Raw genomic sequence first — 111,546 nt, forward strand, 5'->3', positions numbered from 1 at the left:
GAACAGCCAGTCCAGGGAGTCGTCCTCGGTGGCCAGGAATCCGTCGAGTGAGGTGGCGGCGAAGTATTGGGTTTTCATGGGGGAGATGGTAGCCAGGCAGGCGCGGCACGGCCATCCGCCCGGGTGTCGTGCAGGCCGCGCCTGGACCCCATCGTCAAATTTCTTTTGAAGCCGCCTTCAGTCCTGCGGGTCTTTTTCAATTGAAACACCCAGGTCAACATCGCTCCATGCCCAGACGACTTGCGAACCGGGTTTCCGCTCCCACCCCAACACCTCTACAGCTCCGCCAAGGAACCGCATGAACACCGCCTCCACGCCCCTGTTTCGCCCCCTGCAGCTCGGCCCGCTCAGCCTGCCCAACCGCATGGTGATGGCCCCCATGACGCGCAGCCGTACCAGCCAGCCAGGCGACGTGCCCAACGCATTGATGGCCACCTACTACGCACAACGCGCCAGCGCCGGCCTGATCGTCTCGGAAGCCACCCAGATCTCCCGCCAGGGCCAAGGCTACAGCTTCACCCCCGGCATCTATTCAGAGGCGCAGGTGGACGGTTGGCGCCGCGTCACGGACGCGGTGCACGCCGCCGGCGGGCGCATGGTGCTGCAGCTGTGGCACGTTGGCCGCATGTCGCATGCCAGCTTTCACGCCGATGGCCTGCCGGTCGCGCCTTCGGCGCTGTCGCCCCAAGCGCAGGTCTGGGTGGTCGGCGACGACGGTGTCGGCCGCATGGTCGACTGCCCCGTACCGCGCGCACTGAGCGCACAGGACATCCAGGACGTGATCGGCGACTTCCGCAGGGGCGCGGCCAATGCGATGCGTGCCGGTTTCGATGGCGTGGAAATCCACGGCGGCAACGGCTACCTGATCGATCAGTTCCTGCGCACCACCTCCAACCACCGCACCGACGCCTACGGCGGCGGCATCGCCCAGCGCACGCGCTTCGCCGAAGAGGTCACGGCCGCCGTGGCGGGCGAGGTCGGGGCCGAGCGCACCGGCATCCGCCTGGCGCCCTTCATCACGCAGCGCAACATGAACTGCCCGCAGATCATCGAGACCATCCTGCATCTGGCCAGCAAGCTCGACGAGATCGGCCTGGCCTACATCCACCTGTCGGAAGCCGACTGGGACGATGCGCCCGAGATTCCGCACGACTTCCGCCACGCGCTGCGCCGCGCCTACCAGGGCAAGGTGATCGTTGCGGGCAAGTACGACGCGGAGCGCGCCCAAGCCATCCTGCACGAGGGCCTGGCAGACCTCGTCGCCTTCGGCCGCCCCTTCATTGCCAACCCGGACCTGCCGGCGCGCTACGCCGCCCAGGCGCCGCTGGCCGCATTCGATCCCAAGGCCCTGTTTGGCGGCGACGCACGCGGCTACTCGGACTACGCAGCCCTCGCCACCGCCTGAAGCCCTCCCTGCTCTCCCCTCTTCCTCAACCTTTGAAAGCACGACCATGAAAGCCGTTGGATACCAGAAGCCCCAGGCCATCAGCCAACCCGAATCGCTGATCGACATCACCCTGCCCGATCCCGTGGCCACCGGCCGCGACCTGCTGGTCGAAGTCAGGGCCGTGTCCGTCAATCCGGTGGACACCAAGGTGCGCGCCAGCGGCGCGCCCGCCGAGGGGCAAACGCACAAGGTGCTGGGCTGGGATGCCAGCGGCATCGTCAAGGCCGTGGGCCCCGAAGTCACGCTGTTCAAGCCGGGCGACCGCGTCTGGTACGCCGGCTCCATTGCGCGCCCTGGCACGAACAGCGAACTGCACCTGGTGGACGAGCGCATCGTGGGCCACGCGCCCAAGTCGCTGGACTTCGCACAGGCGGCGGCCCTGCCCCTGACCGCCATCACCGCATGGGAGATGCTGTTCGACCGCCTGGGCATCGCGCCGGGCAAGCACCCCAGCCACAAGACACTGCTCATCATCGGCGCCTCCGGCGGCGTGGGCTCCATCCTCACGCAGCTGGCCACGCGGCTGACCAGCCTTACCGTCATCGGCACCGCATCGCGGCCCGAGACGCAGGCCTGGGTCAAGGAGCTCGGCGCCCACCACGTGATCGATCACAGCCAGCCGATTGCCGACGAACTCAAGCGCATCGGCTTTCCCACGGTGGACCTCATCGTGAGCCTCACGCAGACCGACCTGCACTTCGCACAGATCGTCGAGGCGATCGCGCCCCAGGGAAAATTCGGCCTGATCGACGATCCCGCGTCGCTGGATATCACCAAGCTCAAGCGCAAGTCGGTGTCGGTGCACTGGGAATTGATGTTCACCCGCGCCCTGTTCGGCACCGACGACATGATCGGCCAGCACCGCCTGCTCAACGAGGTTGCCGCACTGGTCGATGCCGGCCTGATCCGCACCACGCTGGCCGAGCGCTTCGGCAGCATCAACGCCGACAACCTCAAGCGCGCCCATGCCCTGATCGAGTCGGGCAAGGCGCGCGGCAAGGTGGTGCTGGAGAACTGGGGCTGAGCCATGAAGACAGAGACCATTTTCAACCTGGCCATCCTTGAGGCGAAGGCCGGCCAGCAAGACCAGCTGCGCGACGCCCTGCGCGCGCTGGTGCCATTCACCCGGCAAGAGCCCGGATGCCTGGACTACACGCTGTTCGAGCTGGCGGACAAACCCGGCACCTTCTACATGCGGGAGTCATTCAGGGACCAGGCAGCGCTGGATGCGCACTTCAGCATGCCGTACTTCAAGGCGTTCGAGAAACGCTTCGACGAACTGCTGGCACGCCCCCTGCAACTGGTGGGCCTGAAGGAAGTGCCCTGACGGGCGGTACGGGCCTGGGCGGAACGGACCCGGCCGACGACTAGCGCGCGGCTGCAACGCGCCGCCCCCACGCTGGCGGCAGCGTGGGGGTTGCCGCCGACAGCTCGTCCCATACGTACTGGGCGGCAAAGCCGTGGTGACGGCTGCGTGAGCGCACCAGGCAGGCTTGCCGGCCCAGATTTCTTTCGGCCAACGGGACTGCATCCTGCACGTCCAGGCTCATTGCCGCGGCACCGTTGAGCAGCGCAACCATGCCGTTTTCACGGGCGGCATGCACCAGGTCCTCCAGCGTATCGGACTCCAGATGCACGCCCGGCTTCAGCCCCTGCGCCGCAAAGGCGTTGTCGAGCTGGCGCCGCATGGCGTATTCGCTTGGCAGCAAGGCCAGGGGGTGGTTCGCGACCTCGCTGAGCTCCAGCAGGCGTCGCCGCCGCCGGGGCTTCAATCCCACGGCCACCACGGGCTCGTCGAAGCAGGCCAGGATCTCCAGATCGGCATGCGGCTCCGGGTCGAAGCTGACGGCGAGATCGAAATCGCCACGCAACACGCCCTCCACCAAGGCCTGTGCGGTGCGCCTGCGCAGTGCGATCGCCAGCTGCGGCCACTGCGCCTGGGCCCTGCGCACGACGGGCAGTACCCAGCATCCCGCGTAGGACTGCACCAGGCCGATGCGCACCAGGCCCGCCACGGTGCTCGCACGCGCCTGCACGTCGCGCAGCGCCGCCTGCAGCTCACTGAGGCAGGCCGACACCCGGCGGTCGAGCTCATGTCCGGAGGCCGTGGCTACGGCGCGCCCGCTCGCACGGTCGAACAGCTGCACGTCCAGGGTCGATTCCAGCAAGGCGATCTGCTCCGACAGCGCCGCCTGCGAGATCGAGGCATCGCGTGATGCCGCACTGAAGCTGTGCGCCCGCATCGCCGACACGAAGTAGCGCAACTGGCGCAATGAGACGAGATCGAGGGGGTCGCGGCTGCGTGCGGACATGGCCATCGGATTATCCGATAGGCGCGGCCAGAAAATGCGAATTGCGAAGAAACAAGGGCCTGCCGACACTACGGCCACGAGACAACTCTGGTCACGAGAGCACCGATGAAACGACGCAACTTCCTTCAGTACGCCAGCACGGCGACGGCCATTTCAGCCATGGGCGCAAGCCCCTCGGCGCGCGCACAGGCATTCCCTTCCAAGCCCATCCGCATCATCTGCCCCTATCCGGCAGGTGCGACCACCGATGCCGTCTCCCGCCTGATGGCGAATGCCTTGCAGTCGGACAGCGGCAGCACGGTGATCGTCGACAACCGCAGCGGTGCGGGCGGCAACATCGGCACGGAGGCGGCAGCACGCGCCGAGGCCGACGGCTACACGCTGCTGCTGGGCGCACTCGGCCCCATGGCCGCGAACCCGGCGCTGTACTCCAGGCTCAACTTCGATCCGGCCAAGGACTTCACACCGCTGGCATGGGCCGCCTCGGTGCCGTTGATCTGGGCCGTGCATCCCTCCTTCCCGGCGGCCACGGCCAAGGAGGCGCTCGAATGGCTGCGCAAGAACCCGGGCAAGTTCTCCTACGCATCCGCCGGCAACGGCACGCCGCAGCACCTGGCGGGAGAACTCGTCAAGCGCCATACCGGCACCTCGATCCTGCACATTCCCTACCGCGGCTCCGCGCCTGCACTCAACGACGTGCTGGGCGGCACGGTGCAGATGGTGTTCGAAGCCACGCCGGCCATCCTGCAGCATGTGCAAAGCGGGCGCCTGAAGGCGCTGGCCGTGACGTCCGCCAGGCGCATTCCCGCGCTGCCTGGCGTGCCCACGCTCAAGGAATCGGGTGTGGACGCCGAGATCAGCGGCTGGTACGGCTTCCTCGCGCCCGCTGCAATTGCGGCCGACCGCAAGGCCTGGCTGGTCAAGCACATGGGCGCGGCGCTGGCGGCCAAGGCCACGCAGGACAGGCTGGCCGAACTCGGCTCGGTGCCCATCGACAACTCGCCCCAGGCATTCGCACGCCTGCTGGACAGCGAGCGGGCACGCTGGCAGACGCTGATCCGCGAAGTCGGCATCAAGCTCGACTGAAGGCGCCGCCCCATGCCGCACATCGCCATCGAGGTATCGCCATCCTTGCTCCCGTCGATCCAGTGGGAGCCGGTCCTGCACGCCATGCACCTTGCGCTGGCCGAGCGCGGATGGGCACGGCTCGCGGACCTGAAGTCGCGCGTGGCACCCATCGCCGTCGGACTGTGCGGCGAGGACCCCCACGCGCAGCAACTCATCGCCACCCTGACGCTGACCAACCCGCGCCCGCCGCAGATGTGCTCGGCCATGGCCGAGGCCGTGTTCGAGCATCTCTCGCGCGCGATCGGTGCGATCGGCCCGATCGCCCCGTTCGAAGTGCCCCCGGAGTCAGCGGCGTGGGTGCAGTGCTGCGTGTTCCTGCAGGAGCACCCGAAGTCGCACTACCTCAAGCGGCAATGGAACGCGCCGCCGCCCGCTCCCTCAACTCCATGACAACGGGAAAAGCGCCATGTGTTGCGGCTGGCGGTTGGCGGTTGGCCGCTGGCCGCTGACCGCGCGCTGCCGGCTCAGGCCGCCAGGCCTGCGGCCAGCTGCCGCACGGTCCGGGCATTGGCGCCCTTGCCGGTGATGGCCACCGCCGGAGGGTGGGCCAGCATGCGCTCGAAGACCTTGCGCACTTCCTCGGCCCCGATGCCATCGATCATCGCCAGCGTTTCGGCCACGGATGTCACGCTGCCATGGGCAAAGAGGTCCTCGACAGCCCGCTCCATGGTGGCGTAGGTCCGCTCGCCCGCACGCACCCGCGAGACCGCCAGCTGGTTCTTGGCCCGCTCTAGATGCACGGGGTCAATGCCGGCCGCCTGGGCGCGCAGCAGGCCGCCTGTCGCTGCCACCAGCGCTTCGAGCTTGTCCGGCGTCGTGACGGCATGCACGATGAAATTGGCCCAGACGTCACCGCCCTCCATCGCCGCATAGGCCGTATAGGCCAGTCCGAGCCGCTCGCGCACGGTATCGACCAGGGGCGACGACATCCCCTCGCCCAGCAGATGGGCCGCCAGCGAGGCCACGAGACGCGCACGCTGCGGGTGCTCGCCCTGCAACTGCTCGAACACCAGGGGATAGGCCAGGTTCACGAACACCTGGGACACCTGCGTGAAACGTTGCGCCAGGGCCTGCCCCACATACTTTGCGGGCTGAGGGGGCAACGCCACAGCGGGATCGGCCGACGCAGGCATGCCGGCGAACAGCTGCGCCGCCTGCTCCAGCCAGGCCGGCACATCGAAGTTTCCGGCCGCGACGACGACGGTCTTTTCTCCCACGTAATGGGACTGCACATGGCGCACCAGATCCTGCCGCGTGAAGCCTTCGATATTGGCCACCGTGCCGATCACCGGCATGCCCATCGGGTCGTCGCCCCAGATGGCGCGGTCCAGCAGGTCACCGGCGCTGTCCTCCGGGTCCTCTTCGTACTCGATGGCCTCCTGCCGGATCACCTGCAGCTCCCTTTGCAATTCATGCTCGGGAAACACGCTGTTCAGCACGATGTCCGCAATCATTCCCAGCAAGGCCTGCGCATGCCAGCCCAGGCCGGTCATGAAATAGCCGGTGATGTCCTTCCCGGTGAAGGCGTTGACCTCCGCGCCCAGCCGCTCCGCATCCAGGTTGATCTCCTGCACGGAACGCGTATGCGTGCCCTTGAACGCCATGTGTTCCAGCACATGGCTGATGCCGTTGCTGGTGGAGGTCTCGTCGCGGGAGCCCACGCGCAGGAACACACCCACGCTGACGCTCTGCAAATGCGGCATAGGCAGCGCCAGCAGCCGCACTCCGTTCGCAAGAGTGCGCAAGGCCATGGCAGGCCGCTCCAGTTCGGTTGCCGCCAAGGGCTTTTCTTGAATCATGGGCTATTGTCGTCGCGCTCCAGAGGATGCGCAGGGCAGGCCTCTTCAGCCCTCTTTCATGTGCCTGTGCTCAAAGCTGCGGGGAGCTCTGGCCCGGCCGACCTGCGCGTTACCCCACCAGGCGCCGGAACGACGCCCGAAAATCGATGGGCTCCAGGTGCAGTTGGTCCGCCAGCGGCCCGTTCAGGATGTAGAGCCTTGGTTCCTCCCGGAACTGAAAAACCCGGTAGAGATGGAAGGCATCCCCGGCCTCTGCTGCGAAATCCAGTTCGTTGCGGCTGATGATGAAGGACGAGGCATGCCCGCCATTGGTGGTCTTAACCTCGATGAAGCGATGCTCGCCGGGCCGCTCATGCGAGAGGATGTCGTAGCCGCTCCCGTCGCCGAGCCGGTCAGACACCCAGTCCAGCTGCTGGAAAAGCTCCGGATACCCGGCATGGACAAGTCGCCGCTGCTCGAATCCGATGACCCACTGCTCTCCGGCACGGCCAAGATGCCGGTTGGCTTCATCCCGCTGGGCCCAGTTCGTCTTGCGTGGAAATCTGACCTTGGCGCCGTCTTTCGCCAACTGCGCCACTGTCTCCAGCGCAGGCGGTTCAACCAGGCAGGCATGAAAACTCTGCTCAGCAGACGTCTTGACCTCCTCCATCGCATCCACCACACGGGAAACCAGGCCCGGCTGATTCAGGACGAACTGCTGCACCGCCTGACGCAACAGAAGCTGAGCGTTGCTCCGGGGCTTGTAGCCGCGGATGAAGGGCAGCTCCAGGTCATGCAGGACGGCGCTGATGTTCTGGAACTTCAGCTCCACCGATCCCTTGCTGCGCCCACGCAGCCTCTGGCGCAACTGCGCATTGAATTCGGTCTTGGTGTAGCGCTGCTGCTCGGCCTCCAGCAAAAGCATCTCGAAATACGACGCGACCGTGGCCTGCACCTCATCGAAGGTCCAGTCTTCACCAATGCGCACGACATCGAAGCCCAGATGCTGCAATCGAGGAACGACGGTGGCCTCTCCACCGGAGAAATCAGTCGGCTTGAGCGGTCCCTCCTGCGGGAACTGATGGCCGAACGCAGCTCCGACGATGGCCTTGGAGTCGCATAGCTGCCCGGTTCTTGCATTGCGAACCAAGAAATCGCGCGATTTTCCAAATCCGTATCGCTTCAGGAATGCCGTCCGACCAAGGCGTGAAAACTCGTCCAACGCCGCCTGAACGGCCGCAGGACTTTGAAGGCGAGAGATTTCAACAGCCATCAGCGTTTGGGAGAAGTATCTTCATGCGGAATCAATACCCACGGGCTAGGTCCGCAGCAGCACACAGCAAATTGCAAAGAAATAGTACTTTACGTTACAAACGCATGCTTGGTCTGGTAGCAGCCATGTCTTTCATGGGGAACACTGGACTTCGTCTGTCTGCGCGCAAGTGCTTGCACCTGGCCTGGGAATCAGGCGGCTAGTTCTTACATCCAAGCCTCGCCCGGGCTCAGAATCTTCCTAGGCGCAGCGATACTTCAGGTCTCTGAGTCCTAGGAACTGCAGAATAGGTAACAATCCGTTCCGAAAGGGTCTGGATGTGGACAAAAGTCTGATTGACGTGACGGGCGCGGTACACGCGCTGAGGCAGTTTGCGCAAGAGCGGGAGTGGCAGCAATTCCATTCACCCAAGAATCTGGTCATGGCTCTCTCGGGCGAGGTGGGTGAGTTGACCGAAATATTCCAATGGATGACCGAGGCCGACTCTCATTCGGCCGCCTCGAATCCTAAAACCGCCTCGGCGGTACGCGACGAACTGGCCGATGTCGCCCTGTACCTCATCCGCTTGGCGGATGTGCTGGACGTGGACCTCAACGCAGCCATCGCCAGCAAGCTGGCTTCCAACGCCGCCAAATACCCTGTCGAGGCGTCGCGCGGCGTCAGCACCAAATACGACCAGCTGCCCGAGCCATGATCGTTTATCAGGCCGAGAAGACACAATTCCTGCTCGACTACGACGAACGCGATATTGAAGACGTCATCTACGCGAAGTACCAGGCAGCGACTCACCGCAAGGTAGCCAAGGCGGAGATCCGATCATGGCGCGAGTCGCTGGGCTACATTGCCCGCCTTCTGCGTGACCCGGAAATCGCACCCGACATCGGGGTCGCTGTCGAATTCATCCTGCCGCAATCGTCAAAACGCATCGATGTCATTCTTGCCGGACATGCCGACGACGGCTCTCGACGGCTGGTGGTGGTCGAACTCAAGCAATGGTCATCGGTCGGCGCCACCGACCGCGATGCCATCGTGCTTTTGCGCGGTGGAATGCGCCCTGACCAGGCGCGCATTCACCCCAGCTACCAGGCGTGGTCGTACACGGCATTTCTGGAGGGGTTCAACGAGGCCATCTATGACGGCGGGCTGCAGCTGAAGCCTTGCGCCTACCTGCACAACTATGCCGCCGATGGCATCATCGACTCCCCCCAGTACCAGCCCTATATCGAGCGGGCACCTTTGTTCCTGAAAGGTGATGAAGACCGCAAGAAACTCCGCGAGTTCATCAAACAGCACATCCGGCATGGCCGAGGCCGCCAGGTGCTGTTCGATCTTGAACGAGGAAGGATGCGGCCATCCAAAGCGCTGGCGGATGTGGTCGGCAAGCTGCTGAAGGGCAACAGCGAGTTCGCGCTAATCGACGACCAGAAGGAAGTGTTCGAGGCTGCGAAGGCCGCATGCCGCCAGGCCAGCGCCAGCGGCAGGCCTCGCGTCTTGATCATTGAGGGCGGTCCTGGAACCGGCAAGTCGGTGATCGCCGTCAACCTGCTTGCGGCTCTGCGCGAAGGCTTGACCGTCAAATACATTTCCAAGAACGCTGCCCCACGCGCTGTCTATAGCGACAAGCTGATACAGACGCGCGACAACGCACATCTGGTCAATCTTTTCGGCGGATCAGGCTCCTTCACGGAAACCGTGCAGGATGCCTTTGATGTCTTGGTCGTGGACGAAGCACATCGCCTAACCGAAAAAAGCGGCTTCTATGGGAATCTGGGCACCCATCAGGTCAAGGAGCTGATAGAAGCTGCCAAGTGCAGCATCTTTTTCATCGACGAAGACCAGCGCGTGACTCTCAAGGATGTAGGTTCCAAGGAGATCATCCGCAAGTTTGCAGCCGAGCGGAATGCTGAGGTAGAGGAATATTCGCTGACTTCCCAATTTCGGTGCGCCGGCTCCGACGGCTATCTGGCCTGGGTAGACCATACGTTGCAGATCCGAACTACCGCCAACCCTAGCCTTGCAGATATTCCGTTTGACTTTCAGGTGTTTGACGACCCCTCGGATCTGCACAAGGCCATCGAGACGAAGAACGCCAACAACCGGGCACGCGTTGTGGCTGGTTACTGCTGGCCATGGAACAGCAAGAAGAATCCCAAGCTTATGGACGTAGTCATCGGAGACTACGAGCGCCAATGGAATCTGGACCAGGACGGCAGCCTCTGGATCGTGGCACCGAACTCTGTGGCACAGGTCGGCTGCATACACACCTGCCAGGGGCTGGAAGTGGACTATGTGGGAGTCATCATCGGGCCAGACCTGGCCATCATGGGCGACACGCTGGTGGCAGTGCCCCGAGCCAGGGACAGACATGACAAGACCATGAAGGGATTCGTGAAGATGACGAAGGAGCAGCCTGCCGAGGCCGCACGGCTGGCGGACAGCATCATCAAGAACACCTATCGCACCTTGATGACCCGTGGCATGAAGGGGTGCTATGTGTATGCCACGGACGCGAAGCTGAGGGCATACCTGCGCGAGCATTCGGCTATTCCAGCATCCCACTGAACAACGGCGGGCGGGCAGAAAAAAGCCCGCAGTGCCGCGGGCTTGATTCGGAAATACGGCCGGACGACCCCGGCCGTTTCCTATTGCGCAATCACTCCCACTCAATCGTCGCCGGCGGCTTGGTCGAAACGTCGTAGGTCACGCGGTTGATGCCGCGCACTTCATTGATGATCCGGCCAGACACCTTCTTGAGCAGGCCGTAGGGCAGCTCGGCCCAGTCGGCGGTCATGAAGTCGCTGGTCTGCACGGCGCGCAGGGCCACGACGTAGTCGTAGGTGCGGCCGTCGCCCATGACGCCCACGCTCTTGACGGGCAGGAAGACGGTGAAGGCCTGGCTGGTGAGGTCGTACCAGTTCTTGCCGGTGGCTTCGTCCGTCCAGTTGCGCAGTTCCTCGATGAAGATGGCGTCGGCGCGGCGCAGCAGGTCGGCGTATTCCTTCTTGACTTCACCCAGGATGCGAACGCCCAGGCCCGGGCCGGGGAAGGGGTGGCGGTAGACCATTTCGCGCGGCAGGCCCAGGGCCACGCCGAGTTCGCGCACTTCGTCCTTGAACAGGTCGCGCAGGGGCTCGAGCAGCTTCAGGCCGAGCTGCTCGGGCAGGCCGCCGACGTTGTGGTGGCTCTTGATGGTGACGGCCTTCTTGCTCTTGGCGCCGCCCGACTCGATGACGTCGGGGTAGATGGTGCCCTGGGCCAGGAAGGTGGCGCCCTTGTGGCCTGCATCGCCGGCCTTGAGCTTGGCGGCCTCGGCCTTGAACACGTCCACGAACAGGCCGCCGATGATCTTGCGCTTGGCCTCGGGCTCGCTGACGCCGGCCAGCTTGCCCAGGAACAGGTCGCTGGCGTCCACGCGGATGACCTTGGCGTGCAGCTTGCCTTCGAACATTTCCATGACCATGTCGCCTTCATTGAGGCGCAGCAGGCCGTGGTCCACGAAGACGCAGGTCAGCTGGTCGCCGATGGCGCGGTGGATCAGGGCCGCGGCCACGGACGAATCCACGCCGCCAGACAGGCCGAGGATGACTTCCTCGCCACCCACCTGCTCGCGGATTTTGGCGACGGCTTCCTCGATGTAGTCGCCCATGATCCAGTCGGCATTCGCCGCGCAGATCTCGCGCACGAAGCGGTTGAGCAGGGCCGCGCCCTGCACGGTGTGCGTGACTTCGGGGTGGAACTGGACGGCGTAGAAGCGGCGCGCCTCGTCGGCCATGCCGGCGATGGGGCAGGACGGCGTGGAGGCCATGACCTTGAAGCCCGGGGGCAGCTCGGTGACCTTGTCGCCGTGGCTCATCCAGACCTTGAGCATGCCGTGGCCTTCGGCCGTGGCGAAGTCCTCGATGCCCTTGAGCAGTTCGGTGTGGCCATGGGCGCGCACTTCGGCGTAGCCGAATTCGCGGGTGTGCGAGCCTTCGACCTTGCCGCCCAGCTGGGTGGCCATGGTCTGCATGCCGTAGCAGATGCCCAGCACGGGAATGCCCAGCTCGAACACGGCGTCGGGGGCGCGGTCGTCCACTTCGTAGACGCTGGCGTGGCTGCCCGACAGGATCACGCCCTTGAGGCGGCCGTCGGCGGCGAATTCGCGCACCCAGTCGCTGCTCACGTCGCAGGGGTGGACTTCGCAGTAGACATGGGCTTCGCGCACGCGGCGGGCGATCAGCTGGGTGACTTGGGAGCCGAAGTCAAGAATGAGGATCTTGTCGTGTTGCATGGTCATCTCAGGCAAAGGTGATGGGAGGGGATCAGAAATCTTCAGGGGCCAACAGCGCCAGCCCGCGCTTGCGGGCGGCGGCGGCCTGGGCCGCGTCAAAGGTGGCCAGCGGCAGGCGCAGCGACTGCGCCAGCCACAGGTAGGCCGCGTCATAGACCGGCAGGCGGGTGTCCAGCGCCACGTCGAGCACGGCCTTGTGCTGGGCGGGCGCCAGCTCGTGCAGCTCCACGCGGTGGCGGATGGCCTCGAGCACGCCCCACAGGCCTTCGACCGAGCTGTGCGGAATGCGGCCGCCGTGCACGCCCGAGGCGATCAGGTTGCCGCATTCCCACTGCCAGAGGTTGGGCGCCTGCGGGTCCACTTCATGGCGGCGGATGCGGGTATACAGGCGCTGGGTGTGCACGCTGGCGGCATCGGGCAGCAGCCAGGCGGCGGTGACGGAGGCATCGAGCACGAAGGAGGTCATGCCTGGCTCCGGCCTGCGTGGCGCAGTCGGGTGGTGGAGTCCGGCGCCTGTGCCGACTGGGCCGGCTGGGCTGGCCGCACCGTGGCCTGCAGCGCCTGCATCTGCTCCAGCTCGCGGGCGATCTGCTCGTCGGTGATCACGGGGCGGCGGCGCACCGGTAGCATGCGCACCACTTCCTTGCCGTGGCGGGTGATGCGCACTTCCTCGCCCTGCTCGACAAGTTCGATCAGGGCGGAGAAACGGGTCTTGGCTTCGTAGATGCCGACAGATTGCATGGCGGGGCTGAAAACAAAAGCAGGCCTGGTATCCGGCCTGGCCCGAATTCTATCATTCTGGCCAGAATTTCCAAAAATTCAGACCAGAACCTTGCGGATATTCCAGGCATTGGCCTCTGCTGCCTGCTGGCGCGCCCCACTCAATGCTGTTCGTGCACGAAGCCGACAAACCGCGCCAGCGCGGGCGACATGGCTCCGGCAGGCCAGGCCAGGCTGGTCTCGCAGACCGGCAGGGCAACGGGTTTGCTGCCTGCACGGGCGCTGGCGAAAACCGCCTCGCGGTAGACCACGCCGGGCCTGCAGAACTGCATCACGCTGGCGGGCACCCAGGCCAGGCCGATGCCGCCCCAGACCAGGTTCACGATGGTCTGCATCTGTATCGCCTGCTGCGCGATGCGCGGCACATGTCCGTGCCGTCGGTACAGATCCGTCACCGCGTCATGGAGCGAGGGCATGATGCGGCGCGGAAAGATCACCAGCGGCTGCTCCAGCACTTCGTCGAGCATCAGCCGGTCCGCACCGGCAAGCGCATGCTGCTGCGGCAGGGCCAGCACCATGGCTTCCCGTCCCACGGCCAGGCGCTCCAGGCCGGCCGGCGCATGCCCGGGGGCATGCAACATCAGTCCGGCATCGATCTGCCCGCGCTCAAAGGCTTCCATCTGCACATCGCTGGTGGCCTCGACCAGCTCCAGCGCCACACCTGGCGTGCCTGCCACGAAGTCCCGCACCCACAGCGGCAGCCGGGTGAAGCCGATGGTGGAGACAAAGGCCAGCCGCACGCGCCCCACTTCTCCCGCTGCCGCAGCCCGCGCAATCCCGGGCAGCGCTGCCGCCCGCGCCAGAAGCTCACGCACCTGCGGCACAAGCGCCTCGCCGGCCGGCGTCAGCGCGACGTGGCGGCTCGAGCGCTCGAACAGCGCCACGTCCAGGCTGCGCTCCAGCTGGGCGATGGCCTGGGTGAGCGGCGGCTGCGTCATGTGCAGGCGCGATGCGGCGCGGCCGAAGTGCAGCTCGTCCGCCACGGCCAGGAATTGCCGCCAGACGCGCAGATCAATGGGGGGCTCATTCATATGCGCAGCATATCAATCATGCCGATGAATAGGATTGGATCAGATGAATCAGTCGGCCCATACTCATCCAACCCCCACAACGAGAGACATGCCATGACCCCGCCGAACCAGATCAACCGCCGAAGCGCCCACATCACCGAAGGCAAGGCGCGCGCAGCCAACCGCTCCATGTTCTACGGCATGGGCTACAAGGAAGAGGATTTCAAGAAGCCCATGGTCGGCGTGGCCAACGGCCACAGCACGATCACGCCGTGCAACTCCGGCTTGCAAAGGCTGGCGGACGCGGCCATCGCAGGCATCGAGGAGGCCGGCGGCAACGCGCAGGTGTTCGGCACGCCGACCATCTCGGACGGCATGTCCATGGGCACGGAAGGCATGAAGTACTCGCTGGTCAGCCGCGAGGTGATCGCCGACTGCATAGAGACCTGCGTGGGCGGCCAGTGGATGGATGGCGTGCTGGTGGTCGGCGGCTGCGACAAGAACATGCCGGGCGGCATGATGGGCATGCTGCGCGCCAATGTGCCGGCCATCTATGTCTACGGCGGCACCATCCTGCCCGGCAGGTGGAAAGGCCGGGACCTGAACATCGTCAGCGTGTTCGAGGCCGTCGGCGAGAACGCCGCGGGAAAGATCAGCGACCAGGAGCTCAAGGACATCGAGCAGCACGCCATTCCCGGCACGGGCTCGTGCGGCGGCATGTACACCGCCAACACCATGTCCAGCGCGTTCGAGGCGCTGGGCATGAGCCTGCCCTACTCCTCCACCATGGCCAATCCCCATGATGAAAAGGAGAACTCGGCCAAGGAATCCGCCAGGGTGCTGATCGAGGCCATCAAGATGGACCTCAAGCCGCGCGACATCGTGACGCGCAAGTCCATCGAGAACGCGGTCTCGGTGATCATGGCGACCGGAGGCTCCACCAATGCCGTGCTGCACTTTCTCGCGATCGCCCATGCGGCCGGCGTGCCCTGGTCCATCGACGACTTCGAGCGCATCCGCCAGCGGGTGCCGGTGCTGTGCGATCTCAAGCCCAGCGGCAGATACCTGGCGGTGGACCTGCATCAGGCGGGCGGCATCCCGCAGGTGATGAAGATCCTGCTGAATGCGGGCCTGCTGCACGGCGACTGCATCACCATCTCGGGCAAGACCATCGCCGAGACCCTGGCCGGCGTGCCTGACGAACCGCCCAACCCCCAGGTCATCCGCCCCCTCTCGGATGCGCTCTACCCGCAGGGCCACCTGGCCATCCTCAAGGGCAACCTGAGCCCGGAAGGTGCGGTGGCCAAGATCACGGGCCTGAAGAACCCGGTCATCACCGGCCCGGCACGCGTGTTCAACGATGAGCAATCGGCACTGGCGGCCATCCTCGACGGCAGGATACAGGCCGGCGACGTGATGGTGCTGCGCTACCTGGGCCCCAAGGGCGGCCCCGGCATGCCGGAAATGCTGGCCCCCACGGGCGCCCTGATCGGCGCCGGCCTGGGCGAGAGCGTGGGCCTGATCACCGATGGCCGCTTCTCCGGCGGCACCTGGGGCATGGTGGTCGGCCACGTGGCGCCGGAAGCGGCCGTGGGCGGCACCATCGCGCTGGTGCACGAGGGCGACTCGATCACCATCGACGCGCACGCATTGCAGCTGCAGCTGAACGTGCCCGAAGACGTGCTCGCCCAGCGCCGTGCGGCATGGAAGGCCCCCGCGCCACGCTACACGCGGGGCGTGCAGGCCAAGTTCGCGTTCAACGCATCGAGCGCCAGCTCGGGCGCGGTGCTGGACAACTTCGCCATTTGAGCGTCGTCATCTGAGCTTCACCATCTGAGCTTCGTGAGCGCACGAAAAAAAGAGGTCCGGGCAGCGGCTGCCCGGACCTCTTTTCCATCTCGCGCCAAGGCGCTGGACCTGGATCAGTCGGCGCGGTAGTTGGGCGCTTCCTTGGTGATCTGCACATCATGCACGTGCGATTCACGGATGCCTGCGGCGGTGATCTCCACGAACTCGGCCGTGTTGTTCATCTCTTCGATGGTGGCGCAGCCGCAGTAGCCCATGGCAGCGCGCACGCCGCCGGCCATCTGGTAGACGATGGAGACCATGGAGCCCTTGTAGGGCACGCGGCCTTCGATGCCTTCGGGCACGAGCTTGTCGGCGTTGGGATTGCCGGTGCTCGATTCCTGGAAGTAGCGGTCGGCCGAGCCCTGCTGCATGGCGCCGATGGAGCCCATGCCGCGATAGCTCTTGTACGAACGGCCCTGGTACAGGATGACTTCGCCCGGAGCCTCTTCGGTGCCGGCGAACATGCCGCCCATCATGATGGTCGAGGCGCCAGCGGCCAGGGCCTTGGCGATGTCGCCCGAGAAGCGGATGCCGCCGTCGGCGATCAGCGGCACGCCCGTGCCTTGCAGGGCCTGGGCCACGCTGTCGATGGCCATGATCTGGGGCACGCCCACACCGGCGACGATGCGCGTGGTGCAGATGGAGCCGGGGCCGATGCCGACCTTCACGGCGTCGGCGCCTGCCTCGGCCAGTGCCAGCGCAGCGGCGCCGGTGGCGATGTTGCCGCCGATGACGTCCACCTGCGGGTAGTTCTGCTTGACCCAGCGCACGCGGTCGATCACGCCCTTGCTGTGGCCGTGGGCCGTGTCCACCACCAGTGCATCGACGCCGGCCTTGACCAGCAGCTCCACGCGCTGCTCGGTGCCCTCGCCCACGCCCACGGCGGCGGCCACGCGCAGGCGGCCTGCGCTGTCACGCGCTGCGTTGGGGAAGGTGGTCTGCTTGGTGATGTCCTTGACGGTGATCAGGCCCTTGAGTTCAAAGGCGTCGTTCACGACCAGGATGCGTTCGAGCTTGTGCTTGTTGAGCAGGGCCTTGGCTTCCACGGGCGTGGTGCCGTCCTTCTCGTTGACGGTGATCAGGCGCTCGCGCGGCGTCATGATCTGGCTGACCTTGACGTCGTAGCGGGTCTCGAAGCGCAGGTCGCGGCTGGTGACGATGCCCACCACCTTGCCGCCGTCGCAGACGGGAAAGCCCGAGATGCCGAGGTTCTCGGACAGCTGCAGCACCTGCAGCACGGTGTGCTCGGGGGTGATGACCACGGGGTCGTGCACCACGCCGGATTCGTGGCGCTTGACCTTGGACACTTCGGCGGCCTGCTGCTCGGCCGTCATGTTCTTGTGGATGACGCCGATACCGCCCTCTTGCGCGATGGCAATGGCCAGACGCGCCTCGGTCACGGTGTCCATGGCGGCGGACACAAGGGGAATGTTCAGGGAGATGTTGCGCGAAAAGCGCGTCTTGAGCGAAGTGTCCTTGGGCAGGACCTGGGAGAAAGCGGGGACCAGAAGGACGTCGTCGAAGGTCAGGGCTTTACCGAGAAGGCGCATGTGAGAGCTCCAAAAGAAGGATTGTACCCGTGCGCCGGATCACAATGTATGCTGTAGGCCATTCGGCCCGATCCCCAACTCACCATGCACGCCATCAAGCTTGTTTTGCTAGTCACGCTTGCCGCCTGTTCGCTGCCCGCAGCCGCCCAGTGGCAATGGGTCGACGCCACAGGCCGCAAGGTCTTCAGCGACCGCGCACCGCCTCCTGACATTCCCGCCAAGAACATCCTGCGCCAGCCTGGCGGCAGCACACCGCCGCCTGCCGCCGCGCCCTCCGCCGCTGCGGCAGCTGCGGATGCAGGCACGGCGCCTGCGGCGGACGCCGCGGCACCGGCAGCACCTGCCGCAGCCGCCAAGGACACCAAGCCCGCAGGCACCGACAAGGCCCTGGAAGAACAAAAGCGCAAGGCCGAAGCCCAGGAGGCCGCCAAGGCCAAGGCGGAAAAGGAACGGATTGCCAAGCAGCGCCAGGACAACTGCGCACGCGCCAAGCAGTCCAAGACCGCGCTGTCTTCGGGCCGCCTGCTGGGCTACACGAATGAGCAGGGCGAGCGCGGCTTCATGGACGACGCCACGCGCGATGCGGAACTCAAGCGCGCCGACGCCATCATCGCCTCCGATTGCGGCGCAATGCGCTGATCGCCGAATCCGGGCCGGCTCAGTAGCCGGCCTTGGCTCCAGGCCTCTGGCGCTGGAACAGCCCCGTGGCCCGAGCGCCCTGGCGTGCGAAACGCTCGCGGCGCGCCACCTTGGGGTCCACGGTCAAGGGCCGGTACAGCTCCACTCGGTCACCGTCGCGCAGGGCTTGCGTCAAAGGCGCGCTGCGGCCCCACAGGCCTGCCGGCCCGGCCTGCGCAAAGCCCAGCGCCTGCCAGCCGCCCGCCGCCGCCACCGCATCGGCAATCGTGGCACCGGCCGGCAATTGCAGAAACAGCTCGACGACTTCGCCGGCGCGCGCACTGCAGGCCAGCGTGATGCGCACAGCGGGCTGGGGCTCAGCCATAGACCTGCTCGGCACGCTTGATGAAGGCATCGACCATGGAGCCTGCAATGCGGTCGAACACCGGGCCGACCACGGCGGCCAGGGCCATGTTGTCGAAACCGTAGTCCAGTTGCAGTTCGACACGGCAGGCGCGCTGCGATCCGTCGCCCACGGGGCGGAACATCCAGTGGCCCTCCAGCCGCGAGAACGGCCCCTTGATCAGGCGGATGCTGACCTGGCGCCCGCCATCGTCGAGCACGCTGTGCGTGTTGCGCGTGACGAAGGACTTGCGCATGCCGCCGAATGCAATGCCCACCTCGGCCGTCATGCCCTGCTCGTCCTGCTCCAGCACCCTGGCCTGATCGCACCAGGGAAGGAAGTCGGCATAGTGGGCCACGTCCGTCACCAGGGCAAACATTTCTTGGGGGCTGTACCAGATCAGGACGGACTTGTTGACTTTTTTCATGAATGGGGCGGGCTGCACGGCATGCAAAACACCGGCAGCGCCGCCATGGCACAGCCGGCTGTCACAATGACGGCAAGGCGAAACTAAAATCCCGCACGGCGGGAAGACGGCAATCCAGTATTGTAGGGAGACCTTTCATCTCCAGGTTTTCGCCGCATCTATTACTCCATGGCCAAGAAACCTGAAACACAGTCGCGCATCGCCGACAACAAAAAAGCCGCATTCAACTACTTCTTCGAGGAACGCTTCGAGGCCGGCATCGTGCTGCACGGCTGGGAAGTGAAGGCACTGCGCAGCGGCAAGGTGCAGTTGACGGACGGCTACGTCATCGTCAAGGACGGCGAGCTGTTCCTGCTCGGCTGCCAGATCAACCCGCTCAAGACCGCCTCCACCCACGTCAACCCCGACGCGGCGCGCATCAAGAAACTGCTGCTCAAGAAGGACGACATCCTGCGCCTGATCGGCAAGGTGGAGCAAAAGGGCTTCACCCTGGTGCCCATCAACCTTCACTGGAAGAACGGCTATGTCAAATGCGACATTGCCCTGGCCAAGGGCAAGGCCGAGCACGACAAGCGCGACGTGATCAAGGACCGCGAAGGCAAGCGCGAGGTCGAGCGCGCCATGAAGAGCTTCAACCGTTGACGGGCATCCGCAGCTTTTTTTGCACTGCTGCGGAATAAACCGGCACGGCCCAGTGTTCATTGCAGTGTCCGGCCGCAATTTCGCGCGCCGGCAAGCACCGGAGACAGCGATGAAGAAGCTCGGCATGAAACTTGGTACCTGTGCCTTCACGGCAGCCCTGACATTGGCCCTGGCAGGCTGCTATTCCGCGCCTGCGGCCAACGCCTCTGGCCAGACGCCGCCCAGTGCGGTCAGCGTGCAAAACGGCATTCTGGTCGGCGCCAACGGCATGACGCTCTATACCTTCGACAAGGACACGGCCGGCAGTGGCAAGTCCGTCTGCAATGGCCCCTGCGCGACCAACTGGCCGCCCCTGATGGGCAAGCAGGCGCCCTCTGGCGGCAACTACAGCGTGATCCAGCGCGACGATGGCAGCAGCCAGATCGCCTACAAGGGCAAGCCCCTGTACTACTGGGTGAAGGACGGCAAGGCCGGCGATACCACGGGCGACGGCGTCATGGGCGTCTGGCATACCGCACGCCCCTGAGTCCGGCCCCCTGCGCGATCGGACCTGCCCATGGACCGCAGCCAGATCCTGGAGCACCTGCCCGGCCTGCGCCGCTACGCGCGGCTGCTGGCAGGCGATGCCTGGGCAGCCGACGACCTGGTGCAGGACACGCTGGAACGCGCCTGCCGCAAATGGCTGCTGTGGCGCTCCGATGGCGATCTGCGCGCCTGGCTGTTCACCCTGATGCACAACCTCTACCTGAACCAGCGGCGCTCTGCCGCACGAGGGCAGTGGCTGGACATCGACAGCCTGTCCGAGTCCCTGGCAGCGCCCGAGGACAGCAGCGACGCTGCCCTGGACCTGGAGCGCTGCCTGCAGCGCCTGCCCGCCGAGCAGCGGGCCGTGCTGCTGCTGGTCAGCGTGGAGGACATGAGCTATGCCGACACGGCGCGCGTGCTGCAGCTGCCCCTGGGCACCGTGATGTCGCGCCTGTCGCGCGCACGCTCCCGGTTGCGCGAGCTGATGGAGGCGCCGCCCGCAGCTTCGCCCGCCCAGACTGCTGCACCCCAAGCCGCAGCCCCGTCGCTGCGCCGGCTCAAATGACGAGGCCGCCATGACTGCCCCCGCCCCCACCTCCCCCTCCTCCTGTGTCTCGGCTGCCACGGCCATCCCCGACGAGCAGCTGCATGCCCTGGTCGATGACCGCCTGCCGGCCCCACAGGCACAGGCGCTGCGCGAGCAGCTGGATGCAGACAGCGCAGCACGCGTGGAGCAATGGCATCGCCAGCGGCAGCTGCTGCGCGCCCTGCACGGCGCCCGCAGCGAACCGCCCATGCCCGATGAAATGCGCGCCGCCGCCGAGCAGCTGCAGGGCCTGCAACAGCGCCAGCAGCAATGGTGGCGCTGGGGCGGCATGGCCGCAGGCTGGCTGCTGGCCTTCGGCCTGGGCTGGCTGGTGCACGGGCAGCAGGCAGCGCCTGCGGCACCCTCAACGGCGGACACGCTGGCCGCTGCCGCACCTGCCCGCTTCGCCCATCAGGCAGCAGTCGCCCACGCGGTCTACCAGCCCGAGCAGCGCCACCCGGTCGAGGTCGAGGCAGCGCAACAGGCCCATTTGCTGCAATGGCTTTCCAAGCGGCTGGGCCGGCCGCTGAAGCTGCCAGCCCTCACGGAACTGGGCTATGAGCTGGTAGGCGGCCGGCTGCTGCCCGGCGACAGCGGCGCACGCGCCCAGTTCATGTACCAGGATGCGGCCGGCGAGCGCATCACCCTGTATCTGGGCGCGCTGGAGGACCCGGCCACGCGTGGCGAGACCGCCTTTCGCTTCAGCAGCGACGGCCCCGTGCCCAGCTTCTACTGGGTGGACCAGGGCTTTGGCTATGCCCTCAGCGGCGCCCTGCCGCGCAACCGGCTGCTGCAGCTGGCCACGGCCGTGCACCAGCAGCTTTGAAGCCTGGGGCCACGGCTACCAGGGCAGCGGCGCCGCCTCGCCGTTGCCATGTTCGCCGTAGTACAGCGAGGGCAGGAAGCGCGACAGGTAGGTGAACTCCGTGTAGCAGTGGCGCAGCAGGCCCAGGCCCAGCGCGTCGGGCAGCTCGGCCGCCGGGTCCGTGCAGGACTGCCCCAGCAGGAAGCGGCTGCGCAGCACGCATCCAAAGGGCGTATCGCGCGCCAGGTGCACCATCTGCCCGTCCATCGGGTCCCCGCTGGCATCCAGCTGCACATGCTCGCCGAAGCCGATGCGTGCATAGACGGCGGCCGATGCGCGTTTTTCGGCAAAGGCCAGCTCCAGCTGCGCAGGGTCGAACAGCTCGCGCGGATCGTGGAACTTGAGCCTGGCCGCCACGGGCGGAATATCGGCCAGGGACTCCACGGCCTCGATGGAGGCGCCTATGTAGCTCTCGCCCTTCTTCCATTGCGCATCCCAGCCGCGATGTGCGATGTGGTCATGCGGATGCCACCACTTGATGTGCTGCGTGGTCTCGAAGAACTTGAACCACCAGTCCAGCATGCGGCCGCTGCAGCCGTGCAGGTCGGTACGGCAGGCCACCACCAGACAGCCGCTGGGCAGGCGCTGGATTCCCGTCTCCAGCCGCAGCGGCGTGATGTGCAGCAGCTCGTCGATGCGGGAAATGTCGGGCTCGAAGGCATGGGAGTTCATGGGTGTTTTCCGTTCCTGGGTTGATGAGGAAAAGCCATCTTATATTAAAGAAACGAACAACGTTTCCAAACAATCGGATAATCCCAGCCGGGTAACAAAATGCTGCACAACCAGGCACGACCCTGCACAACACCGAACGGAACGACAAGAAATCCAATGGAATCCGAAATCACTCCTGCGGCCCCCAGGCCGCGCGGGCGGCCGGCCCGGCCCGAGCACGAGGCCAACGATGCCGCCCTGGCCGCCGCCACCTGGCTCTTGCTCAACGAAGGCTATGCCGCCACCACCATGGAAGCCGTGGCCAGGCGCGCGGGGCTGGCCAAGAAGACGCTCTACCGCTTTGCCGCCAACCGCGAGGATCTGGTGGCCCTGGTGGTGCGCAGCTGGACCGACGGTTTCCGCCCCGCCCTGTCGGCCGATGCGCAGTCGGCCTCAGAGGTGGCTCCGGCGCTGGCCGAGATCCTGCGCGTGATTGCCGCGCGCGTGCTGTCGGCCGAGGCGGTGGGGATGTTCCGCCTGCTCACCACCGATTTCCCCGCCAAGCCCGAGTTGCTGGAGGTCTACCAGCGCAACGGCATAGAGCGCGGCCGCGGCATGCTGGTGGACTGGCTGCGGCGCCAGTGCGCGAAGGGGTTGCTCAGGGCAGAGCAGCCCGATGTCATCTGCGACCTGTTGCTGTCCATGGCCATTGCCGAGCCGTTGCGGCAGATGGCCCTGGGCCTGACGCCGCCCGTGCCCGAATGGGATCCGGGCCCGCGCATTGACGACGCGGTACGGCTGCTGGCAGGCCATTCCTGCCGCATGGAGCCCGCTGATCGCTGAACCGAAAAAAAGGCCATCCGGCGCGGTGCCGGATGGCCTTTTGAACCCTTGGAGGTTTGGGCAACCGCCGCGCGATCAGTCCAGCGCCGCCAGCGGGTGCGAGTGCGCGGGCCAGGGGCTGTCGAAGAAGGCACGCCATTGCGCGTCCTGCACGTCTTCGATGCGCGCGGGGTTCCAGCGCGGTTGGTGGTCCTTGTCCACGGCCAGGGCGCGAATGCCTTCGATGGTCTCGCTCTGGCCGGGGCGCAGGTAAAAGCAGTGGCGCACCATGTCGCGCTCCATGCGCAGGTCCTGGGCCAGTGTCATGCCGCGTGCGCGGCGAATCTGCTCCAGCACCACGTGCAGCATCAGCGGCGAGCGCTTGCGCAGCGTGGCTGCCGTGTGCTGCGCCCACTCGCCATCCGCCGCTTCCAGTGCCTGCACCATGGCAGCCACCGTGGGCAGGGCAAACACGCGGTCGATCTCGGCGCGGGGCTGGGCCGCTGGCTTGGCCGGGGCCGTGAACTTCGACTTCACCAGGGCCTCGACGGCCGCTGCATCGGCAAAGCTGCCGGCGGCCAGGGCATCCCACAGCGCAGGCTGCTGGTCCGAGGGCAGATAGCCATCGGCCAGGCCGAAGTCCAGCGCGTCGGCCGCGCCGATCACGTCGCCCGTCAGCGCCAGCCACTCACCCGCGTGACCGGGGCAGCGCGATAGGAAGTAGCCGCCACCCACATCGGGGAACAGGCCGATGGCCGTCTCGGGCATGGCCATCTTGGTGCGCTCGGTGACGATGCGCAGCGTGCCGCCCTGGCTGATGCCCATGCCGCCGCCCATGACGATGCCGTCCATGAAGGCGATGTAGGGCTTGCCGAAGGTGTGGATCAGGTGGTTGAGCGCGTACTCCTCGGTGAAGAAGTCCTCCAGCTGGGGATTGCCCGTGCTGCCTGCGCCGTGCAGAAAACGGATGTCGCCGCCCGCGCAGAAGGCGCCGAAGGCCCCTTCCTTGCCCATGCCGCGGATGGCCACGGCCAGCACCTGATCGTCCTTTTGCCAGGCCAGCAGGGTGGCCAGCAGATCGCGCACCATGCCCAGCGACAGCGCGTTCAGCGCCTTGGCCCGGTTCAAGGTGATCATGCCAATGCGGCCCCGCACTTCGCTGAGGACTTCGCCGGCAGCTCCCGTCATATCTTGCTCCTTGTTGCTATGCATGCCCTGCCCCGGCAGCCCGGGGCGATGAGCCGCAACCATAGCTGAAAATCCGCGCCCACCCCTGACAAACAGGTGCCAATTTGCGCAAGTGCACGACAGGGCGGGCAGCCGCCGCGCACCGCAGCGCACTCAGTCCAGAGAGACACCCGTGCTCTTGACCACGCCGGCCCAGCGCTTGATCTCGCTGCGGATGTAGGCGCCGTATTCCTCGGGGGTGGAGCCCAGTCCTTCGGCGCCCTGCAGCTGCAGCTTCTCGACCACGCCCGGGTCCTTGAGCGCGCGCATCAGCTCCTGGTTGAGCCGCTGGATGATGGCGGCTGGCGTCTTCGCGGGCACCATCACGCCCTGCCAGGCCCCGGCCTCGAAGCCGGACATGCCGCTTTCGGCCAGCGTGGGTGCATCGGGGAAGTTGGGCAGGCGCTTGGAGGAACTCACGGCCAGCAGCTTGAGCCGCCCCTCCTTGATGAAGGGTGCGACGGAATTGATGGTGTCGGTCATGAAGTCGATCTGCCCGGCCACCAGATCCACGTCGGCCGGCGCGCTGCCCTTGTAGGGCACGTGGCTGGCCTCGATCTGGTAGTGCTGCACGACCTGGAAGGCCGCCAGGTGCGTGACATTGCCGTTGCCGGCCGAACCATAGGACAGCTGGCCCGCCTTGTCCCTGGCATGGCGCACGAACTCCTGCACGTTCTTCACCGGCAGCTTGGGGTTGACCACCAGGCCCAGCGGCACCACGGCCGTCAGCGCCACGGGCATCAGGTCCTTGTTCACGTCGTAGCTCATCTTCTTGTAGAGCGACGGGCTCAGCGCAATCGACGAAGTGTTGTAGAGCACGGTGTAGCCATCGGGCGCGGCCTTGGCCACCAGGGCGTTGCCGATGTTGCCGTTGGCGCCGGGCCGGTTGTCCACGATCACGGTCTGGCCCAGTTGCTGCCCCACCTGCTGGGCCAGCACGCGCGCCACCAGGTCGGTGGGCCCGCCCGGCGGGAAAGGCACGACCAGCGTGATGGGCTTGCTGGGCCAGGGCTGCTGGGCCAGGGCCGCTCCCGGCACTGCCGCTGCGGCTGCCATGCAGGCCGCCACGGCGGCCAGCATCCTGCGCCGCCCTTGTCTGCCTGCGGCCTTGTTGCCTTTCTTGTCCATGCTGTTGTCTCCTGGTGTCGTTATGGGAATTCTTTTGTCCGCCTAGCTGTGCCCTGCCAGCAGGCGCACGGCCGTGTACTCCATGACCTTGTGGTGGCCCTGGTTGAAGACCTCGATGCGCGAGGTGACGACGGCGCGGTTGCCCTTGGAGGTGGGCTTGATGGCGGTGACTTCGACCAGGGCTTCGATGGTGTCGCCCACCAGCACGGGGCCGAGGATCTTCTGGTGCAGCTCCAGCATGGCCAGGCCCGTGCCCTGGATCATGCTTTGCAGGATGAAGCCTTCGATCAGCGTATAGGTCAGCGCGCCCGGTACGGGACGGCCTGCGATGGCGCCGCCGTCATAGCCGTCCTCGATGAAGATGGCCTCCAGCATGCCGGTGACGTTGATGAAGGCGACCAGGTCGGATTCGGTCACGGTGCGGCGGAAGGTGCGCAGCTGCTGGCCAACCTGCAGGTCCTGCCAGAAAAAGCCCTGGCCCATGCGGGGCACGGCGTTCCAGGCGGCGCCAGGGTGGGGCTGCGGGGTGTTCACTGTCATCTCATGTCTCCTGTTACGTGGTCTGCAGGCCGGCGATGCGCTCGGCGCTCCAGCCCGCCTGGGCCAGCAGCGCCGCCGTGTGCTCACCCAGGCGCGGGGGCATGCCCATGGGCGCCTGCCGGCCATCCATGCGCACGGAGGAGCGAGGCAGGTGCACCGTGCCCATGGCGGCGTCGTGCAGCGGCACGAAGAACTCCGTGGCCTGCAGGTGTGGATCGGCAGGCAGATCGTCCATGCGTGCCACCGGGGCGGCAGGAATCTCCAGGCGCTGGCAGGTGTCCAGCCAGTGCTGGGTGCCGTGCAGGGCCACATACTCGCCTGCGGTCTCCAGCAGCTCGGCAATGTGGGCCGTGCGGCTGGCCTGGCTGGCAAAGCGCGCATCCAGGGCCAGCTGCGGCTGGCCCACGGCGGCGAAGAAGCGCTGCCAGTGCGCATCGGTGTACGGCATCATGCAGACGTGGCCGTCCAGCGTTCGGTAGGGCTTGCGCCAGGGCGCCATCACGCGCGGGTAGCCAGCGCCGCTGAGCGCGGGGCTGAAGTGCATGCCGTAGAAATGCTCGACCAGGTTGAAGCCCACCATGGTCTCGTACATGGGCACTTCCACAAAGCAGCCGTGGCCGCTGCGCTCGCGCTGGAACAGCGCCGCCAGCACGGCATGCGCGGCCACCAGGGCGCAGGTCTTGTCGGCCGCAATGGTGGGCAGGTAGCGCGCCTCGCCCGTCTGGCGCTCCATCAGGTCGGCCAGGCCGCTCATGCCCTGGATGACGTCGTCATAGGCGGGCATGCCTGCATAGGGGCCGTCCTCGCCAAAGCCATGCAGGCCTGCATAGACCAGGCGCGGATAGCGCTCGCGCAGCGTTGCGGGGTCCAGGCCCAGCGGGGCCAGCTTCTGCGGGCGCATGCTGTGCATGAACACATCGGCCGTGGCCAGCAGCGCATGCAGGGCCTGGCGCGCCTCGTCCTGCTTGAGATCGAGCACCACGCTCTTCTTGCTGCGGTTGGTGCCCATGAACATGGCTGCCATGCCGGGCTCCACGGCCGGGCCGGTATGGCGCGTGGAGTCGCCGGCCGGCGGCTCGATCTTGATGACTTCGGCGCCATAGTCGGCCAGCACCTGGCTGGCCAGCGGCCCGAACACCACGCTGGACAGATCCAGCACCCGAATCCCTGTCAACGCAGCCTGCACTGTGGTCTCCATGTTGCTTCAGGGAGCCAGTATTTGATATCTTTGAAGTTGCGTCTAAGACTTAATTCAGCATCGCTGATACACGGTGGATATCAATGGACCTGCGCCAACTGCGTCACTTCGTCACCCTGGCCCGCACGCTCAACTACCGGCAGGCGGCCGAGCAGCTGCACATGTCGCAGCCACCGCTGTCCCAATCCATCCGCCGGCTCGAAGACAGCCTGGGCGTGCAGCTGTTCCAGCGCGACCGCCGGGGCACGGCGCTGACCGAGGCAGGCCTGGCGGCCCTGGAAAGTGCCGAGCTGGCACTGCACCATGCGCGCCAGGTGCAGGAGGTCTCGCAGGCCACGGCCAGTGGCGAGCGCGGCCGGCTGCACATAGGCTTCATAGGCTCGGCCACGTTCTCGCTGATTCCACGGCTGGTGCAGGCCTTTCGCAGCGAATATCCGCTGATCGACCTGGTGCTGACCGAATCGACCACGCGCGAGATCTGCGCGCAGGTGGCCAGCGGCGATTTCGATGCCGGCCTGCTGCGCTACCCGGTGACGCAGGCCACCGAGCTGTCCATCACGCCCGTGGAAAAGGACGAACTGGTGGCCGTGCTGCCCGAAGGCAACCCGCTGCTGCAGCGGCCCGCCTTGCGGCTGCGGGATCTGGCCGACCAGCCCTTCATCAACTACCGTCCCAGCGAAGTGCCCGGCCTGCATGCGCTGGTGGTACTGGCCTGCCAGAACGCGGGCTTCATGCCCCAGGTCAAGCAGCATGCGGTGCAGGCCCAGACCCTGGTCAGCCTGGTGGGCGCGGGCCTGGGCGTGGCCCTGGTGCCGGCCGTCGTGGCCAAGGGCAGCACGCCGGGCGTGGTGTTCCGCACGCTGCAAGACGCCGGGACCCTGCCCCCCATCGGCCTGGCCCTGGCGCTCAACCCGCACCAGAGCGCAGCGGCCGGCCAGCGCCTGCGCGAATTGCTGCTGCGGCTGAATGCCTGACTGACGGCCTGGCGGACGGCGTGGCAGAAGCCGCCGCAGAAAAGACAAAGGCCGCGGATGCGGCCTTTGACAATCAGGGCGGCGAAGCCGGCTGGCTTGCGCGCGCCCTCGGCGCCACGGCGCTTATGCGCCTGCGCGCGAAGCGCGCTTGCGCTCGTTCTCGGACAGGTGGCGCTTGCGCACGCGGATGCTCTTGGGGGTGATTTCCACCAGCTCGTCGTCCTCGATGAATTCCACCGCGTATTCCAGCGACAGGTCGATCGGGGGCGTGATCTTGATGGCATCTTCCTTGCCGGACACGCGGAAGTTGGTCAGCTGCTTGGTACGCGTGGCGTTGACCACCAGGTCGTTGTCACGGCTGTGGATGCCGATGATCATGCCTTCGTACACGGGATCGTTGGCCTTGACGAACATGCGGCCACGGTCGTCCAGCTTGCCCAGGGCGTAGGTGAAGATTTCGCCTTCGTCCATGGAGATCAGCACACCGTTCTTGCGGCCGCCGATTTCGCCCTTGTGCGGCTCGTAGCTGTCGAAGATGTTGGAGATCAGGCCGGAACCACGGGTCAGGTTCAGGAATTCGTTGGTGAAGCCGATCAGGCCACGCGCAGGAATGCGGTACTCCAGGCGCACGCGGCCGCGGCCATCGGGCTCCATGTTGACCAGCTCGCCCTTGCGCTCGCCCAGGGCCTGCATCACGCCACCCTGGTGGCCTTCCTCGATGTCGGCCGTCACCAGCTCGATGGGCTCGTGGCGCACGCCGTCCACGTCGCGGTAGACCACGCGGGGCTTGGACACGGCCAGCTCGTAGCCTTCACGGCGCATTTCTTCCAGCAGGATGGTCAGGTGCAGTTCGCCGCGGCCCGACACTTCGAAGATGCCGTCTTCGTCGGTTTCCTTGACGCGCAGGGCCACGTTGGAACGCAGTTCCTTTTGCAGGCGGTCCCAGATCTGGCGGCTGGTCACGAACTTGCCTTCACGACCTGCCAGCGGCGAGGTATTGACGCAGAAGTTCATGGTCAGCGTGGGTTCGTCGATCTTGAGCATCGGCAGCGGCCGGGGGTTCAGCGGGTCGGTCAGCGTGACGCCCATGCCCAGGTCGGCGATGCCGTTGACCAGCACGATGTCGCTGGGGCCGGCTTCGGTCACCTGCACGCGGTCGATGCCCTGGAACTTCAGCACCTGGTTGATGCGGCCCTTGTAGCTCTTGCCGTCAGGACCTTCCATGACCAGCACGTCGGTCGAAGGCTTGAGCGTGCCGGATGTGATGCGGCCCACGCCGATGCGGCCCACGAAGGTGGAGTAGTCCAGCGCCGAGATCTGCATTTGCAGCGGAGCGGCGGGATCGCCCTTGACCGAAGGAACGTGCTTCAGGATGGTGTCGAACAGGGCCGACATGTCGGGGCCCCACTGCTCGCCCGGAGCACCTTCTTCCAGCGAGGTCCAGCCGTTGATGCCCGAGGCGTACACCACGGGGAAGTCCAGCTGCTCGTCGGTGGCACCCAGCTTGTCGAACAGGTCGAACGCGGCGTTGACCACGTAGTCGGGACGCGCACCGGGCTTGTCCACCTTGTTGACCACGAGGATGGGCTTCAGGCCCAGGGCCAGTGCCTTCTTGGTCACGAAGCGCGTCTGGGGCATGGGGCCTTCCTGCGCGTCGATCAGCAGCACCACGCCGTCGACCATGGACAGGGCACGCTCCACTTCACCGCCGAAGTCCGCGTGGCCGGGTGTGTCGAGGATGTTGATGTGCGTGTCGTTCCAGCTCACGGCGCAGTTCTTGGCCAGGATGGTGATGCCACGCTCGCGTTCGATGGCGTTGTTGTCCATCACCGTGTCCACGACTTTTTCGTGCTCGGCGAAGGTTCCGGATTGGCGCAGCAGCTGGTCCACCATGGTGGTTTTGCCGTGGTCCACGTGGGCGATGATCGCGATATTGCGGATTTGTTTGCTCATAGTGTTTTCCCATTGCCGCTGCGTCATGGGCGCGGCGTGTCTTCCAAAATCTGTTGAATTTCCAGTGAACTGAGCAGGCGGGCGGGGATGAGTTCCCCACGCACCACACGCCCCACCCCCAGCAGAGCCTGGGGGTTTTCGCCATACACAGCCACCGCCTCGGCATCGGCCCAAGCGCCCTTGCGGGGCAGGCCCGTGAGAAAACGGGCCGCATCTTGCTCGCCCAGCGTGACAGCCGTGTGGCTGGCCAGCAAGGCATCGACAGGCTGCAACTGCTGCAGACGCTCGTCCTCGCCCATGGCGGCCAGCGCCTCCAGCGAGATACAGCGCTCGACACCCAGCCCGCCAGTGTCGATACGGCGCAGCGCGCGCAGGTGCGCGCCGCAGCCCAGGGCCTCTCCCACGTCCTCCGCCAGCGTGCGGATATAGGTGCCCTTGCTGCAGGTCACCAGCATCCGGATCGCCGGCTGGCCTTGGCTGTCTTGCGTCAGCGAAAGCTCCAGTGCGTGGATTGTCACTTCGCGCGCCGGACGCTCGACTTCGATGCCGGCACGCGCATATTCATAAAGAGCCTTGCCGTCCTTCTTGAGCGCGCTGTACATGGGCGGCACCTGGCGGATGGGGCCCGTGAACTGCGCCTGCACGGCGGCAAGCCGCTCGGCCGTGAGGGCGGCGGGATCGATGGCGCGCTCGCGCAGCACCTCGCCCTCGGCATCGGCCGTGGTCGTGGTCTGGCCCAGGCGCGCAATCGCCTCGTAGGTCTTGGCAGCTTCGAGCTGCAACTGGCTGAACTTGGTCGCCGCACCGAAGCACAGCGGCAGCACGCCGGTGGCCAACGGGTCCAGCGTGCCGGTGTGTCCGGCCTTTTCGGCGCGCAGCAACCACTTGACCTTCTGCAAGGCGTCGTTGCTGGACAGCTCCAGCGGTTTGTCGAGCAGCAACACCCCATGCACAGGGCGCCGCTGCACCCTTGTGCGTGGCGCGTTCATGGGGCTACTCTTCCTTCCCGCGCGAGGAGACGGCCTTGGCGATCAAGGCGTTCATGTCGGCCGCACGCTCGGTGGTGCGGTCGTAGATGAAGTGCAGCGTGGGCACGGTATGGATGTGCAGGCGCTTGAACAGGCCGTTGCGCAGGAAGCCTGCGGCCTGGTTCAGGGCGTCCTGCGTCTCCTGCGGATCGCCGATCAGCAGGCTGAAGTAGACCTTGGCGTGGGCATAGTCCGGAGTCACCTCCACGCTTTGCAGCGTCACCATGCCCACGCGCGGGTCCTTCAACTCGCGTGCGATCAGCTCCGCCAGATCCCGCTGGATCTGGTCGGAGACTTTGAAGCTGCGGTTCGGCGCAGCGGACTTGCGTGTTGCCATGTCGAATTACAGCGAGCGCGCGATTTCCTTGATCTCGAACACTTCGAGCACGTCGCCTTCGCGAATGTCGTTGTAGTTCTTGAGCTTGATACCGCACTCGAAGCCTTCCTTGACTTCCTTGACGTCGTCCTTCAGGCGCTTGAGCGATTCGATCTCGCCCGTGTAGATGACCACGTTCTCGCGCAGCAGGCGGAAATGCGCATTGCGCGTAACCTGGCCTTGCGTGATGTACGAGCCAGCCACGGTGCCGATCTTCGACGCCACGAACACGGTACGGATCTCGGCCATGCCGATGATCTCTTCCTTGCGCTCGGGAGCCAGCATGCCGGACATCGCTGCCTTCACCTCTTCGACGGCGTCGTAGATGATGTTGTAGTAGCGCAGGTCCACATCGTTGCTCTCGGCCGTCTTGCGCGCCTGGGCATCGGCCCGGACGTTGAAGCCGATGATGATGGCCTTGGAGGCCAGCGCCAGGTTCACGTCGGACTCGCTGATGCCGCCCACGCCCGAGTAGACCAGCTGCACGCGGATCTCTTCGGTGGAGAGCTTGAGCAGCGATGCGCCCAGTGCTTCCTGCGAGCCCTGCATGTCGGCCTTGACGATGATGGGCAGGGTCTGGACCTCGCCCGCACCCATTTCGGCGAACATGTTCTCGAGCTTGGCAGCCTGCTGGCGAGCCAGCTTGGTGTTGCGGAACTTGCCGGCGCGGTAGGTCGCGATTTCGCGAGCGCGGCGCTCGTCCTGCAGCACCATGAAGTCGTCGCCGGCCTGGGGCACGTCGGACAGACCCTGGATTTCCACCGGGATGGAGGGGCCAGCGGACTTGGTCTGCTTGCCGTCTTCGTCCAGCATGGCGCGCACGCGGCCGTAGGTCTGGCCTGCCAGCACCACGTCGCCCACCTTCAGCGTGCCGGACTGCACCAGCACCGTGGCCACGGGGCCGCGGCCCTTGTCCAGCTGCGCTTCGATGACCAGGCCCTTGGCAGCGGCTTCCACGGGAGCGGTCAGCTCCAGCACTTCGGCCTGCAGCAGGACCTGTTCCAGCAGCTCGTCAATGCCCTGGCCGGTCTTGGACGACACGGCGATGAACGGGGACTCGCCGCCGTACTCTTCGGGCACCACCTGCTCGGCCACCAGGCCTTGCTTGACGCGGTCGAGGTTGGCATCGGGCTTGTCGGCCTTGGTGATGGCAACCACGATGGGCACACCCGCCGCCTTCGCGTGCTTGATGGCTTCCTTGGTCTGGGGCATCACGCCGTCGTCGGCAGCGCACACCAGGATGACGATGTCGGTGGCCTGTGCACCACGGGCACGCATGGCCGTGAAGGCCTCGTGGCCCGGGGTGTCCAGGAAGGTGACGATGCCGCGGGGCGTCGTCACATGGTAGGCACCGATGTGCTGGGTGATGCCGCCGGCTTCGCCCGACGCAACCTTGGTGCGGCGGATGTAGTCCAGCAGCGAGGTCTTGCCGTGGTCCACGTGGCCCATGACGGTGACCACGGGGGCGCGCGACTCCTGGGCAGCTTCCTGCTGGGACACTTCCTCGGCCGTGAAGGCTTCGGGATCGTCCAGCGCAGCGACCTTGGCGGTGTGGCCCATTTCCTCGACCACGATCATGGCCGTGTCCTGGTCCAGGGGCTGGTTGATGGTGACCATCTGGCCCATCTTCATCAGCACCTTGATCAGCTCGGATGCCTTGACCGACATCTTGTGCGCCAGCTCGGCCACGGTGATGGTCTCGGGCACGTGCACTTCGATGGCGCGGAATTCCGTTGCCGCGCTCTGGTGCTGTCCGTCATTGCGGTCATTGCCACGACGCCCGCCACGCGGGCCGCCGCGCCAGTTGGAACGGCCGCCCACGCCACCGGAGCTGTCGCCACGGGTCTTGATTTCCTTCTTCTTGCCATCGCCGGCCCAGCTCGAGGAGAGCTTGGCGGACTTGACTTCCTTGCCGGCGCCGGCAGGCGCGCGCGCACCGGCTCCGCCGGCGGTCGTGCCAGCGGGCTTGTGCAGCGTGGTCTTCTTGGCATCGGCGGCAGCAGGCGCTGCAGGCTTTGCCACGGGCTTGGGCTCTTCGGGCTTCTTGGCCACGAGCACCTTCTTGGGCGCGGCCATCATGGCGCGAATGGCTTCGGCTTCGGCCAGCGCCTTGCGGCGGCGGTCTTCCAGATCCTTGGCGCGTTCGGCTTCCTCGGCCGCACGGGCCTTGGACTCTTCCTCGGCCTTGGCGCGTGCCGCGAGCTGGGCTTCGGCGCGCGCTATCTGGCCGGCAGCCTGCTCGCGCGAGGCTTCCTGCTTAGCGCGGTTGGCCTCGACAATCTTTGCGGCTTCGGCAGCCGCATAGGCGGCTGCGCGCTCTTCGGCTTCGCGCTCGCGCTGTTGGACTAGCTCGCGCTCTTCGCGCTCACGGCGTTGCTGTGCCAATTCTTCCTCCTCCCGGCCGATCATTTCGGCCTGGCGACGTGCTTCCCCTTCGCGGCGCACCAATTCCTGAGATTCGCGCTCCGACGCCGCGCGCTGCTCCTGGGCAGCCGCAACGGCAGCGGGGTCGGAGGCGCCTTCGGCGGCCTCGTCGCGCTTGACGAAGGTGCGCTTCTTGCGCACTTCCACCTGGATGGTGCGGGCGCGGCCCGACGAATCGGCCTGCTTGATCTCGCTGGTGGACCGTTTGGTCAGCGTGATCTTCTTGGCGCCACTTCCGTGGCTGGCCTGCAGATGGCTGAGCAGTTGCTGCTTGTCGCCGTCGGTCAACGCATCCGATGCGTTGTCCTTGGCGACGCCTGCAGCCTTGAGCTGCTGCAGCAACGTGTCAGGGGTCTTGTTGAGCTCTTTTGCAAACTCGGCAACCGTATTACTGGACATAAATGCTCTGAACCTCCCTGACCTTACTCTTGCCCTTCGGTGAACCAGTGCTCACGCGCCTTCATGATCAAAGCCTTCGCTTCTTCCTCGGTCTGCCCGGTCAGCTCGGTCAACTCATCGATGGCCAGATCGGCCAGATCGTCGCGAGTGTGCACATTGGCCTCGGCCAGCTTGTCCACGATCTCCGGAGTCATTCCCTCGAGCGTCAGCAGATCCTGCGACACCTTGCCCACGTTTTCCTCGTGCGCGATTTCCTGCGTCAGCAGGGCATCCTTCGCACGGGTGCGCAGCTCGTTCACCGTCTCTTCGTCGAACGCCTCGATTTCGAGCATTTCCTGCAGCGGCACGTAGGCCACTTCTTCCAGGGTCTCGAAACCTTCCTCGATGAGGATGTTGGCGATTTCCTCGTCCACATCGAGCTTTTCCATGAACAGCTGGCGCGCAACGGCAGACTCGTCCGCCTGCTTTTGCGCAGACTCAGCCGCGTCCATGATGTTGATCTTCCAGCCGGTAAGCTCGGAAGCCAGGCGAACGTTCTGGCCGCCACGGCCGATGGCGATGGCGAGGTTTTCCTCGTCAACCACCACGTCCATGGCGTGCTTTTCCTCGTCCACAACGATGGACGACACATTGGCCGGAGCCAGCGCACCGATCACGAACTGTGCGGGGTCCTCGGACCACAGCACGATGTCCACGCGCTCGCCAGCCAATTCATTGGTGACGGCGTTGACGCGGGTGCCCCGCACGCCGACACAGGTGCCGATGGGATCGACACGCTTGTCATGGCTGAGCACGGCGATCTTGGCGCGGCTGCCGGCATCGCGAGCGCAGCTCTTGATCTCCAGCAGGCCCTGCTCGATCTCGGGCACTTCGTTGCGGAACAGCTCGACCATGAACTCCGGCGCCGAACGCGACAGGATGATGGGCGCGCCGCGCAGCGTGGCGTCCACTTCCATGATCATGGCCCGCACGCGGTCGCCGTTGCGCAGGTTTTCCTTGGGGATCATTTCGCTGCGGCGCAGGCGTCCTTCGACACGGCCGGCCTCGACGATGATGTCGCCCTTGTCCATGCGCTTGACGGTGCCCGTGAAGATCCGGTCGCCGCGCGACAGGAACTCGTTGAGCAGCATTTCGCGCTCGGCATCGCGGATCTTTTGCAGGATGACCTGCTTGGCCGCCATCGCACCGATGCGGCCGATGGGCACCGACTCGATCTCTTCCTCGATGTACTCGCCTTCGGAGATGCCGGGGACGCGGTCCTGTGCGTCCATCAGCATTTCTTCGGCATCGGGGTTTTGCAGGCCCGCATCATCGGGCACCACCAGCCAGCGGCGGAAGGTGTCGTAGTTACCGCTGTCGCGATCGATGGCCACGCGGATGTCCACTTCACCTTGGTACAGCTTCTTGGTGGCTTGGGCCAGGGCCGATTCCACTGCACCGAACACCAAATCGCGCTCCACGTTCTTTTCGCGCGAAATGGCTTCTACCAACATCAACAATTCGCGATTCATGCGACGACTCTCCTATTTCAATCACGCAGAAAGGGGATGGCAATGCCCTTCTGCCCCAATGATTCGACGTACCCTGCCCGCTCCGATCAGACCGGCTTGGCAGAACGCCCCTTGAAATCCACAAGGGGAGCCAGACGCGCCTCGCGCAGCTCCTCCAGCGTGAAACCCAGCGCCTGCAGGGGCGCGGGAACACGCTTCTTGCTGACCCTCTGGCCAGGCTTGACGGGTGGCTCGTCGCTCCAGACGATCTGCCAGCCACCACCTTCGGCACGCTCCAGCGTGCCGCGGAATTTCTTGCGATTGGCGCTGACCTGCCCTTCAGCGGCAGCGCCGATGGGCTCCTTGAGGGTCAGGTCGATGACTTCCCCGACAAAGCGGATGAAGTCCTGCTCATGCCGCAGGGGGCGGTCGATGCCCGGGGAGGAGACCTCGAGGCGCGTGTAATCCGTGCCATCGACCTCCAGCGCGAACTGCAGCTGGCGCGTGATCTTCTCGCAGTCCTCGACTGTCACGAACTGCTCCGGCACCACCGGCTCGCCCTCCACCGGGGGCTGCCAAGGCAAATCAATTGTGACGCGCAACAGCCCGCCTGCCGAGCGTTCTATTTCCACCAGGTCATAGCCCAGACCTGTCACGGTTTGTTCAACGATTTGCTGTAGTGCCACGTGTAATTAAATTCAATCCTGCAAACACAAAAGACCCGGAACGCCCCTGGAACCTTGGCAGCAGCCATGTCCCAACAGCGCCGAGCCCCATGGCAATCCCTAAGGTCGCCCGAAGATCGCCCAAAAAAAAGGGCGGTTGGTACCCGCCCGTTTGGTCGTGAATATGCCATTGTATCCGCAAACGACCTTCAGGCCAAGTTCGCGCCGTACAAATACAGGCGCTGGCAGGCACTGCGCAAGGCAGCCCAGACCAGGGCGGACACCCCTCCGCCGGAGGCTCAGGCGCCCACGCGCTCAAGCGCCTGCGCCGACTGAAGCCGCCGCAAAAGGGCCTGCGCTTCGGCGGGGTCGGCCGGGGCCGCGCCAGGGTCCTGGGCCAATGACTGCAGCATGCGCGCCACAACGCCCGGCTGGGGCAGCACCGGCCCCAGAAAGCGCGCGCGCTCGCCGTCAGCGATCAGCACAGAGGGAAAGGTTTCGATGTCCAGGTCCCCGGCCACATCCTCGCGGTCCTCGACATCAAGCCAGACGAAGTGCATCTGCGGGAACTGGGTGGCCAGCTCCGCAAACGCGCTCCGGTACTGGTTGCAAACGCCGCACCATTGCGCACACAGGCAAACCACCCACCAGGGGCTGGCTGCCGCGCTGTCGTCCGGCAGCTTGCCGGCCATTGAATCCATGGAAAACCTCTCAGAAACCACGCCCTTCCCGGGCGCGATAAACCTCCATGGTACCGATTTCCGCCGCCTTGTTGCCCCAGGCATTGCGCACATAGCTGGCCACGGCGGCCACCTGTGCGTCAGACAGCACATGGCCAAAGGGCGGCATGCCATGCGGCTGCGGCTGTTGCCGCGTGGACGGGGGATAGCCACCGTCCAGCAGCACCAGCAGCAGGTTGCGCGGCTCGGCCATGGTCACGGAAGCATTGCCGGCCAGCGCAGGAAACGCGCCCGGTGTTCCCTGGCCCTGCGCACCATGGCAGACCGCGCACTGCCGTTCGTACACGGCCCGCCCCAAGGCCATCTGCCCAGGCTGCACAGCCTTGATGGCGCCGTGCCCGTCTGTGCCGGCAGCTGGGGCAGCAGCACCCCGCTCCTGCAGATAGGAAGCCAGCGCCTGCAGATCCTGTGGCTGCCAGTGCTGGGTGCTGCGCGCCACGACTTCGGCCATGGGGCCCAGTGCCGAGCCTGAAGGGCCAGACCCCGTCTGCAGCAACTGCACCCAGGCGGACTCCTGGCCGGCACGCACACCCGCCTCGCCGGGATCGAGCAGCGAAGGCGCATACCAGGACTGCCCTGCCACAAAGCCGCCGGACATGGCCTGGCCGGAGGCACCCAGGCCATTGCGCGGCGCATGGCAGGCCGCGCAATGGCCCAGCCCCTGGGCAAGATAGGCGCCGCGATTCCAGGCCGGGGCCTTCCCTGGCTGGTCCTGCCAATCCTTCGGCGAGAAGAACAGCGCCCGCCAGACGGCCAGCGACCCCTGCCAGCCATAGGGAAAGTCCAGCGCATGCGGCGGCGTCTGCGCGCGCACGGCGGGCAGGCTTTGCAGATAGGCGAACAAGGCGTCCGAATCGGCGCGCGTCACGCGGGTGTAGCTGTCATACGGGAAGGCGGGATACAGCAGGCGCCCACCACGCGAGCGCCCGTTGTGCAGCGCACGCCAGAAGTCCTGCGCCGACCACAGTCCCAAGCCCGTCTCCTTGTCGGAGGTGAGATTGCTGGTGTACAGCGTGCCGAACGCGGTGGGCAAGCCCCGCCCGCCCGCATATTCGGCACCGCCCGCCGCCGTGTGGCAGCCAGCGCAGTTGCCTACCCGCGCAAGGTAGGCGCCGCGCTCGACCAGGGCGGCCCGTGTTTCGGTCGATCCCGACCAGCCGCCGTGGCCATAGGCATGAACCCCCTGCTCCCCCCGCAGGTTGAGCCAGACCAGCAGCAGCCCCACCAGGACCAGGGCCAGGACCACAAGAGCCAGCAGGGGCCACCGCCCGCGTACGCTCGCGCTGGCCGGATTTTCCACTTGGACACTCATGGCCTGCCCTCCTGACCGCCCACAGCGGCCACCGCACCGCAGCGCAGCGGCAAGGAGCGCGCCAAGGCCTCGCGCCCTCCCGGCGTCGCCGATGCAGGCCGCGACGACAGCCATGCCGTGACGGCCACGACTTCCTGCGGCGTCAGCGCCTTGGCCACCTGGTCCATGCAATCGGGAGCGGCCGCCTGGCGCTGGCCCGAGCGCCAGGCGCCTATCTGGCTGTTGAGATAGTCGCGTGACAGGCCCAGCAGACCCGGGATATCGTCGCCCGCGCCCATGAGCCGCTGGCCATGGCAGGCAGCACAGGCGGGCAGGCCCCGCTGCGCGTCGCCCTGCAGCACCAGCTGCTCGCCACGCGCGAGGTCGGCGGGCGGCAGCTGCGCCGGCACGGGCGGCGCATAGGGCAGCTCAAGGCTTGCGAAATGCACGGCGATCTGGCGCAGATAGTCGTCCGACATGAATTCGATCAGCCGGTTCATGGCCGGATAGCTGCGGCGCCCCTGCTGGAAATTCTTGAGCTGGCGGTAAAGATAGCCCGCAGGCTTGCCCGCAATGCGAGGAAAGTAGCCGCTGGGTGTGGCCCGTCCCTCGGGACCATGGCAAGCCGTGCAGGCCAGCACCCTGGACGCCATGGAGCCCACATCGGGCAAAGGCGCACTGACCACGGCGGGGGGCAGGTCCGCCATCGGCACGCCCGGTGCCGGCTGGGCGGACTGCGCCATCACGCCGCATGCACAGGCCGCCAGCCATGCGCCCAGCAAGCTCCTTGCCCCCTTGACGCCTGAAAGCCCTGTCCCGTACCGCCATCGCCTGCCATGTGCCATGTCCGACGCCTCCTTTTGCGTCCTGCCGACGCGCGAATGTAGTAAACCCGTCACAAGATGCCAGTCCAGCAGGAAAAGGCCCATCGGTTGAGACCCTGCCATGACCGGGCTATGCTGGCTTCTGGCTTGTCCAGAACATCGCCCGCAAGGGCTGGAGGACGGAAATTCATGGAATACAAGGACTACTACCGCATCCTGGCCGTGGACCGGCAGGCCAGTGCTGACGAGATCAAGAAGGCCTACCGCAAGCTGGCGCGCAAGTACCACCCGGACATCAGCAAGGAAGCGGATGCCTCGCAACGCATGGCCGAGATCAATGAAGCCAACGCCGTGCTGTCCGATCCCGAAAAGCGTGCCGCCTACGACGCGCTGGCCGATGCGCCCCGCCGCAGCGCAGGCGCCGGCGGATTCCAGCCGCCACCGGACTGGGAAGGTCAGGACTTCCACTTTCGCAGCGGCGATGGCGCCATGCCGGACGGCGATGCGGATTTCAGCGAATTCTTCTCGCAGATGTTCGGCCAGGGCGCCCGCGCGCGCCATGCGGGCGGCGGGCAGCACCGACCTCCACCCGACCTGCGGGGGCAGGACCAGCACGCCAGCATCGAGCTGGACCTGCTGGACAGCTACCACGGCGCCCAGCGCAGCCTGCACCTGCGCAGCACGGTGCTGGATGAGGACGGGCGGCCGGTGGCGCGGGACAAGGAATTGCAGGTCAGCATTCCCAAGGGCGTGCGCGAGGGCCAGATGATCCGCCTGGCAGGCCAGGGCGGCCAGGGCCTGGGCAAGGGTCCAGCAGGCGACCTGCTGCTGCAGGTGCATCTGCGCCACGACCCGCGCTGGTGGGCCGAGGGCAAGGATGTCTATCAGCCCATCGCGCTCGCGCCCTGGGAAGCCGCGCTGGGCGGCACGGTCCGTCTCGCCACGATTGCCGGCGAATTCGATGTCGGCATCCCTGCCGGCAGCCGCGCAGGCCGCAAGCTGCGGATCAAGGGCAAGGGCTTGCCCGCCGCCACGCCAGGCGATCTGTATCTGGTGCTGGGCATCAGCCTGCCGGAGCCGCAGACCGACGCCCAGCGAAAGGCCTATGAGGCACTGGCCCAGGCCTTCCCCTCATTCGATGCCCGCCAGCACGGCACGGGCCAAGGAGCCTCGCGATGAGCACGCCGCTGTATCCCTTCTACGAACCTGCAGAACTGCTGGATGAAGGCGCACTGGATCTGCACGATCTCGCCCGCCACTGCCAGCGCAACACCGCCTGGGTGGTGGAGCGCGTGCAGACCGGGGTGCTGTACTGCGAGAACGAGCCGGCCGGCGACGCGGCCGACGCGCAGGCACAGTGGCGCTTCAGCAGCCACATGCTGGTGCGTGCGCGCCGCATAGCCCATCTGGAGCACAGCTTCGATGCCGACCCTCAACTGGCCGCGCTGACGGCGGACCTGATCGAGGAAGTGCAGATGCTGCGCCGCAAGCTCCAGGCACTGCAGCACTGAGCGCATTCGCCCCAAAAGCAAAAGCCCTCTTTCGAGGGCTCTTGCTTTCAGAACGCGGCCGCAGCAGGCATGCATGCGGCCCGCCGTGCTCAGCGGTGACGCTTGCCGGGGTTCTTCTTGGTATGGGTGTGGGCGCCACGGGCGCGGCTCACGCGCTGGCCACGGCCGGGCGTCGGCAGGGTGACGCCGTTGGGCAGGGGAGGCTGGGGAGTGAACTTGCGGTCGGCTTCGGTAACGATCTTGTTGCCCATGGCATTTCCTTCTTCAAAAAAATGAGAACGCGCAATTAGGCCATAGACCTGCAGGCCCGCGCATAAAAAAACACATGGCCTGCTCCGGCATAGGGAAAGTTCCTGCGTTGCGCAGCCCGCACAGCCGCAGTTCCGGCAGCGCCGGCCTACACCGCGGCCCGGCGTTCTGTCCTAAAGTAGGAGCACGCTGCCAAGCGCACATGATGCCCCTGGCATGCGCTCTGCCTGAACACGGAGTTCCGCACGATGTCACCCCGCCAACCACGCACAGAAGTCACCACCCCGTCCACACCCCGCCCTGCCTGGGTTCGGCCCGCGGCAGGCCTGGCTGGGCTTGCCGTCGGGGCCGCTGCAGCCGCCTTGCTTTGGAAGGGCCTGCGCAACCCGCCCATTCCTGCCACAGTGGAGCCCGTACGCGGCTGGGACATCCAGCGCTACATGGGCCGCTGGTACGAGGTGGCCCGCATAGACCACCGCTTCGAAAAAGGCCTGGAGCGCACCCAGGCCGAATACACGCCGCTTCCCGATGGAAGCGTGCATGTGCTGAACCGGGGCTACGACGCAGGCCGCCGGCGCTGGAAGTCCGCTGAAGGCAAGGCCCGCACGGTGCATGGCCCCGGCGTTGCGGCGCTCAAGGTCTCGTTCTTCGGACCGTTCTACGGCGGCTACAACGTGGTGGCCCTGGATGCCGACTACCGCTGGGCCATGGTGGTCGGCTCGGACCTGCGCTATTTCTGGATTCTTTCGCGCACCCCTGAACTGCCCGATGGCGTGGCAGCGCGCCTGCTGGCCCAGGCCCGGCTGCTGGGCGTGCCCGTGGACAAGGTGCAGTGGATTCTTCAGGACGGGGTCAATCCCACAGGCAGCTGGTAGCGGCCCGGCGGCAGGCCGGCGAACTCAGAACCCTTCGGGCATGCCGTCACCCGAAAAGCCAGCAGCCTCCACCAGCCGCTGCGTATAGGCCTCACGCGGCGCGCCCAGCACCTGGGCCACGGGGCCGGATTCGACGATGGCACCATCCTTCATCACCACCACGTCATGGGCCATGGCGCGGATCACGTCCACATCGTGCGTGATGAGCAGATAGGCCAGGCCACGTTCGCGCTGCAGCCGCTGCAGCAGGCCCAGCACCTGCTGCTGAATGGTCACATCCAGCGCACTGGTGGGCTCGTCAAGCACCAGCACTTCAGGCTCCAGCACCAGGGCACGCGCAATGGCGATACGCTGGCGCTGGCCCCCGGAGAACTCATGCGGATAGCGATCGAGCAGACCGGGGAACTGCTCATCCGTCAGCCCGACGGCAGACAGCATGTCCACGACGCGGTCACGGCGCTGCCGCCCCGTGAGCGCCGGGGCGTGCACGCGCAGGCCCTCGCCAACGATCTGCTCCAGCGTCAGTCGTGGCGACAGCGATGAATACGGGTCCTGGAACACCACTTGCACCTTGCGCCGCAGCGCAAGATTGGCCGGCGAGTTGCGCGTGGCCGGCTGCCTCCAGGCCTGGCCAGCGATGCGCAGCTGGCCTTCATGCGGCAGCAGGCCCAGCACGGCCTGGGCCAGCGTGGACTTGCCCGAGCCCGACTCCCCGACCACACCCACGGTGCGCCCGGGCATCAGGTCCAGGTCGGCGGACTGCACGGCAACAAAACGCCCCTGGCCAAACCAGCCGCGCACGCCCGTCAACGGCACCGGGTAGCTGACCTTGAGGCCCTGCGCATGGACCAGCGGCTCGGGAGCCGCCCCCGGTGTACCGGCCTGCGCCTCGACCAGATCGCGGCGCGGCACACTGGCCAGCAGCTTGCGCGTGTAGGCATGGCGCGGAGCTGCCATGACCGCCGGCACCTCGCCCTGCTCCACCAGTTGCCCGCGCTCCATCACCGCCACGCGATCGGCAAAGCGCCGCACCAGGTGCAGGTCGTGGGTGATCATCAGCACGGCCATGCCGGTCTGGCGTTGCAGGTCATCGAGCAATTGCAGGATCTGTCCGCGCAGCGTGACGTCGAGCGCCGTGGTCGGCTCATCGGCCAGCAGCAGGCGCGGGCTGCTGGCCAGTGCCATGGCGATCATGGCGCGCTGACGCTGGCCGCCGCTGAGCTGATGCGGAAAGGCGCGGGCACGGCGCACGGGCTCGGCAATGCCCGTAGTCGCCAGCAGTTCGGCCGCCTGGGCCAGGGACTGCGCCCGCGTCAGCCCCTGCTTGAGGCGCAGCACCTCGCCCACTTGTTCGCCCACGGTCATCAGCGGATTGAGCGCCGTCATGGGCTCCTGGAAGATCATGGCCACGTCGCCGCCGCGCACGGCCCGCATCTCGCGCACGGGCAGGCGCAGGAGGTCGCGGCCGTCGAAAAGCGCCTGCCCGCCCAGCTGGGCGTCACCGGCCAGCCGCAGCAGGGACAGCGCCGTGATGGTCTTGCCCGAACCGGACTCACCCACCAGCGCCAGCTTCTCACCGGCCGCCAGATCGAAGCTCACGCCGTGCACCACGTCCTTGCTGCCAAAGCGCACGCGCAGGTTGCGCACAGACAGCAGCGTCCGGCCGCGACCGGGGGCGGAAGGCATGTCCATTGCCGGCTGCTCTGCGTTCATGCGGCGTCCTTCGCATCAACGGCCGGGGCTGCATCGGTGGCAGCGGCCTTGCGCGGGTCCAGGGCATCGCGCAGCGCATCGCCCATGAAGGTCAGCAGCAGCAGCGTCACCACCAGCACCGCAAAGGTAGACAGCGAGATCCACCAGGCATCGATGCTGTTCTTGCCCTGGCTCAGCAGCTCGCCCAGGCTGGGCGTATCGGGGGGAACGCCCAGGCCCAGGAAATCAAGCGAAGTCAGCGCCAGGATGGCTGCACTCATGCGAAACGGCAAAAAGGTGACCACGGGCGTCATGCTGTTGGGCAGCAGATGGCGCCAGATCAGCGCGCCATTGCCCACGCCCAGCGCACGCGCCGACTTCACGTAGTCGAGCTGGCGGTTGCGCAGGAATTCGGCCCGCACATAGTCCGACAGCCCCATCCAGCCGAACAGCGACAGCAGCACCAGCAGCAGCGAGACGCTGGGCGCCAACACCGCGCTGAAGATGATCAGCAGATACAGCTCGGGCATGGAGCCCCAGATCTCGATGAAGCGCTGAAACGCCAGATCGGTCCTGCCGCCGAAAAAGCCCTGGATGGCCCCCGTCACCACGCCCAGCACCACGCCGGAGGCCGTCAGCGCCAGCGCAAACAGCACGCTCACGCGAAAGCCGTAGATCAGTTGCGCCAGCAGATCGCGCCCGCGATCATCCGTGCCCAGCAGGTTCTCGCGCGAGGGCGGCGCCGGATTGGGCAAGCTCGCAAAGTAGTTGAGCGCCTGCGGTCCGTAGGGATTGAGCGTGTACAGCGCCCAGTTGCCACCCTGGCTCAGGCGATCCCGGATGTAGGGATCCAGATAGTCGGCCGCCGTCTCGAAGTCGCCGCCGAAGGTCTTCTCGGAATAATCGTTCCACAGCGGCCAGTAGGTCTGGCCTTCGTAGCGCACCACCAGGGGCCGGTCGTTGCTGATCAGCTCGGCGCCCAGGCTCAGCACCACCATCACGCAAAAAGCGACCAGGCTCCAATATCCCAGCCGATTGCGCCTGAAACGTAGCCAGGCCCGCCGCGCCGGCGAAACCGCCGCCGCCGCCAGCGGTGCAGGCGCCCCAGCCCCTGGCAGCCCCGTTCCAGAAACCACAACGGATTGCATTTCAGTGTCCATGTCGCTCCAGGAAACGAAGCCCGGCGCCACGCGCCGCCCGTCCGCCCCCCGCGATACAGGGCGCCGTGCATACCGGGCAAGCCGCGAAGCGGCTCGGAAGGTACCTAGTCAAACCGTACACGCGGATCCACCCACACATAACAAAGATCGCTGACCAGCTTGGTCACCAGGCCGATCAGCGTGAACAGGTACAGCGTGCCTAGCACCACGGGATAGTCGCGCCGTATCACGCTGTCATAGCTGAGCAGGCCCAGGCCGTCCAGCGAGAACAGCGTTTCTATCAGCAGCGAGCCCGTGAAGAAGGCACCGATGAAGGCGGCCGGAAAGCCGGTGACGATGGGAATCAGCGCATTGCGCAGCACATGCCGATAAAGCACCTGCCGCTCCGACAGGCCCTTGGCGCGGGCTGTCAGCACATATTGCTTGCGGATCTCTTCCAGAAAGGCATTCTTGGTGAGCATGGCGGTGATGGCGAAGCTGCCCGCCACCATGGCCGTGACCGGCAGCGCGATATGCCATAGATAGTCCACGATGCGCGCGCCCCAGGACAGCTCATCCCAGTTGGCCGAGGTCAGGCCGCGCAGCGGAAACCATTGCAGCTGCCCGCCGAAGATCACCAGCAGCGCCACGCCCAGCACAAAGCCCGGAATCGCATAGCCCACCAGGATCAGCAGCGTGGTGAAGAAGTCGAAACGCGAGCCGGCACGCACGGCCTTGGCAATGCCCAGGGGCACGGCCACGAGGTAGCTGATGAAAAAGGTCCACAGGCCCAGGCTGGCCGAGACCGGCAGCTTCTCCTTGATCAGCTGCCAGACATCCTTGTTCTGAAAGAAACTGCGCCCCAGATCGAACCGCGCGAACTGCCCGAGCATCTGGAAGAAGCGCTCATGGGCCGGCTTGTCAAACCCGTAGAGGGCCTTGATCTGCTCTATGCGCTGGGGGTCCACCCCCTGGTTGCCACGGTAGGCCAGGCCACCGCCTTCGCCGCCACGGCCCACGCTGGCCTTGGCTTCGGCAAGGTACTGCTCCACCGGGCCACCGGGCACGAACTGCACGACCACGAAGGTCAGCAGCAGCACGCCCAGCAGGGTCGGCACCATCAGCAGCAAGCGTTTGAGTATGTAGGCCCACATAAGAAGTCCTGCATTATGTCGATTGCCGGGGGGCACCCCGGCCCGGGAGCGTGCCCATCATGCAACGGATCGCAACGATGCGGCGGCAGCGCCCGCTCATGGAGGCGGCGCGGTCAGCACCGGCATGCGGGCCCACCAGGTATCCATGGCCCAGCTCTCGCCCTTCGCGTAGGCGGGAACCACGGCGGGCCGCACCAGCCGCCAGGAGTCGTAGACCATGCGGTGCGTTCCCGCGCTCCACTGCGGAATCAGGTAGTGTCCATGCGCGATGACACGCTCCAGTGCGTGGCACGCGGGCAACAGCTGCGCCTCGGTCTTGGCCTCGGTCATGCGCCGGATCAAGGCATCGACGGCGGGATTCTTGACTCCGGGAAAATTGCCCGAGCCGTCCGTGTCCGCCGCCCGACTGCCGAACAGGTCGGCGAATTCCTGGCCCGGGTTGTTCGTGCCCTGGTAGGCAATGGAGATGATGTCGTAGTCGAACTTCTCCACGCGCTGCTGGTACAGCGCGAAGTCCGCCGAACGAAAGCGCAGCCGTATGCCCAGCTTTTCCAGATTGCGTATCCAGGGCGAGACCTGGCGTATGCCCGACTCGCTGCTGTCCAGGTACTCCAGCTCCATGGCCTGGCCCCGCGCATTGCGCAGCACGCCATCCTGAATGGTCCAGCCGGCATCGGCCAGCAATTGCCGCGCCTGGCGCAGGTTGGCACGCAGCGAGTTGTTGCCATCGGTGCGCGGCGGCTCGGCCATGGGGCCGAAAGCCTCCGGCGGAATGCTCTTGCGCAAGGGCTCCATGAGCGCCAGCTCCTCTGGCGAGGGCTCGCCATGGGTCTCGCAGGCCGTGTTGCCGAACAGCCCGCGCACGCGCTGGTAGGAGCCGTAGAACATCTGCCGGTTCATCCATTCGTAGTCCAGGGCCAGGTCCAGCGCACGGCGAACGCGCACGTCCTGCAGCAAAGGGCGCCGGGTGTTGAGCACATAGCTCTGGAACCCCGAGGGCAGCTTGTTGCTGAATTCGCCCTTGACCAGCTCGCCCCGATCGAAGCGCTTGCCGTACAGGCGCCGCGCCCAGTCGCCGGCGCTGTAAAAACGCATCAGGTCGAACTCGCCGGCCTTCAGCGCTTCCAGCTTCGCCGTGTTGTCGCGGTAGATCTTGACGGAGATGCGGTCGAAATTGGCCGTGCCCACGCGCGCGGGCAGATCGCGCCCCCAGTAGTCCGGGTCGCGCACATAGGTGATGTCCTTGCCGAAGCGCACAGGTCCTATCCTGTAGGGCCCACTGCCGATGGGCGTATCCGTCACCACCTGGTCGAAGGGCTTGGGCTTGCCGTTTTCCATGCCCCAGTCGCGGCTGAAGACGGGAATGGCGCCCACAACCAGCGGCAGTTCCCGGTTCGGCTGCTTGAAGCGAAAGCGCACCGTGCGTTCATCCAGCACGTCGACCCCCGCCACATCGAAGAACAGCGATCGGTAGCCAGGCAATGCGTGCGGCCCCACCAGCGTGTCATAGCTGAACTTGACATCGGCAGCCAGCACGGGCTTGCCGTTGTGAAAGCGCGCTTGCGGCCGCAGCCGGAACGTGGCCGACAGGCCGTCGGGGGCAGCCTGCACATCCTCTGCCAGCAGTCCGTAGCCCGTGGCGGTCTCGTCCAGCGAGGGCCACAGCAGGGTGTCGAACATCAGTTCGGCCAGATAGGCCGGAGACGATCCCTTGATGGTGAACGGGTTGTACTTGTCAAAGGTGGAGATGCGCAGGTTGCTCACCAGGCGCAGCTCGCCGCCCTTGGGGGCCTTGGCGTTGACATAGTCGAAATGGCTGAAGCCCTCGGCATAGCGGGGCTCTCCCCACAGGGCATAGGCATGCGAGCCCCACGCCGGCACACACGCCGAGGCCAGCAGCAGCGAAGAAATCATCCAATGGCGCATGCGACAATTCTGCACCACGCAGCCAGCCGCCCGCTGGCAAACGCTGACGCGGGGCCCCGCCTTCGCCGCCAGCTGCTGCGCACTTCCACTCACTTCCTCTGGAGAACAACAATGGGCTTTCTCGCCGGTAAAAAACTGCTGATCACGGGCGTTCTGTCCAACCGCTCCATCGCCTACGGCATCGCCAAGGCCTGCCACGCACAGGGCGCGGAGCTGGCGTTCAGCTATGTGGGCGAGCGCTTCAAGGACCGCATCACCGAGTTCGCCGCCGAATTCGACTCCAAGCTGATCTTTGACTGCGACGTGGCCGACGACGCCCAGATCGACAAGCTGTTCGCCGACCTGGGCGCCACCTGGGGCAAGTTCGACGGCTTCGTGCACAGCATCGGCTTCGCGCCGCGCGAGGCCATCGCCGGCAACTTCCTGGAAGGCCTGTCGCGCGAGGGCTTCAAGATCGCGCACGACATCAGCGCCTACAGCTTCCCCGCGATGGCCAAGGCGGCCCTGCCTTACCTCAATGACAAGTCCTCGCTGCTGACGCTGTCGTACCTGGGCGCGCTGCGCTCCATCCCCAACTACAACACCATGGGCCTGGCCAAGGCATCGCTGGAAGCCTCGGTGCGCTACCTGGCCGAGGCCGTGGGCCGCACGGCAGATGGCCGCGCCATCCGCGCCAACGGCATCTCGGCCGGTCCCATCAAGACGCTGGCCGCATCGGGCATCAAGGACTTCGGCAAGCTGCTGGGCCGCGTGGCCGATGCATCGCCGCTGCGCCGCAACGTGACCATCGAGGATGTGGGCAATGTGGCCGCCTTCCTGCTGTCGGACCTGGCCTCGGGCGTGACGGCCGAGATCACCTACGTGGACGGCGGCTTCAGCCAGACTGCAGGCCTGTCGGCCGACCAGGTCTAAGCGGCCACCGCCACCCGACCGGCCCCGCAGGCATTGCCGCCTGCGGGGCTTTTTTTCGCCCGGAACCCACGACTGCGGGTCCTGCCTGCACGCGCAAGGAAATACACATCGGCTTGACTGAGGTCATTTTTGTTTTGAATGAGAATGATTCTCATGAATAATACAATTCTCAGATCAATATCAAGGAATCTCTGAAACCCTCGGAGCCAGCAGAGATGCAAGCAACCCCTGACCTCAGCCTGCCCTCTCCCGTTCCAGCCCCTATCGATGCGGCACAGCCGGCCTCGTCCCGGGTCTTCGACATCGCGGCAACGGCCCTGCCCTCGCGGCTGGCGCACTGATTGCAGGTCTCACCCCCACACGCCTTACGACGCACCGATTTCCCCCGTAGTCCCTGAAAGAAACCACATGAGCAACTACACCCTGCCTCCCCTGAACTACGCCTACGACGCGCTGGAGCCCCATATCGATGCGCAGACCATGGAGATCCACTACACCAAGCACCATCAGGCCTATGTGAACAACCTGAATGCCGCACTCAAGGACACGCCGCACGGCAGCCAGCCCGTGGAGCAGCTGATCGCCGACCTGTCCCTGCTGCCCGAAGGCGTGCGCGGCGCCGTGCGCAACAACGGCGGCGGCCATGCCAACCACAGCCTGTTCTGGACCGTGATGGCCCCGGCAGACCAGGGTGGCGGAGGCGCCCCCTCGGGCGAGCTGGCCCAGGCCATCGACAGGGAGCTGGGGGGCTTCGATGCCTTCAAGGCCACCTTCACCCAGGCCGCGCTCACGCGCTTTGGCAGCGGCTGGGCGTGGCTCGTGGTGGGCAAGGACGGCAAGCTGGCCGTGGAAAGCAGCGGCAACCAGGACAGTCCGCTGATGGCCGGCATCGGCTCCGGAGCCACCCCCATCCTGGGCCTGGACGTGTGGGAACACGCCTACTACCTCAAGTACCAGAATCGCCGCCCCGAATACATCGCGGCGTTCTACAACGTAGTCAGCTGGGCCGAAGTGGCCCGCCGCTACGCCGCAGCCCGCGGCTGATCGGCCAAGCCTGCCCGCCAACGCCCCAACCCATTCCCGACCAGCATGGATCTGCCACAACGCTTCCGCTCCAAGACCAGCGTACGGTCCAACATCCGCCTGTGGATCGGCCTGGCCATCATGATGGCCGGCGCCTGGGCGCTCACCAGCCAGTTCTGGGCCTATGCCCAGAACCATCCGGTGGTCTTCCAGGCCCTGGCCGGCGGCTCGGCAGCCGCGCTGGCGACAGCCCTGGGCACCGTGCCCGTGATGCTGTCCCAGCGCCTGTCCGAGCGCACGCAGGACACCTTGTTCGGCTTTGGCGCCGGCGTCATGCTGGCGGCCTGCGCCTTCTCGCTGATCCTGCCGGGGCTGGAAGCGGTGCGTACGCAGGGCCTGTTTGGGGGCGGGAGCTGGGCGGCAGGCGCTGTCATCGGCACGGCGATCCTGCTGGGCGGCGCGGCGCTCATGCTCATGGACCGGCTGCTGCCGCACGAGCACTTCATCAAGGGCCGCGAAGGCCTGGACCCGCAAGGCGCGCGCAAGCTGCAGCGCACCTGGCTGTTCGTCTTTGCCATTGCCCTGCACAACCTGCCCGAAGGCCTGGCCATCGGCGTGGGCTATGCGGGCAACGACGGACTGCGCGCCAATGCGCTGGCCACAGGCATTGCCATCCAGGATGTGCCCGAGGGCCTGGTGGTCGCCGTGGCCCTGCTGGCTGCGGGCTACAAGCGCAGCTTTGCTGTGGCGCTGGGCATGGCATCGGGCCTGGTGGAGCCGCTGGGCGCCGTGCTGGGCGCAGTCATCGTCAGCGGCTCGGCCGCGCTGCTTCCCTGGGGCCTGGGCTTTGCGGCAGGCGCCATGCTCTTCGTGATCAGCCACGAGATCATTCCCGAGTCGCACCGCAAGGGCCACGAGGCCTTTGCCACGGGCGGCCTCATGCTGGGCTTTGTGCTGATGATGGTGCTGGACACGGCGCTGGGCTGAGTCCGCGCACCGCGCACGCCTGGCTCAGGGCAGCAAGAGCCCCAGCTCCCGCGCCGCCGCCAGCACATGGCGGGCGTGGCGCTCCTCGTAGCGGTGGGCTGGCATGGTCAGTGTCAGTGCCGCTGCCAACTCTCCATCGCGCTTGAAGACCGGGGCAGAAATCCCGGCGATCTCCCGGTGCCTGTCTCCCACCATGGCGCAGTAGCCATCGGCGCGCACGCGGGCCAGCTGCGTGCGGCTGCCGCCGCGCGATGCGGCGTACAGCTCGGCATCGAACGCGGACAGCACCCGCCCGCCCGCGCCCTGCCCCAGCGGCAGCAGATCGCCGGTGCGCGCATGGTCGCGCACGGGATGGGGCGAATCCACGCGGTACAGGCACAGCCGGTCCTGCCCCTGGCGCACGTGGTAGGCCGCACTTTCGCCCGTGGCCTGCACCAGGGTGCGCAGCACGGGCATGACCACGCTGTCCAGCGAGAAATGCCGGGCATAGACGGTGTTCAGCCGCGCCACGGCCGGGCCCACGGCATAGCGGCCATCATCCAGGCGCAACACCCAGCCGCCATGTTCGAGCGAAGCCAGCAGCCGCAGCACGGTGCTCTTGTACAGGCGCGTGCGTTCCGACAGCTGGGCCAGCGTCAGCCCGTCATCTCCGTCGCCAAAGGCGGCCAGCAGGCTCAAGGCCCGGTCCACCGCAGCCACGCCGCCCGGCGCGGCGTTCTCGTCGGCGACCGATTCCGTCACTGATTTGCGAGGCATAAAAAGGCACCCAAGGGAAAACCCCAGGCACGCAGGCTTGACGATGGCGCGTGCAGCAGGGAATATTTCAATAGAGAGAATCAAGTTCTATCTATTAGAACGACTCAAGGAACTGATGTCAACAGGCGAATCCTGCGGTCATCGTCACCAACCACCGGATGTCCCTGCCCATGTCCTCCCACCGTTTTGACGTACTCATCAGCGAAGTCGGCCCGCGCGATGGCCTGCAGTCCGTGGCCTCCACCATGTCCACAGCGCACAAGCTGGCGTGGATCGACGCCCTGGCCCATGCGGGCCTGCAGGAGATCGAGGTCGGCTCCTTCGTCTCGCCCAAGCTGCTGCCCCAGATGGCCGACGCGGCCGAGGTGGTCGCCCACGCCATCACGCTGCCCGGCGTCACCGTGATGGCCCTGGTCCCCAATCTGCTCGGCGCCGAGGCTGCGCTGCGCGCCGGCGTCCACAAGGTCACGCTGCCCGTATCGGCCAGCCCCGCGCACTCCATGGCCAATGTGCGCAAGACCCCCATGCAGATGGTGGACGAGGTGCGGGCCATTGCCGCGCTGCGCGACGAGATCGCACCGCAGGCCCTGATCGAGGCGGGCATCTCCACGGCCTTCGGCTGCACGCTGCAGGGGCTGGTGCCCGAGGACGAAGTGATTGCGCTGGCCCTGGCCTGCGTGGCGGCGGGCGCCGACGAATCGGGCCTGTCCGACACCACGGGCATGGCCAACCCGGCCCAGGTGCGGCGCCTGTTCACACGGCTGCGGGCCGAGCTGGGCGAACAGGCAGGCGCGGCCCACATGCACAATACGCGCGGCCTGGGCCTGGCCAACTGCCTGGCCGCCTACGAGGCTGGCGCGCGCACCTTCGATGCCTCGCTGGCCGGCCTGGGTGGCTGCCCGTACGCGCCCGGTGCCTCGGGCAACGTGGTCACCGAAGACCTGGTCTTCATGTTCGAGGCCATGGGCATCCGCACCGGCGTGGACATCGATCGCCTGATCGCCGCCCGCCAGCCGCTGGCCGCAGGCCTGCCCGGCGAGGAGCTGCACGGCATGACGCCGCTGGCCGGACTGCCCAAGGGCTTTGCGCCCCACCCCTACGCACCGGCCTGAGCCGCGGCGACAACCCATACATTCATTCACCGTTTTCCCATGAGCCAACCCACCTCCCCCGACACGGCCGCAGGCCAGGCCACGCCACTGCCCTACGCAGGCATCCGCGTGGTCGAGTTCACCCACATGGTCATGGGCCCGTCCTGCGGCATGATGCTGGCCGACCTGGGCGCCGAAGTCATCAAGGTCGAGCCCGTGGGCCACGGCCGCGACGGCGATGCCACGCGCAAGCTGCTGGGTTCGGGCTCGGGCTTTTTCCCGCTGTTCAACCGCAACAAGAAGAGCGTGACGCTGGACCTGCAGACCGAGGAAGGCAAGCAGGCCGCGCTGCGCCTGATCGCCACGGCCGACGTGGTCTGCGAGAACTTCAAGCCCGGCACCATGCGCAAGCTGGGGCTGGACTACGACAGCCTCAAGGACCGCTTCGAGCGCCTCATCTACGTGAGCCACAAGGGCTTTCTGCCCGGCCCCTACGAGCACCGCACGGCGCTGGACGAGGTGGTGCAGATGATGGGCGGCCTGGCCTACATGACGGGCCGCCCCGGCGACCCGCTGCGCGCCGGTGCCAGCGTCAACGACATCATGGGCGGCATGTTCGGCGCCATGGGCGCGATGGCTGCCCTGGCCCAGCGCGAGAAGACCGGGCGCGGCCAGGAAGTGCAAAGCGCGCTGTTCGAGAACAACATCTTCCTGGTCGCCCAGCACATGATGCAGTTCGCCGTCACCGGCAAGCCGGCCGCGCCCATGCCGGCACGCATCTCGGCCTGGGCCATCTACGACGTGTTCGAGGTCCAGGGCGGCGAGCAGATCTTCCTGGCCGTGGTCAGCGACGGCGCCTGGCGCCTGTTCTGCGATGCCTTCGGCCTGGGCGAGCTGCGCGACGATCCGCGCCTTGGCAGCAACAACGACCGCGTGCTGGCGCGCAGCTGGCTGATGCCGCTGCTGCGCGAGAAGATGGCCCCGCACAGCGCCGCCCACATTGCCGAGGTCTTCGAGAAGAACGGCCTGCCCTTCGCCCCCATCGCACGCCCGCAGGACCTGCTGCAAGACCCGCACCTGAACGCCACGGGCGCGCTGGCCCCCATCACCCTGCCCGATGGCCGCGAGACCAAGACCGTGCTGCTGCCCTTCACGCTGGACGGCAAGCGCCTGGACGTGCGCCTGTCGCCCCCGCGCCTGGGCGAGCACAGCCTGGAGATCCTCACCGCACTGGGCTACAGCAGCGAGCAGGCCCTGGCCCTGGCCCGGGGCGAGGCCACCGACAGCCACGCCAAGGCCTCCCATTGATGCCAGGCTGAGCCACTGAAGCCGCCGCCGTCCACCCGACGCGCGGCGCCCCTGCAACCTTGCACCCCATCCACCCCACACCGGACGACGCTTGCCGCGCGCCCGGCGGGGAGGCCTTTTCCCAAAAATTCCCGGAGACAACACCATGCCCGCCATCCACCGCAACCCGGCCGCCCAAAACCGGACACAGACACTGACCCAGGCCCGCCCTTGTTCCGCCCCGCGCCGCCAGTTGCTGCTGTGCGCCCTGCCCGCATTGGCTGCCGCCCTGCTCCCGCTGGCGGCCCAGGCCCAGCCCGGCAACTGGCCCTCGCGCGCCGTGCGCATGGTCGTGCCCTACACGCCGGGCGGCGGCACGGACGCGGTCGCGCGCCAGATCAGCGAGCGCGTGGGCACGCTGAACCAATGGACCGTGGTGGTGGACAACAAGCCCGGCGCGGGCGGCAACATCGGGCTGGATGCGGTGGCCAAGTCCGCGCCGGATGGCTATACCTTCGGCATGGGCCAGACCGCCAACCTCGCCATCAACCCCGCCCTGCTGCCCAGCATGCCCTTCAACCCCCGCACCGACCTGATCCCCGTGGCCCTGGTCGCCGCCCAGCCCACGGTGCTGGTCGTGCCGCAGGACTCGCCATGGAAATCGGTGCAGGACCTGGTCAAGGCCGCCAAGGCCGACCCGGGCGGCATCCGCCAGGGACTGGCATCGACGGGCACGGTGGGCCACCTGGCCGGCGAGATGCTGGCCTTCAAGGCCGGCATCCAGGTGCTCAACGTGCCCTACAAGGGCGCAGCGCCGGCCGTGACCGACCTGCTGGGCAAGCAGACGCACTACATGTTCGGCACGCCCCAGGCCGTCTATCCGCTGCTCAAGGGCGGCAAGCTGCGCGCCCTGGCAGTGACCTCGGCCAGGCGCCTGCCCATCCTGCCCGAGGTGCCCACCGTGGCCGAGTCGGGCTATGCAGGCTTCGAGGCCGTGGACTGGAAGCTGATCGTCGCGCCCAAGGGCACGCCGGCCGCCGTCGTGCAGAAGATGAATACCGCCGTGAACGCGGCCCTGCAGCAGCCCGCCGTGCAGCAGCAACTGCAGGCCGAGGGCAGCACGGCCCTGGGCGGCAGCATGCAGGACGCGGCCCGGTACCTGCTCAAGGAGCAGACGGACTGGGCCGCGCTGATCCGCGATGCCAGGATCCGCCTGGAGTGAGCGGCAAACAGCGGGCAAGAAAAAAGGCGCGGCGCCCCTTGCGGGCACCGCGCCTTTTTGACGGGCCGTCGTCAGCCGGCCAGCCGATCAGATCGTGCGGCCGAAGGGGCCATCATCGCCCACCTGCACCATCTTGCGGCCACGCGCCGGCTTGGCAGCCGTGCCGACTTCCGGCGCCGACCCGGCCTTGCGGGCCGCTGCGGGGCGCTTGGCCGGCGCCTTGACGGCAGCAGCCTTCACGGCCTTTTTGGCAGCGGGCTTTGCCGCAGCCTTGGCAGCCGGCTTGGCCGCCGCCTTGGCCGCTGCGGATTTTCCGGCCACAGACTTGCCGGCAGCCGGCACCTTGCGGGCAGGAGCGGCCTGGGCCACGCAGTCGGCGTAGTAGCGCACCTCGCCGTCCGCGTCCTCCAGCTCCACCAGGCCGTGGATGTCGGTCTCGAAGCCAGGGCACTCCTTGGCGAACTCACGCGCGAACAGCAGGTAATCCACGATCTTGCGGTTGAACACCTCGCCGGGGATCAGCAGCGGAATGCCGGGCGGGTACGGCGTGACCAGGCCCACGGTGATGCGGCCTTCCAGGTGGTCGATCTCCACGCGCTCGGTCTTGCGGTGCGCGATGTGGGCGTAGGCATCGCTGGGCTTCATCGCGGGCTTGAGGTCCGACAGATACATCTCGGTCGTCAGGCGGGCGATGTCGTACTTGGCGTACAGCTCGTGCACGTGCTGGCACAGGTCGCGCAGGCCCATGCGCTCGTAGCGGCGGTGCTGCTGGCAGAACTCGGGCAGGATGCGTGCCAGCGGCTGGTTGCGGTCGTAGTCGTCCTTGAACTGCTGCAGCGCAGTCAGCATGGTGTTCCAGCGGCCCTTGGTGATGCCGATGGTGAACATGATGAAGAACGAGTACAGGCCCGTCTTCTCCACCACCACGCCGTGCTCGGCCAGGTACTTGGTCACGATGGAGGCCGGGATGCCCGTGTCCGAGAAATCGCCGTCCAGGTCCAGGCCCGGCGTCACGATGGTGGACTTGATCGGGTCCAGCATGTTGAAGCCGTCGGCCAGTTCGCCAAAGCCGTGCCAGTTGTCGAACTCCTTGCCGTTCTTGGCCTTGGAGCGCTTGGGCGCCGCGTCCTGGCCGCGGATGATCCAGTCCTGGGCCGAGCCGACGCCTTCATCGGCCAGCTTCTCGGGACCCCAGACCTCGAACCACCAGTCGTCGTCGCCGAACTCGTCTTCGACCTTGCGCATGGCACGGCGGAAGTCCAGCGCCTCCAGAATCGACTCTTCCACCAGGGCCGTGCCGCCGGGCGGCTCCATCATCGCGGCGGCCACGTCGCAGCTGGCGATGATGCTGTACTGGGGGCTGGTCGAGGTGTGCATCAGGTACGCCTCGTTGAACAGGTGGTGGTCCAGCTTTTCGGTCTGGCTGTCCTGCACCAGCACATGCGATGCCTGGCTGATGCCGGCCAGCAGCTTGTGGATGGACTGCGTGGCATACACCACCGAGTGCTTGGGGCGCGCGCGCTTCTTGCCCATGGCGTGGTAGCTGCCATAGAACGGGTGGAAGGCCGCGTGCGGCAGCCAGGCCTCATCGAAGTGCAGGTTGGCCACATAGCCGTCCAGCATGCTCTTGATGGTCTCGGTGTTGTAGAGCACGCCGTCGTAGGTGGACTGCGTCAGCGTCAGCACGCGGGGCTTGACCGTCTTGGCATCCACGCCCTTGAGCAGCGGATTGGCCGCGATCTTGGCCTGGATGGACTCCACCGAGAACTCGCTTTGCGGGATCGGGCCGATGATGCCGAAGTGGTTGCGCGTGGGCTTGAGGAACACCGGAATCGCACCCGTCATGATGATGGAGTGCAGGATGGACTTGTGGCAGTTGCGGTCCACCACGACCACGTCGCCGGGCGCCACGGCGTGGTGCCAGACGATCTTGTTCGACGTGGACGTGCCGTTGGTCACGAAGTAGCAGTGATCGGCATTGAAGATGCGCGCGGCATTGCGCTCGCTCTCGCCGATGGCGCCGTTGTGGTCCAGCAATTGGCCCAGTTCCTCCACCGCGTTGCACACGTCGGCGCGCAGCATGTTCTCGCCGTAGAACTGGTGGTACATCTGGCCCACGGGGCTCTTGAGGAAGGCCACGCCGCCCGAGTGTCCGGGGCAGTGCCAGCTGTAGGAGCCGTCTTCCGCATAGTCCAGCAGCGCCTTGAAGAACGGCGGCTGCACACCTTCCAGGTAGCTCTTGGCCTCGCGGATGATGTGCTTGGCCACGAACTCCGGCGTGTCCTCGAACATGTGGATGAAGCCGTGCAGCTCGCGCAGGATGTCGTTGGGCAGGTGGCGGCTGGTCTTGGTCTCGCCGTAGATGTAGATCGGCACATCGGCGTTCTTGCGGCGCACTTCGCCGATGAAGCTGCGCAGGCTGTGGATCACGGGATCGCTTTCGCCACCCAGCGAGAACTCCTCGTCATCGATGGACAGGATGAAGGCACTGGCCCGGCTTTGCTGCTGCGCGAACTGCGACAGGTCGCCGTAGCTGGTCACCCCCAGCACCTCGAAACCTTCTTGCTCGATGGCCTGTGCCAGGGCGCGGATGCCCAGGCCCGAGGTGTTCTCGGAACGGTAGTCCTCGTCGATGATGACGATGGGAAAGCGAAACTTCATGGGGGCAGCCTCCGTAACCTGAGCGGGCCTAAAAAACGAAACAGGCGCGAAGTGTAAGGAATATCCTTATTGCGCCTTTGAAGCGTGCGGCTTTTCACCCAGAATGTGGTGCACTAAACACAAGCAACCGTCATAAACAGGGAGTCTGGGAATGGAATATTCCACCATCTGGTGGCTCGTCGCCGGCGCATTGGTCATCGCCGAATTGCTGACCGGCAGCTTCTATCTGCTGATGCTGGCACTGGGCGTCATCGTCGGCGCGCTGTGCGCCCACATGGGCCTGGCGCCCATTGCCCAGCTCGTCATTGCCGCCGTGCTCGGCAGCGCCTTCGTACTGGCCTGCTACCTGGTGCGCCGGCGCCTGCCCAGCCGCCAGCCCGCCTCCAGCAACCGCGACGTCAACCTCGATGTCGGCGAATCCGTCATGGTCGAGCAATGGAACTCCGACGGCACGGCCCAGGTCCGCTACCGCGGCGCCCAATGGACCGTGATCAGCCGTCCGGGCAACCTGCCCTCTGCCGGCATGCACCGCGTGGCCGAGGTCGTCGGCAACCGGCTGCTGGTGGACAAACTCTGATTGCCCATCCCCACGCCCGCGCTTCACGGCGCGGGCATCTGCATCGGGCATAGTGGCAGGTACCATCCGCCAGCCGTCCCGCCGCCCTCTTGTTTCACCGAACGCCCCTCCGGGGCCTGGAGACACCATGGAAATCGCCATCGTCATTCTGGTCATCGCGGCCATCTTCATCGCACGGTCCATCAAGGTCGTGCCCCAGCAGCACGCCTGGGTCAAGGAACGCCTCGGCAAGTACGCCGGCACGCTCACGCCCGGCCTGAACTTCCTCGTGCCCTTCGTGGACCGCGTGGCCTACAAGCACAGCCTCAAGGAAATCCCGCTGGACGTGCCCAGCCAGGTCTGCATCACGCGCGACAACACCCAGCTGCAGGTGGATGGCATCCTCTACTTCCAGGTCACCGATCCCATGCGCGCCAGCTACGGCTCGTCCAACTACATCATGGCCGTCACCCAGCTGGCCCAGACCTCGCTGCGTTCCGTGATCGGCAAGCTCGAACTGGACAAGACCTTCGAGGAGCGCGACATGATCAACGCCCAGGTGGTCTCCGCCATCGACGAGGCCGCGCTCAACTGGGGCGTGAAGGTGCTGCGCTATGAAATCAAGGACCTGACGCCGCCGGCCGAAATCCTGCGCTCCATGCAGGCCCAGATCACGGCCGAGCGCGAAAAGCGCGCCCTGATCGCAGCCTCCGAAGGCCGCCGCCAGGAACAGATCAACATCGCCACGGGCGAGCGCGAAGCCTTCATCGCCCGCTCCGAAGGCGAGAAGCAGGCCGTCATCAACAAGGCCCAGGGCGAGGCCGAGTCCATCAAGGCGGTCGCAGACGCCACGGCCCAGGCCATCGAACGCGTGGCCAACGCCATCCGCCAGCCCGGTGGCGAGCAGGCCGTGCAGCTCAAGGTCGCCGAAAAGGCCGTCGAGGCCTATGGCCAGGTCGCCTCTGATGCCACCACCACGCTGATCGTGCCCAGCAACATGACCGAAGTCTCCAGCCTGATCACCTCGGCCATGAAGATGATCCAGACCGGCCAGCGCACCAGCTGAGAGCCGCCGCCACGCCATGAACAACGGGCCATCGCGGCCCGTTTTTCATTGCAGCGGCGTTGTGCGGATCAGGCGGGTGCGCCCACCTGCTGCACCAGGCCCATGGCGAAGCGCCCGTGGCCCACGGACCAGTCCGAGTAGTCGTTCTCATGCATGAAGATGAACACGTCGGCCGGCGCAACCCCCGCCCCTTCATGCAGATTGCGCGCAATGGCCGCATACAAGGCCTTCTTCATCGCATCGCTGCGCCCGCGCCGCATGGTGATCTCGACCACCACCACCGCATCCGAACGCGCTACCCCGTTGAAACTGCGGCTGAACGCGAACTGCCCGGGAGCGTACGGATGCACCATGTTGAACAGTTCGTCCTCTGGCATGCCGATGCCCTCCACCAGGGCGCGGTGAATGCCCTGCACGACGGCATCGCGCTGGGAAGTGGAGGTGGACTGGGGCAGATAGGTGTGGACGAAGGGCATGGTGCTATGTGCTTTGGGATCGAATGGAGATGGAAAGTCCGGCCAGAATCCACGCAGGAATTGCCGGCCGAAGCGGCAAATCTACCGACCGGCCCATGGCCTGAAAAGCGATGATTCGGCCGGTTCTATGTACCTGGAACTCACATAGCCTCCACCCGCCCCGTGACCCGACTCATGACCCGCCCCATGACCCGCCGCCTGCCCCCGCTGGCCGCCCTGCGCGCCTTTGAAGCCGCCGCACGCCTGGGCCGCATGACGGCGGCGGCGGACGAGCTGTGCGTCTCGCCCGGCGCCGTCAGCCGCCAGGTCAGGCAGCTGGAGCAGCACCTGGGCCTGCCGCTGTTCGCAGGCACCAAGGCCCGCCCCACGCTCACTGCGGCAGCGCGCACCCTGCAGCCGGCGCTGACCCAGGCCTTCGAGCAGATCCATGAGGCGGTGCGCAGCCTGGGCGACGCCCACGAAGGCCCTCTGGACGTGGCCTGCTTCAGCACCTTCACCGTCAAATGGCTGATCCCCCGGCTGTTCGACTTTCACGCGCACCACCCCGGCATCGAGGTGCGCCTGCGCACTACCGACACCGGCACCGACGCTGCACGCGAAGGCTGCGACCTGCTCATCACGGCCATCACGCACGACAGCGGCGAGGCCCTTGCAGACAACGAGACGTCCCTGCCTCTTTTCGCCGAATACCTGGGCCCGGTGATGTCCCCGGCCATGGCAGGACGCCTCCAGCAGCCTGAAGACCTGGCCAGCCTCCCCTTGCTGCACACGCGCGGCCGGCGCGATGCCTGGGACCTGTGGGCCGCCTCCATGGACATCGCCGCGCCCGCAGCGGCCGGCCCCGTCTACGAGCACTACTACTTCACGCTGGAAGCTGCGCTGCGGGGCCTGGGCGCGGCCGTCGCCCCCTGGCACCTGGTGATGGACGACGTGCAGGCCGGCCGCCTGCTGGCGCCCTTCGGCTTCACGGCCTCCGGCTACCGCTACCTGGCGCTGCGCCGCAGCACTGCGGTGCAGACCCGGCTCGACATCTTCTGCAACTGGCTGCAGGCGCAGGCACGGGCCATGCCCGAAGCGCCAGCCGTCCAGGGCATATCGATCACGCATGCAGGAAACTTCGCGGCCACCCCAAAAAATCGATGCTAGAATCGCGGTCTTCGGAGAGGTGGATGAGCGGTTTAAGTCGCACGCCTGGAAAGCGTGTGTGGGCTAATCCCCACCGCGGGTTCGAATCCCGCCCTCTCCGCCAGACATGGCACCAAGCCAGTGAAAAAAGCCCTGACGACGTTGGTCCCAGGGCTTTTTTTCGTCCGCCCGATGCCTGCACGGCCGCACGCGGCGATGATGGCCCTCGATCAAGGGGGCGATGACAGGGTGTTACAGCAGCGCCCCTCTGCGCTGATAGATTGCCCGGTTCAGTCATTGCACCCGGAACGAGATGAAACCAAAAATCAACTTTATCGAGAGGGAGCGCCTCTTTCGCCGCGAGCTGAAGCGGCGCGGCGTCAAGTTCCTGCCCATGCAGGTACTGCGCCGGCTGTTCGAGAAGGCTGGTGTCTGAGGCCGTCTCAGGATCTCGCGGCTTTCCAGGGGCTCAAGCCTTCCCGAGCTGATGAAGCAGCTGGCGTAGATCGTCCTGCGAATAGGGCTTGGCCAGCCGCGTCATTCCTGGTGGCAGCGCCGGTATGTCGGCAAAGCCGCTGGCCAGGATGAAGTTCAGGCCCGGGTATCGCGCTGCAATATGCCGGGCCAGCTCCACGCCGTTCATGCCGGGCATGGCGTAGTCGGAGATGACCACGTCGAAGCGCGCCTGCCGCGCAAGCAGGTCGATGGCCTCCTGCCCGGCGCCCAGGGTCGTGACGCGGTGGCCCAGGTCTTCCAGCAGGGCCGAGGCATTGGCCCTCACCAGCGGGTCGTCATCCACCAGCAGCACATCCAGGGGCCCCACGTCCTGCACGCTTTGCCCGCCCAGATGGCAGGCCGTGCTTTCGTCCTTGGAGACGGGCATCCACATCTCCACCGTGGTGCCGCTGCCCAGGGCGCTGTGCAGCACGAGCTTGCCGCCGGACTGGGCCACCAGCCCGTCCACCATGGCCAGGCCCAGGCCGGTGCCCTTGCCCACGCCCTTGGTGGTGAAGAAGGGCTCGACCACATGCGAGAGTGTCTGTTCGTCCATGCCCTCGCCGGTGTCCACCACGCGCACGCAGACATACGAGCCCGAGGCCAGGCCCGCAAGCTGGCGCGGCAGCGTGGTTTCCACGGCCGCCGTGATCTTGATGACGCCGCCGCCCGGCATGGCATCGCGCGCATTGGCAACCAGGCTGAGGATGCTGCTCTCGAACTGGCTGGGATCGGTGGCGATGCGCGGCAGGTCTGAGGCCAGGGCCATCTTCAGAAAGATATGCGGGCCAGCCGTCTGCTGCAGCAGGCCTTGCATCCCGGTCAGCAGCACAGCGACGTCCACGGCCTGCGTCTTCAATTCCTGCTGCCGCGCAAAGGCCATCATGCGCTGGGTCAGCGAGGCACCGCGCTGTGCGCCGCGCGTGGCGATCTCCACCAGCGAACGCAGGCGATCGTCGGGCGGCATGCGCTTGCGCAGCAGTTCCAGGCTGCTGAGCACGGCCATCAGCAGATTGTTGAAATCATGGGCCACCCCGCCCGTGAAGCGGCCGATGGCCTCCATCTTCAAGGCCTGGCGCAGCTGGGCCTCGGCAGCCTTGCGCTCCGTCACATCACGCGTGACCTTGGCAAAACCGATCAGCTGGCCCTCGTCGTAGATGGCATCGATCACGACCGATGCCCAAAAACGCGAGCCATCCTTGCGCACGCGCAGGCCTTCGGCCTCCATGCGGCCGGTGCTGACGGCCGTGCGCAGTCCCGCCTGTGGCAACCCCGCCTGCTGGTCCTCTGGTGTGTAAAAGCGCGAGAAATGGGTATGGAGAACCTCGTCCTCTTCATAGCCCTTGATGCGCTTGGCACCCAGGTTCCAGCTGACGATGCGGCCCTCGGGATCCAGCATGTAGATCGCACAGTCGGTCACGCTCTGCACCAGCAAGGCAAAGCTGCGCTCGGCGCTGGAAAGAGGGCTGGACCGGGAAGGCACGGCCAGAGCCTGCGATGCCCCGGACGGGGGTGCATCCGCCTCGCGCACACTCAGCAGCAGGGCCAGGCTGCCATCGCCGAGCCGTACGCGCGAGCTGCATGAGGCCACGGGCCGCTCGCGTCCCGTGCAGGTCAGCAAGGGCCAGCGGCTGGCCTGCCGTGCGGCGCCTGCGGGCTCGCACTGGCTGTTGAACCAGCCTGCGCGCCCGCTGCTGGCGACGAAGCGGTCCTCGAAAACACTGCCCTCCAGGGCATCGCCGGAATGCTCCAGCAGGCTCAACGCATGGCGGTTACAGCGCGCCAGTCGCCCATCGAGTCCGACGACGAAGACTGCGTCCGGAAAGGCCTCCAAAGCAGCAAGGCCCGGATCAAGGGGGAGTTGTGCGTCGGAGCCTGCAGGGGCCGGCGCCAGACCAGTCGAGGTCAGCATGTGAACGACTCCGTAGGCAAATGGGTTGAACGAGCCGGAAAAATTGTAAGCACCACGGGTTCATCGCAAGCGGTTGCATCACAGGATCAGGGACGAGCCTCCTGCTCGTGCCCGGCAATTGCGGGCGAAGGCGCAGCCTGGAGGTCCGGCTCGGCATGCAAGGCCTCGCTGAGCTGGTCCACCACCAGCGCCCAGGTCGCATCGGCATGCCACTGCTGCGAGAACAGGGCACGTTGCGCGTCGGTCCAGAACGGTGCATCCACCAGCAGCGTGTCCTTTTCCAGCCGGTGCGAGAGGATGAACTGCTTGATGCCCTCCGGGCTGGAGTCCAGACCCAGCTGGTCGAAAAGATTGGTCATGGTGGGTTCGGCTGTGATCATGGGGGGTCCTTGTTGTGACGGGGTTGGCTCAAGGCTAGAAGCTCGGCCGGCGGCACCATGTCGGACACTGAAGCAAGCTGCCGTCGGCGGCCCTTCTGCGAGTGGGCCGCAGCGCCCGCGCCGTGCAAAGCCCTGCTCCTACACGGTTGCCTCGGCGGTCCGGCGCACCATGCAGCCATCTCATCACAGGACATTGCATTCCATGAAGAAACTGCTGCTTGCCACCGCCATTTCCTTCGCAGCTGCCGCTGCCCTGTCACCCGTCCATGCCCAGGTGGGCAAGGCCGCCTCCGAAGCCGCCGACGCTGCAGACCACAAGGTGAAGGAAAAGCAGGCCGACGCCAAGGCCAAGGACAGCGGGCCGGTCGGCAAGGCCGTGAACAACGTCAAGTCGGACTACCACAACAAGCGCTCCAAGCAGTCGGCAGAGAACGCCAAGGAATCGCTGAAGAAGGCGACCGAGTAGACGGCAACGCCCGGATAGACAAAGGCCCACTCGCGTGGGCCTTTGTCTTTTGGAGAAGCCCGGAGCCATGCCGGGCGCAGCCTCAGAAGCTGTGCCGCAGCGCCAACATCACACTGCGCGGCGCACCGGGCAGGTTCAGATCGGGGCTGGTGCCGTGGGCGGACACGATGCAGCAAGCAACTCAGGGCAGCGGCGCGCGCATTCCCGTCAGGCCCGGCATGACTTCCCGCATGGCCGCAATGAAGGCGCGCAGCCGCGCCGGCTGGTGGCGCGCGGGTGGGTAGACCAGATGCACGGGCAGCGGCGCCGCCTGCCAGTCGGGCGCCAGATGCACCAGGCGACCGGCCTCCAGATCCTCGCGCACGATCCAGGCCGAGGCCAGGGCCGCGCCCAGTCCGCCCAGGGCAGCGTTGCGCAGCGCATAAAGGCTGTCGGTGCTGAGCCGGGGCTCGAACTGCAGGCGCCAGGATTTGCAGACCCGCTCATCGCCCACGCGGTGCAGCTCCAGCTCGCGCTGGTAGAAGGTGCGCAGCGCAATCCAGGGCAGGCCCTGCAGTTCGCGCGGGTGCTGGGGCACGCTGCCCTGCCCCAGCAAGGCAGGCGCGGCCACGGCAATGCGCGGCACCTCGGCCACGCGCAGCGCAATCACCGAAGGGTCGACCACGGTGCCGACCTGCACGGCGCAGTCGATGCCTTCGGCAATGAAGTCCGGCTGGCGGTCATGCAGCAGCCATTCGACCTTGACGGCCGGATGGCGGTCCAGAAACGCCAGCAGCGGCGCCATGAGCTGGTCCTGGCCGAAGGCGTGGGGCGCGACCACGCGCAGCAGGCCGCGCGGCGTGTCCTGGGCGCCGCGCAGGTCGGACTCCAGCGCGTGCCATGCCTCCAGCAGCTCGCGCGCGTGCTCCAGGCAGCGCTGGCCGTCGTCGGTCAGCGCCATGGCGTGGGTGGAGCGCCGCAGCAGGCGCAGGCCCAGCGCGCGCTCCAGCGTCTGCAGGCGCCGGCTGACCGTGGGCTGGGTGGTGGACATCTGCTGCGCAGCGGCCGAAAGACTGCCGCTTTCGACGATGCGCACAAAGGTCTGCAGCAGTTCGATGCGGTCAGCGCCAGAAGGCAGGGGAAGGTCGGCAAGGGTCATACGCCAAGCGTATATCGATTCTGCAGGCGCAGCCACTACCGTGGTGTGCTGCGCCGCACCACACTACGGCCATCGCTTTTCAACTGCGCCTGACAGGCGCCTCAACATGTCTTCTATTCAATCTACGCATATGCAAACCGCTGCGGGCGCGCAGGCTGCCGGCGTGCCGGCATCGCTGGTGCTGCTGATGGCGACCACGGCGGGCGTGGGCGTGGCCTCGCTCTACTACAGCCAGCCCATGCTGGGGGTGCTCGGCCCCGACCTGGGCGCAGGCGAACGCGCCGTGGGCTTTGTGCCCACGCTGACCCAGCTGGGCTATGCGCTGGGCATTTTGCTGCTGGCACCGCTGGGCGACCGCATGGACCGCCGGCGCATCATCCTGGCCAAGACCGCCGCGCTGATGCTGGCCCTGCTGGCCAGCGGGCTGGCTCCGGACCTGGCACCGCTGCTGGCTGCCAGCCTGGCCGTGGGCCTGGCCGCCACCCTGGCGCAGGACGTGGTGCCGGCCGCCGCCACGCTGGCGCCCGAGCACCAGCGCGGCAAGGTGGTGGGCACGGTGATGACGGGGCTGCTGCTGGGCATCTTGCTGTCGCGCGTGGTCAGCGGCCTGCTGGCCGAGCATGGGGGCTGGCGCAGCGTCTACCTGCTGGCCGCCGCTGCCATGGCACTGCTGGGGGTGGCCCTGTGGCGCGGGCTGCCCAGTTTCAAACCCACCACGCAACTGGGCTATGGCGCGCTGCTGGGCTCCATGGTGCAACTGTGGCGCAGCCAGCCTGCGCTGCGCCGCGCGGCACTGGCACAGGGCCTGCTGTCGGTGGCCTTCAGCGCGTTCTGGTCCACGCTGGCCGTGATGCTGCATCAGCAGTTCCACATGGGCAGCGCCGCTGCCGGCGCCCTGGGCCTGGCGGGTGCGGCCGGTGCGCTGGCCGCCCCGCTGGCAGGCCGGCTGGCCGACCGCAGCGGCCCGCAGCGCGTGACCTGCCTGGGTGCGGGCCTGGCCCTGGCATCGTTCGCCGTGCTGGCACTGTCGCCCTGGCTGCCGGCCGGCGCACAGCTGCCGCTGCTGGTGGCCAGCGCCATCGGTTTCGACTTCGGCATCCAGGCCACGCTGGTGGCGCACCAGACCCTGGTGTACGGCCTGGAGCCTGCCGCGCGAAGCCGGCTCAATGCGCTGCTGTTCACGGGCGTGTTCATCGGCATGGCCTCGGGCTCCGCGCTGGGCGCGCTGGCCCTGTCGCAATGGGGCTGGGGCGGCGTGGTAGCCCTGGCCTGCGCGGCATCGGCGGCAGCGCTGGGCGTGCGGCTGGCCGGCCGCCAGCACTGAAGCTGGCAGGCCGGGCCGTTGGCGGGCCTGCCAGCCTATGCCCCGGCCTATGCCCCGGCCTGCAGACGCGCCGCGCGCTGCGCCAGCCGCTGCTGCTGCGAGGCACGCAGGGCTGCGATCTGCGCCAGGATCTGCTGCTGCTTTTCCATCAGGCGCTGCGTGTGCACGCCATGGGCATCTCCCGCCAGGCCCTGGGCGATGCAGGCCAGCGCGCGCCCCGGGTCGCCGCACTGCTGCCAGGTGTAGGCCAGGTTGAGCTGGGTGCGGGCATCGCGCGGGTCTATGCGCTCGGCCTGCAGGTAGGCGTCATGCGCGGCAGCAAACTGCTCCTGGCAGAACAGGCAGTCGCCCAGCACGTTCCACAGCCAGGTGCTGAGCCAGGGGTTGAGCTCCAGCGCGCTGCGCGCCAGCTCGACGCCTGCCGCAAAGTCCCGCAGCTGCAGGCCCACGAACTCCGCCACCTCGCCCAGCAGGCGCCAGTCGCGCGGGCTGCGGGTGATGGCCTGGCGGTAGCTTTCCAGCGCGGCGTCCTGCCGGCCCGACTCCAGGTGCGTGCGGGCCTCATGGGCCGGGGCCTCGAAGAACTGCTGCGCGTCGGCGCTGAAGCGGTTGAGAAAGGCGGCCGCCGTGCGCTCGCATCCCTCGCCGATCAGCAGCCGCGCATGGATGGCCCTTTGCGCATCGCCCGGAGGCGCCAGCACCTGCCACCCCTCGCGCCCGAACAATTGCGCCAGCAGCGGGAAGTTCAGGCCGATGGCGCTGGTGCGGCCAAAGCGCTGGGAGGCGCCCGACTGGGCCGCCGCCTCGGGCGTGCAGGCGCCGTAGTCGTTGATGAGCACCAGGCCCTTGGGCGCCAGCCGCTGCTGCAGCGTCTGCAGCGCGCCGAAGGCGCCGTGGTTGACCAGCAGGCGTGTCGCGTCCTGGCTGACGGACAGGGCGGCATCCACCCAGGGCGACAGTGCCGCGTCGCCGCAGTCGAAAAATCCCGTCTCCTGCTCGAACAGGCCCACCAGGGGCAGCAGGCGTGCGCGCTCTGCCGCATCCGCGTGATCCACCAGGGCGCGGATCTCATGCGGCGACAGCGCGGTGTACTGGCGCACGAGCTGGGCATCGTCCGTCAGGCGGGTGCGTATGCGCAGCTCCTGCACCGGCCCGCCACTCTGGCGCCGCACGACAGTGGCGGGCAGCACATCCAGCACGTAGTTGCAGAACACGGCATGCAGCGGCGGCAGCGGCACCGTGCTGCCGTCGTGCAGCCGAACGGCCTCGGGGTGCATGGCGTCGCAGCAGCCTGCCACGACCTGGCCGCCAAACTCGGCAAACAGGCCGCGCTCGTGCCACTGCGCAACGGTGCGCGGCGAGCCGTCTGTCACGTAGCAGACCAGCCGCTGGTCGAAATCACGCCCTTCCTGCTGGCACAGGTGCCGGAAGGCCTGCAGGAACATGCGCGCAAACAGGCCGCAGCCCGCGCCCAGCTCCAGCACGGCAATCGTGCCCTGCGGCGCCGTGTCCGCGCAGTGATGGAACAGCAGGGCCGCCGCATCTTCGGAGAGACGGCCGCTGTTGTTGACCACGTAGGGCACCTCGTTCTCGGCAAAGGTCAACAGGCCCGCCTGCGCCCAATGCAGATGGCCCAGCTCCCACTCGATGCTTTCGGTGATGGGCCGAAAGTCCTGCAGCAGTTGCGAGGCGACGCGCACACCGGACAGCACGTCCTGCGGCGCACGGACCGCAGCGGGCGGCCCGGTGGGCGCACCGGCAGAGGCGGAAAGGGACAGGGAAATGGGCATGGACATGGGCAAGGGCACGCGCAGCGCGGCCTCGCCCTTCGAATAGTCGGTTCTCAAGATGCTTTCTCCGGAAGATGCACGGCAGTGGCGCCTGCCCGCGCGGCAGGCGGCAGACGTCCGGCCGGGCTCAGGGCACGGGTGCCCACTTGGACCAGTTCAGGTCGGCCTGCTCGAAATCGGCCTTGAGCATGCGGCGCATGGCGGCCACCTCGTCCTGGGTGATCTGCGTTTCCTTCACCTGCTTGCCCGTGGCCAGGGTGCGGGCCTTGGCCAGATCGGCCTTGGTCACGGAGGCCGTTCCGGCCCAGATGGACTTGGCAGAACCCACGGTGACCCAGTGCTTGCCCTGGGACTGCAGGTCGGCCTGGTAGGCGGATTTCCAGCGCATGTTGTTCTGCGAAACGGCATTGAGCAGCTTGGCCAGCGAGCGCTGGTTGCTCACGCCTTCCTGGGCGAAGGCCTGCAGGTGCACGCGCTCGAACTTCAGCGGCAGCAGGCCCTGCTTGGCGGCCAGGCGGTCGCGCTCATCCCACCAGCGCGCGGCATCGGCCGCTTTGGCGGTATGCAGCTGGTTGAGCCAGTCGGCATCGGTGACGATGCTGCCGTCGCCCTTGACCCACTGGAAGCGCTTGAAGCCGATGTCGGCCGCCCGGCCGAAGTTGTGGTTGCTCTCGCCGGGGCCGGCCTTGGTCTGGGTCTCTGCCGCCTGCTGGGCAAAGGTGCGGCGGCGGCCGGTGGGCGTGATCCACAGCGCGATCTTGTGCGTGTCGTACATCTGCTGCACCAGGCTGGCCAGCTTGGCGCGGAAGGTGGGCTCGTACTCCGCATCGTTGGCAATGGCGGCCTTGCTGGTGGCCGCATCCTGGGCCTTGGCCTCGATATACACCGTCTTGGAGTTGTTCGCGGAGCGCATGTTCTGGTGCGATGCAGGCAGCATGGCGCTGAGCTTGGCCACCGTGGCGCCACCGGCTGCCGCCAGGCCCAGTGCCTCCTTGGCGCCACCGGCCTGCGGCTGGCCGGGCGCGGCCTTGGCCGCCACCAGCTTGTGGTCGTTCTGGAAACGCTCCAGCGCGGCGCGCGTCTGGACGCCGTAGCTGCCGTCGTAGTCCACGCCCAGATAGGGTGCATTCTTGGCGTCCTTCACCACGCGCAGCATGGCCTGCAGCAGGGCCACGTCATGGACCTGGTTGCTGCCGCCCTCGCCTACGCTGTCCTTGATGTCTGGCATGTGTCTTCCCTCTTTGCGGTTGTCGGTGTCACGCGCTGCACGGGCTCAGCGGGCGGGATCGGTCTTGCGGTCAGGTTTCCGGCCGGGCGCCTGTTCCGCCTTCGGCAGCAGATGCGCCAAAGGCACCGTGCGCGGCTGCAGCCTGGCCGAGCAGGCACGCAGCCGCAGCGATTCGGCATGCGCCTGTGCCATATCCGCGGCCACCTGCACCAGGGCGTGATGCGGCGCAGCTCCTGCGGGGCGCGTGAGCACCACGGCATAGCCTCCCAGGCAGTCGGCTTGCTGCGCGCGCGCTGCACGCGCGGCGGCCACGCCGGCATAGCGCGCAGCCACCACGGCCTGCACGGCAGCCGGCGGCGCCGATGCCTGTTCGGCAAACGCCTGCCGGCCTGCGTTCCAGCGCAGGCTGCGGGTCTCGATCTGGTCGGGGGCGTCGTCCTGCGGTGAGTCATAGCGCACCAGCAGCACCGGGATCCGGCCCGTGGGCGCCAGCACCCAGCTTTGGTAGCTGCCTGGAGGCTCTTCGTACTGCCAGGCCAGATGCGGTCCCTGGGCCGTGGCGACATAGAGCGCATGGCGGCGCTTGGGATGGTCGAAGCCGCCCATCTGCGTGACCAGCAAGGCGCGCGCCCCGCCTTGCGCGCCGGGCAGGCGCAAGGTCCGCGCCGCGGCGGTGACCGTGCCTTCTTCCTCGCCGGTCGTCCAGACGCGCGTGCGCTGCGCGGCCTCGGACAAGGGATCGCCCACGCCGTACAGCGGATCGGATGGCGCCAGCTGGGCCTGCCCTCTTGAAGCAGGCCAGGCCAGCGCCGCTGGCTTGCCTTGCTCCATACCGGCACGCACCAGCCTCAGTTCGAAGGGACAGGCCGACTCCGTGCAGGCAGGCAGGGACAACTCATAGGCAGGCGCCCCCTTGGCCGTGCCGGACGGCAGGCTTTCCAGCACCTGCCGCTGCAGCCCGGCAGCGAACGCCGTCGTACCCAGCAGCGCCACAAGCCCGAAGGCCAGTGCGGGCAATACCGGCGTCTGGCGAAATGGAGAATCGGCGTGCATTGAGTGGGAAGCCATGGTGATAGCGAGTTCCTATGATTTGCCAGACGGAAATCCGTTACTGCTGCATTTCATCGGCGCAGGCATTTTCCACAAGCTCCCATTTGATGTCTGTTGCAAAATGCATCCAACGCCGCATGAAGGAAATTCGTCCCCCGCAATGCCTCCCGGACCCCGTGCAAATACCGATTCATTGGCGGTGTTTTTTCAATAAACCTCAACAATATCAATAGCTTGCACCAACGCAGATGGGCAATGAAAATACCATCTTGTACACATGAAAAATGTCGCCACAGATGGACAGGCCGCACCGGAGATTCACACCGCATTCCGGAACCTTCCATTTACACGAACTCCATTACATTTTCCACCCTGAAAATCAGTGGATGACCACCAGGCGCATGCATTGAACCCATCGCAAATCCGTCCCATGTCACGGTATTGCCTGCCGTCACTACCCGCCTGTCCGCGCCCGGACAGGCAACACCCGGCATTGCCACGGTTGCACTGCAGGCCTTGAGTGGGGCAACCATCGCCGCACGGGCCAGCGCGGCCGGCACCAGTTTCTTACCGTGGACGCCCGAAATCACTGCTACAATCGAGGGCTTCGGAGAGGTGGATGAGCGGTTTAAGTCGCACGCCTGGAAAGCGTGTGTGGGCTAATCCCCACCGCGGGTTCGAATCCCGCCCTCTCCGCCATACACCCAGCAAAACGGGCCCCTACACGGGGCCCGTTTTCGTTTCCGGGCCTGCATTCGGCCCGGGTCCTGCCCCGCGCAGCCTCGCGCCGCATCCACCCGGCAGGCCGTCAGCGCATCAGGGAAAGTCACAGGCTGCACCTGCCCCTCAAGCCTTGCGCAGACCCCTGCCTGGGCATGCAATACGCAGGTGTCCGACAGGCACAGCCTTGTTTCAGTGATGTACTAGCTGCAACAAAGCACCCAGGCGCGCAGCTTTGTGCAACCGCAGCGCGGCGCGAACAAGCATTCAGGCCCAGCCGCAAGAGGCTTGCAGGGTGAGAGATCCGACGGAGGTTCCAAATGGAAAGCAATGTCACAAAATCCCTTCAAGTCCTCTTAATTTCCGTCAATTTCACTCAATTGACGATAGTTTTCAATCAGAGACGCCAAGCCGATCGAAAAAGCCAAAAACCCGACGTATATTCCACACCGCCTTGCAGCCTGCCCGGCCTGCCCTCGGGCTGAGACGGCCCCCGCTCTCCGGGCGCGGAGCACCAGAACAACGCAGGAGCGAAGAGCACAAGAAGACGCAAAGGGGTTGGCATGAAAATTCTTTCGTTTTTCGGGACCCGTCCCGAGGCCATCAAGATGGCGCCGCTGGTGACGGCCCTGTCGCAGACGCGCGGCATCGAAAGCGTGGTGTGCGTGACGGGCCAGCATCGCCAGATGCTGGACCAGGTGATGGAGCTGTTCGGCCTGCAGGCCCGGCACGACCTGGCCGTCATGCAACCCAGCCAGACACTCAACGGCCTGTTCTCCCGCGTGGTGGCGGGCGCCGACGGCGTGCTGGAGCAGGAAAAGCCCGACTACGTGCTCGTGCACGGCGACACCAGCACGGCCACGGCCTGTGCGCTGGCAGCATTTCACCGGCGCATTCCCGTGGGCCATGTGGAAGCCGGCCTGCGCACGGGGGATCTGGCCCAGCCCTTTCCCGAGGAAATGAACCGCCGCGTGGTCGATGTGGTCAGCCAGTGGATGTTCGCGCCCACGCCCACGTCGCGTGCCAACCTGCTGCGCGAGAACCTGCAGGGCCGCATCGCCGTGACCGGCAATACCGTCATCGATGCGCTGGCCACGCTGTGCGACCGGCTCGATGCCCGGCCCGAGCTGGCCCGCGACATTGCCGGGCGCCATCCCTGGGTGGACGCGCAGCGCCCGCTGCTGCTGGTCACGGGCCACCGGCGCGAGAACTTCGGCGAAGGCTTCCAGAACATCTGCGCCGCGCTGGCCGAGCTGGCGCGGCGCCATCCGGACCTGCTCATCGTCTACCCGGTGCACTTCAATCCTGCCGTGCGCGAGGTGGTCATGCGTACGCTGGGCGGCATGGACAACATCCGCCTCATCGATCCGCTGGACTATGTGGACTTCGTCTGGTTCATGCAGCGGGCCCGCATCATCCTGACCGATTCCGGCGGCGTGCAGGAGGAAGCGCCCTACCTGGGCAAGCCCGTGCTGGTGATGCGCGATGTGACCGAGCGGCCCGAGGCCGTATCGGCCGGCACCGTGCTGCTGGTGGGCACGCAGCGCGCGCGCATCGTGGCCGAGGTGAACCGCCTGCTGACCGATGAAGGCCACCGCGCCTCGTTCGCGCGCCGCATCAATCCCTATGGCGACGGACGGGCCTCGCAGCGCATCGTACGGGCCTTGCTGGGACAGCCCTTCGAGGAGTTTGCCGCCGGACCGGCAGGCATCCTCGCCACCATGGGCAAGGGCCTGGCGCCGGCCTGAAGGCCGCCAGTCCCAATGCAACGGCAGCCGCCCTGCAGCAACTGAACGTGTCACGAATCGCGTCACGAACCGAGCACCGAAGTGAAAAAGAGGCCCCCCATGCAACCGACCATCCACCGCCATTCGTTTTCCCGCACCGGGGCCCGCTGGGCGCTGGGTTCGCTGCTGGGCCTGGGCGCCCTGTTCGCCCAGACGGCATCCGCCTCGGCGCTGGGTGACGCCATACGGCAGCTGGGCGCCAGCGACGGGCTGCAGCGCAGCGTCACGCTCAAGGAGCTGGGCATTGTCGACCCGGTCGTGCTGGCCGGCACGGCCACCCAGGACTTCTACCTGCCCGTGCCGCGCGGCCTGCCTCTGGGCGATGCCAGCATCGCCTTCGATGGCCGCTACCTGAAGGGAGAGCCGGGGACCTCGACCGTGGTGATCTCGCTCAACGGTACGCCAGCCGTATCCCAGACCGTGCCGGACGGCGAAGGCACGCTGCAGCGCAACCTGCCCGTGGCCCAGCCTGCGCGCGCCAGCGACTTCGTGCGCCTGGGCGTGAACTGGCGCAACCGCAACAACAGCCAGCAGCGCTGCGACGAAAACCACTCCCTCGCCAACTCGCTGACCATCTCCCCGCAGACACGCCTGAGCTACCGCGTGGACCCGCGCGATGTGCGCACCATCGAGGATGTCTGGAACACCCTGCCCGTGCGCACCACCGTGCTGGTGTCGGGCAGGCAGCTGGAGCAGGCCTCGTTCGACAGCGCCTGGCGCATCGGCGCCAGCCTGCAGCGCAACAACAGGCGCATGCAGGTACGGGCCCTTCCTGCCGTGGGCGAGGTGATCGACCTGCGCGGCCTGGAGGTTCCCGCCGCCCTGGCCGGCGTGCCCGCCTTTGCCGCGCTGCGGGGCGCCGAGCCGCAGCACAAGCTGGCCAGTGACGCCGAGCTGGGCGCGCTGCTCATGCTGGGGGCCGCCCAGGTCAGCGGCGACATCGTGGTGGCCGACAAGGCACTGCAGCAGCGTTTGACCGCCGCCTTCGCAGCCCTGCAGACCCAGCTGGCGACCGACCCCGATGCGGGCCAGGCGCTGCAGCAATGGCGTGCCCGCCGCGCGCCGCTGGCCAGCGAGGCGCTGGCCTCGCAGCAACTGCGTGCCTTGCCCATGGGCCGCCAGATGGTGCTGGCCGTGGCCTCCGATGCGGGTGCGCGCGTGGCCGGCCTGCAGGAGGCCGCCCTGCAGCGCCTGCTGGTCAGCGACAACGTGACGGTGGCTGCGGCCCAGCCCCCGCAATGGGACGAGGCCAAGGGCATCCGCCTGTCCAGCCTGGGCGGCAGCCCCGACAGCTTCGACGTGCTGTCGCGCGGCGAGTGGACGATGAACTTCCCGCTGAGCGCCGTCGCCTCGCAGGGCCGGATGCCGGGCGAGATCACGCTGTACGTGGCCGCAGCCCCCGGCGCCTCGGCCACGCGCCCCGTGGCCACGCTGTTCTGGAACGGCATGCTGCTGTCGGCCCGCCAGCTGGACGCCAACGGCCAGCCCGAGCGCCTGCGCGCCCGCGTGCCCGGCTACGCGCTGGGCATCAACAACACCTTGCGCGTGTCGGTGCAGCGCCAGCCCTACTCGGCCGACTGCAACGAGATTCCCCAGCCCTATCCCGCCAGCGTGCTGCCGGCCATCAGCTATGTGACGCCCGGCAAGGCCGAGCCCAACGGCAGCTTCATCGGCCTGCTGCCCCTGCTGGGCGCCAGGTCGCAGCTGCTGGTGCCTGCCAGCTACCTGTCGGCCGCGCCGGCCGCGCTGGAGCGCATGGCCAACCTGGCAGCCGCCAGCGGCCTGTCGGCCTCGCAGGCCGAGCTGGTCGTGGCCCAGGCCGATGCACCCGCCAAGCCTTCCATGCCCTTCGTGGCCATGGAGGTGCCGGTGGAGGGCGCCAAGCCCCTGGTGACGGTCACGGACGGTCAGCAGCTGCGCATTCGCGGCAAGTCGCTGGACTGGCTGGACATCAAGGGGCTGAAACAGCTGTCCTCGGCCGAAGTCGTCACTGCCGGCGGCCAGCAGGGCGTGCTGTGGCGTGCCATCGGCGAGTGGACTGGCGGCCTGGGCGAGCCCTTCCTGCTCAATCGCGGCAACATCGCCGTGATCGGCGGTGACGGCCCTCTGGCCTGGCTCGACAGCAGCAACCCCGATGCCGGCATTCCGTCCGGTCCGCGCGAAGGCGCCTTCCACGAATGGCGCAACTTCCTGTCCTGGAGCGTGCCCGGCATCGCCATTGCGCTGGTCGTGGTGGTGCTGCTGGTGCTGCTGGCCTGGGCGGTGGCGCGCAGCAAGCAGCCCAGGCACTGAGCCGGGCCCGAGCCACGATGACGACGGCATGAGGCGATCACCATGATCTCTTCCCTCTACTGGCCCTACCTGGTGGCCGACTACTACCACGCGCTGGAGATCACCAGCGCCGTGGTGGCCGTCATCATCCTGCTGTCCAGCATCGATGACCTGTTCATCGATGCCTGGTACTGGGTGCGCGAGGCCTGGCGCGCGCTGACCGTCAAGCGCCGCTACCAGCCGCTCAAGGCACAGCAGTTGCAGGAGGTCGAGGAAAAGCCGCTGGCCATCATGGTGCCGGCCTGGCTGGAGTACGACGTGATCGCGCCCATGCTCGAGAGCATGGTGGGCACGCTGGACTACAAGAACTACATGATCTTCGTGGGCACCTACCGCAACGACGAGCGCACCAAGAACGAGGTGGAGCGCATGCGCCGGCGCTACCGCCAGCTGGTCCGCGTGGAGGTGCCGCATGACGGCCCCACCTGCAAGGCCGACTGCCTCAACTGGATCGTGCAGGCCATCTTCCAGCAGAACACGCTGCAGCCCGAGCCCTTTGCCGGCCTGATCCTGCACGACAGCGAAGACGTGCTGCACCCGCTGGAACTCAAGTACTACAACTACCTGCTGCCGCGCATGGACTTCATCCAGCTGCCCGTGACCTCGCTGGAGCGCGAGTGGTACGAACTGGTGGCCGGCACCTACATGGACGAATTCGCCGAATGGCACACCAAGGACCTGGTGGTGCGCGAGAGCATGTCGCACATGGTGCCCTCGGCCGGCGTGGGCACCTGCTTTTCGCGCAAGGCGATGGAGGAACTGGCCGCCGAGACCCATAACCAGCCCTTCAACACCGACACGCTGACCGAGGACTACGACATCGGCGCGCGGCTGGCGCGCCGGGGCATGAAGCAGATCTTCGGCAAATTCCCCGTGGACTACGTGATACGGCGCAAGCCGCTGTTCGGCCTGGGCAAGGAAAAGGTGTCCACCCTCACCATGCCGCTGGGCATACGCGAGTTCTTTCCCAACACCTTCAAGACCGCCTACCGGCAAAAGGCGCGCTGGACGCTGGGCATCGGCCTGCAGGGCTGGAGCCAGGTCGGCTGGGCCGGGCCGCTGTCCACCAAGTACCTGCTGTTCCGCGACCGCAAGGGGCTGGTGACCTCCTTCGTGGCCATCCTGGCCTATCTGCTGCTGCTGAACTTCCTGGTCTTCCTGCTGGCCGACCACATGGGCTGGTGGACGGTCTACTACCCCTCCCTGTTCGCCCCCAATGGCTGGCTGGTGACGCTGATGAGCGTCAACGTCGTCGCCCTGCTGCTGCGCGTGGTGCAGCGCGCCTGGTTCGTCTCGCGCCTGTACGGCTGGGAGCACGCCTTGCTGTCCGTCCCGCGCATGGTGATCGGCAACTTCATCAATGCCATGGCAGCGGCGCGCGCCTGGAAGCTGTTCATCGTCCACCTGGTCACGGGCAAGCGCCTGGCCTGGGACAAGACCATGCACGACTTCCCCTCCACAGACCAGTTGGTGCACCAGCGCCAGCGCCTGGGCGAGCTGCTGCTGTCCTGGCAGGCCATCGACGAAACCCGGCTGGCCAGCGCGCTGGAGATCCAGCGGCGCGAACGCCGCCCGCTGGGCGCCATCCTCATGGAGCAAGGCTGGCTCGACGAGGCCACGCTGCGCGAGGCCATCAGCTTCCAGCAGGGGGAGCCCACCGATCCCCCGGCACATCCCGGCTTGGCCGCAACAGGCAATCCAAGCACACCAAGGGCCGGCATATGAAGCGTCTCGCACCCCTCGTTCGCCCACTCACCCTGGCCGCCCTGCTGGGCGCCGGCTGGAACGCGCCGCCGGCCTGGCCGCAGGCCGCAGCAGCCGTCAAGGCCGAGGCGCCGCTCAGGGGCCGCGCATGGCAGCTGGCCAACCAGGCCTATGCCCACTACCAGGCCGGCCGCTTTGCGCGGGCCGCCAGCGCCGCCGCATCGGCCATACAGTTGCGCCCCGACCTGCTGCGCCTGCGCATGCTGCTGATCTACTCGCTGCAAAGGCAGGGCAAGAACGAGGAAGCGCTCAAGGCCATCGCCTCGGCCCGCGCCGCCGGGATGGACGAGGCCACGCTGCAGCAGGCCGAGACGAATGTGCGCGCGGCTGCGACAGGCGGGGCCGCCGCAGGTGGCGGCGCGGCCACGGCCTCCGAGGCCTACAACAAGGCCTTTCCCATCGCCACCGAGGCCTACGCCGACTACAACGCCAGGAACTACGCAGACAGCGCGCGCAAGGCCGAGCAGGCCTTTCGCCTGGACCCCACGCAAGGCCAATGGGCATTGCTGTGGATTGGTGCGCTGGAAGCCCAGGACCAGCTGGGCACCGCCATCGAGGCCGCAGATGCCGCCCTGTCCCTGGACCCACCCAACAAAAGCGACCTGGTGGCCAAGCGCCAGACCCTGCGCCGCAGCCAGGCCGTGCTGCCCGCGCAAAAGGCCTACCAGGCGCTGATCGCCAACAACCCGGCGCAGGCCGTGCCCTTTGCACGCGAAGCCGTGGCGCTGGCGCCGGGAACGGCATCGCACCGCTTGCTGCTGATCACCTCGCTCATGCTGGCCGAGCAGCTGCCCGACGCGGAAAAGGCTGCCGACGAGGCACTGGCGCAGGACAACGAGGACACGGCCGCCCTGGGCATGCGCGGCTACATACGCCAGCGCCAGGGCAAGACCACGCTGGCCAACGAGGACTTCGACGACGTGCTCAAGCAGGACTGGCTGGACGAAAAGCAATCGGCCAACCTGCGCCTGATCGCGGCCGACGCAGCCCTGGCTGCGGGCGACGCGGCACGCGCCCGCGCGCTGCTGGCGCCCATGCCGGCACAGGATGAAGCCGTGGCCCGCCGCCTCAAGCAAGCCGATGGGCTGCGCCCGGGCCGCGACACGCCCATGGTGGCCGATACGCGCGGTGCCTCGCAGACCCTGGCCATGGCCGACTACCCGCCGCCGCTGCAGGACTGCCGCGACACGCCCTACGGAACGGTCTGCGAGCTGCAGCCCTCCGATGCCCAGGGCGCAGGCGGCCCCAGCGCCCAGGCCTATGCGGCCTATGCGCGCCAGGACTACAAGGCCGCCATCGAACATGCGCAAACGGCCGTGGAGCAGGACCCCGACAACGAGCAGCTGCAAAAGCTGCTGACCACCACGCTGGCCGCAGGCAACCGCGACCAGCAGGGCCAGGCCCTGCTGCGGCTGGACAAGTCCCTGTCCCTCACCCCCAACGACGCCCAGCTGCTGATGCAGCGCGGCTACCTGTACTCGCGCCAGGAAGAGCCGGCCAAGGCGCTGCAGGATTTTCGTGCCGCCCGCGCCACGGGCGAGGCGCCTGCGGGCGCCATGCTGGACGAGGGCTATGCCCTGGCCGGCACCGGCGACAGCCGGGGCGCCGTGCGCACCTTCAAGCAAGCCATCGACCTGGACGATGCCGGCACCGCCAAGCTGACGCCGGGGCAGCGCGAGAACGCGCGCAGCGCCGTCTCCGGCTACTCGCGCGAATGGGGCGCCATCGTCTCCCTGGGCTACCGGGGCGCGCGGCCGGCGGGGCGCGCATTCTCGGACGGCATCCTCACCCAGGCCGGCGACGCCGTCTTCGGCACGGCGGAGGCCTACTGGCGCCCGTCCAACTTCCTCAACTCATCGACGCGCATCTTCGATGTCTACGGACGGCTGGGCAGCACCTTGCATGACGGGGGCGGCACCACGCTGGGCCAAAGCGCCATCGACCCCTGCACGGGCCTGCCCATCAATGTGCAGGCAGGCGACAACCGCGGCATCTCGGGCCTGCCCACCACCACGGGCTCGCTGGGCATGCGCTTCACGCCGTCCACCAAGTACGCGCTGACCTTTGGCATAGAGCGCCAGTTCAACATCGGCTCCGCCACGCGCTCGGGCTTCATCACGCCTGAATCGCCCCAGCTGCGCTGCCTGATGAGCGGGCGCGATCCGCTCAACCCCACGGGCCCGGCACTGGGCAATCCCATCTCGGCCAAGTACAGCGCGGGCGCGGGCCAGGGCGGCTGGCTGGCCTATGTCACCCACGGCTTCTACGAAGGCACGGGCCGGCGCACGGACCGCTCCAGCTGGTTCACCATGGAAGGCTACAGCCAGGCCGGCTATGCCAACCAGAGCATGGCCTCGCGCTTCACGCTGACAGACCAGACCAATGGCGCCGTGGTGGGCGACGGCTCGGGCCGCTACAAGCGCGAGCAATGGTTCTTCTCCACCGAGGCCCGCATCGGGCGCAGCTTCCGCGCCGACGGCATCAACCAGGGCCTGGTGATCTTCCCGTTCGGCGTGGTCGCGGCCGACTGGATCAAACAGAGGAACCGCGTGCAAGTGCGTTCCCTGCAGGCTGCCCCTGGCGCCACGCCCACCGCAGCCCAATTGGCCGCCCAGCAGGGACAGACCCTGGCCCTGCAAGGCAACGGCAGCAGCTGGTCGGCCAGCGCCGGCGTGGGCATCAGCCTGCGCCAATGGTTCCGCGAAAGCCACTACAGCACGGCCCAGTCCTATCTGGACTGGTCCATGCAGTACCGCTTCAACATCGGCGGCGGCCAGGCCGACCGCGCCAAGGGCCTGTTCATGACGCTGACGCTGTCCTATTGAAAGCCCCGCCCCGCCGCTACCACCCCACATACAAGAGAAAAGGAGAAAGCTCCCATGGATTCGACCAAGCAAGCACCCCGCCCCGCCCTGCACAGACTGCGCTCGGGCATGGCGCGCGCCGCACGCGGGCTGGCCGGCTGCGCCCTGGTGCTGGGCGCGCTGGCAGCGCAGGGAACGGCACAGGCACAGGCTCAGGACAGCTCCTCCATCGTTCTCAGGGGCAAGGACGGCTGGCTGTTTCCGGGCTGGGGCAGCCTGACCCAGGTGGACCGCGCCGGCATCACGGAATCCACACGGCTGATCACCGAGGCGCGCAACCTGCTGGCCGCGCGCGGCGTGAAGCTGCAGGTGCTGCTGCTGCCCGACAAGGTGCGCTTCTACGCTGACAAAATGCCCGATGGCAAGGCCATGAGCGCCGATGTCCAGGGCCGCTACAAGCAGGTGCTGCAGGCGCTGCAGGGCGCAGGCATTCCCAGCTTCGACGACGAGGCCGTGCTGCGCACCGTGCGCGACAGCGGCAAGGACGTGTTCTACCGCACCGACCAGCACTGGACCCAGGCGGCGGCCGACGCCACGGCCGAAGCCACGGCCCGCATGGTCCAGGGCGAGGTGCCCCAGCTGGCAGGCCGCGCCGGCAGCGGCCTGGCCCTGGGCGACACCGTCACCGAGCGCCGCTATGGCGACCTGGCCGAGCTCTTTCTCACCGCCGAAGAGCGCAAGCAGGTGGGCCGCGAGGTCTATACCGTGCGCCGCCAGGCCCCCGCCAAGGGCCTGCTCGACGACGAGCCCGCGCCTGTCCATGTGACGGGCCACAGCATGGTCCAGCCCTACTTCGGCTTTCCGCAAAAGCTCTCCAGCCTGCTGGACCGCCCCGTCTCGCTGAACTGGAAGCCCGGCAACGTGGGCCAGTGGACCATGCTGCTGGAATATCTGGAGTCACCTGCCTTCAAGGCCCACAAGCCCCAGGTGCTGGTGTGGCAGATGTTCGAGCCCACCTACAGCTACGGTCCCAACGCGGCCGGCCAGTGGGACAACGCCTCCCTCATGCCCAGCGCCACCTGGCTGGAGCGGCTGCGCGCCGCACTCAAGGGCTGACCCGTGGACCAAGCCGCGCAAGACCTGCAAACCGACAAGGGCCACCGGCGCAATGCCTGGATCTGGGGCGCCCTGCTGCTGTCGGGCCTGGCCTGGGGTGGCTGGTCGCTGGCCCGCCACGGCCCCAAGGCCGGCGAGCTGCAGCTGTCGGCCTGGCTCGATGGCCGCGCGGGCACGGCGCTGAACAAGGGCCTGCGCCTGCCCGCCCAGTCTTCGCTGGAGACGGGCCAGGCCGCGCTGCGCTATCGCCTGCTGGGCGATACGGGCGCGCAGGTGGCCCTGGGCTGCCCGCAGTGGATGTTCTACCGCGACGGCCTGCGGCCCCAGCCCGGCACGGGCGCCGCGCCCTTCGAGGCGCGCCAGCGCCTGCTGCGCCACTGGACGCGGCAGTTGCAGGACAAGGGCATTGCCACCCTGGTGGTGGCCGTGCCCGACAAGTCGCGCATCGAGGCCGACCACCTGTGCGGCCTGCCCGTGGCACCCGTGATGCTGCAGCGCCTGGACCTGTGGCAGCAGCGCCTGCAGGCCGACGGCATTGCCTTTGCCGACCTGCGCCCCGCCCTGCAGGCCCAGCAGCAGACGCAGCCCGTGTTCTTTCGCACCGACGTGCACATGAACGCCGAGGGCGCACGCGCCGCCGCCCTGGCCGTGGCCCGGGCCGCGCTGCCGCTGCTGGGCGGGCAGCGCGGCAGCCAGGCCTTCGAGGAGTCTGCACCCGGGCCGCTGCAGCCCTTGCCCGGCGACCTGCTGGCCCTGGCCGGCCTGGCCGACGCACCGGCAGGCTGGCGCCCGCAGCGCGACGAAATACGCCCCCAGGCCATCACCCCCGTGCGCGGCGGCGGCCTGCTGGACGAGACGCCGCCCGTGCAGGTGCTGCTGGCCGGCAGCTCCAACGGCCTGCGCAGCAATTTCGCGCCACAGCTGGGCCGCGCGCTGGGCCATGAAGTCTGGAACCTCAGCATGGATGGCGGCCAGTTCAGCGGCGCCATGGTGTCCGCCCTCAAGCGCCGCGCCTCCTGGCCGGCCAGCCTGCGGCTGGTGATCTGGGAGTTCTCGGAAAACACCTTGTCCCTGCCCCTGACGGACGATGAAAAAGCGGCGCTCAAGGAGCTGGACGCCGCCTCCCCGCCTGCGTGAAACCGCCCGCTACATGCTGTTCAACTCCTATCTTTTCCTGCTGCTGTTCCTGCCCATCGCGCTGGCGGGCCACTACCTGGCCGGCGCCATCAGCCTGCGGCTGGCCGCGTTCTGGCTGTGCCTGACGTCCTTCGTCTTCTATGGCTGGTGGAATCCGCAGTTCGTCGCCCTGCTGGCCCTGTCCATTGCCTTCAACTACGTGGTGAGCCGGCTGATCCTGCGCTTTGCCGGCCATGCGCGGCTGCAGGGGCTGGTGACTGCGCTGGGCGTGGGCGCGGACCTGGCGGCACTGTTCCACTACAAGTACTTCGCCACCCTGTTCAACTTCCTGGGCGAATGGGGGCTGACGCAGGGCGGCATGCACGAGCTGATCCTGCCCCTGGGCATCTCGTTCTTCACCTTCACCCAGATCGGCTACCTGCTGGACTGCCGCTCGGGCATCGTCAAGGAACGCAGCCTGCTCAGCTACGTGCTGTTCGTCACCTTCTTCCCGCACCTGATCGCGGGGCCCATCCTGCACCACAAGGAAATGATGCCGCAGTTCGCGCAGCCGGATAACTACCGGTTCCGCGCGGACAACCTGTCCATCGGGGGCACGCTGTTCGTGATCGGCCTGGCCAAGAAGGTGCTGCTGGCCGACGAGATCGCACCCTATGCGGACGCCGGCTTCGCCGCGCCCGGCGAGCTGCAGTTCTGGGCCGCCTGGGGCGCCAGCCTCAGCTACGCGCTGCAGCTGTACTTCGACTTCTCGGGCTATTCGGACATGGCCCTGGGCCTGGCGCGCATGTTCGGCATCCGTTTCCCGCTGAACTTCAACTCGCCCTACAAGGCCGGCAGCATCATCGACTTCTGGGCGCGCTGGCACATGACGCTGACGCGCTACCTCACGGCCTACCTGTACTACCCCGTGGCCATGGCCATCTCGCGCGCACGCGAAAAGCGCGGGCTGTCCGTGGGATCGAGCGCCGCGCGCACGCCGGGCGGCTTTGCGGCCACCATCGTCGTGCCCACGCTGTTCACCATGGGGCTGGCGGGCATCTGGCACGGCGCCGGCCTGCAGTACGTGATCTTCGGTCTGCTGCATGCCTTCTACCTGTCGGTCAACCATGCCTGGCGCATCTTCGTGGTCAGCCGCAAGCCGGCCGCCGCCCGCAAATCGGGCCGGGGCGTGCAGGCGCTGTGCGTTGTCATCACCTTCATCGCCGTGCTCATCGCCCAGACCTTCTTCCGCGCCCACGGCGTGGGCGACGCCATGCTGCTGCTCAAGGGCATGGCCGGCCTGCGCGGCGTGGAGGCGCTGGAGTCGCTGTCCCACGTCCAGGGCCTGGCACTGGGCGATGCCATCCGCCTGGCCATAGGCCACCATATGCAGCTGGCCCTGGTGCTGCTGCTGCTGGCCATTGCCTGGTTCACGCCCAATGCCCACCAGATCCTGGGCCGCTTCTCGCCCGCCATGTTCAAGGTGCAGGAGGCGCCCCAGGCCTGGATGCGCTGGCGCCCCAGCGCGGGCTGGACGGCCGTGACCCTGGTCCTGCTCTTCCTGTGCCTGGTCAACCTGCACAAGGAAACCCGCTTCCTGTATTTCCAGTTCTGAAACGCCTGTTGGAGAAAAAAGCATGTCCCACAATGACATCGAAACCAAGATTGCCCAGATCATCGGAGCCATCATCCTGACCTCGGTCGAGCCCGATACGCTGCTGCTCGAATCGGGCCTGGTGGACTCGCTGTCCGCCGTGGACGTGGCCCTGGCCATCGAGAAGGAATTCGGCGTCAAGATACCGCCATCGGAGATCGACCTGCACCTGGAGTCCGTGCAAACGCTGGCGCAGTACGTGGCCGAGCAGCGCAAGGCGTGATGAGACGCCGGCACTGTCGGCCCGGCCTGCGCAGCCATCCCCATCCATCCACCGCCGCAAGGAGCCCGCATGCGATTCAGTTTTGACCGCTTCGACTTCATCGAGCCCGACGCCGGCACGCAGCGGCCGGCCGTCATCGATGCCGCCGGCACGCTGAGCTGGCAGCAACTGGCCCAGGCCGTGGAGCAATGGGAGCAGCAGGCGCTGGCGCGCGGCGCTCGCCGCGACGAGCCGCTGCTGATCACGGGGCACAAGGAGACGGCCTTTCTCGTGGCCATCCTCGGCTGCCTGCGCCTGGGCGTGCCCTTTGTCCCCGTGGACGTGATCAACCCGGCCGAGCGCATGGCGCGCATCGCCACGCTGGTGCAGGCCGGCCTGCGCTACGACGCGCAGGCCCGCAGCTTTGTGGACACCGGCATCGCCGCGCAGCCGCTGCAGGAAAAATCGCTGGCCTACATCATGTTCACCTCGGGCAGCACGGGCGATCCCAAGGGCGTGCAGATCGGGCGCGAGAGCATGGGCCTGTTCGCCGGCTGGATACGCGACTGCCTGGCCCTGGGCGAGGCGCCGGTGTTCATGGACCAGATGCTGTTCAGCTTCGACTTTTCGCTGTTCAACTGGATGGGCGCCCTGGTCACGGGCGGTGCCTGCGTGCTGTGCGCGCGCGAGACCATTGCCGACCGCCAGGCCTTTGCCGCCTACCTGGCGCGCACCCATGTGAACGTCTGGGCATCCACGCCCTCCTTCGTGCGCCAGCAGCTGCTGGATGCCGACTTCGACCAGCAGCACCTGCCCGACCTGCGCGTCTTCGTCTTCGGCGCCGAATCGCTCACGCCCACCGTGGCCGAGGCGCTGTGGAGCCGCTTTCCCCAGGCGCGCATCATCAACTCCTACGGCCCCACCGAGGCCACCTGCTCCACCACCTGGGTGGAGATCGACCCCGCGCTGCGCCAGCGCGCGCCGCTGCCCTTTCCCATCGGCCGGGCCAAGCCCTATGCCGACGTCTTCCTGGACGAAGGCGAGATCTGCGTGGCCGGCGACCACGTGATGCGCGGCTACCTCAACCGCCCCGACCTGCACGCCACACGCATGTTCATGCGCAACGGCAAGCGCGGCTACCGCACGGGCGACCTGGGCGAGATCGACGGCGAGGGCCTGGTCACCTTCCACGGCCGGCGCGACGACCAGATCAAGATGCACGGCTACCGCATCGAGCTGGCCGAGGTCGATGCCGTGCTGGCCACCCTGCCCGGCGTGCGCGCGGGCGCGGCGGTGGCACTCAAGCGGCCCGACGGCTTCATCGTGCGCATGATCGGCTTCGTGGACCTGGACCGCAGCGGCCCGCCCGGCATGCACCCCCTGCCCGAAGACCTGGCCGGATGGCGCGAACTGCTGGCCCAGCGCGTGCCGCCCTACATGATTCCGTCGGAACTGCTGGCCTGCCATGGCTTTCCGCTGACCCAGACCGACAAGGCCGACCGCAAGCAACTGGAGCGCATGTACCTCGACTCGCGCATGCGCCCCGCCCAATGAAACAAGGATCTGCAGGCATGACTTCCGTTTTTTCCGCTGTGAGGCGCCAAGCACTGTTCACCCTGGCCGGGCTGGCGGCCCTGTCCTGCCTGCCTGCAGCGCATGCCGAAGGCACGCTGGCCCAGCTGTACGCCGCGCGCCCCCCCGCAGGCTCGTCCTTCGTGCGCGTGGTCCACCCCGACGCGGGCAGCCTGCGCGTGAAGATCGCCGATGGCCCCGAGCAGACGCTGTCCGGCAGCAAGCCGGCCAGCAGCTACGCCATCGTCAAGGGCGACACGCCCTTTGCCATCCAGCTGGACGGCAAGAGCGCCGGCAGCATGAAGGTGGCGCCGGGCAGCTTCACCACCCTGGTGCCGCAGCGCCAGGGCAAGAACGCGGCCACGCGCTTCACGGCCATCGACGACTCCGGCGGCAGCCAGGACGCGCTCAAGGCCGAGCTGCGTTTCTACAACCTCACCACGGACTGCCCCCAGGGCAGCCTGCAGGTCGCGCCTGCGGGCACGCCCCTGTTCACCGGCGTGGCGCCGGCCGCATCGGCCAGCCGCTCCATCAACCCGGTCAGCGCCCAGCTCAGTGCCAGCTGCGCCAAGGCCGTCAGCGCGCCGCTGGCACTGCCCCAGCTGCAGCCCGGCGACCACTACAGCCTGTTCATGACGGGTACGGCCGCCTCCCCCGTGCTGCGCGGCCAGGCCAGCGCCACCGACACCTACCGCCCCTGACCCAGCCCAAGGAGACCGACACAGACATGCGCACCCGCTCCGTATTGCGTGAAGACCACCTGCTGTTCAAGGAACAGGTGGACCGATTCGTGGCCACCGAGATCCTGCCCCACATCAATGACTGGGAGGCAGAGGGCATCACGCCGCGCGCCCTGTGGCGCAAGGCTGGCGACAGCGGCCTGCTCAATTGCGACCTGCCCCCGCCCTACGGCCAGGGCGGGGACTTCGGCCACGCGGCCGTGGTCATCGAGGCGCTGGCGCGTGCCAACTGCCTGGGCATCGGCTTTTCCATCCACTCCGACATGGTGGCGCCCTATCTCTGGAACTTCGGCACGCAGGTGCAGAAGGACCGCTGGCTGCCGCGCATGGCCACGGGCGAGCTGATCGGCGCCATCGCGCTGACCGAGCCCGGCGCGGGCAGCGACCTCAAGGCCGTGCGCACGCGCGCCCGCCGCAAGAGCGAGAGTGAGGGCGGCGGCTACGTGCTCAACGGCCAGAAGACCTTCATCACCAACGGCGTCAACGCCGGCCTGATGGTGGTGCTGGCCAGCACCGAGCCCGACCTGGGCGCGCGCGGCCTGTCGTTGTTCGTGGTGGAAGAAGGCATGAAGGGCCTGGGCAAGGGCCCGGCGCTGCGCAAGATAGGCCAGCACAGCCAGGACACCTGCGAGCTGTTCTTCGACGAGCTGCACCTGCCGGCCGACCACCTGCTGGGGCGCGAGAACGCAGCCTTCGAGCATGTGACCCAGGAGCTGGCGCAGGAGCGGCTGGCGATCGCGCTGCGTGCGGCGGCCTCCACCGAAGGCATGCTGGACGAGGCTGCCGAGTTCGTGCGCAACCGCAAGGTCTTCGGGCGCCGCGTGCTCGACTACCAGAACACCCGCTTCAAGTTCGCCGACGCCCTGGCCAGGACCACCATGCTGCGCGTCTTCCTGGACGACTGCCTGGCCCAGCACATGGAAGGCTCGCTGGACTCCGTCACCGCCGCCATGGCCAAGCTCAACGCCACCGAGCTGCAGGGCCAGGTGCTGGACGAGCTGCTGCAGCTGCACGGCGGCTACGGCTACATGGCGGAATACGGCATCGGCCGTGCCTGGGCCGATGCAAGGGCACTGCGCATCTTCGGCGGAAGCAGCGAGATCCTGCGAGAGATCATCGCCAAGCGCTTCTGACCCGGCCGCCTGCCGCTCAGCGCGCGGCGGATTTCCACCCGCGCAGCAGTTGCCGGGCTTCGGGCGTGTCGTTCAGCACCCAGGGATCGATGGCGAAGGCAACGACGCGCTGGGCGCCGTAGTCGCGGGCCACGTCCCATTGGCGACGCACGCGCTCGAAGCTGGCCGTGCGCGCCTGGAAGTCCGAGCCATCGGGCCGCGCGGGCGGCAGTTGCTCGAACAGCTCCACGATGAGATCGAACGGCGCCCTGCGCTCGAGCAGCATCTGCTGCAGCGGCGCCAGCGCCTCGTAGTTGCCCAGGCCCGCCACGCCCACGCCGTCCTGCACCATGGGGCGCAGGGACACGCGGTCCAGCAGGATGCTCCACAGCGTGGGCAGGCTGCCCAGGGTCTGCAGCTGGCTGAAATAGGTGGAGATGCCGGGCACCTGGCCGGATGTGGCCGCTGCCGCCTGGGCCAGCGGTTGCAGCGCGCTCACCAGCAGCTCGATGCGCTCGGGCGCGGCCCAGTGGTACTGCTCCAGCTCGTAGGGGATGTACCAGCCGCGAAAGGCCGCATGGCGCGGCCAGGTGCTGGCGTACATGTGGCTGGCGCCCAGCTCGGCGATATGCGCCAGGTAGGGCGCAGGGCCTGCGGCGTTGTCAAGGCTGATCTGCTTCCACCAGCGCTCGTCATAGGGCAGGCCCAGGTGCACGCCCATGCCCAGTTCGGTGCAGATGTCCAGCAGGTCGGCGATCTGCGCGTCGGCCAGCATCCAGCTGTCCGCCTCGGTATCGCCCAGCAGGCCGCTCCATTGCACGAACAGCTCGCGGCAGCCCAGCGCCTGGGTGGCGGCCAGGCGCTGGCGCCATTGGTCGCGCGGCATCTCCAGATGGCTGCGCCACGGCTGCAGGAAACTGCCCGACACGGGCGCCGAGGCCGCGCAACCGACCAGCGAGGCACAGGTGGCGGCCACGCCGGCGCCGAGGAATTCGCGTCTGGACAAATGCATGTTGGGGACGGCCGCAAGGCTGCGTGAAGGCAAGCGCCAAGAATACAGCCAAGCGGCACCGCCCCGCCCCAAGGGGGCCGGCCCAGCGGGGGTTGACCCGGCCGGGCTGAGGGTTGATGCGCGGCAAAGGCGGCTTCAGAACGAGTGCACGACGCCCGCGTAAAGCCCCTGCTGGCCGGAGCCGGGCAGCGGCTTGCCGCTGTTGGCCTCCACCGAGAACGAGGCTGTGCCTCCGTTGGAGAGGGTGCCGACCGTGCCATACAGCATGGTGCGCCGGGAAAGATGGTAGTTGGCCCCCAGGCTCACCAGGCTGGCGCCGCCGCCACTGCGGTTGGCGCGGTAGGCGCCGCCCACCAGCACCAGGGCCGGCGTGGCCTGGTAGTTGGCGCCCATCCAATAGGTTTGCTGCCTGCGGGCGCCTGCCGGGTTGTCGGCGTCGGCCACCGTCAGCGCACCTGACCGGATCTGGCTGTAGCCCGTGAACAGCTTCAGGCCGCCCACGCGGTAGGTTGCGCCCACCGTGTACAGGCGCGATGCCGTGTAGAGCGAGGCGAACGCGCCGTTGCCGTCACGGATTTCCTCGTAGAAGGCCTTGAGCACCAGCGGCCCCTGCTCATAGCCCACGCTGGCGGCGGCCTGGCGCCAGGCCCGGGAACGGCCCGCCTCCCCGTTCAGCCCCAGCTGGGTGCGAAACGAGAGCCCGCCCCAGGCCGGCGACTGGTAGCTGATGGCATTGGGGCGCGACCCCCAGGTCCGGTTGCCCTGCAGCGTGCCCGCGCCCATGGCCTGCAGGCCCATGGGGTCCAGCGCCCAGACCTCGCCGTCCGGAATGCCCATGGCCCGGCCCAGCAGCAGCGTGCCGTATGTCTGGCTTCGCAGGCCGACCACCGCATAGCGGCTGAAGAAGCTGTCGCCCACCGTGCCGTCGTCGGCGGAGAACTGGCTTTCGAGATGGAAGACGGCGCTCAGGCCGCCACCCAGGTCCTCGGCCCCGCGCAGCCCCCACCAGGTCGCGCCCCATTGCCCGGCGTGCCGGAGTTGATCGGAAGACCGGCCCGGCCCCTCGGCAATGCGGTTCATATAGTCGACACCGCTGACGATGCGCCCATACAGCGTGACGCTGCCTTGCGCCGCGGCCAGACTGGCTGCGCCGGCCAGCGCCGCAGCGCACAGGCAAGGTACGGTGGCCCGGGCCGCAGGGCCCCGCAGGGCGTGGTGGATTGCAGATGTCATGACGTTGTCCTCCCTTGGTTTTCATGCCTCGATGCCGGATGGCCTCAGGCGCCCAGCCGGTCCACGAGCGCGCGCAGCGTCTCGTAGCCCTTTTTCGCGTATGCGTAGCCGGGCGCGATGGCGGGGTCCTGCTCGGCCTCGACCACGAGCCAGCCCTGGTAGCCGGCGTCCCTGAGCGTGCGCAGCACCGCCTCGAAGTCGAGCGCGCCGTCACCCGGCACCGTGAAGATGCCGTTGACCACGCCCTGCAGAAAGCTCCAGTCGCCCTGGCGTGCCTGGGCAATCACCTGGGGACGCACATCCTTGCAATGCACATGCGCCACGCGCGCCACATGTTTTTTCAGCAGCGCCGCCGGATCGGCCGCGCCGCCGTAGTAGGCATGGCCGGTATCGAACAGCAGAAAGACCTTGCGCGGATCGGTCAGCGCCATCAGGCGGTCCACATCCTGCGGGGATTCCACCTGGGCGCCCATGTGGTGGTGATAGGCCAGCCGGATGCCGTAACACTCCAGCAGGTGCGCGCCAAAGGCATCCAGCCGCCACGCATAGCGCTGCCAGGCCGCATCGTCGGCAAAGCGCGGGCGCCGGGACACAGGCGTGCCGATCTGCCCCTGAACCGTGCCCGCGCATTCGCCATAGACCACCACGTCGACGCCGTTGTGGCGCAGCCTGTCCATGTGGGGCTTGCAGCGCTCGGCCTCGGCGGCAAGGGCCTGGTCGTCGCTGCCCGCATCGGCCTGCGCCAGAAAGCCCGAGTACCAGCCGGAGACGCAGGCCAGCCCGTACGCGTCGAGCCTGGCCTTGAGCGCGGGGCCGGTTTTCGGAAACCTGTTGCCCAGCTCGAAACCCGCGTAGCCGATCTCGGCGCCCTCCTTCAGTGCCGTGTCCAGCGGCGTATCGCCCCCCAGCGAAGGGAGGTCGTCGTTCATCCAGGACAGGGGATTGATACCGATGCGAACCTTCCAGTTCATGCGAGTCCTCCTTGGGGCAGATAGGCGCCTAGACAGTTAGGCAGATGGGCAGAAATCGGGCGGGGCGACGGTGGCGCGGCGTCAGCGCCGCTGGCCTGCCTTGTGGTGCAGGTACTCGCGCCGCGCGCCCTGGACCTCGGGGCGGCCCGAGACTTCGGGCACGGCAACCTCCCACCAGGCGCCGCCATCGGCCGTGGTGCGGTGGTGGGTGGTGTCTATCACCAGCACCTGGCTGCGGCGGGACGCCCGCGCACGCAGCATTTCGCGGCGCAGTTCCTGCACACCGCCCACATGGACGGCCTCCGCCCCCATCGCAGCGGCATGGCGGGCGAAATCGATGGACGAGCGCTCGCCGCCCTGCGGCACGCAGTCGTCGAGCATGTTGTTGAAGCTGGCGCCGCCGCAGCGCACCTGCAGCCGCTCTATGCAGCCGTAGCCGCGGTTGTCCAGCACCACGACGATGATCTTTCGGCCCAGCAGCACCGAGGTGGCCAGCTCGGCGTTGAGCATCATGTAGGAGCCATCGCCCACGACCACGATGACCTCGCGCTCGGGCCTTGCCAGCTTCACGCCCAGGCCGCCCGCGATCTCGTAGCCCATGCAGGAATAGGCATAGTCCACGTGGTAGTTGCCCGGCAGGCCGCTGCGCCACAGCTTGTGCAGCTCGGCCGGCAGCGTGCCGGCCGCGCAGACCACGACGTCATTGCGGGCGCTGTCCAGCCCTGCGTCGGCGGCAGACTCGCGCAAGGCCCCGATCACCTCGGCGTCACAGGGCAGCTCGCCCTGGGGCACGTGCAATGTCAGCTCCGCCACGCGCTGTGCCCAGGCTGAGGCCCGGGCGCGCAGCTCTTCGGTCCACCGTGGATCGGCCCGCCAGCCGGCCAATCCTGCACCCAGCTGGGCCAGGCCAATACGGGCATCGGCCACCAGCTGGCGGCCACGCTTCCTGGCGGCATCGAAGGGCTGCACGTTCAGGCCCAGCACCGTGGCCTGGCTGTACAGCGCCTGCGAGCCGCTGGTGAAATCCTGCTGCCGCGTGCCGATGGCCAGCAGCACATCGCAGTGCCGGGCTGCGTGGTTGGCAGCCGGCGAGCCGGTCACGCCGATGGCGCCCAGATTGAGGGCATGGTCCCAGGCCAGGCTGCCCTTGCCGGCCTGCGACTCGGCCACCGGCACGCCATGCGTTTCGGCAAACACGCGCAAGGCCTCCCAGGCCTGGCTGTACAGCACGCCGCCGCCCGCCACGATCAGCGGCCTTTTGGCGGAGGCCAGCAAGGCCACGGCCTCGGCCAGCCCGGCAGCGTCGGCCGGCTGGCGGCGCAGGCGAATCAGCGGCGGGTGGAAGAAATCCATGGGCCAGTCGAAGGCCTGGGTCTGCACATCCTGCGGCAGCGCAAGGCAGACGGGTCCGCACTGGGCCGGGTCGGTCATGACCTGGATGGCACGCGGCAAGGCCACCAGCAATTGCCCGGGCTGCATGATGCGGTCGAAATAGCGCGTGACCGGGCGCAAACAGTCGTTGGCGCTCAGATCGCCCTGCTCGAAGCTCTCCACCTGCTGCAGAACGGGATCGGGCAGGCGCGAGGCAAAGATGTCCCCGGGCAGCAGCAGCAGCGGCAGGCGCGCCACATGCGCCAGCGCGGCGGAGGTCACCAGGTTGGTGGCGCCGGGGCCGATGCTGGAGGTCACGGCCATCATGCGCTGGCGGAAATGGGTCTTGGCAAAGGCCACGGCCGCATGGGCCATGCCCTGTTCGCTGTGGGCGCGAAAGGTGGGCAGCCTGTGCCTGTCGGCATGCAGGGCCTCGCCCAGCCCGGCCACGTTGCCATGCCCAAAGATGGCGAACACACCGCCGCAATAGGGCTGGATGGAGGTGCTGCCGTCCGGCTGCACGACCTCGGCCCGCAAGGCCGCCAGGTAGCGGACCAGCGCCTGGCTGACGGTCAATCTCACAGTGCTTGTCATGGCTTGCCTTGTCTCCGATGTCCGCCGTTCGGAACATGGTCGAAAGATTAAAACTATTGGAAATTATTTTCCTTAGGTGTAATCACTTAGAAATTAATTTCCAAAATTTCACGGCGCGGAACTACAGTTCTCCTCACGGTCCGGTGCAATCCGGTGTGTGGCGAGTCCATGCGGGGCCTGCATGCGCCCCGCTGCCGCTCAGGAACAAGGAGACGAGGGATGAGTAAAAGACAACTGCTGGCTGCCATTGCCGCAGCCCTTCTGGCCGCCCTGCCGTTGCATGGCCAGGCTCAGGCACAGCCACGGGCAGCGCAGGCCCAGGCCCCGGTGCAGCCCCTCAGGATCGGCGTGGCGATGGCGCTGTTTGACGACACGGGCCTGACCATCCTGCGCAACGGCATCGTCGATGCAGCGAAAAAGCACGGAGCCGGCGTGCAGATCGAGGACGCCAGCAACGACGTGGGCAAGCAGCTGAGCCAGATCCAGAACATGATTGCCCAGCGGGCCGACGCCATCATCGTCAACCCGGTCGATACCGACGCCACGCCCAAGATCACCCGCATGGTGAGCGCCGCCCGGATTCCGCTGGTCTACGTGAACCGCCAGCCCGTGGATTTCGACAAGCTGCCCGCAGGCACTGCCGTGGTCGCGTCCGATGAAAAGCTGTCGGGCACGCTGCAGGCCCGCCAGGTCTGCAAGCTGCTGGGCGGCCGGGGCGACCTGCTGGTGCTGATGGGCGAGCTGTCCAACGATTCGGCGCGCGTTCGCACCCGCGACATCGAGGAAGTGCTGGCGACCCGCGAGTGCGCAGGCATGAAGATCCTGGACAAGCGCGAAGGCAAATGGAGCCGCACGCAGGGCCAGGACATCACCATGAACTGGCTGAGTTCGGGCATGAAGTTCGACGCCATCCTCGCCAACAACGACGAGATGGCGATAGGCGCCATCAACGCGCTGAAGTCGGCCAGGAAATGGACGCCCGACATGATCGTGGCCGGCATAGACGCCACGCCGGACGGGCTGACGTCCATGAAGAACGGCGACCTCAAGGTCTCCGTCTTCCAGAACCTGGCGGGCCAGGGCGCCAATGCCGTCGATGCCGCCCTGCGCCTGGCCGGCAAGCAGGCCGTGGAGCGCTTCGTGAACGTGCCCTTCGAACTGGTCACGCCCGAGAACATGGACCAGTACGCCAGGCCTTGAGCCGGCCTCGCCTGGTCCGCGTCGCCCCGTCACCCCCGCCACCTCTTCACAACCTGTCCTCCAAGGAGTGCCCATGCCCACCGTCTCGCCGGGCAGGCCGCAGGCCGCCCCCTGGCCTGCAGCTTCCCCATCCCCTGCTGGCGACTGGCTTCTGGAAGTGCGTGGCGTGGGCAAGTCGTTTCCCGGCGTCGTGGCACTGGCCGATGTGCAGCTGCGCGTGCGCAGCGCCAGCGTGCATGCGCTGATGGGCGAGAACGGCGCCGGCAAATCCACGCTGATGAAGATCATTGCCGGCATGCATGCGCCCGACCAGGGCGAGATCCGCCTCAGGGGCAGGCCCGTCACGCTGCACGGCCCGCTGGATGCGCTGCAGCAGGGCATTGCCATGATCCACCAGGAGCTGAACCTCATGCCCGGCATGAGCGTGGCCGAGAACATCTGGATTGGCCGCGAGCCGCTCAACCGCCTCGGCCTGGTCGACCACCGCCAGCTGCGCCAGCGCACGCAGGCGCTGTTCGACCGGCTGGCCATCGGCATCGATCCCGGGGCCGAGGTGCGCACGCTGACCGTGGCCAGCCGCCAGATGGTGGAGATCGCCAAGGCCGTGTCCTTCGACTCCGAGGTGCTGATCATGGACGAGCCCACGTCCGCGCTCACCGACAGGGAGGTGGAGCACCTGTTTCGCATCATCGGCCACCTGCGCAGCCAGGGCAAAGGCATCGTCTACATCACGCACAAGATGAACGAGCTGTTCGAGATCGCCGACGAGTTCTCGGTGTTCCGTGATGGCCGCTACATAGGCACGCATGCGGCCGCCGACGTCACGCGCGACGACATCATCCGCATGATGGTGGGGCGCGAGATCACACAGATGTTCCCCAAGCAGGACGTGGCCCTGGGCGACGTGGTGCTGTCCGTGGACGGGCTGGGCGTGCAGGGCGTGTTCAGCGGCCTGGGCTTCGAGCTGCGCGCCGGGGAAATCCTGGGCGTGGCCGGCCTCGTGGGCTCCGGGCGCTCCAATCTGGCCGAGGCGCTGTTCGGCGTGGTGCCCGCCACCAGCGGCGAGATCCGCATCGACGGCCGGCCGGTGAAGATCGACTCGCCCGCGCAGGCCATGCGGCACGGCATGGCCTTTCTCACCGAGGACCGCAAGGACACCGGCTGCTTCATGGGCCTGGACTTGCAGGCCAACATGGAGATGGCGGTGCTGAGCAGCCGCCATGTGAAGTGCGGCTTCGTCGAGCGGGCTGCGCTGCGCCGCGACTGCGAGCACATGGCGCGCACGCTGCGCATCAAGTCGCCCGGCCTGCATGAACAGATACAGAACCTGTCGGGCGGCAACCAGCAAAAGCTGCTGATCGGCCGCTGGCTGCTGACGCGGCCCCGCATCCTCATCCTCGACGAGCCCACGCGCGGCATCGATGTCGGCGCCAAGGCCGAAATCCACCGCCTTGTCGGCACGCTGGCCGCCGAGGGCGCGGCCGTGCTGATGATTTCCTCGGAGATGCCCGAAGTGCTGGGCATGAGCGACCGCATCCTGGTCATGCATGAGGGACGCATGACGGGCATCGTCGAGCGCAGGGACGCCGACCAGGTACGGATCATGGAACTGGCTTCCCGCTGAGCCGGGGACCCCAAGCGGAGACAGGCAAGATGAGCAATACCCCATCGATCTCGCAGGCCCCCTCCCCGCCCGGCCCGGGCACCGGCCCGCTGCACCGGGCCAGGCGGCCGCCGGAACTGAGCATCTTTCTGGTGCTGCTGGGCATTGCACTGTTCTTCGAGGCAGCCGGCTGGCTCACCGTGGGCCAGAGCTTTTTGCTCAACGCCGAGCGGCTGCAGATCATCGTGCTGCAGATGGCGGTGATCGGCATCATCGCCGTGGGCGTCAACCTCGTCATCATCACCGGCGGCATCGACCTGTCGTCGGGCTCGGTGGTGGCCGCCACCGCCGTGGTGTCCGCCAGCCTGGCACAGGTGTCCGACTTTCCGCGTGCCGTGTTCCCGCAGCTGACCGACCTGCCCGTGGTCTGGCCGGTGGCGGCCGGCATGTGCGTGGGCCTGATGGTCGGCCTGCTCAACGGCTCGCTGATCGCCTTCACGGGCATTCCGCCCTTCATCGCCACGCTGGGCACCATGGTGGCCGCACGCGGCTTTGCCAAGTGGTTCACCAACGGCACGCCCGTCTCCATGCTGACCGACGACTTCGCAGCGATCGGCTCCGGCGCCCATCCGGTGATCATCTTTCTGGTGCTCGCCGCCGTCTTCCACGTGGTGCTGCGCCATACGCGCTTCGGCAAATTCACCTATGCCATCGGCTCCAACCGCCAGGCAGCCGTGGTTTCGGGCATCAACGTGCAGCGGCATCTGGTCTGGGTCTACATGATTGCCGGCCTGCTCGGCGGCATCGCCGGCACGGTGACGGCGGCGCGGGCCATCTCGGGCCAGTCGGGCATGGGTGTCATGTACGAGCTCGATGCGATTGCCGCCGTGGTGATCGGCGGCACCTCGCTGGCCGGCGGCATGGGCCGCATCACCGGCACGGTGATCGGCGTGCTGATCCTGGGCGTCATGACCTCGGGCTTCACCTTCATCCGCATCGACGCCTACTACCAGGAGATGGTCAAGGGCGCCATCATCGTCGCGGCCGTGGTCGCCGACCAGTACCGCAACAAGAAGGCGCGGCGCTGACGGCGCGCCCTGCAGGCAGACACCATGAAAATCGCCCTCGATCCCTACATGATCCGGCACGAGCCGCTGGACCGGCTGCCGCAGGCCGTGGCCGAACTGGGCTATGCGCACATCGAGCTGTCGCCGCGCAGCGATTTCCTGGACTGGTGGGTGATGCCGCGCGCCACCAAGGAGCGCATGGCCGCATTCCGCCAGGCCATGCGCGCCAGCGGCGTGGCACTGGCATCGCTGCAGCCCATGTACCGCTGGGCCAGCCCGTTCGAGGACGAACGGCAATGGGCGATGCGCTGCTGGAAGAAGGCCATCGAGGTGGCCATCGAGATGGAGTGCGCGCTGATGGTCTCGGAGTTCGGCCGTGGAGCCTCGCCCGAGCGCTCGGTGAACGGTCCTGCCGGCGCGAATCCGAAGGAGATGTGCGAGGCCGCCTGGTTCCGCTCCATGGACGAGTTGCTGCCCATCCTGGAGCGCGAAGGCATCACGCTGTCCGTGGAGCCGCATCCGGAGGACTGGATAGAGCAGCTGCAGCCGGCCATGGACATCGTGAGGAACATGGGCTCGAAGGCGCTGCGGCTGTCCTATATCGCCCCGCACACCTTCCACTACGGCGGCGACATGGCCGCCATGCTGCGCGAAGCCGCGCCGCTGCTGGCCCATGTGCGCGTGGTCGACACCTTCGACCACAGGAAGAGCAGCCAGCTGCGCTACATCGTCAACCCGCCGGGCTCGCACCACATCCGCGTGCACCAGCACCTGGACATGGGACAGGGCGAGATCGACTGGGACCTGTTCTTCGGCACGCTGGGCAGCGCCGGCTTCGACGGCGTTCTGTCGTCCTGCGTGTTCGCCTGGGAAGAGCGTGCGGCCGAATCCAGCCGCTTCATGCGCCAGCAGATACAGCAACAGCTGGAAAGGCATTTCCCGGACCGCTTTGCGCCCCTGACCACCGCTTCCCACCCGAGTCCCGGCCCATGACGAATCCCATCCATTTCGCCATCAACCGCATCAGCGCCTCTCGCATGCCGTTTGCCGGCTACCTGGCCATGTGCCGGCGCCTGGGCGTGTCGGCCATCGAGATCCGCAACGACCTGCCCCATGCCGAGACCTGCGACGGCACGGCGCCCGCCGCCATCCAGGCCGCGGCGCGGCAGGCCGGCATCACCATCGTGTCCATCAACGCGCTGTATCCCTTCGACGTTTTCGACGCCGGCCTGGAGCGCAAGGCGCGCGCGCTGGCGGCGTACGCGCGTGACTGCGGCGCCCGGGCCCTGGTCATGTGCCCGTTGAACGACAGGGCCGACCCGCGCACGCCCGGCCAGCGGCGGCGCGACCTGGTGCATGCCCTCAGGCAGCTGCGCCCCCTCCTCGATGGCCATGGCGTGCAGGGACTGGTCGAGCCCCTGGGCTTTGCCGAGTGCGCGCTGCGCCGCAAGTCCGATGCCGTCGAGGCGATCTACGGCGCAGCCGGCGAACGCCACTTCAGGCTGGTGCACGACAGCTTCCACCACTACCTGGCCGGCGAAGACATCTTCTTTCCCGACCTGACCGGGCTGGTGCATGTCTCGGGCGTCGAGGACCACCGGCTCGAAGACGGCCAGATGCGCGACGGCCACCGCGTGCTGGTCGGCGAAGGAGACCGCCTGGGCAACATCGCCCAGTTGCGAGAACTGCTCGATCGCGGCTATGGCGGCCCGGTCTCGTTCGAGCCGTTCGCGGCCCGGATCACGGACGCGGACAGCAACGAAGCCCTGCTGCGCCAGAGCATGGACTTCATCCGCCATTCATTGCTTTGAAAGAAGGGAACCATATGACGCTGCAGATCGGAGCAATAGGCTGCGGAGCCATCGGACAAGACCACATCCGCAGGATCTCCCGGGTGATGTCGGGCGCCCGGGTGGTGGCGGTGACAGACATCGATGCGCAGCAGGCGCGGGACGTGGTGGCCGGACATGATCCGGCCATCGAGATCATGGACAGCGGCCGGGCGCTGATCGCCGCGCCACAGGTGCAGGCGGTGCTGGTCACCTCCTGGGGTCCCTCGCACGAGGAACTGGTGCTGGAGGCCATCGCCCACGGCAAGCCCGTGTTCTGTGAAAAGCCGCTGGCGGTGACCGCCGCAGGCTGCATGCGCATCGTGCAAGCAGAGGTGGCGCAGGGCCGGCGCCTGGTGCAGGTCGGCTTCATGCGCCCCTACGACGCGGGCTACCGTGCGCTGCGCCATGTCATCGCCGCCGGCGAGATTGGCGCGCCCCTGATGGTGCACTGCGCGCACCGCAATCCCACGGTGGCCGGGGGCTACACCACCAGCATGGCCATCACCGACACGCTGATCCACGAGCTCGATGTCCTGCGCTGGCTGCTGGACGACGACTACGCCAGCGCCCAGGTGGTGTTCCCCAGGAAGACGCGCCACGCATTGCCGCATCTGAACGATCCGCAGATCATCCTGCTGGAGACCGTGGGCGGTGTGCGCATCGACGTGGAGGTATTCGTCAACTGCCGGTACGGCTACGACATCCAGTGCGAAGTGGTGGGCGAGACGGGCATCGCGCGCCTGCCGGAGCCTGCGGCCGTGCCCATGAAGCGCGCGGCCAGCAGCTGCACGCCCCTGCTGACCGACTGGAAGCAGCGTTTCATCGCCGCCTACGACGCGGAGCTGCAGGCCTTCATCGACGGCGTGCGCGACCGGCAACTGACAGGTCCCTCGGCCTGGGACGGCTACGCCGCCGCAGTGGCCGCCGATGCCTGCCTGCTGGCGCAGTCCTCCGGCGCGATAGAGCGCATGGCGAGCGCAGCGCGCCCGGCGTTCTACCAGCCCTGAGCCCCTGACGCCATGACTGCGACCATGACAGCGTCCCTGACCATTGGCTGCGCGCCCTGCTGCTGGGGCGTGGACAACGTGGACAACCCGCACCTGCCGCCCTGGCGCCAGGTGCTGGACGAGGCCTGCGAGGCGGGCTTTCGGGGCATGGAACTCGGCCCCTGCGGCTACATCCCGCTCGACGCGGCCCTGGTACGCACGGAATTCACGCAGCGGCGCCTGTGCATCACCGCCGGCACGATCTTCGACGATCTCGTCTCGCCGGCCCGGCTGCCGCAGCTGCTGCGCCAGACTCGCGAGATCTGCGGACTCATCAGCCAGCTTCCCAGGCCGGCCGCTGCAGCCGGGCAACGCTACCCGGCGCCCTATCTCGTGGTGATGGACTGGGGCCACCCCGAGCGCGACTTCGAGGCCGGCCACCCGGACCGCGCCCCGCGCCTGTCCGATGCACGCTGGGCCGCCATGGTCGATCACATCCGCCAGATAGCGCACCTTGCCTGGAGCGGCTTCGGCGTGCGCGCGGTGATCCATCCGCATGCGGGCGGCTACATCGAATTTGCCGACGAGATCGACCGCATCGCCGCCGACGTGCCGGCGCAGGCCGCCGGACTGTGCCTGGATACCGGCCACCTGCACTACAGCGGCATGGACCCGGCAAGCTGGCTGCGCCGGCATGCGGCACGGCTGGAATACGTGCATTTCAAGGACATAGACGCCCAGGTGTACAGGCAGGTGATGGGCGAGCGCATTGCGTTCTTCGACGCCTGCGCCCGGGGCGTGATGTGCCCCATCGGCCAAGGCGTGCTCGACTATCCGGCCATAGGCGCCACGCTACGGGAGATCGGCTATGCAGGCTGCATCACGGTGGAGCAGGAGCGCGACCCGCGCAATGCGGGTGCCAGCCTGCCCGACGTGGCCGCCAGCCGCGCCTTCCTGGCCCGCACAGGTTTTTGCTGAAGACGCTTTTGCTGAAGACGCAACACAAAGGTGGACACCATGATCGACGGAACCCTTCTGCCCGGCCGCCCGATTGCCTGGGGCATGGTCGGCGGCGGACACAACAGCCAGATCGGCCATGTGCACCGGTCGGCGGCGCTGCGCGACCACAATTTCCGGCTCGTGGCCGGGGCGTTCGACATCGATGCCGCGCGCGGGCGCCGGTTCGGCGAACAACTGGGCGTGGACGTGCAGCGCTGCTACGCCGACTACCGGGCGATGTTCGAGGCCGAGGCCGGCCGCCCGGACGGCATTCGCGCGGTATCCATCGCCACGCCCAACAACACCCATTTCGAGATCTGCAAGGCCGCCCTGCTCTCAGGCCTGCACGTGGTCTGCGAGAAACCGCTGTGCTTCACCACGGCCGAGGCCAAGGAGCTGCTGGAGCTGTCCCTTGCCAGGAACCGCATGGTCGGCGTGGCCTACGGCTATGCCGGCCACCCGCTCATCGCCCAGGCGCGCGAGATGATCGCGCGGGGCGAGCTGGGCGACATCCGCATCGTGCAGATGCAGTTCTCGCACGGCTTTCACAGCGAGGCGGTGGAGCAGTCCAGCCCCGCCGCGCGCTGGCGCATGGACCCGGCCTTTGCCGGCCCCAGCTATGTGCTGGGCGACATTGGCACGCATCCGCTGTACCTTTCCCAGGTGATGCTGCCGGGGCTGAAGATCGAGCGGCTGATGTGCAGCCGGCAGAGCTTCGTCAGCAGCCGCGCCCCGCTGGAGGACAACGCCTTCACCCTCATGCAGTACCAGGGCGGCGCCATGGGCTACCTGTGGGCCTGCGCGGTCAACAGCGGCTCCATGCATGGGCACAAGCTGCGCGTCATCGGCGCCAGGGCCAGCCTCGAATGGTGGGACGAACACCCCAACCAGCTGCGCCACGAAGTCCAGGGCCAGCCGGCGCAGGTGCTCGATCGCGGCATGGGCTATCTGCACCCCGCCGCGCTGCAGGAAGACCGCATCAGCGCAGGCCATGCGGAAGGCCTGTTCGAGGCATGGTCCAACCTCTACCACCGCTTCGCGCTGGCCATGGAGGCCACGGACAGGCGCGATCGCGAGGCGCTGCAAACCATCCTCCATCCGGACATCCACGCTGGCATCGAGGGCGTGCGCTGGGTGGAGAACTGCGTGCGCTCGGCCGATGCCGGCGGGATCTGGGTGGACTACTGCTAGGGAATGCCATGCCCCGCCTGGGCTGCCAGCGGCCCGGGACCCGGGGATCGCCATGGCATCATGGCCCATCCAGAAATCAGTCGATCCCTTGCCCCGGGATCGCCCACCGGCCCGCCTGCGATGAGCCCTTCCCCGCCGCCCCCCGCATCCGTGGACCGACTCCTGCAGCAGATTGCCCAGGAATACGATGGCCTGAGCCGGCAGCTCAAGGCCATTGCCCGCCACATCGAGGTCCACCGCGACCAGCTCGGCCTGCAAGGCATACAGTCCCTGGCCGCGCAATGTGGTGTGCAGCCCTCGGCCGTCGTACGGTTTGCCAAGCATTTCGGGCTCTCGGGTTTTTCCGAGATGCAGCGCCTGTTCCGCGAAGGCCTTGCCGAGCAGATCGCGCCGGGCCGCGCCTATGAGCTGCGCGTGCGCGACATGGTCGAGGCCGGCCCCGCCGCCCTGGAGCCCGTGCAGATTGCCGACGAATTCCTCAAAGGCGGCATGGCCGGCATGCAGCAGCTGCGCCAGAACCTGGACGGTCAGGCATTCGACCGGGCGGTGGAGCTGCTGGCCGGCACGCAGGCGATCTGGATCGCCGGCTCGCGCCGCTCGTTTCCCGTGGCCGTGTATCTGGAATATGCGCTGCAACACACCGACAAGCGCATAGGCCTGTTCAGCGCGCTGGGCAGCATGCAGCAGGGGCAGATCCGGTCGGTGCGCAGCGGCGACGTGATGATCGCCATTTCCTTCATGCCCTATGCGGACGAAACCGTGCAGGTGGCGCAGTGGGCCAGGCAGCGCAGCGCCCACCTGATCGCCATGACCGACAGCCGCATGAGCCCCATTGCGCGCGAGGCCGAGGCGGCCCTGATCGTGCAGGACAGCGCCACCTTCGGCTTTCGCGCGCTGACGGCGGCCATGGGGCTGGCGCAAAGCCTTTTCGTGGCCCTGGCCTACCGGCTGGAGCTGTCGCTGCGCTCGTCAGCCGCGCCCGGCAGCTTGGCAGGCGAGTAGACAAAGCAAAGCGCCACCCTGGGGTGGCGCAGCGGTGAGGCAGGCAGGGGCCGTTGCCGGCCCTTGCCCTGGCCAGGGCGTTCTCAGGCCTTGGCCACGGCGGCCTCGGCAGGCAGGGCCTGCACAGGCTCTCCGTCCAGGGCGGCGTTGAGCTTGCTGTAGTCCAGCTCGTTTTCCCAGCGCGAGACCACCACGGTGGCCACGGCGTTGCCCATGAAGTTCGTCAGCGAGCGGCACTCGCTCATGAAGCGGTCCACGCCCAGGATCAGGGCCATGCCGGCCACGGGCACCTCGGGCACCACGGCCAGCGTGGCGGCCAGCGTGATGAAGCCCGCGCCGGTCACGCCGGCAGCTCCCTTGGAGCTGAGCATGGCCACCAGCAGCAGCGCGATCTCGTGGCCCAGGGTCAGGTGGGTGTTGGTGGCCTGGGCGATGAACAGCGCGGCCAGCGTCATGTAGATGTTGGTGCCGTCCAGGTTGAACGAATAGCCCGTGGGCACGACCAGGCCCACGACGGACTTGCCGCAGCCGGCGCGCTCCATCTTCTGCATCAGCGAAGGCAGGGCCGATTCCGAGGACGAGGTGCCCAGCACCAGCAGCAGCTCGGCCTTCAGGTAGCGTGCCAGCTTGAGCACCGAGAAGCCGCACAGCCGCGCCACGAAGCCCAGCACCACGACCACGAAGAGCAGCGAGGTGATGTAGAACGAGCCCACCAGCCAGGCCAGGTTGACCAGCGAACCCAGGCCGAACTTGCCGATGGTGAAGGCGATGGCGCCGAAGGCGCCCAGCGGCGCAGCCTTCATCAGGATGCCGACCAGCTTGAACACGGGGGCCGTCAGCGCCTCCAGGAAGTTGAGCACGGGCTTGCCGGCGTCGCCGACCATGGCCAGCGAGATGCCGAACAGCACGGCCACGAACAGCACCTGCAGGATGTTGTCGCCCACGAAGGGGCTGACCAGCGTCTTGGGGATGATGTCCATGGCAAAGCCGGTGAGCGTCAGCTCATGCGACTTGGCCACATAGCCCTTGACGGCGGCCTGGTCCAGGTCGGCCGGGTTGATGTTCATGCCGGCGCCAGGCTGCACCACGTGCGCCACCACCATGCCGACCACCAGGGCCAGCGTGGAGAAGAACAGGAAGTAGGCCATGGCCTTGAGGAACACCCGGCCCACCGTGCGCAGGTGCGTCATGCCCGCAATGCCGGTGACGATGGTCAGGAAGATCACCGGCGCGATGATCATCTTCACCAGCTTGATGAAGGCGTCGCCCAGCGGCTTGAACTGCTCGGCGTACTGGGGCTCGAAGTGGCCGAGCAGCACGCCCGCCACGATGGCGACCACCACCTGGAAATACAGCTGGCGGTAGAAGGGCAGCCGCTCGGGGCTGGCGGCGTGGGTGGGGACGGCATGCATGGTGCGGCTCCGGCAGGATTTCTGTGGGGTTGACGCACCACCGAGGTGCGGCAAGTTGCGGGAAGGTGCAGGTTGTACCGCTGGCATCCTCCGGCGCCGATAACCTATTGGTATTAGGCGCAGGCGCTCTCCCAGGGAGAATGGACGCAGAATCAGGGTAATCCCCAACCCCTTCCCGTCCCTGGAAGGCACCAAGCTGGCGCCCAATCGGGCCCAGACCACCATGCCCCAACCCGTTCGACGCCCTTCACGCCGCTCCTTCTGGACCCTGCTGCTGCTGTTCGGCGGCATGCTCGCCTGCATGCTGCTGGCCGGGGAGCTGGTCTACCACCGCGCCCTGCGCGGCGAGGCCGAAAGCGTGCAGCGCCAGCTCAGCCTCTACGCCCAGGCCCTGGGCCAGCGCATAGACCGCTACCGCACCCTGCCCGAGGTACTGGCGCTGGATGCGCAGCTGCGCGCCGCCCTCACCCACCCGCTGTCTCCCGCCGAGGTCGATGCCCTCAACCGCAAGCTGGAGCAGGCCAACGGCGCCAGCCAGTCGTCCACGCTGACCCTGATCGACCGCCACGGCACGGCCCTGGCCGCCAGCAACTGGCGCGAGACGCGCAGCAACGTGGGCGTGGACTACAGCTTCAGGCCCTATGTGCAGCAGGCGCTGTCGCGCGGCAGCGGGCGCTTCTACGGCATCGGCCTGACCACGGGCCTGCCGGGCTACTTCCTGTCGCAGGCCATCCTGGACGAGCACAACGCCGTCGCGGGCCTGGTGGTGATCAAGATCGCGCTGCTGGAGCTGGAGCGCGAATGGCTGCAGACGCCTGACGTGGTCATGGCCTCGGACGAGCACGGCGTGGTCTTCCTGGCCAGCCAGCCCGACTGGCGCTACCGCCTGCTGTCACCCCTGAGCCCCGCCGACGAGGCGGACCTGGCCGCCACGCGCCAGTACATCGACCAGGAACTGCACCCCATGCGCTACCGGGTGCGCCAGGGCCTGGAGCAAGGCAGCCGCCTGGTGCAGATGCAGGAACCCGCCCTGCCCGGCACCACGCTGTGGCAGACCCTGCCCCTGCCCGGCAGCGACTGGCAGTTGCACCTGCTGCATGACACGCAGGCCAGCACCGTGGCCAGCCGCTGGGCGGCGGCGGCCGCTGCGGGCGGCTGGCTGGCCCTGGGCATGCTGGTGCTGTTCGTGCGCCAGCGCAGGCGGCTGGCCGCGCTGCGCCTGCGCAGCCGCCTGGAGCTGGAGACCGTGCTGCGCCAGCATGCCCAGGAGCTGCGCACGGCCCAGGACGGCATCGTCCAGGCCGCGCGCCAGGCCGACACGGGACTGAGCCGCAGCCTGGAGCACCTGCCCCAGGGCGTGGTGGTGATCGATGCCGACCTCAACCTGGTGGCCTGGAACTCGCGCTACGTGGAGCTGTTCCGGTTTCCCTCCGAGCTGCTGCGCACGGGCCAGCCCATAGAGAACCTGTTTCGGTACAACGCCCGGCGCGGCCTGCTGGGGCCCGGCCCCATCGAGGAGGCCATCCACCGGCGGCTGCAGCATCTGCGCAGCGGCAGCCCGCACCTGCGTGAAAGCACCAAGGACGACGGGACGGTGCTGGAGATCCGCGGCAACCCGCTGCCCGATGGCGGCTTCGTCACCAGCTACGCCGACATCACCAGCTACAAGAACGCCGCGCGCGAACTGCGCTCGCTGGCCGATGCGCTGGAGCAGCGCATTGCCGAGCGCACGCGCGACCTGGCCGAAGCCAAGCGCGAGGCCGAGCAGGCCAACCGCTACAAGACCCGTTTCGTGGCCGCTGCGGTGCACGACCTGCTGCAGCCGCTGAACGCCGCGCGCATGTTCAGCTCCCTGCTGCGCAGCCATCTGCATGACGAGGCGGGCCGCCACGTGGCCGACAGCATCGACGGCGCCCTGGCCGCGCAGGACGCCATCCTGGGCAGCCTGCTGGACATCTCGCGCATGGAATCGGGCCAGCTGGAGGTGCGCGTGCGCGACTTCGCGCTGGGCCCGCTGCTGCAGGTCATGCGCCACAACTTCGGCATCCTGGCCGAAAGCCGGGGCCTGCGCCTGAGCGCGGTGGACACGCGCTGCGTGGTGCGCAGCGACGAGGCCCTGCTGCGCCGCATCCTGCAGAACTTCCTGTCCAACGCCATACGCTACACGCGCCAGGGCCGCATCGTCATCGGCTGCCGGCGCCAGGGCCAGCAGTTGCGCATCGAGGTGCACGACCAGGGACCGGGCATTCCCGAGAGCCTGCAGCACGAGATCTTCGAGGAATTCCGCCGCCTGGACGAGGGCCATGGCGACGACCGTGGCGCCGGGCTGGGCCTGGCCATCGTCGAGCGCCTGGGCCGGCTGCTGGGCCATGAGATCGGCCTGCGCTCGCAACTGGGCCGGGGCAGCGTGTTCTGGGTCTGCGTGCCGCTGGGCGACCCGGGCGCCGTGCCGCAGATCGCCGCAAGCGCGCAGACCGGCGACCCGGACCAGGATGCACCGCTGCAGGGCATGAACGCCTGGTATGTGGAGGACGATCCCCAGTCCTGCACCGCCATGCGCGCCCTGCTGCAGCGCTGGGGCTGCAGCGTGCCGCTGGCCGGCGGCCCGGCCGAGGCGCTGGCGCTGGCCGCGCCCGGCGAGGCACCGCAACTGGTGCTGCTCGACGTGCGCCTGGGCCAGTTGCACGGCCCCGATGTCTACGCGCAGCTGTGCCAGCGCTGGGGCCAGTCGCCGCCCGTGATCCTGGTCACGGCCGAGCGCGACGGCATGCTGCGCCGCCAGGCGGCCGAGCGCGGCTGGGGCTTTCTGGCCAAGCCCGTGCGCCCGCCCGCGCTGCGCGCGCTCATGAGCCAGATGCTGCTGCGCCACCGGTAGGGGCACGGCACGCCGCGGCAGGAGTTCAGGCCGTGCCGTCGTTCTCCAGGCTCTTGACCAGCACGGCAGCCTGCGTGCGGCTGTAGCACTCCAGCTTCTTGAGAATGGCCGTCACATGCACCTTGACGGTGTTCTCGGCCAGCCCCAGTTCATGGGCGATCTGCTTGTTGAGCAGGCCGTCGGCCAGGCACAGCAGCACGCGGAACTGCTGGGGCGTGAGCTGGGCCAGCCGCGCGGCCAGCGCGGCGTCGGCCTCGGAGCGCTCGGCGGCCATGGGCGGGAACCAGCTGCCGCCGTCCAGCACTTCCTGCAGGGCCGTGCCTATGGCCTCGGCCGGCGCCGATTTCGGAATGAAGCCCGCGGCACCGAACTGCTGGGCACGGCGGATCACGCGCGGATGGTCGTTGGATGAGATCACCACCACCGGAATGTCGGGGTACTCGCCGCGCACATGCAGCAGCGCGGAGAAGCCGCGCGCGCCCGGCATGGCCAGGTCCAGCAGCACCAGTTCGATCTCGGGGTGCTGCTGCAGCGCCGCCCCCAGGGTCGCAGCGCTTGCGGCCTCCAGCACGGCGAACTGCGGCAGGGCCTCGCGCAGCACATGGATCACCGCAGCGCGGAACAGCGGGTGGTCATCGGCAACGAGCAGGGTGGATTCGGACATGGGCGCGAGTCTGACACGTCTGCAAACACATGCCCGGCTCATGGACCCCCGTGGAGGCCGGTGGCCGGATTGCAGGCTGGCACGCCGTTTGCAATCAGTTGCAGCCACAGGCCTGGCAACAGGCGGAAATCTTCCTCCAACCGACGAACAAGGAGCCCTGAATTGACCTTTGAACCCTCTTGCAAGGACCTGCTGCACAGGCCTGGTGCCCCGGCCCCAACCCAGTGCACGGCAGCGTTCAAGCCGCAAGAGTGCAAAACACAAATTAAGTTTCGTCATAACTGTGTCAAAGACACCACTTTCTGGCCGGTGCAATGGCTGGGATGCGTTGTAATACGCGGCTTAGCCAGTCTGGACTGCCTCGCGCGCGCACCGCAAAGGCACGCCGACACCGGCCGGACCCTGATGCGAAAACGCCACTGTCCCAGGTTTGCCACATAGCCCGCCCAGGGCGTTTGCCTCATCGTCTGCCCCGGTCACAGCACTGGCCAACCGTTTCCACTATCCAACAATGAAAGACTCCTCAACATGAAACGTTCCTTCATCGCACTGGCCGCTGCACTGGCCTGCGCCGGCGCTGCACACGCCCAAAGCTCGGTCCAGCTGACGGGCCTGGTGGACGCCTATGCCGGCTCCATGCGCATGGCTGGCGACGCCAGCGGCAAGGGCGTCGTGGGTTCGGGCGGCATGACCACCTCCTGGTGGGGCATGAAGGGCCAGGAAGACCTGGGCGGCGGCCTGAAGGTCGATTTCCAGCTGACGGCCTTCATGCGCGTGGACACCGGCAGCCCCGGCCGCTTCGACGGCGACCCGTACTTCTCGCGCGATGCCAACGTCGGCCTGTCCGGCGGCTTCGGCACGGTGCGCCTGGGCCGCGGCATGGCGCCCAACTTCCTGCCCACCATCCTGACCAACCCCTTCGGCGACTCCTTCACCATCTCCCCGCTGGTGCTGCACGCCAACGTGGGCACGGCAGCCTGGGGCTCGGCCAACCTGACCACGCCGTCGGACACCGGCTGGAGCAACCAGATCGTCTACAGCACGCCCAAGTTCGGCGGCCTGCAGGCCAACGTCCACTACCAGTTCGGTGAAAAGGGCGGCGACTCCGGCAAGAAGAACATCGGCGTGAACGCCATGTACTTCGGCGGCCCGCTGAGCCTGGTGGCCTTCTACGAACGCGCCCAGATCAGCAACCCCGTGAGCCTGGCCGTCATGCCCACCAAGACCGACTGGATGCTGGGCGGCACCTACAACTTCGAAGTGGCCAAGCTGTACGCGACCTACGGCCAGGCCAAGGTCAAGGACCTGGACCGCAAGAACAGCACCTACTCGCTGGGCCTGGACGTGCCCGTGAGCAGCGCCGGCACCATCAAGGCAGCCCTGGCCCGCACCAAGGCCGAGATCGGCGCCGTGGACTCCACGCGCACCACGGCCAGCCTGGGCTACGACCACTACCTGTCCAAGCGCACCGATGTGTACACCGTGCTGATGCACGACCGCATCACGGACCTGAAGTCGGGCACCAGCCTGATCGCGGGTATCCGCCACCGTTTCTAAGGCGACGCCTGGCCTGCCAGCACGGGCCGGGGACTTACGTCCCGAACTTTCAGCGAGGCCCTGCCTCGCTTTTTTTTCGGCCTTCTGAAGATCGATAGGGAATTTCTCCCACCGCTTTTTTCACGAACGTCAAGAGAGAAAGCGATTGTCCGACAGCCACGCTGCGCAATCCGGTGTGCAATGGAGTCCAGGCCCAGCCCCATGCTCTGCCTGCGCTGCCAGACAGGAGGTGCACCATGCGCAGACCCAGCCCCTTCGGACGTCATCCCTTCATTGCCTTCACCGCCACGGTATTGCTTGCCGTCGCCGCCAGCGTTGCCACCTTGTGGCTGGACAGCGCCGCCCCGGCCGCAGACACCTTGCTGCAAAAAGACCCGGGCGCCCTGCTGTCGTCGATGTAGGCCCTGCAAGCGCCTGCAAATGCCTGCTCAGCGCCATCCCTTGCGGACTGGCGCTGTTTTCATTTACCGGCCGATGCGCCGGTTGATGTACCTGCCGATGCGCCCCCACCGCTGGCCGTCTTCTCCAGCAGCGCCAGCCTGCGCCTGACGGACTGGGCCTTGTCCACCTCGCCCGCCTGATCATGGGCCCTGGCCTGCAGCAGCAGCCAGGCCATCACCGCCCGGCGCCAGCCCTGGGCCGAGGCGGTCTCGGCACCCAGCTCCAGCAACTGCGGCTGTGCCGCCCCCGCCCGCAAGGCCGCGCCGGCCGCCACCAGCCGGGGCAGCGGCTCCTTGATGGCGCCCACGGCAGCCAGCGCCGAGGCAGGCGCACCCAGCAGCGCCTGCGCCACGGGGCGCTGTAGTTCCGGCAATAGCGCAATGTCTTCGGGCCGGGGCCTGCCTTGCAAATAGCGCGCATAGGCGGCCTCGGCTGGCGCCGCGTCAAGCGCCAGCGCCTGGTAGCCGGGGCAGTCGTCCCATTCCAGACTGGCCACCTGGGCCGCGCAGCGCATCAGTTCAAGGCGCGCGGCCAGGTCGGTGCGGCCCGTGGCGGCCACCTCGGCGCGGGCCTTGTCCCATTCCAGGGCCTGCACGCGCTGGCGGCCTTCCAGGTAGGCGGTGGAGGCGCGCTGGGACGCAGATTCGGCATTCAGCGCCCAGTCCGGTGCGGGCGGGCGGCTGCTGCAGCCTGCCAGCACCAGGGTCAGCACGGCGCCGGCGACGGCATGGCGCGCCAGGAGGGTTGCGGCAGAAAGTTTCTTGGCGGCAGCACTCATGGCAGCTTCAACTCCGGTTGATGGGCAAACGGCCACTTGCGCTGCAGGTCGGCCAGCACGCCTTCGAGGCGGCGCAGGTTGCCCTCCACCTCGGCGCGCAGGGCGCCCAGGTCGGCCGTGGCCTCGCGCGCATTGGAGCCCACGGCCTGGGCCTCGGCCAGCACGGCGTCCACCTTGCCCAGCGTGCGGCGCGTATCGGCCAGCAGGCCGTTGAGCTGCACCACGGTGGAACGCACCTCGGGCATGACGCCGCCGGCGTCGAACACCTGGCTGTCGGCCCGCGCCACCATGCGCTCCATGCGGGCCAGCGTGGCATTGGCGCGGTCCAGCAGGGCCGTGACCTTGCGCGCCTCCTGCTCGCTGCCCATGACCACGCCGAGCACGCCGCCCGGCCCCTGGGCCCGGCCGGCCAGGCCCCGCAGCTCGGTCAGCGACCCGCCCAGGGCCGAATCCGGCGCGGTGAGCTGGGCGATGTTGCCCAGCACTTCCTTGGCCGTGGACATGATCTGCGGCAGCTCGGCCGTGGCATCGCCGCGCAGCACGGGGCGCACGGCCTCGTCGGGCAGCGGCGGATCGCTGAGGATGCCGCTGTAGGCCTTGATGGTGGTGCCACCCACCAGCCCCTTGACCAGGGTGAAGACGCTGGACTCGCGCAGCCAGTGCGCGTCCTTGCGCGGCACGTCGATGAGGATTCGCACATTGCCGTCCTCGGCCAGCTCGATGCGGCGCACGCGCCCGATCGGAAAGCCCGAGAAGGTCATGTCCATGCCCACGCTCACGCCCTCGGAGTCGTCGGCCGTGAGCACCAGGCGCTGCGTGGCGTCGAACACGCCGCGCGAGTACAGCAGGTACAGGGCCGATCCAAGAATCAGCACCAGCGTGAACAGCAGCAGGCCCGCCGCCTTGGCGCGCAGGTGCGCCACGGGCTTGAGGGCCTCGATTTCCTCGCCGTCCCAGGGGTCTGGCGGCGTGCGCCGCGTATCGGTCATGGCATTCCTTGTTCTGGCACGGGCCTTGCCGTGCATGTGGGGTTCGTAGAGTTCAGCGGGCGTGCTCAGTAGTAGTTGCCCATGAGCGAGATCACCTCGATCACCAGCAGCACGGCAAACATGCGCGCAAAGCCGCCCAGCGCCGCGCCGCCGAGCCGGTGGCGCCGC

102 protein-coding genes and 2 tRNA genes (2 of these 104 running past the window's edge) are annotated in these 111,546 nt (G+C 67.3%); 56 read left to right on the top strand and 48 right to left on the bottom strand.

Annotation, left to right across the window (positions count from 1 at the left end; all coding sequences use genetic code 11):
* A protein-coding gene (locus ACF8NF_RS26700; RefSeq protein ID WP_034364371.1) for a dihydrofolate reductase family protein crosses the window boundary here: on the bottom strand, positions 1-78 show its 5' end (the start). Its footprint begins 483 nt before the window's first position; the window shows 78 of its 561 coding nt (coding positions 1-78); the start codon lies at positions 76-78; the stop codon falls past the left edge of the window.
* A gap of 220 nt (positions 79-298) precedes the next feature.
* On the opposite strand from ACF8NF_RS26700, the gene ACF8NF_RS26705 reads away from it, so the two are divergent.
* From ACF8NF_RS26705 to ACF8NF_RS26715, 3 genes are read left to right on the top strand one after another with little or no spacing between them, the layout of a single operon-like run.
* Positions 299-1,405: an alkene reductase gene (locus ACF8NF_RS26705; RefSeq protein ID WP_392451594.1), complete on the top strand. Its 1,107-nt coding sequence runs from the start codon at positions 299-301 to the stop codon at positions 1,403-1,405.
* A 46-nt stretch (positions 1,406-1,451) separates the two neighbouring features.
* Complete coding sequence (locus ACF8NF_RS26710) at positions 1,452-2,471, top strand: zinc-binding alcohol dehydrogenase family protein (protein ID WP_047327221.1); 1,020 nt, start codon at positions 1,452-1,454, stop codon at positions 2,469-2,471.
* Between the two features lie 3 nt (positions 2,472-2,474).
* Positions 2,475-2,774 (top strand): putative quinol monooxygenase, encoded by a 300-nt coding sequence (locus ACF8NF_RS26715; protein WP_212645936.1) that lies wholly within the window; start codon positions 2,475-2,477, stop codon positions 2,772-2,774.
* A gap of 40 nt (positions 2,775-2,814) precedes the next feature.
* On the opposite strand, the gene ACF8NF_RS26720 is transcribed toward ACF8NF_RS26715, so the two are convergent.
* Entirely contained in the window at positions 2,815-3,759 is a 945-nt protein-coding gene (locus ACF8NF_RS26720; RefSeq protein WP_227468457.1) for a LysR family transcriptional regulator, read from the bottom strand.
* Positions 3,760-3,864: 105 nt separating this feature from the next.
* Between ACF8NF_RS26720 and ACF8NF_RS26725 the strand changes: the two genes are divergently transcribed.
* The gene (locus ACF8NF_RS26725) at positions 3,865-4,845 is read left to right on the top strand and encodes a tripartite tricarboxylate transporter substrate binding protein (RefSeq protein ID WP_126311968.1); all 981 of its coding nucleotides are present in this window, start codon (positions 3,865-3,867) and stop codon (positions 4,843-4,845) included.
* Between the two features lie 12 nt (positions 4,846-4,857).
* A complete protein-coding gene (locus ACF8NF_RS26730) occupies positions 4,858-5,277 on the top strand; it encodes a 5-carboxymethyl-2-hydroxymuconate Delta-isomerase (protein ID WP_392451595.1) in 420 nt (139 codons plus the stop codon).
* Positions 5,278-5,351: 74 nt separating this feature from the next.
* Here the strand turns inward: ACF8NF_RS26730 and ACF8NF_RS26735 are convergent, their stop codons facing one another.
* A complete protein-coding gene (locus ACF8NF_RS26735; protein WP_126311971.1) occupies positions 5,352-6,638 on the bottom strand; it encodes a pitrilysin family protein in 1,287 nt (428 codons plus the stop codon).
* 157 nt (positions 6,639-6,795) lie between these two features.
* Positions 6,796-7,938 (bottom strand): DUF3883 domain-containing protein, encoded by a 1,143-nt coding sequence (locus ACF8NF_RS26740; protein ID WP_392451596.1) that lies wholly within the window; start codon positions 7,936-7,938, stop codon positions 6,796-6,798.
* 319 nt (positions 7,939-8,257) lie between these two features.
* Between ACF8NF_RS26740 and ACF8NF_RS26745 the strand changes: the two genes are divergently transcribed.
* Together ACF8NF_RS26745 and ACF8NF_RS26750 are read left to right on the top strand one after the other, a co-directional pair.
* On the top strand, positions 8,258-8,632 hold the full coding sequence (locus tag ACF8NF_RS26745) for a nucleotide pyrophosphohydrolase (RefSeq protein WP_016448215.1): 375 nt from the start codon (positions 8,258-8,260) through the stop codon (positions 8,630-8,632).
* Positions 8,629-10,500 (top strand): DUF2075 domain-containing protein, encoded by a 1,872-nt coding sequence (locus ACF8NF_RS26750; protein ID WP_046238702.1) that lies wholly within the window; start codon positions 8,629-8,631, stop codon positions 10,498-10,500. Before ACF8NF_RS26745 ends, ACF8NF_RS26750 begins: the two co-directional genes overlap by 4 nt.
* 91 nt (positions 10,501-10,591) lie before the next feature.
* Here the strand turns inward: ACF8NF_RS26750 and guaA are convergent, their stop codons facing one another.
* From guaA to ACF8NF_RS26770, 4 genes are all read right to left on the bottom strand, one after another.
* Complete coding sequence (guaA, locus tag ACF8NF_RS26755; protein ID WP_312840722.1) at positions 10,592-12,208, bottom strand: glutamine-hydrolyzing GMP synthase; 1,617 nt, start codon at positions 12,206-12,208, stop codon at positions 10,592-10,594.
* Positions 12,209-12,239: 31 nt separating this feature from the next.
* The gene (locus tag ACF8NF_RS26760; RefSeq protein ID WP_012204856.1) at positions 12,240-12,674 is read right to left on the bottom strand and encodes a type II toxin-antitoxin system VapC family toxin; all 435 of its coding nucleotides are present in this window, start codon (positions 12,672-12,674) and stop codon (positions 12,240-12,242) included.
* Positions 12,671-12,949: a type II toxin-antitoxin system Phd/YefM family antitoxin gene (locus ACF8NF_RS26765; RefSeq protein ID WP_012204855.1), complete on the bottom strand. Its 279-nt coding sequence runs from the start codon at positions 12,947-12,949 to the stop codon at positions 12,671-12,673. The genes ACF8NF_RS26760 and ACF8NF_RS26765 overlap by 4 nt, the downstream gene beginning before the upstream one ends.
* 140 nt (positions 12,950-13,089) lie before the next feature.
* Positions 13,090-14,019: a LysR family transcriptional regulator gene (locus ACF8NF_RS26770; protein ID WP_392451597.1), complete on the bottom strand. Its 930-nt coding sequence runs from the start codon at positions 14,017-14,019 to the stop codon at positions 13,090-13,092.
* A 93-nt stretch (positions 14,020-14,112) separates the two neighbouring features.
* On the opposite strand from ACF8NF_RS26770, the gene ilvD reads away from it, so the two are divergent.
* On the top strand, positions 14,113-15,807 hold the full coding sequence (gene ilvD / locus ACF8NF_RS26775; RefSeq protein WP_244386304.1) for a dihydroxy-acid dehydratase: 1,695 nt from the start codon (positions 14,113-14,115) through the stop codon (positions 15,805-15,807).
* Positions 15,808-15,920: 113 nt separating this feature from the next.
* Here the strand turns inward: ilvD and guaB are convergent, their stop codons facing one another.
* Complete coding sequence (gene guaB / locus ACF8NF_RS26780) at positions 15,921-17,396, bottom strand: IMP dehydrogenase (protein ID WP_013803023.1); 1,476 nt, start codon at positions 17,394-17,396, stop codon at positions 15,921-15,923.
* 84 nt (positions 17,397-17,480) lie between these two features.
* On the opposite strand from guaB, the gene ACF8NF_RS26785 reads away from it, so the two are divergent.
* Positions 17,481-18,035, top strand: coding sequence for a DUF4124 domain-containing protein (locus ACF8NF_RS26785; protein WP_034364364.1), 555 nt, complete (start codon positions 17,481-17,483; stop codon positions 18,033-18,035).
* Between the two features lie 19 nt (positions 18,036-18,054).
* Here ACF8NF_RS26785 and ACF8NF_RS26790 read toward each other — a convergent pair whose 3' ends face one another.
* On the bottom strand, positions 18,055-18,399 hold the full coding sequence (locus ACF8NF_RS26790; RefSeq protein WP_016448868.1) for an RnfH family protein: 345 nt from the start codon (positions 18,397-18,399) through the stop codon (positions 18,055-18,057).
* Positions 18,392-18,844: a type II toxin-antitoxin system RatA family toxin gene (locus ACF8NF_RS26795; RefSeq protein ID WP_016452375.1), complete on the bottom strand. Its 453-nt coding sequence runs from the start codon at positions 18,842-18,844 to the stop codon at positions 18,392-18,394. Before ACF8NF_RS26795 ends, ACF8NF_RS26790 begins: the two co-directional genes overlap by 8 nt.
* Before the next feature lie 168 nt (positions 18,845-19,012).
* Here ACF8NF_RS26795 and smpB point away from each other — a divergent pair, with 168 nt between their 5' ends.
* The 4 genes from smpB (at position 19,013) to ACF8NF_RS26815 (ending at position 21,423) form a co-directional block, all read left to right on the top strand.
* A complete protein-coding gene (smpB, locus tag ACF8NF_RS26800; RefSeq protein WP_016448870.1) occupies positions 19,013-19,486 on the top strand; it encodes an SsrA-binding protein SmpB in 474 nt (157 codons plus the stop codon).
* A gap of 109 nt (positions 19,487-19,595) precedes the next feature.
* Complete coding sequence (locus tag ACF8NF_RS26805; protein ID WP_016448871.1) at positions 19,596-20,012, top strand: hypothetical protein; 417 nt, start codon at positions 19,596-19,598, stop codon at positions 20,010-20,012.
* Between the two features lie 30 nt (positions 20,013-20,042).
* Positions 20,043-20,576: an RNA polymerase sigma factor gene (locus ACF8NF_RS26810; protein WP_016448872.1), complete on the top strand. Its 534-nt coding sequence runs from the start codon at positions 20,043-20,045 to the stop codon at positions 20,574-20,576.
* A 10-nt stretch (positions 20,577-20,586) separates the two neighbouring features.
* Positions 20,587-21,423 (top strand): anti-sigma factor family protein, encoded by an 837-nt coding sequence (locus ACF8NF_RS26815; protein ID WP_392451598.1) that lies wholly within the window; start codon positions 20,587-20,589, stop codon positions 21,421-21,423.
* A 15-nt stretch (positions 21,424-21,438) separates the two neighbouring features.
* Here ACF8NF_RS26815 and ACF8NF_RS26820 read toward each other — a convergent pair whose 3' ends face one another.
* Complete coding sequence (locus ACF8NF_RS26820) at positions 21,439-22,134, bottom strand: DAPG hydrolase family protein (RefSeq protein WP_016448874.1); 696 nt, start codon at positions 22,132-22,134, stop codon at positions 21,439-21,441.
* A 156-nt stretch (positions 22,135-22,290) separates the two neighbouring features.
* Between ACF8NF_RS26820 and ACF8NF_RS26825 the strand changes: the two genes are divergently transcribed.
* The gene (locus tag ACF8NF_RS26825) at positions 22,291-22,956 is read left to right on the top strand and encodes a TetR/AcrR family transcriptional regulator (protein ID WP_046240364.1); all 666 of its coding nucleotides are present in this window, start codon (positions 22,291-22,293) and stop codon (positions 22,954-22,956) included.
* A gap of 75 nt (positions 22,957-23,031) precedes the next feature.
* Here the strand turns inward: ACF8NF_RS26825 and ACF8NF_RS26830 are convergent, their stop codons facing one another.
* The 4 genes from ACF8NF_RS26830 to ACF8NF_RS26845 all read right to left on the bottom strand — a co-directional run bounded on the left by ACF8NF_RS26830 (position 23,032) and on the right by ACF8NF_RS26845 (position 27,028).
* Positions 23,032-24,123 (bottom strand): enoyl-CoA hydratase/isomerase family protein, encoded by a 1,092-nt coding sequence (locus ACF8NF_RS26830; protein ID WP_203399580.1) that lies wholly within the window; start codon positions 24,121-24,123, stop codon positions 23,032-23,034.
* Positions 24,124-24,276: 153 nt separating this feature from the next.
* A complete protein-coding gene (locus ACF8NF_RS26835) occupies positions 24,277-25,290 on the bottom strand; it encodes a tripartite tricarboxylate transporter substrate binding protein (protein ID WP_203399581.1) in 1,014 nt (337 codons plus the stop codon).
* A 42-nt stretch (positions 25,291-25,332) separates the two neighbouring features.
* Positions 25,333-25,830 carry a MaoC family dehydratase gene (locus tag ACF8NF_RS26840; protein WP_047217235.1) on the bottom strand — a complete coding sequence of 166 codons (498 nt, stop codon included), beginning with the start codon at positions 25,828-25,830 and terminating at the stop codon, positions 25,333-25,335.
* A 13-nt stretch (positions 25,831-25,843) separates the two neighbouring features.
* Entirely contained in the window at positions 25,844-27,028 is a 1,185-nt protein-coding gene (locus tag ACF8NF_RS26845; protein ID WP_203399582.1) for a CaiB/BaiF CoA-transferase family protein, read from the bottom strand.
* An 83-nt stretch (positions 27,029-27,111) separates the two neighbouring features.
* Between ACF8NF_RS26845 and ACF8NF_RS26850 the strand changes: the two genes are divergently transcribed.
* Positions 27,112-28,002: a LysR family transcriptional regulator gene (locus ACF8NF_RS26850; RefSeq protein WP_203399583.1), complete on the top strand. Its 891-nt coding sequence runs from the start codon at positions 27,112-27,114 to the stop codon at positions 28,000-28,002.
* Positions 28,003-28,125: 123 nt separating this feature from the next.
* On the opposite strand, the gene typA is transcribed toward ACF8NF_RS26850, so the two are convergent.
* The 9 genes from typA to ACF8NF_RS26895 all read right to left on the bottom strand — a co-directional run bounded on the left by typA (position 28,126) and on the right by ACF8NF_RS26895 (position 39,213).
* A complete protein-coding gene (typA, locus tag ACF8NF_RS26855; RefSeq protein WP_026062109.1) occupies positions 28,126-29,955 on the bottom strand; it encodes a translational GTPase TypA in 1,830 nt (609 codons plus the stop codon).
* A gap of 23 nt (positions 29,956-29,978) precedes the next feature.
* Complete coding sequence (gene truB, locus ACF8NF_RS26860) at positions 29,979-30,944, bottom strand: tRNA pseudouridine(55) synthase TruB (RefSeq protein WP_016448882.1); 966 nt, start codon at positions 30,942-30,944, stop codon at positions 29,979-29,981.
* A gap of 4 nt (positions 30,945-30,948) precedes the next feature.
* Positions 30,949-31,320 (bottom strand): 30S ribosome-binding factor RbfA, encoded by a 372-nt coding sequence (rbfA, locus tag ACF8NF_RS26865; RefSeq protein WP_016448883.1) that lies wholly within the window; start codon positions 31,318-31,320, stop codon positions 30,949-30,951.
* Between the two features lie 6 nt (positions 31,321-31,326).
* Positions 31,327-34,182: a translation initiation factor IF-2 gene (gene infB / locus ACF8NF_RS26870; RefSeq protein ID WP_016448884.1), complete on the bottom strand. Its 2,856-nt coding sequence runs from the start codon at positions 34,180-34,182 to the stop codon at positions 31,327-31,329.
* A gap of 23 nt (positions 34,183-34,205) precedes the next feature.
* Positions 34,206-35,693: a transcription termination factor NusA gene (gene nusA / locus ACF8NF_RS26875; RefSeq protein WP_016448885.1), complete on the bottom strand. Its 1,488-nt coding sequence runs from the start codon at positions 35,691-35,693 to the stop codon at positions 34,206-34,208.
* An 86-nt stretch (positions 35,694-35,779) separates the two neighbouring features.
* Positions 35,780-36,358, bottom strand: a complete 579-nt coding sequence (rimP, locus tag ACF8NF_RS26880; protein ID WP_026062108.1) for a ribosome maturation factor RimP — start codon at positions 36,356-36,358, stop codon at positions 35,780-35,782.
* Between the two features lie 278 nt (positions 36,359-36,636).
* Positions 36,637-37,038, bottom strand: a complete 402-nt coding sequence (locus tag ACF8NF_RS26885; protein ID WP_016452383.1) for a thioredoxin family protein — start codon at positions 37,036-37,038, stop codon at positions 36,637-36,639.
* 10 nt (positions 37,039-37,048) lie between these two features.
* Positions 37,049-38,389 (bottom strand): cytochrome c, encoded by a 1,341-nt coding sequence (locus tag ACF8NF_RS26890; protein ID WP_026062106.1) that lies wholly within the window; start codon positions 38,387-38,389, stop codon positions 37,049-37,051.
* Positions 38,386-39,213: a c-type cytochrome gene (locus ACF8NF_RS26895; RefSeq protein WP_016448889.1), complete on the bottom strand. Its 828-nt coding sequence runs from the start codon at positions 39,211-39,213 to the stop codon at positions 38,386-38,388. The genes ACF8NF_RS26890 and ACF8NF_RS26895 overlap by 4 nt, the downstream gene beginning before the upstream one ends.
* A gap of 168 nt (positions 39,214-39,381) precedes the next feature.
* On the opposite strand from ACF8NF_RS26895, the gene ACF8NF_RS26900 reads away from it, so the two are divergent.
* Both ACF8NF_RS26900 and ACF8NF_RS26905 read left to right on the top strand, forming a co-directional pair.
* Complete coding sequence (locus ACF8NF_RS26900; protein WP_016448890.1) at positions 39,382-40,371, top strand: DnaJ C-terminal domain-containing protein; 990 nt, start codon at positions 39,382-39,384, stop codon at positions 40,369-40,371.
* On the top strand, positions 40,368-40,703 hold the full coding sequence (locus tag ACF8NF_RS26905; protein ID WP_016448891.1) for a hypothetical protein: 336 nt from the start codon (positions 40,368-40,370) through the stop codon (positions 40,701-40,703). The genes ACF8NF_RS26900 and ACF8NF_RS26905 overlap by 4 nt, the downstream gene beginning before the upstream one ends.
* An 89-nt stretch (positions 40,704-40,792) precedes the next feature.
* On the opposite strand, the gene ACF8NF_RS26910 is transcribed toward ACF8NF_RS26905, so the two are convergent.
* Positions 40,793-40,954 (bottom strand): hypothetical protein, encoded by a 162-nt coding sequence (locus ACF8NF_RS26910; protein ID WP_012204826.1) that lies wholly within the window; start codon positions 40,952-40,954, stop codon positions 40,793-40,795.
* Between the two features lie 246 nt (positions 40,955-41,200).
* Between ACF8NF_RS26910 and ACF8NF_RS26915 the strand changes: the two genes are divergently transcribed.
* Positions 41,201-41,827 (top strand): lipocalin family protein, encoded by a 627-nt coding sequence (locus tag ACF8NF_RS26915; protein WP_016448892.1) that lies wholly within the window; start codon positions 41,201-41,203, stop codon positions 41,825-41,827.
* A gap of 24 nt (positions 41,828-41,851) precedes the next feature.
* On the opposite strand, the gene ACF8NF_RS26920 is transcribed toward ACF8NF_RS26915, so the two are convergent.
* The 4 genes from ACF8NF_RS26920 to ACF8NF_RS26935 form a co-directional block, all read right to left on the bottom strand.
* On the bottom strand, positions 41,852-43,540 hold the full coding sequence (locus ACF8NF_RS26920) for an ABC transporter ATP-binding protein (protein ID WP_392451599.1): 1,689 nt from the start codon (positions 43,538-43,540) through the stop codon (positions 41,852-41,854).
* Complete coding sequence (locus ACF8NF_RS26925; RefSeq protein WP_074924285.1) at positions 43,537-44,679, bottom strand: ABC transporter permease; 1,143 nt, start codon at positions 44,677-44,679, stop codon at positions 43,537-43,539. Before ACF8NF_RS26925 ends, ACF8NF_RS26920 begins: the two co-directional genes overlap by 4 nt.
* Before the next feature lie 104 nt (positions 44,680-44,783).
* Complete coding sequence (locus ACF8NF_RS26930; RefSeq protein WP_016448895.1) at positions 44,784-45,812, bottom strand: microcin C ABC transporter permease YejB; 1,029 nt, start codon at positions 45,810-45,812, stop codon at positions 44,784-44,786.
* Between the two features lie 96 nt (positions 45,813-45,908).
* Positions 45,909-47,738 carry an extracellular solute-binding protein gene (locus ACF8NF_RS26935; protein WP_034348785.1) on the bottom strand — a complete coding sequence of 610 codons (1,830 nt, stop codon included), beginning with the start codon at positions 47,736-47,738 and terminating at the stop codon, positions 45,909-45,911.
* A gap of 111 nt (positions 47,739-47,849) precedes the next feature.
* Between ACF8NF_RS26935 and fabI the strand changes: the two genes are divergently transcribed.
* From fabI to ACF8NF_RS26955, 4 genes are all read left to right on the top strand, one after another.
* Positions 47,850-48,650: an enoyl-ACP reductase FabI gene (gene fabI, locus ACF8NF_RS26940; RefSeq protein WP_016448897.1), complete on the top strand. Its 801-nt coding sequence runs from the start codon at positions 47,850-47,852 to the stop codon at positions 48,648-48,650.
* Positions 48,651-48,865: 215 nt separating this feature from the next.
* Positions 48,866-48,991 (top strand): hypothetical protein, encoded by a 126-nt coding sequence (locus tag ACF8NF_RS26945; protein ID WP_392451600.1) that lies wholly within the window; start codon positions 48,866-48,868, stop codon positions 48,989-48,991.
* 67 nt (positions 48,992-49,058) lie between these two features.
* Positions 49,059-49,694, top strand: a complete 636-nt coding sequence (locus tag ACF8NF_RS26950) for a superoxide dismutase (RefSeq protein ID WP_017403997.1) — start codon at positions 49,059-49,061, stop codon at positions 49,692-49,694.
* A gap of 45 nt (positions 49,695-49,739) precedes the next feature.
* Positions 49,740-50,660, top strand: coding sequence for a ZIP family metal transporter (locus ACF8NF_RS26955; protein ID WP_016452392.1), 921 nt, complete (start codon positions 49,740-49,742; stop codon positions 50,658-50,660).
* Between the two features lie 24 nt (positions 50,661-50,684).
* Here the strand turns inward: ACF8NF_RS26955 and ACF8NF_RS26960 are convergent, their stop codons facing one another.
* Positions 50,685-51,416: an IclR family transcriptional regulator gene (locus ACF8NF_RS26960; RefSeq protein ID WP_212645950.1), complete on the bottom strand. Its 732-nt coding sequence runs from the start codon at positions 51,414-51,416 to the stop codon at positions 50,685-50,687.
* Positions 51,417-51,574: 158 nt separating this feature from the next.
* Between ACF8NF_RS26960 and ACF8NF_RS26965 the strand changes: the two genes are divergently transcribed.
* The 3 genes from ACF8NF_RS26965 (at position 51,575) to ACF8NF_RS26975 (ending at position 55,016) form a co-directional block, all read left to right on the top strand.
* Complete coding sequence (locus ACF8NF_RS26965) at positions 51,575-52,528, top strand: hydroxymethylglutaryl-CoA lyase (RefSeq protein ID WP_343739937.1); 954 nt, start codon at positions 51,575-51,577, stop codon at positions 52,526-52,528.
* A gap of 39 nt (positions 52,529-52,567) precedes the next feature.
* Positions 52,568-53,815 carry a CaiB/BaiF CoA-transferase family protein gene (locus tag ACF8NF_RS26970; protein WP_126311989.1) on the top strand — a complete coding sequence of 416 codons (1,248 nt, stop codon included), beginning with the start codon at positions 52,568-52,570 and terminating at the stop codon, positions 53,813-53,815.
* A 145-nt stretch (positions 53,816-53,960) separates the two neighbouring features.
* Positions 53,961-55,016: a tripartite tricarboxylate transporter substrate binding protein gene (locus tag ACF8NF_RS26975; RefSeq protein ID WP_017403993.1), complete on the top strand. Its 1,056-nt coding sequence runs from the start codon at positions 53,961-53,963 to the stop codon at positions 55,014-55,016.
* Between the two features lie 87 nt (positions 55,017-55,103).
* Here ACF8NF_RS26975 and ACF8NF_RS26980 read toward each other — a convergent pair whose 3' ends face one another.
* A complete protein-coding gene (locus ACF8NF_RS26980) occupies positions 55,104-57,677 on the bottom strand; it encodes an arginine/lysine/ornithine decarboxylase (protein WP_016452397.1) in 2,574 nt (857 codons plus the stop codon).
* 151 nt (positions 57,678-57,828) lie between these two features.
* On the opposite strand from ACF8NF_RS26980, the gene ACF8NF_RS26985 reads away from it, so the two are divergent.
* Both ACF8NF_RS26985 and ACF8NF_RS26990 read left to right on the top strand, forming a co-directional pair.
* On the top strand, positions 57,829-58,254 hold the full coding sequence (locus ACF8NF_RS26985) for an NfeD family protein (protein ID WP_392451601.1): 426 nt from the start codon (positions 57,829-57,831) through the stop codon (positions 58,252-58,254).
* A gap of 127 nt (positions 58,255-58,381) precedes the next feature.
* Positions 58,382-59,299 (top strand): SPFH domain-containing protein, encoded by a 918-nt coding sequence (locus ACF8NF_RS26990; protein WP_016448907.1) that lies wholly within the window; start codon positions 58,382-58,384, stop codon positions 59,297-59,299.
* 68 nt (positions 59,300-59,367) lie between these two features.
* Here ACF8NF_RS26990 and ACF8NF_RS26995 read toward each other — a convergent pair whose 3' ends face one another.
* The gene (locus ACF8NF_RS26995; RefSeq protein WP_016448908.1) at positions 59,368-59,775 is read right to left on the bottom strand and encodes a tautomerase family protein; all 408 of its coding nucleotides are present in this window, start codon (positions 59,773-59,775) and stop codon (positions 59,368-59,370) included.
* A gap of 186 nt (positions 59,776-59,961) precedes the next feature.
* Here ACF8NF_RS26995 and ACF8NF_RS27000 point away from each other — a divergent pair, with 186 nt between their 5' ends.
* The 3 genes from ACF8NF_RS27000 to ACF8NF_RS27010 all read left to right on the top strand — a co-directional run bounded on the left by ACF8NF_RS27000 (position 59,962) and on the right by ACF8NF_RS27010 (position 61,336).
* Positions 59,962-60,921: a LysR substrate-binding domain-containing protein gene (locus tag ACF8NF_RS27000; protein ID WP_392451602.1), complete on the top strand. Its 960-nt coding sequence runs from the start codon at positions 59,962-59,964 to the stop codon at positions 60,919-60,921.
* 13 nt (positions 60,922-60,934) lie between these two features.
* A tRNA-Ser gene (locus ACF8NF_RS27005) sits at positions 60,935-61,024 on the top strand.
* Between the two features lie 189 nt (positions 61,025-61,213).
* A complete protein-coding gene (locus tag ACF8NF_RS27010) occupies positions 61,214-61,336 on the top strand; it encodes a hypothetical protein (protein WP_016448910.1) in 123 nt (40 codons plus the stop codon).
* 33 nt (positions 61,337-61,369) lie between these two features.
* Here ACF8NF_RS27010 and ACF8NF_RS27015 read toward each other — a convergent pair whose 3' ends face one another.
* A complete protein-coding gene (locus tag ACF8NF_RS27015) occupies positions 61,370-63,307 on the bottom strand; it encodes a PAS domain-containing sensor histidine kinase (protein ID WP_046240379.1) in 1,938 nt (645 codons plus the stop codon).
* An 86-nt stretch (positions 63,308-63,393) separates the two neighbouring features.
* Positions 63,394-63,687, bottom strand: a complete 294-nt coding sequence (locus ACF8NF_RS27020) for a DUF2789 domain-containing protein (protein WP_016452404.1) — start codon at positions 63,685-63,687, stop codon at positions 63,394-63,396.
* A gap of 202 nt (positions 63,688-63,889) precedes the next feature.
* Between ACF8NF_RS27020 and ACF8NF_RS27025 the strand changes: the two genes are divergently transcribed.
* Positions 63,890-64,153, top strand: coding sequence for a hypothetical protein (locus ACF8NF_RS27025; RefSeq protein WP_016452405.1), 264 nt, complete (start codon positions 63,890-63,892; stop codon positions 64,151-64,153).
* 181 nt (positions 64,154-64,334) lie between these two features.
* Here the strand turns inward: ACF8NF_RS27025 and ACF8NF_RS27030 are convergent, their stop codons facing one another.
* Positions 64,335-65,291, bottom strand: coding sequence for a LysR family transcriptional regulator (locus ACF8NF_RS27030; RefSeq protein WP_016448914.1), 957 nt, complete (start codon positions 65,289-65,291; stop codon positions 64,335-64,337).
* A gap of 106 nt (positions 65,292-65,397) precedes the next feature.
* On the opposite strand from ACF8NF_RS27030, the gene ACF8NF_RS27035 reads away from it, so the two are divergent.
* Complete coding sequence (locus ACF8NF_RS27035; protein WP_392451603.1) at positions 65,398-66,615, top strand: MFS transporter; 1,218 nt, start codon at positions 65,398-65,400, stop codon at positions 66,613-66,615.
* A 47-nt stretch (positions 66,616-66,662) separates the two neighbouring features.
* On the opposite strand, the gene ACF8NF_RS27040 is transcribed toward ACF8NF_RS27035, so the two are convergent.
* From ACF8NF_RS27040 to ACF8NF_RS27050, 3 genes are all read right to left on the bottom strand, one after another.
* Positions 66,663-68,462: an SAM-dependent methyltransferase gene (locus tag ACF8NF_RS27040; RefSeq protein WP_392451604.1), complete on the bottom strand. Its 1,800-nt coding sequence runs from the start codon at positions 68,460-68,462 to the stop codon at positions 66,663-66,665.
* A gap of 70 nt (positions 68,463-68,532) precedes the next feature.
* Positions 68,533-69,633 (bottom strand): peptidoglycan-binding protein, encoded by a 1,101-nt coding sequence (locus ACF8NF_RS27045; RefSeq protein WP_392451605.1) that lies wholly within the window; start codon positions 69,631-69,633, stop codon positions 68,533-68,535.
* A 45-nt stretch (positions 69,634-69,678) separates the two neighbouring features.
* Positions 69,679-70,701, bottom strand: coding sequence for a hypothetical protein (locus ACF8NF_RS27050; protein ID WP_343739941.1), 1,023 nt, complete (start codon positions 70,699-70,701; stop codon positions 69,679-69,681).
* 591 nt (positions 70,702-71,292) lie between these two features.
* Between ACF8NF_RS27050 and ACF8NF_RS27055 the strand changes: the two genes are divergently transcribed.
* The 12 genes from ACF8NF_RS27055 (at position 71,293) to ACF8NF_RS27110 (ending at position 87,622) form a co-directional block, all read left to right on the top strand.
* A tRNA-Ser gene (locus ACF8NF_RS27055) sits at positions 71,293-71,382 on the top strand.
* Positions 71,383-71,966: 584 nt separating this feature from the next.
* The gene (wecB, locus tag ACF8NF_RS27060; protein ID WP_016452411.1) at positions 71,967-73,151 is read left to right on the top strand and encodes a non-hydrolyzing UDP-N-acetylglucosamine 2-epimerase; all 1,185 of its coding nucleotides are present in this window, start codon (positions 71,967-71,969) and stop codon (positions 73,149-73,151) included.
* Between the two features lie 99 nt (positions 73,152-73,250).
* Positions 73,251-75,482 carry a hypothetical protein gene (locus ACF8NF_RS27065; protein WP_392451606.1) on the top strand — a complete coding sequence of 744 codons (2,232 nt, stop codon included), beginning with the start codon at positions 73,251-73,253 and terminating at the stop codon, positions 75,480-75,482.
* 42 nt (positions 75,483-75,524) lie between these two features.
* Positions 75,525-77,246: a glycosyl transferase family protein gene (locus ACF8NF_RS27070; RefSeq protein WP_074924255.1), complete on the top strand. Its 1,722-nt coding sequence runs from the start codon at positions 75,525-75,527 to the stop codon at positions 77,244-77,246.
* A complete protein-coding gene (locus ACF8NF_RS27075; protein WP_392451607.1) occupies positions 77,243-80,110 on the top strand; it encodes a tetratricopeptide repeat protein in 2,868 nt (955 codons plus the stop codon). The genes ACF8NF_RS27070 and ACF8NF_RS27075 overlap by 4 nt, the downstream gene beginning before the upstream one ends.
* 54 nt (positions 80,111-80,164) lie before the next feature.
* Positions 80,165-81,205, top strand: a complete 1,041-nt coding sequence (locus ACF8NF_RS27080; protein ID WP_392451609.1) for a twin-arginine translocation pathway signal — start codon at positions 80,165-80,167, stop codon at positions 81,203-81,205.
* Positions 81,206-81,208: 3 nt separating this feature from the next.
* The gene (locus ACF8NF_RS27085) at positions 81,209-82,342 is read left to right on the top strand and encodes a cell division protein FtsQ (protein ID WP_392451610.1); all 1,134 of its coding nucleotides are present in this window, start codon (positions 81,209-81,211) and stop codon (positions 82,340-82,342) included.
* A gap of 13 nt (positions 82,343-82,355) precedes the next feature.
* A complete protein-coding gene (locus ACF8NF_RS27090; RefSeq protein WP_046240136.1) occupies positions 82,356-83,936 on the top strand; it encodes an MBOAT family protein in 1,581 nt (526 codons plus the stop codon).
* Positions 83,937-83,958: 22 nt separating this feature from the next.
* The gene (locus ACF8NF_RS27095; protein ID WP_016449889.1) at positions 83,959-84,198 is read left to right on the top strand and encodes an acyl carrier protein; all 240 of its coding nucleotides are present in this window, start codon (positions 83,959-83,961) and stop codon (positions 84,196-84,198) included.
* Positions 84,199-84,267: 69 nt separating this feature from the next.
* The gene (locus ACF8NF_RS27100; protein WP_244386314.1) at positions 84,268-85,731 is read left to right on the top strand and encodes an AMP-binding protein; all 1,464 of its coding nucleotides are present in this window, start codon (positions 84,268-84,270) and stop codon (positions 85,729-85,731) included.
* A gap of 17 nt (positions 85,732-85,748) precedes the next feature.
* The gene (locus ACF8NF_RS27105) at positions 85,749-86,450 is read left to right on the top strand and encodes an alginate O-acetyltransferase AlgF (RefSeq protein ID WP_016449891.1); all 702 of its coding nucleotides are present in this window, start codon (positions 85,749-85,751) and stop codon (positions 86,448-86,450) included.
* 26 nt (positions 86,451-86,476) lie between these two features.
* Positions 86,477-87,622, top strand: coding sequence for an acyl-CoA dehydrogenase family protein (locus tag ACF8NF_RS27110; RefSeq protein ID WP_016452419.1), 1,146 nt, complete (start codon positions 86,477-86,479; stop codon positions 87,620-87,622).
* 16 nt (positions 87,623-87,638) lie between these two features.
* On the opposite strand, the gene ACF8NF_RS27115 is transcribed toward ACF8NF_RS27110, so the two are convergent.
* The 4 genes from ACF8NF_RS27115 to iolD form a co-directional block, all read right to left on the bottom strand.
* Complete coding sequence (locus ACF8NF_RS27115) at positions 87,639-88,613, bottom strand: DUF4434 domain-containing protein (RefSeq protein ID WP_160855113.1); 975 nt, start codon at positions 88,611-88,613, stop codon at positions 87,639-87,641.
* A 135-nt stretch (positions 88,614-88,748) separates the two neighbouring features.
* Positions 88,749-89,846: a porin gene (locus ACF8NF_RS27120; protein ID WP_392451611.1), complete on the bottom strand. Its 1,098-nt coding sequence runs from the start codon at positions 89,844-89,846 to the stop codon at positions 88,749-88,751.
* Between the two features lie 44 nt (positions 89,847-89,890).
* A complete protein-coding gene (iolE, locus tag ACF8NF_RS27125; RefSeq protein WP_392451612.1) occupies positions 89,891-90,817 on the bottom strand; it encodes a myo-inosose-2 dehydratase in 927 nt (308 codons plus the stop codon).
* A gap of 81 nt (positions 90,818-90,898) precedes the next feature.
* Positions 90,899-92,782 carry a 3D-(3,5/4)-trihydroxycyclohexane-1,2-dione acylhydrolase (decyclizing) gene (gene iolD / locus ACF8NF_RS27130; protein WP_392451613.1) on the bottom strand — a complete coding sequence of 628 codons (1,884 nt, stop codon included), beginning with the start codon at positions 92,780-92,782 and terminating at the stop codon, positions 90,899-90,901.
* A gap of 219 nt (positions 92,783-93,001) precedes the next feature.
* On the opposite strand from iolD, the gene ACF8NF_RS27135 reads away from it, so the two are divergent.
* The 9 genes from ACF8NF_RS27135 (at position 93,002) to ACF8NF_RS27175 (ending at position 102,662) form a co-directional block, all read left to right on the top strand.
* Entirely contained in the window at positions 93,002-93,982 is a 981-nt protein-coding gene (locus tag ACF8NF_RS27135) for a sugar ABC transporter substrate-binding protein (RefSeq protein WP_392451614.1), read from the top strand.
* A gap of 73 nt (positions 93,983-94,055) precedes the next feature.
* A complete protein-coding gene (locus ACF8NF_RS27140) occupies positions 94,056-95,606 on the top strand; it encodes a sugar ABC transporter ATP-binding protein (RefSeq protein WP_046240129.1) in 1,551 nt (516 codons plus the stop codon).
* A gap of 29 nt (positions 95,607-95,635) precedes the next feature.
* Complete coding sequence (locus tag ACF8NF_RS27145) at positions 95,636-96,673, top strand: ABC transporter permease (RefSeq protein WP_016449899.1); 1,038 nt, start codon at positions 95,636-95,638, stop codon at positions 96,671-96,673.
* Positions 96,674-96,697: 24 nt separating this feature from the next.
* Complete coding sequence (locus tag ACF8NF_RS27150) at positions 96,698-97,645, top strand: sugar phosphate isomerase/epimerase family protein (protein ID WP_392451615.1); 948 nt, start codon at positions 96,698-96,700, stop codon at positions 97,643-97,645.
* Positions 97,642-98,463 carry a TIM barrel protein gene (locus tag ACF8NF_RS27155; RefSeq protein ID WP_151019707.1) on the top strand — a complete coding sequence of 274 codons (822 nt, stop codon included), beginning with the start codon at positions 97,642-97,644 and terminating at the stop codon, positions 98,461-98,463. Before ACF8NF_RS27150 ends, ACF8NF_RS27155 begins: the two co-directional genes overlap by 4 nt.
* Before the next feature lie 14 nt (positions 98,464-98,477).
* On the top strand, positions 98,478-99,491 hold the full coding sequence (locus ACF8NF_RS27160; protein WP_392406783.1) for a Gfo/Idh/MocA family oxidoreductase: 1,014 nt from the start codon (positions 98,478-98,480) through the stop codon (positions 99,489-99,491).
* Positions 99,492-99,515: 24 nt separating this feature from the next.
* Positions 99,516-100,448, top strand: a complete 933-nt coding sequence (locus tag ACF8NF_RS27165) for a TIM barrel protein (RefSeq protein ID WP_392451616.1) — start codon at positions 99,516-99,518, stop codon at positions 100,446-100,448.
* A gap of 39 nt (positions 100,449-100,487) precedes the next feature.
* On the top strand, positions 100,488-101,660 hold the full coding sequence (locus tag ACF8NF_RS27170) for a Gfo/Idh/MocA family protein (protein WP_017404563.1): 1,173 nt from the start codon (positions 100,488-100,490) through the stop codon (positions 101,658-101,660).
* Between the two features lie 120 nt (positions 101,661-101,780).
* Positions 101,781-102,662, top strand: a complete 882-nt coding sequence (locus tag ACF8NF_RS27175) for a MurR/RpiR family transcriptional regulator (protein WP_016452430.1) — start codon at positions 101,781-101,783, stop codon at positions 102,660-102,662.
* 83 nt (positions 102,663-102,745) lie between these two features.
* On the opposite strand, the gene ACF8NF_RS27180 is transcribed toward ACF8NF_RS27175, so the two are convergent.
* On the bottom strand, positions 102,746-104,074 hold the full coding sequence (locus ACF8NF_RS27180) for a dicarboxylate/amino acid:cation symporter (protein WP_016449906.1): 1,329 nt from the start codon (positions 104,072-104,074) through the stop codon (positions 102,746-102,748).
* 223 nt (positions 104,075-104,297) lie between these two features.
* Here ACF8NF_RS27180 and ACF8NF_RS27185 point away from each other — a divergent pair, with 223 nt between their 5' ends.
* The gene (locus ACF8NF_RS27185) at positions 104,298-106,949 is read left to right on the top strand and encodes a PAS-domain containing protein (protein ID WP_061287759.1); all 2,652 of its coding nucleotides are present in this window, start codon (positions 104,298-104,300) and stop codon (positions 106,947-106,949) included.
* A 25-nt stretch (positions 106,950-106,974) separates the two neighbouring features.
* Here ACF8NF_RS27185 and ACF8NF_RS27190 read toward each other — a convergent pair whose 3' ends face one another.
* Entirely contained in the window at positions 106,975-107,613 is a 639-nt protein-coding gene (locus tag ACF8NF_RS27190) for a response regulator transcription factor (RefSeq protein ID WP_016449908.1), read from the bottom strand.
* 528 nt (positions 107,614-108,141) lie between these two features.
* Between ACF8NF_RS27190 and ACF8NF_RS27195 the strand changes: the two genes are divergently transcribed.
* A complete protein-coding gene (locus ACF8NF_RS27195; protein ID WP_016449909.1) occupies positions 108,142-109,170 on the top strand; it encodes a porin in 1,029 nt (342 codons plus the stop codon).
* 236 nt (positions 109,171-109,406) lie between these two features.
* Positions 109,407-109,571, top strand: a complete 165-nt coding sequence (locus tag ACF8NF_RS27200; RefSeq protein WP_016449910.1) for a hypothetical protein — start codon at positions 109,407-109,409, stop codon at positions 109,569-109,571.
* Between the two features lie 59 nt (positions 109,572-109,630).
* Here ACF8NF_RS27200 and ACF8NF_RS27205 read toward each other — a convergent pair whose 3' ends face one another.
* The 3 genes from ACF8NF_RS27205 to ACF8NF_RS27215 form a co-directional block, all read right to left on the bottom strand.
* Positions 109,631-110,389 carry a hypothetical protein gene (locus tag ACF8NF_RS27205; RefSeq protein ID WP_392451617.1) on the bottom strand — a complete coding sequence of 253 codons (759 nt, stop codon included), beginning with the start codon at positions 110,387-110,389 and terminating at the stop codon, positions 109,631-109,633.
* Positions 110,386-111,378 (bottom strand): MlaD family protein, encoded by a 993-nt coding sequence (locus ACF8NF_RS27210; protein ID WP_013803088.1) that lies wholly within the window; start codon positions 111,376-111,378, stop codon positions 110,386-110,388. Before ACF8NF_RS27210 ends, ACF8NF_RS27205 begins: the two co-directional genes overlap by 4 nt.
* A 65-nt stretch (positions 111,379-111,443) precedes the next feature.
* Positions 111,444-111,546, bottom strand: the 3' end of a protein-coding gene (locus ACF8NF_RS27215; protein ID WP_012204765.1) for an ABC transporter permease. It continues 701 nt past the right edge of the window; the window shows 103 of its 804 coding nt (coding positions 702-804); its start codon lies beyond the right edge, outside the window; the stop codon is at positions 111,444-111,446.

This window comes from Delftia sp. WSY_22 (assembly GCF_043104185.1).
Classification (GTDB): domain Bacteria; phylum Pseudomonadota; class Gammaproteobacteria; order Burkholderiales; family Burkholderiaceae_C; genus Comamonas; species Comamonas tsuruhatensis.

Excerpts from the sequence above, each read along its gene's own strand:
- ACF8NF_RS26705 (WP_392451594.1), top strand. The coding sequence starts at position 299 with ATGAACACCGCCTCCACGCCCCTGTTTCGCCCCCTGCAGCTCGGCCCG.
- ACF8NF_RS26710 (WP_047327221.1), top strand. The coding sequence starts at position 1,452 with ATGAAAGCCGTTGGATACCAGAAGCCCCAGGCCATCAGCCAACCCGAA.
- ACF8NF_RS26715 (WP_212645936.1), top strand. The coding sequence starts at position 2,475 with ATGAAGACAGAGACCATTTTCAACCTGGCCATCCTTGAGGCGAAGGCC.
- ACF8NF_RS26720 (WP_227468457.1), bottom strand. The coding sequence starts at position 3,759 with ATGTCCGCACGCAGCCGCGACCCCCTCGATCTCGTCTCATTGCGCCAG.
- ACF8NF_RS26725 (WP_126311968.1), top strand. The coding sequence starts at position 3,865 with ATGAAACGACGCAACTTCCTTCAGTACGCCAGCACGGCGACGGCCATT.
- ACF8NF_RS26730 (WP_392451595.1), top strand. The coding sequence starts at position 4,858 with ATGCCGCACATCGCCATCGAGGTATCGCCATCCTTGCTCCCGTCGATC.
- ACF8NF_RS26735 (WP_126311971.1), bottom strand. The coding sequence starts at position 6,638 with ATGGCCTTGCGCACTCTTGCGAACGGAGTGCGGCTGCTGGCGCTGCCT.
- ACF8NF_RS26740 (WP_392451596.1), bottom strand. The coding sequence starts at position 7,938 with ATGGCTGTTGAAATCTCTCGCCTTCAAAGTCCTGCGGCCGTTCAGGCG.
- ACF8NF_RS26750 (WP_046238702.1), top strand. The coding sequence starts at position 8,629 with ATGATCGTTTATCAGGCCGAGAAGACACAATTCCTGCTCGACTACGAC.
- guaA (WP_312840722.1), bottom strand. The coding sequence starts at position 12,208 with ATGCAACACGACAAGATCCTCATTCTTGACTTCGGCTCCCAAGTCACC.
- ACF8NF_RS26760 (WP_012204856.1), bottom strand. The coding sequence starts at position 12,674 with ATGACCTCCTTCGTGCTCGATGCCTCCGTCACCGCCGCCTGGCTGCTG.
- ACF8NF_RS26765 (WP_012204855.1), bottom strand. The coding sequence starts at position 12,949 with ATGCAATCTGTCGGCATCTACGAAGCCAAGACCCGTTTCTCCGCCCTG.
- ACF8NF_RS26770 (WP_392451597.1), bottom strand. The coding sequence starts at position 14,019 with ATGAATGAGCCCCCCATTGATCTGCGCGTCTGGCGGCAATTCCTGGCC.
- ilvD (WP_244386304.1), top strand. The coding sequence starts at position 14,113 with ATGACCCCGCCGAACCAGATCAACCGCCGAAGCGCCCACATCACCGAA.
- guaB (WP_013803023.1), bottom strand. The coding sequence starts at position 17,396 with ATGCGCCTTCTCGGTAAAGCCCTGACCTTCGACGACGTCCTTCTGGTC.
- ACF8NF_RS26785 (WP_034364364.1), top strand. The coding sequence starts at position 17,481 with ATGCACGCCATCAAGCTTGTTTTGCTAGTCACGCTTGCCGCCTGTTCG.
- ACF8NF_RS26790 (WP_016448868.1), bottom strand. The coding sequence starts at position 18,399 with ATGGCTGAGCCCCAGCCCGCTGTGCGCATCACGCTGGCCTGCAGTGCG.
- ACF8NF_RS26795 (WP_016452375.1), bottom strand. The coding sequence starts at position 18,844 with ATGAAAAAAGTCAACAAGTCCGTCCTGATCTGGTACAGCCCCCAAGAA.
- smpB (WP_016448870.1), top strand. The coding sequence starts at position 19,013 with ATGGCCAAGAAACCTGAAACACAGTCGCGCATCGCCGACAACAAAAAA.
- ACF8NF_RS26805 (WP_016448871.1), top strand. The coding sequence starts at position 19,596 with ATGAAGAAGCTCGGCATGAAACTTGGTACCTGTGCCTTCACGGCAGCC.
- ACF8NF_RS26810 (WP_016448872.1), top strand. The coding sequence starts at position 20,043 with ATGGACCGCAGCCAGATCCTGGAGCACCTGCCCGGCCTGCGCCGCTAC.
- ACF8NF_RS26815 (WP_392451598.1), top strand. The coding sequence starts at position 20,587 with ATGACTGCCCCCGCCCCCACCTCCCCCTCCTCCTGTGTCTCGGCTGCC.
- ACF8NF_RS26820 (WP_016448874.1), bottom strand. The coding sequence starts at position 22,134 with ATGAACTCCCATGCCTTCGAGCCCGACATTTCCCGCATCGACGAGCTG.
- ACF8NF_RS26825 (WP_046240364.1), top strand. The coding sequence starts at position 22,291 with ATGGAATCCGAAATCACTCCTGCGGCCCCCAGGCCGCGCGGGCGGCCG.
- ACF8NF_RS26830 (WP_203399580.1), bottom strand. The coding sequence starts at position 24,123 with ATGACGGGAGCTGCCGGCGAAGTCCTCAGCGAAGTGCGGGGCCGCATT.
- ACF8NF_RS26835 (WP_203399581.1), bottom strand. The coding sequence starts at position 25,290 with ATGGACAAGAAAGGCAACAAGGCCGCAGGCAGACAAGGGCGGCGCAGG.
- ACF8NF_RS26840 (WP_047217235.1), bottom strand. The coding sequence starts at position 25,830 with ATGACAGTGAACACCCCGCAGCCCCACCCTGGCGCCGCCTGGAACGCC.
- ACF8NF_RS26845 (WP_203399582.1), bottom strand. The coding sequence starts at position 27,028 with ATGGAGACCACAGTGCAGGCTGCGTTGACAGGGATTCGGGTGCTGGAT.
- ACF8NF_RS26850 (WP_203399583.1), top strand. The coding sequence starts at position 27,112 with ATGGACCTGCGCCAACTGCGTCACTTCGTCACCCTGGCCCGCACGCTC.
- typA (WP_026062109.1), bottom strand. The coding sequence starts at position 29,955 with ATGAGCAAACAAATCCGCAATATCGCGATCATCGCCCACGTGGACCAC.
- truB (WP_016448882.1), bottom strand. The coding sequence starts at position 30,944 with ATGAACGCGCCACGCACAAGGGTGCAGCGGCGCCCTGTGCATGGGGTG.
- rbfA (WP_016448883.1), bottom strand. The coding sequence starts at position 31,320 with ATGGCAACACGCAAGTCCGCTGCGCCGAACCGCAGCTTCAAAGTCTCC.
- infB (WP_016448884.1), bottom strand. The coding sequence starts at position 34,182 with ATGTCCAGTAATACGGTTGCCGAGTTTGCAAAAGAGCTCAACAAGACC.
- nusA (WP_016448885.1), bottom strand. The coding sequence starts at position 35,693 with ATGAATCGCGAATTGTTGATGTTGGTAGAAGCCATTTCGCGCGAAAAG.
- ACF8NF_RS26885 (WP_016452383.1), bottom strand. The coding sequence starts at position 37,038 with ATGGATTCAATGGCCGGCAAGCTGCCGGACGACAGCGCGGCAGCCAGC.
- ACF8NF_RS26890 (WP_026062106.1), bottom strand. The coding sequence starts at position 38,389 with ATGAGTGTCCAAGTGGAAAATCCGGCCAGCGCGAGCGTACGCGGGCGG.
- ACF8NF_RS26895 (WP_016448889.1), bottom strand. The coding sequence starts at position 39,213 with ATGGCACATGGCAGGCGATGGCGGTACGGGACAGGGCTTTCAGGCGTC.
- ACF8NF_RS26900 (WP_016448890.1), top strand. The coding sequence starts at position 39,382 with ATGGAATACAAGGACTACTACCGCATCCTGGCCGTGGACCGGCAGGCC.
- ACF8NF_RS26905 (WP_016448891.1), top strand. The coding sequence starts at position 40,368 with ATGAGCACGCCGCTGTATCCCTTCTACGAACCTGCAGAACTGCTGGAT.
- ACF8NF_RS26910 (WP_012204826.1), bottom strand. The coding sequence starts at position 40,954 with ATGGGCAACAAGATCGTTACCGAAGCCGACCGCAAGTTCACTCCCCAG.
- ACF8NF_RS26915 (WP_016448892.1), top strand. The coding sequence starts at position 41,201 with ATGTCACCCCGCCAACCACGCACAGAAGTCACCACCCCGTCCACACCC.
- ACF8NF_RS26920 (WP_392451599.1), bottom strand. The coding sequence starts at position 43,540 with ATGAACGCAGAGCAGCCGGCAATGGACATGCCTTCCGCCCCCGGTCGC.
- ACF8NF_RS26925 (WP_074924285.1), bottom strand. The coding sequence starts at position 44,679 with ATGGACACTGAAATGCAATCCGTTGTGGTTTCTGGAACGGGGCTGCCA.
- ACF8NF_RS26930 (WP_016448895.1), bottom strand. The coding sequence starts at position 45,812 with ATGTGGGCCTACATACTCAAACGCTTGCTGCTGATGGTGCCGACCCTG.
- ACF8NF_RS26935 (WP_034348785.1), bottom strand. The coding sequence starts at position 47,738 with ATGCGCCATTGGATGATTTCTTCGCTGCTGCTGGCCTCGGCGTGTGTG.
- fabI (WP_016448897.1), top strand. The coding sequence starts at position 47,850 with ATGGGCTTTCTCGCCGGTAAAAAACTGCTGATCACGGGCGTTCTGTCC.
- ACF8NF_RS26945 (WP_392451600.1), top strand. The coding sequence starts at position 48,866 with ATGCAAGCAACCCCTGACCTCAGCCTGCCCTCTCCCGTTCCAGCCCCT.
- ACF8NF_RS26950 (WP_017403997.1), top strand. The coding sequence starts at position 49,059 with ATGAGCAACTACACCCTGCCTCCCCTGAACTACGCCTACGACGCGCTG.
- ACF8NF_RS26955 (WP_016452392.1), top strand. The coding sequence starts at position 49,740 with ATGGATCTGCCACAACGCTTCCGCTCCAAGACCAGCGTACGGTCCAAC.
- ACF8NF_RS26960 (WP_212645950.1), bottom strand. The coding sequence starts at position 51,416 with ATGCCTCGCAAATCAGTGACGGAATCGGTCGCCGACGAGAACGCCGCG.
- ACF8NF_RS26965 (WP_343739937.1), top strand. The coding sequence starts at position 51,575 with ATGTCCCTGCCCATGTCCTCCCACCGTTTTGACGTACTCATCAGCGAA.
- ACF8NF_RS26970 (WP_126311989.1), top strand. The coding sequence starts at position 52,568 with ATGAGCCAACCCACCTCCCCCGACACGGCCGCAGGCCAGGCCACGCCA.
- ACF8NF_RS26975 (WP_017403993.1), top strand. The coding sequence starts at position 53,961 with ATGCCCGCCATCCACCGCAACCCGGCCGCCCAAAACCGGACACAGACA.
- ACF8NF_RS26980 (WP_016452397.1), bottom strand. The coding sequence starts at position 57,677 with ATGAAGTTTCGCTTTCCCATCGTCATCATCGACGAGGACTACCGTTCC.
- ACF8NF_RS26985 (WP_392451601.1), top strand. The coding sequence starts at position 57,829 with ATGGAATATTCCACCATCTGGTGGCTCGTCGCCGGCGCATTGGTCATC.
- ACF8NF_RS26990 (WP_016448907.1), top strand. The coding sequence starts at position 58,382 with ATGGAAATCGCCATCGTCATTCTGGTCATCGCGGCCATCTTCATCGCA.
- ACF8NF_RS26995 (WP_016448908.1), bottom strand. The coding sequence starts at position 59,775 with ATGCCCTTCGTCCACACCTATCTGCCCCAGTCCACCTCCACTTCCCAG.
- ACF8NF_RS27000 (WP_392451602.1), top strand. The coding sequence starts at position 59,962 with ATGACCCGCCGCCTGCCCCCGCTGGCCGCCCTGCGCGCCTTTGAAGCC.
- ACF8NF_RS27010 (WP_016448910.1), top strand. The coding sequence starts at position 61,214 with ATGAAACCAAAAATCAACTTTATCGAGAGGGAGCGCCTCTTTCGCCGC.
- ACF8NF_RS27015 (WP_046240379.1), bottom strand. The coding sequence starts at position 63,307 with ATGCTGACCTCGACTGGTCTGGCGCCGGCCCCTGCAGGCTCCGACGCA.
- ACF8NF_RS27020 (WP_016452404.1), bottom strand. The coding sequence starts at position 63,687 with ATGATCACAGCCGAACCCACCATGACCAATCTTTTCGACCAGCTGGGT.
- ACF8NF_RS27025 (WP_016452405.1), top strand. The coding sequence starts at position 63,890 with ATGAAGAAACTGCTGCTTGCCACCGCCATTTCCTTCGCAGCTGCCGCT.
- ACF8NF_RS27030 (WP_016448914.1), bottom strand. The coding sequence starts at position 65,291 with ATGACCCTTGCCGACCTTCCCCTGCCTTCTGGCGCTGACCGCATCGAA.
- ACF8NF_RS27035 (WP_392451603.1), top strand. The coding sequence starts at position 65,398 with ATGTCTTCTATTCAATCTACGCATATGCAAACCGCTGCGGGCGCGCAG.
- ACF8NF_RS27045 (WP_392451605.1), bottom strand. The coding sequence starts at position 69,633 with ATGCCAGACATCAAGGACAGCGTAGGCGAGGGCGGCAGCAACCAGGTC.
- ACF8NF_RS27050 (WP_343739941.1), bottom strand. The coding sequence starts at position 70,701 with ATGGCTTCCCACTCAATGCACGCCGATTCTCCATTTCGCCAGACGCCG.
- wecB (WP_016452411.1), top strand. The coding sequence starts at position 71,967 with ATGAAAATTCTTTCGTTTTTCGGGACCCGTCCCGAGGCCATCAAGATG.
- ACF8NF_RS27065 (WP_392451606.1), top strand. The coding sequence starts at position 73,251 with ATGCAACCGACCATCCACCGCCATTCGTTTTCCCGCACCGGGGCCCGC.
- ACF8NF_RS27070 (WP_074924255.1), top strand. The coding sequence starts at position 75,525 with ATGATCTCTTCCCTCTACTGGCCCTACCTGGTGGCCGACTACTACCAC.
- ACF8NF_RS27075 (WP_392451607.1), top strand. The coding sequence starts at position 77,243 with ATGAAGCGTCTCGCACCCCTCGTTCGCCCACTCACCCTGGCCGCCCTG.
- ACF8NF_RS27080 (WP_392451609.1), top strand. The coding sequence starts at position 80,165 with ATGGATTCGACCAAGCAAGCACCCCGCCCCGCCCTGCACAGACTGCGC.
- ACF8NF_RS27090 (WP_046240136.1), top strand. The coding sequence starts at position 82,356 with ATGCTGTTCAACTCCTATCTTTTCCTGCTGCTGTTCCTGCCCATCGCG.
- ACF8NF_RS27095 (WP_016449889.1), top strand. The coding sequence starts at position 83,959 with ATGTCCCACAATGACATCGAAACCAAGATTGCCCAGATCATCGGAGCC.
- ACF8NF_RS27100 (WP_244386314.1), top strand. The coding sequence starts at position 84,268 with ATGCGATTCAGTTTTGACCGCTTCGACTTCATCGAGCCCGACGCCGGC.
- ACF8NF_RS27105 (WP_016449891.1), top strand. The coding sequence starts at position 85,749 with ATGACTTCCGTTTTTTCCGCTGTGAGGCGCCAAGCACTGTTCACCCTG.
- ACF8NF_RS27110 (WP_016452419.1), top strand. The coding sequence starts at position 86,477 with ATGCGCACCCGCTCCGTATTGCGTGAAGACCACCTGCTGTTCAAGGAA.
- ACF8NF_RS27115 (WP_160855113.1), bottom strand. The coding sequence starts at position 88,613 with ATGCATTTGTCCAGACGCGAATTCCTCGGCGCCGGCGTGGCCGCCACC.
- ACF8NF_RS27120 (WP_392451611.1), bottom strand. The coding sequence starts at position 89,846 with ATGACATCTGCAATCCACCACGCCCTGCGGGGCCCTGCGGCCCGGGCC.
- iolE (WP_392451612.1), bottom strand. The coding sequence starts at position 90,817 with ATGAACTGGAAGGTTCGCATCGGTATCAATCCCCTGTCCTGGATGAAC.
- iolD (WP_392451613.1), bottom strand. The coding sequence starts at position 92,782 with ATGACAAGCACTGTGAGATTGACCGTCAGCCAGGCGCTGGTCCGCTAC.
- ACF8NF_RS27135 (WP_392451614.1), top strand. The coding sequence starts at position 93,002 with ATGAGTAAAAGACAACTGCTGGCTGCCATTGCCGCAGCCCTTCTGGCC.
- ACF8NF_RS27140 (WP_046240129.1), top strand. The coding sequence starts at position 94,056 with ATGCCCACCGTCTCGCCGGGCAGGCCGCAGGCCGCCCCCTGGCCTGCA.
- ACF8NF_RS27145 (WP_016449899.1), top strand. The coding sequence starts at position 95,636 with ATGAGCAATACCCCATCGATCTCGCAGGCCCCCTCCCCGCCCGGCCCG.
- ACF8NF_RS27150 (WP_392451615.1), top strand. The coding sequence starts at position 96,698 with ATGAAAATCGCCCTCGATCCCTACATGATCCGGCACGAGCCGCTGGAC.
- ACF8NF_RS27155 (WP_151019707.1), top strand. The coding sequence starts at position 97,642 with ATGACGAATCCCATCCATTTCGCCATCAACCGCATCAGCGCCTCTCGC.
- ACF8NF_RS27160 (WP_392406783.1), top strand. The coding sequence starts at position 98,478 with ATGACGCTGCAGATCGGAGCAATAGGCTGCGGAGCCATCGGACAAGAC.
- ACF8NF_RS27165 (WP_392451616.1), top strand. The coding sequence starts at position 99,516 with ATGACAGCGTCCCTGACCATTGGCTGCGCGCCCTGCTGCTGGGGCGTG.
- ACF8NF_RS27170 (WP_017404563.1), top strand. The coding sequence starts at position 100,488 with ATGATCGACGGAACCCTTCTGCCCGGCCGCCCGATTGCCTGGGGCATG.
- ACF8NF_RS27175 (WP_016452430.1), top strand. The coding sequence starts at position 101,781 with ATGAGCCCTTCCCCGCCGCCCCCCGCATCCGTGGACCGACTCCTGCAG.
- ACF8NF_RS27180 (WP_016449906.1), bottom strand. The coding sequence starts at position 104,074 with ATGCATGCCGTCCCCACCCACGCCGCCAGCCCCGAGCGGCTGCCCTTC.
- ACF8NF_RS27185 (WP_061287759.1), top strand. The coding sequence starts at position 104,298 with ATGCCCCAACCCGTTCGACGCCCTTCACGCCGCTCCTTCTGGACCCTG.
- ACF8NF_RS27190 (WP_016449908.1), bottom strand. The coding sequence starts at position 107,613 with ATGTCCGAATCCACCCTGCTCGTTGCCGATGACCACCCGCTGTTCCGC.
- ACF8NF_RS27195 (WP_016449909.1), top strand. The coding sequence starts at position 108,142 with ATGAAACGTTCCTTCATCGCACTGGCCGCTGCACTGGCCTGCGCCGGC.
- ACF8NF_RS27200 (WP_016449910.1), top strand. The coding sequence starts at position 109,407 with ATGCGCAGACCCAGCCCCTTCGGACGTCATCCCTTCATTGCCTTCACC.
- ACF8NF_RS27205 (WP_392451617.1), bottom strand. The coding sequence starts at position 110,389 with ATGAGTGCTGCCGCCAAGAAACTTTCTGCCGCAACCCTCCTGGCGCGC.
- ACF8NF_RS27210 (WP_013803088.1), bottom strand. The coding sequence starts at position 111,378 with ATGACCGATACGCGGCGCACGCCGCCAGACCCCTGGGACGGCGAGGAA.